The sequence below is a fragment of the Halobellus sp. Atlit-38R genome, assembly GCF_003665925.1.
Lineage (GTDB): Archaea > Halobacteriota > Halobacteria > Halobacteriales > Haloferacaceae > Haloquadratum > Haloquadratum inordinatus.
Window position 1 is genome coordinate 55,349 of the sequence record NZ_QXIJ01000003.1, and the last position, 112,066, is coordinate 167,414.

General features: G+C 66.5%; 109 protein-coding genes and 4 tRNA genes (2 of these 113 cut by a window edge). 57 read left to right on the plus strand and 56 right to left on the minus strand.

From position 1 onward, the window contains the following. The 5 genes in view from D3D02_RS20260 to D3D02_RS04940 are tightly spaced (at most 29 nt apart) and all read right to left on the minus strand, a layout consistent with a single transcriptional unit that may run on beyond the window. Positions 1-502: the 5' portion of a hypothetical protein gene (locus D3D02_RS20260; protein ID WP_147435575.1), read on the minus strand. 209 nt of this gene lie to the left of the window's left edge; the window shows 502 of its 711 coding nt (coding positions 1-502); the start codon lies at positions 500-502; its stop codon lies beyond the left edge, outside the window. Continuing rightward, positions 499-1,083 carry a hypothetical protein gene (locus tag D3D02_RS04925; protein ID WP_199723013.1) on the minus strand — a complete coding sequence of 195 codons (585 nt, stop codon included), beginning with the start codon at positions 1,081-1,083 and terminating at the stop codon, positions 499-501. Before D3D02_RS04925 ends, D3D02_RS20260 begins: the two co-directional genes overlap by 4 nt. Then, complete coding sequence (locus D3D02_RS04930) at positions 1,080-1,826, minus strand: flagellin-like protein (RefSeq protein WP_121568883.1); 747 nt, start codon at positions 1,824-1,826, stop codon at positions 1,080-1,082. The genes D3D02_RS04925 and D3D02_RS04930 overlap by 4 nt, the downstream gene beginning before the upstream one ends. Continuing rightward, a complete protein-coding gene (locus tag D3D02_RS04935) occupies positions 1,823-3,796 on the minus strand; it encodes a type II secretion system F family protein (RefSeq protein WP_121569187.1) in 1,974 nt (657 codons plus the stop codon). Before D3D02_RS04935 ends, D3D02_RS04930 begins: the two co-directional genes overlap by 4 nt. Before the next feature lie 29 nt (positions 3,797-3,825). Further along, positions 3,826-6,189 (minus strand): type II/IV secretion system ATPase subunit, encoded by a 2,364-nt coding sequence (locus D3D02_RS04940; RefSeq protein WP_121568884.1) that lies wholly within the window; start codon positions 6,187-6,189, stop codon positions 3,826-3,828. Between the two features lie 203 nt (positions 6,190-6,392). Here D3D02_RS04940 and D3D02_RS04945 point away from each other — a divergent pair, with 203 nt between their 5' ends. Further along, positions 6,393-7,400, plus strand: a complete 1,008-nt coding sequence (locus tag D3D02_RS04945) for a terpene synthase family protein (protein WP_121568885.1) — start codon at positions 6,393-6,395, stop codon at positions 7,398-7,400. An 11-nt stretch (positions 7,401-7,411) separates the two neighbouring features. Here D3D02_RS04945 and D3D02_RS04950 read toward each other — a convergent pair whose 3' ends face one another. The 6 genes from D3D02_RS04950 to D3D02_RS04975 form a co-directional block, all read right to left on the minus strand. Beyond that, entirely contained in the window at positions 7,412-8,149 is a 738-nt protein-coding gene (locus tag D3D02_RS04950) for a hypothetical protein (RefSeq protein ID WP_121568886.1), read from the minus strand. Between the two features lie 62 nt (positions 8,150-8,211). After that, positions 8,212-8,784 (minus strand): hypothetical protein, encoded by a 573-nt coding sequence (locus D3D02_RS04955; protein WP_233560583.1) that lies wholly within the window; start codon positions 8,782-8,784, stop codon positions 8,212-8,214. Positions 8,785-8,786: 2 nt separating this feature from the next. Beyond that, the gene (locus D3D02_RS04960; RefSeq protein ID WP_121568888.1) at positions 8,787-9,560 is read right to left on the minus strand and encodes a P-loop NTPase; all 774 of its coding nucleotides are present in this window, start codon (positions 9,558-9,560) and stop codon (positions 8,787-8,789) included. Positions 9,561-9,629: 69 nt separating this feature from the next. Next, positions 9,630-11,315, minus strand: a complete 1,686-nt coding sequence (locus D3D02_RS04965) for a cobyric acid synthase (RefSeq protein ID WP_121568889.1) — start codon at positions 11,313-11,315, stop codon at positions 9,630-9,632. Further along, positions 11,315-12,019, minus strand: a complete 705-nt coding sequence (locus tag D3D02_RS04970) for a cob(I)yrinic acid a,c-diamide adenosyltransferase (protein WP_121568890.1) — start codon at positions 12,017-12,019, stop codon at positions 11,315-11,317. The genes D3D02_RS04965 and D3D02_RS04970 overlap by 1 nt, the downstream gene beginning before the upstream one ends. Before the next feature lie 178 nt (positions 12,020-12,197). Next, the gene (locus D3D02_RS04975) at positions 12,198-13,193 is read right to left on the minus strand and encodes a glutathione S-transferase family protein (RefSeq protein WP_121569188.1); all 996 of its coding nucleotides are present in this window, start codon (positions 13,191-13,193) and stop codon (positions 12,198-12,200) included. A 218-nt stretch (positions 13,194-13,411) separates the two neighbouring features. Between D3D02_RS04975 and D3D02_RS04980 the strand changes: the two genes are divergently transcribed. Beyond that, positions 13,412-14,338: a sulfide-dependent adenosine diphosphate thiazole synthase gene (locus tag D3D02_RS04980; protein ID WP_121568891.1), complete on the plus strand. Its 927-nt coding sequence runs from the start codon at positions 13,412-13,414 to the stop codon at positions 14,336-14,338. 102 nt (positions 14,339-14,440) lie between these two features. Here D3D02_RS04980 and D3D02_RS04985 read toward each other — a convergent pair whose 3' ends face one another. Together D3D02_RS04985 and dcd are read right to left on the minus strand one after the other, a co-directional pair. After that, positions 14,441-15,361, minus strand: coding sequence for a thiamine-phosphate synthase family protein (locus tag D3D02_RS04985; RefSeq protein ID WP_121568892.1), 921 nt, complete (start codon positions 15,359-15,361; stop codon positions 14,441-14,443). After that, a complete protein-coding gene (dcd, locus tag D3D02_RS04990) occupies positions 15,358-15,948 on the minus strand; it encodes a dCTP deaminase (RefSeq protein ID WP_121569189.1) in 591 nt (196 codons plus the stop codon). Before dcd ends, D3D02_RS04985 begins: the two co-directional genes overlap by 4 nt. A gap of 200 nt (positions 15,949-16,148) precedes the next feature. On the opposite strand from dcd, the gene pth2 reads away from it, so the two are divergent. The 4 genes from pth2 to D3D02_RS05010 all read left to right on the plus strand — a co-directional run bounded on the left by pth2 (position 16,149) and on the right by D3D02_RS05010 (position 19,967). Next, positions 16,149-16,487, plus strand: coding sequence for a peptidyl-tRNA hydrolase Pth2 (pth2, locus tag D3D02_RS04995; RefSeq protein WP_121568893.1), 339 nt, complete (start codon positions 16,149-16,151; stop codon positions 16,485-16,487). Between the two features lie 75 nt (positions 16,488-16,562). Continuing rightward, entirely contained in the window at positions 16,563-17,645 is a 1,083-nt protein-coding gene (locus tag D3D02_RS05000) for a HAMP domain-containing sensor histidine kinase (RefSeq protein WP_121568894.1), read from the plus strand. Positions 17,646-17,702: 57 nt separating this feature from the next. Further along, positions 17,703-19,130, plus strand: a complete 1,428-nt coding sequence (gene truD / locus D3D02_RS05005; RefSeq protein WP_121568895.1) for a tRNA pseudouridine(13) synthase TruD — start codon at positions 17,703-17,705, stop codon at positions 19,128-19,130. A 111-nt stretch (positions 19,131-19,241) separates the two neighbouring features. Continuing rightward, a complete protein-coding gene (locus tag D3D02_RS05010; RefSeq protein ID WP_121568896.1) occupies positions 19,242-19,967 on the plus strand; it encodes a DUF2103 domain-containing protein in 726 nt (241 codons plus the stop codon). A gap of 24 nt (positions 19,968-19,991) precedes the next feature. On the opposite strand, the gene D3D02_RS05015 is transcribed toward D3D02_RS05010, so the two are convergent. From D3D02_RS05015 to D3D02_RS05055, 9 genes are all read right to left on the minus strand, one after another. Next, positions 19,992-20,753, minus strand: a complete 762-nt coding sequence (locus D3D02_RS05015; protein ID WP_121568897.1) for a 4-phosphopantoate--beta-alanine ligase — start codon at positions 20,751-20,753, stop codon at positions 19,992-19,994. A 111-nt stretch (positions 20,754-20,864) separates the two neighbouring features. Beyond that, complete coding sequence (locus D3D02_RS05020) at positions 20,865-21,725, minus strand: pantoate kinase (protein WP_121568898.1); 861 nt, start codon at positions 21,723-21,725, stop codon at positions 20,865-20,867. A 382-nt stretch (positions 21,726-22,107) separates the two neighbouring features. Then, on the minus strand, positions 22,108-23,412 hold the full coding sequence (gene aspS, locus D3D02_RS05025) for an aspartate--tRNA(Asn) ligase (RefSeq protein ID WP_121568899.1): 1,305 nt from the start codon (positions 23,410-23,412) through the stop codon (positions 22,108-22,110). A 215-nt stretch (positions 23,413-23,627) separates the two neighbouring features. Next, positions 23,628-24,350: a phosphoglycerol geranylgeranyltransferase gene (locus D3D02_RS05030; protein WP_121568900.1), complete on the minus strand. Its 723-nt coding sequence runs from the start codon at positions 24,348-24,350 to the stop codon at positions 23,628-23,630. Positions 24,351-24,413: 63 nt separating this feature from the next. Then, a complete protein-coding gene (locus D3D02_RS05035; protein ID WP_121568901.1) occupies positions 24,414-25,106 on the minus strand; it encodes a winged helix-turn-helix domain-containing protein in 693 nt (230 codons plus the stop codon). 51 nt (positions 25,107-25,157) lie between these two features. Continuing rightward, positions 25,158-26,234, minus strand: a complete 1,077-nt coding sequence (locus D3D02_RS05040) for a glutamate--cysteine ligase (RefSeq protein WP_121568902.1) — start codon at positions 26,232-26,234, stop codon at positions 25,158-25,160. A 133-nt stretch (positions 26,235-26,367) separates the two neighbouring features. Further along, positions 26,368-27,021: a fibrillarin-like rRNA/tRNA 2'-O-methyltransferase gene (locus tag D3D02_RS05045; protein ID WP_121568903.1), complete on the minus strand. Its 654-nt coding sequence runs from the start codon at positions 27,019-27,021 to the stop codon at positions 26,368-26,370. Further along, a complete protein-coding gene (locus D3D02_RS05050; protein WP_121568904.1) occupies positions 27,018-27,869 on the minus strand; it encodes an NOP5/NOP56 family protein in 852 nt (283 codons plus the stop codon). The genes D3D02_RS05045 and D3D02_RS05050 overlap by 4 nt, the downstream gene beginning before the upstream one ends. 75 nt (positions 27,870-27,944) lie before the next feature. Further along, positions 27,945-29,927 carry a PAS domain-containing protein gene (locus tag D3D02_RS05055; RefSeq protein WP_121568905.1) on the minus strand — a complete coding sequence of 661 codons (1,983 nt, stop codon included), beginning with the start codon at positions 29,925-29,927 and terminating at the stop codon, positions 27,945-27,947. Between the two features lie 150 nt (positions 29,928-30,077). On the opposite strand from D3D02_RS05055, the gene D3D02_RS21465 reads away from it, so the two are divergent. From D3D02_RS21465 to D3D02_RS05080, 7 genes are all read left to right on the plus strand, one after another. Then, positions 30,078-30,209: a hypothetical protein gene (locus D3D02_RS21465; protein ID WP_255410145.1), complete on the plus strand. Its 132-nt coding sequence runs from the start codon at positions 30,078-30,080 to the stop codon at positions 30,207-30,209. A gap of 1 nt (position 30,210) precedes the next feature. After that, positions 30,211-30,759 carry a hypothetical protein gene (locus D3D02_RS05060; protein ID WP_233560584.1) on the plus strand — a complete coding sequence of 183 codons (549 nt, stop codon included), beginning with the start codon at positions 30,211-30,213 and terminating at the stop codon, positions 30,757-30,759. Positions 30,760-30,905: 146 nt separating this feature from the next. Next, a complete protein-coding gene (locus D3D02_RS05065; RefSeq protein ID WP_121569191.1) occupies positions 30,906-31,556 on the plus strand; it encodes a DUF6517 family protein in 651 nt (216 codons plus the stop codon). 154 nt (positions 31,557-31,710) lie between these two features. Beyond that, a complete protein-coding gene (locus D3D02_RS20850; protein ID WP_199723014.1) occupies positions 31,711-31,875 on the plus strand; it encodes a hypothetical protein in 165 nt (54 codons plus the stop codon). Continuing rightward, positions 31,872-32,870 carry a magnesium/cobalt transporter CorA gene (gene corA / locus D3D02_RS05070; RefSeq protein ID WP_121568906.1) on the plus strand — a complete coding sequence of 333 codons (999 nt, stop codon included), beginning with the start codon at positions 31,872-31,874 and terminating at the stop codon, positions 32,868-32,870. Before D3D02_RS20850 ends, corA begins: the two co-directional genes overlap by 4 nt. Positions 32,871-33,092: 222 nt before the next feature. Further along, complete coding sequence (locus D3D02_RS05075; protein WP_121568907.1) at positions 33,093-34,163, plus strand: transcription initiation factor IIB family protein; 1,071 nt, start codon at positions 33,093-33,095, stop codon at positions 34,161-34,163. A 167-nt stretch (positions 34,164-34,330) separates the two neighbouring features. Next, complete coding sequence (locus D3D02_RS05080; RefSeq protein ID WP_121568908.1) at positions 34,331-34,510, plus strand: hypothetical protein; 180 nt, start codon at positions 34,331-34,333, stop codon at positions 34,508-34,510. Positions 34,511-34,599: 89 nt separating this feature from the next. Here the strand turns inward: D3D02_RS05080 and D3D02_RS05085 are convergent, their stop codons facing one another. After that, a complete protein-coding gene (locus D3D02_RS05085) occupies positions 34,600-35,007 on the minus strand; it encodes a translation initiation factor IF-2 subunit beta (protein WP_121568909.1) in 408 nt (135 codons plus the stop codon). A gap of 288 nt (positions 35,008-35,295) precedes the next feature. Between D3D02_RS05085 and D3D02_RS05090 the strand changes: the two genes are divergently transcribed. Further along, positions 35,296-35,532: a UPF0058 family protein gene (locus tag D3D02_RS05090; RefSeq protein ID WP_121568910.1), complete on the plus strand. Its 237-nt coding sequence runs from the start codon at positions 35,296-35,298 to the stop codon at positions 35,530-35,532. Positions 35,533-35,669: 137 nt separating this feature from the next. On the opposite strand, the gene D3D02_RS05095 is transcribed toward D3D02_RS05090, so the two are convergent. The 4 genes from D3D02_RS05095 to malQ form a co-directional block, all read right to left on the minus strand. After that, positions 35,670-36,041 carry a group 1 truncated hemoglobin gene (locus tag D3D02_RS05095; RefSeq protein WP_121568911.1) on the minus strand — a complete coding sequence of 124 codons (372 nt, stop codon included), beginning with the start codon at positions 36,039-36,041 and terminating at the stop codon, positions 35,670-35,672. A gap of 98 nt (positions 36,042-36,139) precedes the next feature. Further along, positions 36,140-36,628, minus strand: coding sequence for a DUF555 domain-containing protein (locus tag D3D02_RS05100; protein ID WP_121568912.1), 489 nt, complete (start codon positions 36,626-36,628; stop codon positions 36,140-36,142). A gap of 74 nt (positions 36,629-36,702) precedes the next feature. Further along, on the minus strand, positions 36,703-37,626 hold the full coding sequence (locus tag D3D02_RS05105; RefSeq protein ID WP_121568913.1) for a DNA-3-methyladenine glycosylase: 924 nt from the start codon (positions 37,624-37,626) through the stop codon (positions 36,703-36,705). Between the two features lie 84 nt (positions 37,627-37,710). Continuing rightward, on the minus strand, positions 37,711-39,201 hold the full coding sequence (malQ, locus tag D3D02_RS05110; protein WP_121568914.1) for a 4-alpha-glucanotransferase: 1,491 nt from the start codon (positions 39,199-39,201) through the stop codon (positions 37,711-37,713). Positions 39,202-39,323: 122 nt separating this feature from the next. Between malQ and D3D02_RS05115 the strand changes: the two genes are divergently transcribed. Beyond that, positions 39,324-40,193: an SDR family oxidoreductase gene (locus tag D3D02_RS05115; protein WP_121568915.1), complete on the plus strand. Its 870-nt coding sequence runs from the start codon at positions 39,324-39,326 to the stop codon at positions 40,191-40,193. Between the two features lie 21 nt (positions 40,194-40,214). On the opposite strand, the gene D3D02_RS05120 is transcribed toward D3D02_RS05115, so the two are convergent. Together D3D02_RS05120 and D3D02_RS05125 are read right to left on the minus strand one after the other, a co-directional pair. After that, the gene (locus D3D02_RS05120; protein WP_121568916.1) at positions 40,215-41,495 is read right to left on the minus strand and encodes a TRC40/GET3/ArsA family transport-energizing ATPase; all 1,281 of its coding nucleotides are present in this window, start codon (positions 41,493-41,495) and stop codon (positions 40,215-40,217) included. A gap of 106 nt (positions 41,496-41,601) precedes the next feature. Continuing rightward, positions 41,602-42,723, minus strand: coding sequence for a pyridoxal phosphate-dependent aminotransferase (locus D3D02_RS05125; protein WP_121569192.1), 1,122 nt, complete (start codon positions 42,721-42,723; stop codon positions 41,602-41,604). Between the two features lie 88 nt (positions 42,724-42,811). Here D3D02_RS05125 and D3D02_RS05130 point away from each other — a divergent pair, with 88 nt between their 5' ends. Both D3D02_RS05130 and D3D02_RS05135 read left to right on the plus strand, forming a co-directional pair. After that, on the plus strand, positions 42,812-43,324 hold the full coding sequence (locus D3D02_RS05130) for a CinA family protein (protein WP_121568917.1): 513 nt from the start codon (positions 42,812-42,814) through the stop codon (positions 43,322-43,324). Between the two features lie 91 nt (positions 43,325-43,415). Beyond that, a complete protein-coding gene (locus D3D02_RS05135; protein ID WP_121568918.1) occupies positions 43,416-43,982 on the plus strand; it encodes a metal-dependent hydrolase in 567 nt (188 codons plus the stop codon). Between the two features lie 34 nt (positions 43,983-44,016). Here the strand turns inward: D3D02_RS05135 and D3D02_RS05140 are convergent, their stop codons facing one another. Then, entirely contained in the window at positions 44,017-44,793 is a 777-nt protein-coding gene (locus D3D02_RS05140) for a PHP-associated domain-containing protein (protein ID WP_121569193.1), read from the minus strand. Positions 44,794-44,948: 155 nt separating this feature from the next. Between D3D02_RS05140 and D3D02_RS05145 the strand changes: the two genes are divergently transcribed. Continuing rightward, positions 44,949-45,251 (plus strand): hypothetical protein, encoded by a 303-nt coding sequence (locus tag D3D02_RS05145; RefSeq protein ID WP_121568919.1) that lies wholly within the window; start codon positions 44,949-44,951, stop codon positions 45,249-45,251. Between the two features lie 167 nt (positions 45,252-45,418). On the opposite strand, the gene D3D02_RS05150 is transcribed toward D3D02_RS05145, so the two are convergent. The 5 genes from D3D02_RS05150 to D3D02_RS05170 form a co-directional block, all read right to left on the minus strand. After that, positions 45,419-45,871, minus strand: a complete 453-nt coding sequence (locus tag D3D02_RS05150; RefSeq protein WP_121568920.1) for a transcription elongation factor Spt5 — start codon at positions 45,869-45,871, stop codon at positions 45,419-45,421. A gap of 1 nt (position 45,872) precedes the next feature. Next, on the minus strand, positions 45,873-46,046 hold the full coding sequence (locus D3D02_RS05155; RefSeq protein ID WP_103992772.1) for a protein translocase SEC61 complex subunit gamma: 174 nt from the start codon (positions 46,044-46,046) through the stop codon (positions 45,873-45,875). 174 nt (positions 46,047-46,220) lie between these two features. Next, the gene (gene ftsZ, locus D3D02_RS05160; RefSeq protein ID WP_121568921.1) at positions 46,221-47,381 is read right to left on the minus strand and encodes a cell division protein FtsZ; all 1,161 of its coding nucleotides are present in this window, start codon (positions 47,379-47,381) and stop codon (positions 46,221-46,223) included. Positions 47,382-47,593: 212 nt separating this feature from the next. Then, positions 47,594-49,021 (minus strand): D-aminoacyl-tRNA deacylase, encoded by a 1,428-nt coding sequence (locus tag D3D02_RS05165; protein ID WP_121568922.1) that lies wholly within the window; start codon positions 49,019-49,021, stop codon positions 47,594-47,596. A gap of 66 nt (positions 49,022-49,087) precedes the next feature. Continuing rightward, positions 49,088-50,410 carry a sodium:calcium antiporter gene (locus tag D3D02_RS05170; protein ID WP_121568923.1) on the minus strand — a complete coding sequence of 441 codons (1,323 nt, stop codon included), beginning with the start codon at positions 50,408-50,410 and terminating at the stop codon, positions 49,088-49,090. A gap of 223 nt (positions 50,411-50,633) precedes the next feature. On the opposite strand from D3D02_RS05170, the gene aroE reads away from it, so the two are divergent. Next, entirely contained in the window at positions 50,634-51,440 is an 807-nt protein-coding gene (gene aroE, locus D3D02_RS05175) for a shikimate dehydrogenase (RefSeq protein WP_121568924.1), read from the plus strand. 47 nt (positions 51,441-51,487) lie between these two features. Here aroE and D3D02_RS05180 read toward each other — a convergent pair whose 3' ends face one another. The 3 genes from D3D02_RS05180 to D3D02_RS05190 all read right to left on the minus strand — a co-directional run bounded on the left by D3D02_RS05180 (position 51,488) and on the right by D3D02_RS05190 (position 54,350). Continuing rightward, complete coding sequence (locus tag D3D02_RS05180) at positions 51,488-53,431, minus strand: ABC transporter ATP-binding protein (RefSeq protein ID WP_121568925.1); 1,944 nt, start codon at positions 53,429-53,431, stop codon at positions 51,488-51,490. A 60-nt stretch (positions 53,432-53,491) separates the two neighbouring features. Then, complete coding sequence (locus tag D3D02_RS05185; RefSeq protein ID WP_121568926.1) at positions 53,492-53,761, minus strand: hypothetical protein; 270 nt, start codon at positions 53,759-53,761, stop codon at positions 53,492-53,494. Positions 53,762-53,828: 67 nt separating this feature from the next. After that, the gene (locus tag D3D02_RS05190; protein ID WP_121568927.1) at positions 53,829-54,350 is read right to left on the minus strand and encodes a DUF192 domain-containing protein; all 522 of its coding nucleotides are present in this window, start codon (positions 54,348-54,350) and stop codon (positions 53,829-53,831) included. Between the two features lie 92 nt (positions 54,351-54,442). On the opposite strand from D3D02_RS05190, the gene D3D02_RS05195 reads away from it, so the two are divergent. Beyond that, a tRNA-Val gene (locus D3D02_RS05195) sits at positions 54,443-54,516 on the plus strand. A gap of 268 nt (positions 54,517-54,784) precedes the next feature. Next, positions 54,785-54,858: transfer RNA gene (locus D3D02_RS05200), tRNA-Phe, on the plus strand. A gap of 460 nt (positions 54,859-55,318) precedes the next feature. Here the strand turns inward: D3D02_RS05200 and D3D02_RS05205 are convergent. Then, entirely contained in the window at positions 55,319-55,744 is a 426-nt protein-coding gene (locus D3D02_RS05205) for a universal stress protein (RefSeq protein ID WP_121568928.1), read from the minus strand. Positions 55,745-55,838: 94 nt separating this feature from the next. Between D3D02_RS05205 and D3D02_RS20590 the strand changes: the two genes are divergently transcribed. Then, positions 55,839-56,000: a hypothetical protein gene (locus D3D02_RS20590; protein WP_158599320.1), complete on the plus strand. Its 162-nt coding sequence runs from the start codon at positions 55,839-55,841 to the stop codon at positions 55,998-56,000. Positions 56,001-56,022: 22 nt separating this feature from the next. On the opposite strand, the gene D3D02_RS05210 is transcribed toward D3D02_RS20590, so the two are convergent. Beyond that, positions 56,023-56,940, minus strand: coding sequence for a hypothetical protein (locus D3D02_RS05210; protein ID WP_121568929.1), 918 nt, complete (start codon positions 56,938-56,940; stop codon positions 56,023-56,025). Positions 56,941-57,267: 327 nt separating this feature from the next. On the opposite strand from D3D02_RS05210, the gene D3D02_RS05215 reads away from it, so the two are divergent. From D3D02_RS05215 to D3D02_RS05240, 6 genes are all read left to right on the plus strand, one after another. Next, on the plus strand, positions 57,268-57,462 hold the full coding sequence (locus D3D02_RS05215; RefSeq protein ID WP_121568930.1) for a cold-shock protein: 195 nt from the start codon (positions 57,268-57,270) through the stop codon (positions 57,460-57,462). A gap of 216 nt (positions 57,463-57,678) precedes the next feature. Next, positions 57,679-58,503, plus strand: a complete 825-nt coding sequence (locus D3D02_RS05220) for an aldo/keto reductase (protein ID WP_121569194.1) — start codon at positions 57,679-57,681, stop codon at positions 58,501-58,503. 28 nt (positions 58,504-58,531) lie between these two features. After that, positions 58,532-58,999: a VanZ family protein gene (locus D3D02_RS05225; RefSeq protein WP_121568931.1), complete on the plus strand. Its 468-nt coding sequence runs from the start codon at positions 58,532-58,534 to the stop codon at positions 58,997-58,999. A 141-nt stretch (positions 59,000-59,140) separates the two neighbouring features. Beyond that, positions 59,141-59,929, plus strand: a complete 789-nt coding sequence (gene nucS / locus D3D02_RS05230; protein ID WP_121568932.1) for an endonuclease NucS — start codon at positions 59,141-59,143, stop codon at positions 59,927-59,929. 102 nt (positions 59,930-60,031) lie between these two features. After that, positions 60,032-60,562 carry a 50S ribosomal protein L16 gene (locus D3D02_RS05235; RefSeq protein ID WP_121568933.1) on the plus strand — a complete coding sequence of 177 codons (531 nt, stop codon included), beginning with the start codon at positions 60,032-60,034 and terminating at the stop codon, positions 60,560-60,562. 95 nt (positions 60,563-60,657) lie between these two features. After that, a complete protein-coding gene (locus tag D3D02_RS05240) occupies positions 60,658-61,518 on the plus strand; it encodes a RimK family alpha-L-glutamate ligase (RefSeq protein WP_121568934.1) in 861 nt (286 codons plus the stop codon). 160 nt (positions 61,519-61,678) lie between these two features. On the opposite strand, the gene D3D02_RS05245 is transcribed toward D3D02_RS05240, so the two are convergent. Beyond that, positions 61,679-62,044 (minus strand): Hsp20/alpha crystallin family protein, encoded by a 366-nt coding sequence (locus D3D02_RS05245; RefSeq protein ID WP_121568935.1) that lies wholly within the window; start codon positions 62,042-62,044, stop codon positions 61,679-61,681. 379 nt (positions 62,045-62,423) lie between these two features. On the opposite strand from D3D02_RS05245, the gene gap reads away from it, so the two are divergent. From gap to D3D02_RS05260, 3 genes are all read left to right on the plus strand, one after another. Continuing rightward, positions 62,424-63,470, plus strand: a complete 1,047-nt coding sequence (gene gap, locus D3D02_RS05250; protein ID WP_121568936.1) for a type I glyceraldehyde-3-phosphate dehydrogenase — start codon at positions 62,424-62,426, stop codon at positions 63,468-63,470. A gap of 102 nt (positions 63,471-63,572) precedes the next feature. Then, positions 63,573-64,796 (plus strand): phosphoglycerate kinase, encoded by a 1,224-nt coding sequence (locus D3D02_RS05255; RefSeq protein WP_121568937.1) that lies wholly within the window; start codon positions 63,573-63,575, stop codon positions 64,794-64,796. A 77-nt stretch (positions 64,797-64,873) separates the two neighbouring features. After that, on the plus strand, positions 64,874-65,374 hold the full coding sequence (locus D3D02_RS05260; RefSeq protein WP_121568938.1) for a metallophosphoesterase: 501 nt from the start codon (positions 64,874-64,876) through the stop codon (positions 65,372-65,374). Between the two features lie 24 nt (positions 65,375-65,398). Here the strand turns inward: D3D02_RS05260 and D3D02_RS05265 are convergent, their stop codons facing one another. Both D3D02_RS05265 and D3D02_RS05270 read right to left on the minus strand, forming a co-directional pair. Next, on the minus strand, positions 65,399-65,932 hold the full coding sequence (locus D3D02_RS05265) for a DUF2391 family protein (RefSeq protein WP_121569195.1): 534 nt from the start codon (positions 65,930-65,932) through the stop codon (positions 65,399-65,401). A gap of 162 nt (positions 65,933-66,094) precedes the next feature. Then, positions 66,095-67,168 (minus strand): type II glyceraldehyde-3-phosphate dehydrogenase, encoded by a 1,074-nt coding sequence (locus D3D02_RS05270; RefSeq protein ID WP_121569196.1) that lies wholly within the window; start codon positions 67,166-67,168, stop codon positions 66,095-66,097. 211 nt (positions 67,169-67,379) lie between these two features. Here D3D02_RS05270 and D3D02_RS05275 point away from each other — a divergent pair, with 211 nt between their 5' ends. Further along, a complete protein-coding gene (locus D3D02_RS05275; protein ID WP_199723016.1) occupies positions 67,380-68,330 on the plus strand; it encodes an aminopeptidase in 951 nt (316 codons plus the stop codon). 13 nt (positions 68,331-68,343) lie between these two features. Here the strand turns inward: D3D02_RS05275 and D3D02_RS05280 are convergent, their stop codons facing one another. Next, positions 68,344-69,567 (minus strand): PQQ-binding-like beta-propeller repeat protein, encoded by a 1,224-nt coding sequence (locus tag D3D02_RS05280; protein WP_121568940.1) that lies wholly within the window; start codon positions 69,565-69,567, stop codon positions 68,344-68,346. Positions 69,568-69,724: 157 nt separating this feature from the next. On the opposite strand from D3D02_RS05280, the gene D3D02_RS05285 reads away from it, so the two are divergent. From D3D02_RS05285 to D3D02_RS05300, 4 genes are all read left to right on the plus strand, one after another. After that, a complete protein-coding gene (locus D3D02_RS05285) occupies positions 69,725-70,966 on the plus strand; it encodes a PQQ-binding-like beta-propeller repeat protein (protein WP_121568941.1) in 1,242 nt (413 codons plus the stop codon). Positions 70,967-71,073: 107 nt separating this feature from the next. Next, the gene (locus D3D02_RS05290) at positions 71,074-71,733 is read left to right on the plus strand and encodes an HVO_0476 family zinc finger protein (RefSeq protein ID WP_121568942.1); all 660 of its coding nucleotides are present in this window, start codon (positions 71,074-71,076) and stop codon (positions 71,731-71,733) included. A 121-nt stretch (positions 71,734-71,854) separates the two neighbouring features. After that, positions 71,855-72,064 (plus strand): hypothetical protein, encoded by a 210-nt coding sequence (locus tag D3D02_RS05295; RefSeq protein ID WP_147435576.1) that lies wholly within the window; start codon positions 71,855-71,857, stop codon positions 72,062-72,064. 221 nt (positions 72,065-72,285) lie between these two features. Further along, complete coding sequence (locus D3D02_RS05300) at positions 72,286-73,092, plus strand: protein-L-isoaspartate O-methyltransferase (RefSeq protein ID WP_121568944.1); 807 nt, start codon at positions 72,286-72,288, stop codon at positions 73,090-73,092. A 42-nt stretch (positions 73,093-73,134) separates the two neighbouring features. On the opposite strand, the gene D3D02_RS05305 is transcribed toward D3D02_RS05300, so the two are convergent. Both D3D02_RS05305 and D3D02_RS05310 read right to left on the minus strand, forming a co-directional pair. Beyond that, positions 73,135-74,229 carry a pyridoxal-phosphate dependent enzyme gene (locus D3D02_RS05305; protein WP_121568945.1) on the minus strand — a complete coding sequence of 365 codons (1,095 nt, stop codon included), beginning with the start codon at positions 74,227-74,229 and terminating at the stop codon, positions 73,135-73,137. 4 nt (positions 74,230-74,233) lie between these two features. Further along, complete coding sequence (locus D3D02_RS05310) at positions 74,234-75,190, minus strand: succinylglutamate desuccinylase/aspartoacylase family protein (RefSeq protein ID WP_121568946.1); 957 nt, start codon at positions 75,188-75,190, stop codon at positions 74,234-74,236. 114 nt (positions 75,191-75,304) lie between these two features. Here D3D02_RS05310 and D3D02_RS05315 point away from each other — a divergent pair, with 114 nt between their 5' ends. Then, positions 75,305-75,643 carry a hypothetical protein gene (locus D3D02_RS05315; protein WP_199723017.1) on the plus strand — a complete coding sequence of 113 codons (339 nt, stop codon included), beginning with the start codon at positions 75,305-75,307 and terminating at the stop codon, positions 75,641-75,643. 19 nt (positions 75,644-75,662) lie between these two features. Here the strand turns inward: D3D02_RS05315 and D3D02_RS05320 are convergent, their stop codons facing one another. Next, entirely contained in the window at positions 75,663-76,886 is a 1,224-nt protein-coding gene (locus D3D02_RS05320) for a potassium channel family protein (RefSeq protein WP_121568947.1), read from the minus strand. A 118-nt stretch (positions 76,887-77,004) separates the two neighbouring features. Here D3D02_RS05320 and citZ point away from each other — a divergent pair, with 118 nt between their 5' ends. The 17 genes from citZ (at position 77,005) to D3D02_RS05400 (ending at position 96,651) form a co-directional block, all read left to right on the plus strand. Continuing rightward, positions 77,005-78,144, plus strand: coding sequence for a citrate synthase (citZ, locus tag D3D02_RS05325; protein WP_121568948.1), 1,140 nt, complete (start codon positions 77,005-77,007; stop codon positions 78,142-78,144). A 453-nt stretch (positions 78,145-78,597) separates the two neighbouring features. Then, positions 78,598-79,809 carry a threonine ammonia-lyase gene (gene ilvA / locus D3D02_RS05330; RefSeq protein ID WP_121568949.1) on the plus strand — a complete coding sequence of 404 codons (1,212 nt, stop codon included), beginning with the start codon at positions 78,598-78,600 and terminating at the stop codon, positions 79,807-79,809. Positions 79,810-80,040: 231 nt separating this feature from the next. Further along, on the plus strand, positions 80,041-81,483 hold the full coding sequence (locus D3D02_RS05335) for a cytochrome ubiquinol oxidase subunit I (RefSeq protein WP_121568950.1): 1,443 nt from the start codon (positions 80,041-80,043) through the stop codon (positions 81,481-81,483). Further along, on the plus strand, positions 81,476-82,567 hold the full coding sequence (locus D3D02_RS05340) for a cytochrome d ubiquinol oxidase subunit II (protein WP_121568951.1): 1,092 nt from the start codon (positions 81,476-81,478) through the stop codon (positions 82,565-82,567). The genes D3D02_RS05335 and D3D02_RS05340 overlap by 8 nt, the downstream gene beginning before the upstream one ends. Positions 82,568-82,618: 51 nt before the next feature. Continuing rightward, entirely contained in the window at positions 82,619-82,822 is a 204-nt protein-coding gene (locus D3D02_RS05345) for a hypothetical protein (protein ID WP_121568952.1), read from the plus strand. A gap of 27 nt (positions 82,823-82,849) precedes the next feature. Continuing rightward, positions 82,850-82,930, plus strand: a tRNA-Ser gene (locus D3D02_RS05350). A 125-nt stretch (positions 82,931-83,055) separates the two neighbouring features. After that, positions 83,056-83,229, plus strand: coding sequence for a hypothetical protein (locus D3D02_RS20855; RefSeq protein WP_199723018.1), 174 nt, complete (start codon positions 83,056-83,058; stop codon positions 83,227-83,229). A gap of 422 nt (positions 83,230-83,651) precedes the next feature. Next, positions 83,652-85,298, plus strand: coding sequence for a thermosome subunit beta (thsB, locus tag D3D02_RS05355; protein WP_121569198.1), 1,647 nt, complete (start codon positions 83,652-83,654; stop codon positions 85,296-85,298). A 424-nt stretch (positions 85,299-85,722) separates the two neighbouring features. Then, positions 85,723-86,715, plus strand: a complete 993-nt coding sequence (locus tag D3D02_RS05360; RefSeq protein WP_121568953.1) for an ornithine cyclodeaminase family protein — start codon at positions 85,723-85,725, stop codon at positions 86,713-86,715. A gap of 74 nt (positions 86,716-86,789) precedes the next feature. After that, the gene (locus tag D3D02_RS05365) at positions 86,790-87,293 is read left to right on the plus strand and encodes a hypothetical protein (protein ID WP_121568954.1); all 504 of its coding nucleotides are present in this window, start codon (positions 86,790-86,792) and stop codon (positions 87,291-87,293) included. An 82-nt stretch (positions 87,294-87,375) separates the two neighbouring features. Beyond that, positions 87,376-88,815, plus strand: coding sequence for an ATP-binding protein (locus tag D3D02_RS05370; RefSeq protein ID WP_121568955.1), 1,440 nt, complete (start codon positions 87,376-87,378; stop codon positions 88,813-88,815). A gap of 263 nt (positions 88,816-89,078) precedes the next feature. Continuing rightward, entirely contained in the window at positions 89,079-90,749 is a 1,671-nt protein-coding gene (locus D3D02_RS05375) for a type II/IV secretion system ATPase subunit (protein ID WP_394337715.1), read from the plus strand. Then, positions 90,736-92,913, plus strand: coding sequence for a type II secretion system F family protein (locus D3D02_RS05380; RefSeq protein ID WP_121568957.1), 2,178 nt, complete (start codon positions 90,736-90,738; stop codon positions 92,911-92,913). The genes D3D02_RS05375 and D3D02_RS05380 overlap by 14 nt, the downstream gene beginning before the upstream one ends. 65 nt (positions 92,914-92,978) lie before the next feature. Continuing rightward, positions 92,979-93,740 (plus strand): class I SAM-dependent methyltransferase, encoded by a 762-nt coding sequence (locus tag D3D02_RS05385; protein ID WP_121568958.1) that lies wholly within the window; start codon positions 92,979-92,981, stop codon positions 93,738-93,740. Between the two features lie 70 nt (positions 93,741-93,810). Further along, on the plus strand, positions 93,811-95,184 hold the full coding sequence (locus tag D3D02_RS05390; RefSeq protein ID WP_121568959.1) for a hypothetical protein: 1,374 nt from the start codon (positions 93,811-93,813) through the stop codon (positions 95,182-95,184). A 164-nt stretch (positions 95,185-95,348) separates the two neighbouring features. Further along, positions 95,349-96,413: an NAD(P)/FAD-dependent oxidoreductase gene (locus D3D02_RS05395; protein WP_121568960.1), complete on the plus strand. Its 1,065-nt coding sequence runs from the start codon at positions 95,349-95,351 to the stop codon at positions 96,411-96,413. Positions 96,414-96,580: 167 nt separating this feature from the next. Next, a tRNA-Gly gene (locus D3D02_RS05400) sits at positions 96,581-96,651 on the plus strand. 211 nt (positions 96,652-96,862) lie between these two features. Here D3D02_RS05400 and D3D02_RS05405 read toward each other — a convergent pair. Then, positions 96,863-97,663 (minus strand): FkbM family methyltransferase, encoded by an 801-nt coding sequence (locus D3D02_RS05405; RefSeq protein ID WP_121568961.1) that lies wholly within the window; start codon positions 97,661-97,663, stop codon positions 96,863-96,865. A gap of 52 nt (positions 97,664-97,715) precedes the next feature. After that, entirely contained in the window at positions 97,716-98,459 is a 744-nt protein-coding gene (locus D3D02_RS05410) for a methyltransferase domain-containing protein (protein ID WP_121568962.1), read from the minus strand. 641 nt (positions 98,460-99,100) lie between these two features. Here D3D02_RS05410 and gltB point away from each other — a divergent pair. The 3 genes from gltB to D3D02_RS05425 all read left to right on the plus strand — a co-directional run bounded on the left by gltB (position 99,101) and on the right by D3D02_RS05425 (position 105,098). Further along, positions 99,101-103,642 carry a glutamate synthase large subunit gene (gene gltB, locus D3D02_RS05415; protein ID WP_121568963.1) on the plus strand — a complete coding sequence of 1,514 codons (4,542 nt, stop codon included), beginning with the start codon at positions 99,101-99,103 and terminating at the stop codon, positions 103,640-103,642. Between the two features lie 158 nt (positions 103,643-103,800). Further along, on the plus strand, positions 103,801-104,613 hold the full coding sequence (locus D3D02_RS05420) for a hypothetical protein (RefSeq protein WP_121568964.1): 813 nt from the start codon (positions 103,801-103,803) through the stop codon (positions 104,611-104,613). Between the two features lie 107 nt (positions 104,614-104,720). Then, positions 104,721-105,098 (plus strand): hypothetical protein, encoded by a 378-nt coding sequence (locus D3D02_RS05425; RefSeq protein WP_121568965.1) that lies wholly within the window; start codon positions 104,721-104,723, stop codon positions 105,096-105,098. An 18-nt stretch (positions 105,099-105,116) separates the two neighbouring features. On the opposite strand, the gene D3D02_RS05430 is transcribed toward D3D02_RS05425, so the two are convergent. The 7 genes in view from D3D02_RS05430 to D3D02_RS05460 are tightly spaced (each overlapping or abutting the next) and all read right to left on the minus strand, a layout consistent with a single transcriptional unit that may run on beyond the window. Beyond that, a complete protein-coding gene (locus D3D02_RS05430) occupies positions 105,117-106,619 on the minus strand; it encodes a hypothetical protein (protein WP_121568966.1) in 1,503 nt (500 codons plus the stop codon). Next, entirely contained in the window at positions 106,616-107,155 is a 540-nt protein-coding gene (locus tag D3D02_RS05435; RefSeq protein WP_121568967.1) for a hypothetical protein, read from the minus strand. Before D3D02_RS05435 ends, D3D02_RS05430 begins: the two co-directional genes overlap by 4 nt. After that, positions 107,152-108,123 carry a hypothetical protein gene (locus D3D02_RS05440; protein ID WP_147435577.1) on the minus strand — a complete coding sequence of 324 codons (972 nt, stop codon included), beginning with the start codon at positions 108,121-108,123 and terminating at the stop codon, positions 107,152-107,154. The genes D3D02_RS05435 and D3D02_RS05440 overlap by 4 nt, the downstream gene beginning before the upstream one ends. After that, positions 108,120-108,716 carry a hypothetical protein gene (locus D3D02_RS05445; RefSeq protein ID WP_121568969.1) on the minus strand — a complete coding sequence of 199 codons (597 nt, stop codon included), beginning with the start codon at positions 108,714-108,716 and terminating at the stop codon, positions 108,120-108,122. The genes D3D02_RS05440 and D3D02_RS05445 overlap by 4 nt, the downstream gene beginning before the upstream one ends. After that, positions 108,710-109,234 (minus strand): hypothetical protein, encoded by a 525-nt coding sequence (locus D3D02_RS05450; RefSeq protein WP_121568970.1) that lies wholly within the window; start codon positions 109,232-109,234, stop codon positions 108,710-108,712. The genes D3D02_RS05445 and D3D02_RS05450 overlap by 7 nt, the downstream gene beginning before the upstream one ends. Continuing rightward, a complete protein-coding gene (locus D3D02_RS05455) occupies positions 109,231-111,282 on the minus strand; it encodes a type II secretion system F family protein (protein ID WP_121568971.1) in 2,052 nt (683 codons plus the stop codon). The genes D3D02_RS05450 and D3D02_RS05455 overlap by 4 nt, the downstream gene beginning before the upstream one ends. After that, positions 111,279-112,066: the end of an ATPase, T2SS/T4P/T4SS family gene (locus tag D3D02_RS05460; protein WP_233560586.1), read on the minus strand. 2,977 nt of this gene lie beyond the right edge of the window; the window shows 788 of its 3,765 coding nt (coding positions 2,978-3,765); its start codon lies off the right edge, out of view; the stop codon is at positions 111,279-111,281. The genes D3D02_RS05455 and D3D02_RS05460 overlap by 4 nt, the downstream gene beginning before the upstream one ends.

Consider the following 112,066-nt stretch of genomic DNA (forward strand, 5'->3'; position numbering starts at 1 on the left):
GGCCTCGACGCGGATCCACCGCCACCGTGACGTCTCCCGTGTGGTCCGCGAGCGTGACTTCGCGCCGCTCTGAGAGTTCGATCCGCTCGGTATTCTGAACAGTGTGCTCGACGCGAACGCGGCGTTCGACCCGCTCGAATCCCGCATCGCGGGCGCGACGACCGTCACCAGATGCCGCGGGGGCGCTGCGCTCCACGAGAACGTCGCCGCCGAGCGTGATGCGGATCGACCGTCCCCGGAGAGACGGGACGGCGGCTTCGAGGTCGGACGCGGTCAGATTCCTGACGGCCGCCGAGCTGACGACGTTCGGCCCGCGCGCGTGTGCGGCGTCGGCGTCGACGAGGTACGCGGCGAGGTCGTCTGCAGCGTGCGCCGTCGCCGGATCCCGATCGGCGTCGACGAGCGCATCGTTCGCGAGCGCCATGCCGGCGACCGTGACCGTCGTCACGACGACGACCGCCACGGCGAAGCCGATCAGATTCGCCTGGGCGCGCGACGTCACGTAGCCGCCTCCCGCTCGGTCGTCGACGAAACTGAGCCGCGTGCGCGATCACGCGCTGTGAGGCGAGACGCGCTATCGCCCTCGTCGACGAGTCGAATCGAAAGGCGTCCCTCGGTCACGACGACGACCGCCCGCGACGGCGACGCACTGTCCCACGAGCCGCTGACAGCAGTCGTGTCGGGAACGGTGAGCCGGATTCGTCCGTCGATCGAGGCATCCGGATGAACGAGCCGCAGCGCTGGCCTGGACGTGTCGTTCGCGACGACGACTCGGTAGGGATCACCGCGAATAGCGGGCGGCAGTCGGACGGCGACGCTGCGGTCCGCGCGTACGTCCGTGTCGGTTGGGACCGCCGCTTCGACGCGCTCGGCGGCCGCGAGGAGCGCCCGGTCGCCGAGTTCGGTCCCGACTGCCGCGCGGTAGTCGGGCGCGATGCCGCCGAAGAACGTCGCCGTCAGGAGCGCGACGAACAGCACGCCGACGCCGAGTTCGAGCGTCTTGCCCACGACGGGCGAGAGACCGCGGTCGAACGGCCGACCCCGGGACCGACGCCGCCCTCCCGCGTCGCGGTGCCCGCTCATCGGCCCACCTCGACGGCGAGTCGCACGTCGTGGACGACGAGATAGGCGGTCCGCTCGCCCTCGAAAGACGCGACGACGCTCGGCGTGCCGTCGCCGTCGATGTCGCGGCGTGCGGTCGTCGCGCCGCGTTCCTGCAGGTGACGCTCCCAGGCGGCCGGCGTCGGCGTTTCGATGCCGATGCGGTACGAAGACGCAGGGAGATCGACCCGCTCGGTTCGCGCGTCGGTCCGGAGCGTCATCGCGAGGCGATGGCCGCCGGTCGAGACGCCGTCCGCGCCGCTGGCGTTCAGAACGGGGACCCCGACGTACAGGGTCCCGTTCGCGGGGGCGACCCGACTCGGCGCGACGACGCGACTGCCGCGGTCGTCGCTCTGAACGACGGCCCCAGCGAAGCCGGTGACGCGCTGGCCGCCGTCGGCGTAGACGATCGCCCCGGCGTGGCCCGCCCAGACGACGCCCTCGTCGTCGAGGAGCCACACGGTCCGGTTGACCACCTGAATCGTCCCTGTCGCGAGTTCGACAGTCGCCTCTCGCTCGCCGGGGGCGGGTCCGAGCGCCGTCCCGAAGTCGTCGGCGACCCGCGTCGCGGCCGCGGAGGCCGCCCCATCCTCGACGATCGACCCGGCCGTCGCCGTGAGTCCGCCGACGGCGAGGACGGTTATCCCCAAGAGAAGCGCGACGCCGACGACAGCCGTCTGTGCGCGGTCGTTCCCCGACGCAGAAACGGCGGAGTCGGCGCTCATACCAACCCCGTTCCCGTGAAGACGACGTGACAGATCGCGACCAGACAGCCGGAGTGCAAGAGCGCCTCGTACTGCCCGCGGCTGGCGACGCCGGCGAACCACCCCGAGGCGAGCATCGTCGCCTGGGTGGTCACGTAGACGCGGTACTGATCGCGCGCGAGGTCGACCGCCCCGGGATCGACCGCGACGCCCGAAAGTTCCGACATCGTCGACAGCCGATCGAATCCGGCGAAGACGTTGGCACTCGTCGCGACGCTGATCCCGACGACTAAAAGCGCGGTCGTCCAGCCGACGGCGACGTAGACGAGCATCCCCGATCTGAGCGCGCGTTTCTCGTGATAGAGGCGGCCCACTTCGCTCTGGAGCGTCTCGAAGACGACGCCCGTGTCGCTGCCGGCGTCGAGCGCGCCGATCACGAGGCCGACCGTCTGCTCGGCCATCGGCGTGCCGACGCGGTCGACAAACCGGTCGAGCGCCGCCGTCCGCAGGTCGGTCTCCGCGTCCGCCGTCGGCGTGGTGAGGTGCAGATTCATCGAGAGATCGGCGACGTCACCGTTCAGCGGTCCGAGGTCGACGTCGCGGGCGACGTGTTCGACCGCGGCGGAGAAGGGCCGCCCGAGGTTGACGTGGCCGGAGACGGCGTGGACGAAGTCTTTGAGTTCGTGGTCTTTCGCGTCGTCGAGTCGGGCGCGGCGGACCGCGACGAGGCCGACGGGTATCGCGTAGCCGACGTAGCCGACCAGAAGCGAGATCACGACGTCGACGCCGAGGAGGACGGACGCGACGAGCGCCGCCACGCCGATGGGCGCGAACGCGACGCTCGCGCTCGCGGGGTTCGTCGTCGCCGTGCGGAGTGTACCGACCGTACTCTCGGGTCGGTGATACGTGACGTGCTGGTCCGGCGGTCGGAGCCGGGCGACGAGCCCCGCGGTCCCGAGGCCGACTACGAGGATGAACGCCGCGCTGCCGTAGACGACGAGCGCGCGGAGCGTGACGGGGCCAAGCGGCGTCCCCACCGGTGCCGAGAGCTCTGGCGAGATGATGCTCATCACCGTGAGGACGATGACGAGGAGCGCCGGGAGGACGAGCAACACGACGAACAGTTCCGCGAGCAGTTCGAGAAATCCCTGCGCGCGACGCCGATCCCGGTCCTGTTGGTGTCGCAGCATTCGACTCTCCATCGCGAGATACTCCCGAAGCGCGTCCGAGCCCTGCTCGGCGTGCTCGCGGAACTTCAGCAAGAAGGGCGCGAGCGTGTCCTGTGCCGGCGTGTCGCGGGCAACGCGCCGCAATCCCTCGTCGACGTTCCCCGTCATCGCGGCGGTGTTGAGCGCCTTTCGGAGCGCGACTGCTGTCTCCCCGTAGGCGTCGGTGTCGGCGACGCGCCGGAGCATCGCGCGGCGGCCGTCGCTCCCAGACGCGAGGACGTTCAGGTAGCGGACCGCACTCGGGAGCGTGCGCCCGATGTTCGATCGCCGCGCGGCGGTCAGCCAGCGGAGGTACCGGCCGCCGGCGTAGACGACGCTCCAGTGGACGCCCGCGGCCGCGAGAACGCCGACGAGTCCGGCCAGTGCTGTCGCGTTCCGTCGTGAGATATCGAGGGCGTCGGCGGTGGAGCCACCGATTTCACCGGTACCGACGCCGGTGAGTCGGTCGAGGAGGCCAGCCGCGGCCGATTCGACCAACGTTGGTGGGAGCACGAGTCCGATGGCGACGAGAACCCCACCGGCGAGTACCGCCAGAAGCCACGAGAACGCGTAGACGCGAGCGAGGTACAGATCGAACGCCACAGTCAGGTTGGTTCCGCGATAGGCGCGCCGGTCGCGCTCGTGGCGGCGTGAATCCGCTCGGCTGGCGAACAGCGCGTACGCCGCGCGGTCGAACGGCCCGAGCGAGCGCGTTGCGTGATTCGAGCGCGGCCGAGCCGAATCCGAACGCGGTGTCGGATCAGACGGTGACGACGGTCCCAGATTCGAGCCCTGCTCGGAGTCGCCCCCGCTCACGGCTTCCGTCCTCCGGACCGATCGCGAGTCCGCACCGAAGCGTCGTCTGCGGTTCCAGTCCCGCGTTCGGACGGCGGCGACTCGGTATCGGGCTCGGCAGTCTGGTGTGCACGCTGCCGCCGGACCCGTTCGACGGTCGCGGCCTCGTCAGTCCGGAGATCCGAGAGGAACCCGAACAGCCGGTCGACGTCGGTCACGTCCTCCTGGAGGAGATACTCGACGTAGCCGCGCTTCCGACGGAACTCGCGTTCGATCGTCTCGACGTCCTGGTCTGTCGCGTCGGCGATGCGGTGGAACACGCGGAGCGCGCGGCGGTGCGTCTCACCCGCGGTAGCGGCATTGTCGCCGCCGAGCGACGGGTGATCGTAGGCCATCGCGAACGACCCGTCGGTCTCGCGCCAGAGGATCGTGTTGTAGTAGAGGTTCGTCCCGTCCTTCTCAACGACGCCCGTCCGCGCGGACGCGGGAAGTTCCTCGTGTTCGGATTCCGAAAGGAGTTCGACGACCGAGCCGACGTACCGCTCGCCGTCGACGCGGCGGGGGAAGACGACCAAGTCGAGTTCGCGCAGGAGATACACGGGCAGTCCCTGCTCGACGACGCGGTTCACAAGCGTCTCGATGTCTTCGGCGTGTGTGGTGCCGACGACGCCGTGGCCGGTGTTCAGCACTTCGGCGAAAGTTTCGAACGACTCCGGGGTGTTGACCTCGGCGATGACTTCCACGTCGGGGTTCAGATAGTTCGCTTCAGTCATCAGATCCGCCATCGAGACGCGCTTGTACTCGTTCTCGTGGTCGCGCGTCGTCAGCGACACGCCGGTCTCGTGGGGGAGATACACCTCGCGAGACCCCTCGTCGATGCTGATCGGGCGGTGGTCGTACGGGATGAAGGGCATATGGGCGTTCATCAGCGTCGTCTTGCCGGCCCCGGTCGGTCCCGAAAAGAGGACGACGCGGTGGTGCTCGTAGAGGAGCCACAGCAGCGTCACCAGTTCCGTCGGGATCGACCCGAAGCCGACGAGATCGATCGGCGTCAGCGGCGAGGACGCCTGTTTGCGGATCGAGACGTGCGGTCCGTCCTCGGAGATAACCGGGAGCGCGACGGCACACCGGATGGTCTCGCCGTGGCCGGTGGCGTCGGGCGCGACTCCCTCGGGGCGGAGGTTCACCTTCGCGGAGGGTTGGCTGGCGCTGAGTTCGACGCCGTCGGCCGCCGCCAGTTGGGTGACGACGTTGACGAAGCTGGTCTCGTCTTCGAAGGCGAGGTTCGTGGGGACGCGCTCGCCCGCTCGGACGACGTCAGCCCGCGGAACGACCTTCACACGCTCGCCGACCCGATTGGCTTCGACGTCTTCGAGATGCGGGTCGCGGATCGGGACCGTGAGAACGCCCTCGCCGACGTAGTCGCGGAGGACGTAGTAGACGAGGTCGTCGAGTCGGTCCTGGGCGTACCGGCGGTCGACCGGCGGCACGCCGAGTCCGTACGCCGCCAGCGCGTTGCGGGCGCGGTACCGCGTCGCTTCGAGCCACGCGCGGGTGTTGCGCGCGGTGAGGCGGCGCGAGAGGAACTGTCTGGCGCGGTCGCGGATGAATGCCGTCCGGTCCTCGACGACTTCGTCGACGTTGGCTTCCCAGATGCGCTCTTTGCACTCGGCGACGAGTGCTTCGTCACCCGGGAGGAGGTCGGGTTCGAGCACCGCGTACTTCGCCTCGAAGCGGTCGCTACCGAGGAGTCGGTCCCGGTGGACGACGACGTCGACGTCGAACCCCGCAAAGGAGACGGTGTAGTGGCGGAGTCGCTCGCCGGCGACCCGCGTCGCGAACTCGGCGTCCGCGCGGAACGGCGTGACCGCGGGCGCGTAGTTGTCGGTGTGAACGACGAGCGCACCGTCGGTCTCGCCTTCGACGTCGACGACGTCGACGCGGTCGTCGAGCGCTATCGGCGTCACGGGGCCAAGCAAGCGCAATTCGCAGGTCGCGTAGTAGTCGAGGCGGCGGCGGGTGGCGGGGGCGACGTCGAGGAGCCGATCGAGGACGCGCCGGTACTTCGGCGGCAACCCCGCGGCCGCTCGCTCGGCAGTCCCCTGACGAGTGAGCGGCCGGCGGACGTCCACGCCCGAAAAGTAATCTAACACTGACACGAGCGCGCGTTCGGAGTCGGCTCCAAGGGCCGGCTCTCGAATCTGATACGAGAAGCCGACACCGTCGGGGGCGTCGCGGATTGTCGTGACGACGCCGGGCGTGACCTCGTACTGTGCGCGGACTGTCGGTGCGTACCACGCGTCGGTGCTGTCCGGTGGTTCTGGCGCCGGAACGACCGGCGCGTCAGGGACTTTGGCGTCCCGTTGCGCGGCCGAAGTCATCCCGCCCCCACGGGGACGCGTCGATCATACATTACCGTCGCTTCTTCCCCGTTCGTATATAAACGCTCGCGGCAGTTATCTCGGGCGATAATCGAAGGACTGCGTCGAGGTCATCGTTATTTTCAGTTGACAGTAATCACATCACTTATTCTGGTCGACGGAAACCAGGAACCATCGGAGCGATCGAAGATCCCGCCGCGACTGTGGTTGCATCGATCGACGGCGACAGAGCCGCAGCACTCCTCGAGTCGATCGCGGATCACGAACTACCGCCGGCGCTCGGCGACCTCGTGTCGGAGTATCAGTCCTTCGAGGCGGCCCGGCCCGCGTTCATCTGGAAGTGGGTCCACCACCTCGCACCGGCGAACACGATGCCCTTCGTCGACGAGATCCACCACGAGCGCGTCGCCACGAACAAGACGATGCTCGTGTTGTTCGTCACCATCCTGGACGACCTCCTGGAGCAGTACCGCGACTACGAGACGTTCGACGCGATCGCCAGTCTGGCTCGGGCGGGGGATCGCCTCGACGGCGAGGACGTAGTCGCTGTCGGAGCCCGCTCGGACGCAGTCGACGACGGGTACGTCGCGTTCGCAGCACGCGTGTGGGAGACGCTCGTCTCCCGTCTCGAACGGGGGGCGAAGTTCCAGCAGTACGTCCCGCGGTTCCGGTTCGACGTGAGACAGATCGTCACAGCGATCGAGTACAGCACCCTCGTCATCGAGCGCCCAGAGCAGGCGACCATCCACGATCTCCGGCGGTACGAGACGCACAATATGGGAATGCACAGTTACCTCGACATCGACCTGATGCACGGCTCGGCCGACCTCGCCCGGGCGACAGCAGATCTTCGGGCGGCGGTCGACGCCGCCCAGCAGATGGCGCGGATCGGCAACTGGGTCAGCACCTGGGAACGGGAGGTGTTAGAAGGCGACGTCAGTTCCGGAGTCGTCGTCGCCGCGCTCGAACGCGGGGTTGTCGACCCCGAGGAACTCCCGAATCCCGACGATCCGGACGCCGAAGCGGCGGCACGCGTCATCGACCGGATCGACGACCACGACCTCGAATCGGAGTTCCTCGACGAGTGGAACGTGCAGTATCGACGGCTCGAAACCCTTCGCGATCGGATCGACGCCGTGGACCTGGGTCCGTTTGTCGAAGGGACCAAAGAGGTCCTGCGCTATCATCTCGCGAGCCGCGGTTTCAAGTAACTGCGCCGCTCTCAAGCGCCACTGAACCGCTCGCGCTCGCGGCGACACACCCGCTCCCAGAGCGTGAAGAGCGAACTCCCGAGCCCGTATCGCTCGTCGATAGTGCGTACCCACTCGTCGTCGGTAAAGAGCAGGTACTGAAGTCGTCGGACCGTCGGATCGAGGTCCTCCATCGCGAGGTCACCGACGTAGTAGCCGACAGTCTGATCGCGCGCCTCGGCGATCAGTTCCGGAGGGACGCCGATGCCGCACTCGGTCGCGACGTAGTCGAACCACTCCAGATGCAGGATGGCGTCGGCGAACGCGAACCGATCGGCGAAGCCCGAGACGGACTCGATCGCGGGAGCCCCGCGGGAGACGACGTCGTCGGGGCGGCTGAACCGCGGCAACGAGAGGTGATCGATCGTCGCGGCGTACTGGTCGGCGACGCGCCTGAGTCGCCAGTCGGCGTAGGCCGTCGGCGCAGTCAGTGAGAGTTCGTACCACACGGGCGTCCACTCCAAGAAGGGGAGCCCGAACGCGGCGTCGGCGTAGAGGTCCGCGGCGATCAGGCGATTGACCGCGGGCGCGACGTCCGCGCCGGTTCGGTTCGCCCGCATTGCCGTCTCCGCTTCGTCGATGAAGCCCGAGAGGTCGCCAGTGTGAAACCCCATTCCGTCGGCGACACGCAGGAGATACTCTCCTCCGGGCCGGAACCAGTCGGCGAAGTCCGACGCCGTCCGCGCGCGCAACAGCGAGAAGACGCTCACACGACCCCTAGGAGGTCCGTTGGTATATATAGTCGCGTTTGACTGCGCACGGCATCTGTCCGTTATCCTGACGGGTCCGGCGGTTCCTCACCGTCGAGTTGCTCCGCCAGACCCCACTCGGCGGCCCGCGCTTGCGCTTCTGCGCGCGCCTCGTCGCGAATCGCGTCGATGCGGTCGGCGTCGGCGAGAAACGCTTCGACCGCACTCGCTCCCGCGGCGTCGGCTAGCCGATCCTCGGGCGCGGCGTCGCGCGTTCGGTCGACGAGCGTCTCGTCGTCCGCGAGGACGTCGGCCGGCGCGGAAGGGGCGACGCGGAGTTCCTCGACCCGATGGGCTGCCGCCAGCGCGTCAGCCGCGAGTTCGTACACCTCGGCGTGAAACAGGTCGCCGGTGAGCGCGTCGAGCGCCTCGCGGCCGCCGGCGTCGCTCGCGGAGTGGTACGCCAGCACGGGGACGCCCGCCTCGAACGTGAGGACCGCCCGCTCGTCGTTCCCGAAGAGGATGGATCCCTGTGGCTCGAAGACGACGTAGCCGGTGAGTTCGCGGTCGAGCACGCCCGCGAGCGTCTCGCCGATATCGGCGTCGGTCCGCGAGCGGCAGAGTTCGCCCTCGGGAATGTGTCCGTCGGCCACCATCGTCAGGGACGGTCCGGGACGACGGCGCTCCGGAAGCGGTCCGCGACGCCCGCGGCGCCGCCCGCCCGGACGTCGAGATTCTCGGCGGCCTCGTGGAAGGCGTCGGCTGCGGGATCAGTCGGCGCGTGTGCGAGGAGCGGCTCGCCCGCCCGCCGTGCGGCCCGCACCGCGTCGCTCTCGGGGACGCTCGCCAGCGCCGTCCCACCGAAGTAGCGCGCGGCCTGCTCCGAAATCGTCTCGACGTCTTCGTCGGGGCGGACACGGTTGAAGAGCACGCCAGCCGTCTCGGTGCCGTACGAGCGCGCGTACTCCTGTACCTTCAGCCCGTCAGAGAGCGAGGGAACCGTCGGCTGGAGGACGACGACGACGCGATCGGCGAGAACAACCGGTAACACGGCGCTTTTCGAGCCGAGCGCCGCGGGGGAATCGAGCAGGAGGACGTCGGTGTCGGCTGCAAGCTCGGCGACGACGTCCCGAAGGGTACCCGGATCGGCGGCCTCGAACGCCGTGAGACTCGTTCCGCAGGGAACGACCGACATCCCGAACCGGTCGTAGACGGCGTCCTCGACCGCGACGTCGCGATCTGAGACCAGGAGGTCGTGCAGTGTCACGTCGGCGTCGTCGAGTCCCGCGTGAAAGAGGAGATTCGCCATCCCGGTGTCGGCGTCGATGACCGTGACGTCGTACCGCTCGGCGAGCGCCATCCCGAGCGCCAGCGTGCTCGTCGTCTTTCCAGTGCCGCCTTTCCCGCTCGCGACGGCGAACGCCTCGACCATACCCGAACCTCGCGGTACCCGCTGAAAAGTCTTCGAGTCCGATTCTCGGCTGTGATTCCGTGACGGCGCTCAGGTGGATCGCGTCATATCGGGCACGAGGGCGTCAAGTGGGAGCGAGTCGACGAGATCCGCAGCGCGCGCGTAGGCGGTCGCGTCGGTCGCGCCGGTGCCGGCGGTGTCGGTTCGCGCGCCGTCCGTCAGCCGTGATACTCCCGCGGACTCGAAGACCGCGTCGACGAACGCCTCGCGGGCGGTCTCGTTCTCGAAGAGGCCGTGGAGGTACGTCCCGAGTGCGTTGCCCGACGCCGCCCCGAGCGACACCGGCTCGCGGTCCACTGTCGAGAACGGCGTCTCGGTCGGAGTCGCGTGGGCGTCGGCCGCATCGGCCGTCCGCGTCTCGCCGGCGTGGATCTCGTAGCCCGCAACGACGCCCGAGGCGCCGGCGAGCGGTCCCGTTCCGTCCAGCGTCCACGAGACGGGGGCGACGCGCTTCCGACGGGAGAACGTCGTCTCCACTGGCAGCAGTCCGATTCCGGGGAGTTCCGCGTCCCCCGCGTCGCCGGTACTCTCCACGTCGGCGTCGACGAGGCGCTCGCCGAGGAGTTGGTAGCCGCCGCAGAGGCCGACGACGGGGCCCTCGAAGTCCCGCAGGCGCTCGTGGAAGCCGGCCTCGCGGAGCGTCCGGAGGTCGTCGGTCGTGTTCTTCGTCCCGGTCAGGACGACCGCGTCGGCGTCCGCGAGCGGTGCGTCGAGAGGAACGAACGCGACCCGGACGCCCGGAACGGCCGCGAGGGGGTCGACGTCGGCCGTGTTCGACGCCCGTGGGAGTCGGGGGACGGCGACGGTGACGACCTGTGCCTCGGGAACGCCGTCGTCGTCGCCGCGGACCGACCGCTCGCCGGCGGCCGGGAGCGAGACGCTGTCCTCGTCGGGGAGGCCAGGGTCGTCGTACGGGAGCACCGCGAGAACTGGCACGCCGGTGCGCTCCTCGATCTCCGCGATACCGGGGTCGAGCAGCGAGCGGTCGCCGCGGAACTTCGTGATCGCGACGCCGACGACACGGTCGCGCACGTCGTCGGGCAGCAGTTCGAGCGTGCCCAGGATGGACGCGAACACGCCGCCGCGCTCGATGTCGGCGACGAGCAGGACGGTGGCGTCGGCGAAGCGCGCCGTCTCGACGTTCGCTAGGTCCCGGTCGTGGAAGTTCACCTCCGCGATCGACCCCGCGCCCTCGGCGACGACGACGTCGTGATCGGCCGCGAGCCGCGCGTGCGCCGCTTCCGCCGCCTGACGGGCATCGTCCCAGTGCTCGGCGTAGTAGTCGCCCGCGGCGTAGTGGCCGACCGCGACCCCGTCGACGACGAGTTGGGATTCGCCTCCGCCGCGCGGCTTCAAGAGGACGGGGTTGTGGTCGGTCGTCGGCCGGACGCCGGCCGCGCGGGACTGGACGTACTGGGAGACGCCGATCTCGCCGAACGCCGGGCTGTAATCGGTCTCGGTGGCGGGGCCGGAGTCGGAGCGGGGGCCGGAGCCGTGGGCCTCACCAGTCTGTACCGCGCTCGGCCGCACGACCGCCCGCGCCTCGTTGCTCATATTCTGCGCCTTGAACGGCGCGACGTCGACGCCGGCGTCAGCGAGACGGCGGCAGAGCCCGGCAGCCACGGTGCTCTTGCCGACGTGACTGGCCGTCCCCGCGACGAGGATCGTCTCGGCGGCACCGCTGTCGTCGCCGCCCGCTCCGACGTCGTCGGCCATCAGTACTCGGTGCCTTTCCGGGCGCGAACGCCCGCGTCGAAGGGGTGTTTCACCTTTCGCACTTCGGTCACGAGGTCGGCGGCGTCGAGCAGGTAGGTCGGCTCCGAGTGGCTCCCGGTGAGGACGAGTTCGAGGGTGTCGGGTTTCTCGTCGATCAGATCGAGGACGTCAGCCTCCGCGAGGAGGTCCTGCTCGACAGCGTAGAGGATCTCGTCGAGGACGAGCAGGTGAACGCCGTCCGTGGGGTCGCCGTCGAGGTCGAGCGGGGCCGTCAGGTCCGCGTCGGCCGCGCCGTTCATAATCTCCCGCGTTCGTTCGAGCGCGCCGCGGGCCTTCGCGTGGTGCTCGTCGTCGTCGGAGCCGTCGAGCAGGCCGTGCCAGCCGTAGTGACCCGTGTTCTCGTAGGAGATCCCGGGGACGGCCGCGATGGCGTTGTACTCGCCGCGGACGCCTTCGACCGAGTCGGCGCCGCCCTTCAGGAACTGGAGGACGTGGACGCGGTAGCCGTGGCCGGCCGCGCGGAAGGCCATCCCGAGCGACGCCGTCGTCTTTCCCTTGCCGTCGCCCCACCACGCCTGCACCAGGCCGAACTCCGCGGGGGCCGCGGGCTCGATGTCGGTCGCGGACGGGCGGACGCCGCCGCCCGGCGTCCGGCGTCGGGTCTCCGCTGGCGTCCCTGCGGTCGCGTCGTCGCTGTCAGTCATACGCGAGGAGAGGGAGGGGTCGGACAAGAAGGCGACGCGTTGATCCGGGCGAGCGTCGCGGTGGGAGCCGGTCAGTCGACCGCGCGTGGAGAAGCCGTGCTAGGGAGTATCGTAGCTGTTCGGAGAGTCTCGCCGTATCGTCCGGCGAGGAGTCTATGGAGACGTACGATAGTCCCTATCAGTCGTCGGCGAGGGCGGCGTCAGCCCGGAGTGCAGGGGGAAGGTCGGCTGGCAGCCGATCGCGGTCGTGCGGCTCTGAGAAGTCGATGTCGGGGCCGGACGGGACGAGTCGCTTCGGGTTCACGTCGTCGTGGCTCATATAGTAGTGCCGCGTGATGTGGTCGAGGTTCACCGTCTCGGCGACGCCCGGGAACTGGTAGATCTCCTTCGTGTAGTTCCAGAGATTCGGATACTCGTGGATCGCCCGGCGGTTGCACTTGAAGTGGGTGTGATAGACGTGGTCGAACCGGATCAGCGTCGCGAACATCGCGATGTCGGCCTCGGTGAACACGTCGCCGGCGAGGAAGCGCTGCTCGTCGAGGACGGCCTCCCAGCGGTCGAGCGCGTCGAAGAGGTCCTCGATCGCTGCCTCGTGAGCCGCCTGCGTGTCGGCGAACCCGGCGCGGTAGACGCCGTTGTTGATCGGCTCGTAGATCTCGTCGATCGCCTGATCGACCGCGTCGCGGTAGCCCTCGGGCCAGAGATCGACACCGTTGGCGTCGTCGAACTCGGTGTCGAGCATCCGCATAATCTCGCGGGACTCGTTGTTGACGATTGTCTCGCGCTCGCGATCCCAGAGGACGGGAACGGTCACGCGGCCGGTGTAGTCTGCGTCCGCACGCGTGTAGATGTCGCGGAGGTAGTCCTCGCCGTAGACCGGATCGGGGTACTCCTCGGAGAACTCCCAGCCGTCCTCGTAGCGGACGGGCTCGACGATCGACAGCGAGATGTCGTCTTCCAGCCCGAGCAGGCGGCGGGCCATCGCCACGCGGTGGGCCCACGGACAGGCACGGGAGATGTAGACGTGATAGCGACCCGACTCGGCGGGGTATTCGGCGTCCGGATCGTCCTGAATCCAGTCGCGGAACGTCGTCTCCTGTCGGTCGAACTCTCCGTCCTCGTTCGTGGCCTGGTAGGCGTCGGTCCGCCACTCGCCGTCGACGAGCATATTCATCGGCGGACACCTCCGCGCGCCGCTGTGGAACGTGTAAGCGTCGAAGATCCGTTCATTGTGTCTGGACGAGGTGGCGTAGCCGTGTAAGTCGTTCGGCCACCGAAGTCGTTCGGCCACCGAACGCCTCCCGGGGACGGCAGTGAGCGTCACGGACGGGGCGACGCCGCGCTCGGCTTGTCATCGGAACGTCTTAGTAGCAAGTAATACCACTGAGTAGTATGTCGGAGTTCACCGGATTCGCAGACGTAAGCGAAGCGCAGGTAACGCGAGCGATCGCCAGCGACTGGAGCGAGGAGTTCCTCGGTCGGGTCGACACCGACGTCATCATCGTCGGCGGCGGTCCTTCGGGACTCGTCACGGCGACGGAACTGGCCGAGCGCGGCGTCGACGTGACCATCGTCGAGAAGAACAACTACCTCGGCGGCGGCTTCTGGCTCGGCGGGTTCCTGATGAACAAGGTGACAGTGCGGGACCCCGCGCAGGCGGTGCTGGACGAACTCGGCGTCCCCTACGAGGAGTCCGACGAAGCGCCCGGCCTGTACGTCGCCGACGGACCGCACGCCGTCTCGGCGCTCATCGAGGCCGCCTGCGACGCCGGCGCGGCGATACAGAATATGACCGAGTTCACCGACGTCGTCGTCCGCGAGGGCGACCGCGTCGGCGGCGTCGTCCTCAACTGGACGCCGGTCCACGCGCTCCCCCGCGAACTCACCTGCGTCGACCCTGTCGCCGTCGAGTCCGACCTCGTCGTCGACGCCACCGGCCACGAGGCCGTCGTCATCTCGAAGCTCGCAGAGCGGGACGTCCTGGACGCGCCGGGCATCGAACACGCGAGCGAGCACACCACGGGGATGGACGCGACCGGCGACGACGAGTACGGCGCGCCCGGTCACGACTCCCCTGGCCACGACTCGATGTGGGTCAGCAAATCCGAGGATCAGGTCGTCGAACACACCGGCGTGGTCCATCCGGGCGTCGTCACCACCGGGATGGCCGTCGCCACCGTCGACGGACTGCCCCGAATGGGTCCCACGTTCGGCGCGATGCTCCTCTCGGGCAAGCGTGGCGCGCAAGCGTGTCTCGACGAACTGGAGCGCGACGCCGCCCCCGTCGACTTCGCACCGGGTGCGCCCGCGGACGACTGATACTGTCGGACAGAACGATGTGAAAATCATCGCCACCCCGTGGGTGCCAATATGATTCACGAACTGCTGTCCGGCAGTACGAGCCTCGCGAACGGAGATGGCCTACTGCTCGGGACGGAGAAGCGTCTTGACCGCCGTGACGACCGCGTCGGCGTCGGGACCGAGCACGTAGGTGATCGGCTCGATGCCGTACCCGCCGGTCTGATAGCAGACGAACGTCTCCGAGAGCGTCTCGGGGCCGCGTTCTTCGATCGACTCCCGGATCGGGTCGGTCGGCGCGTCGGGGTCGAACTCCACCGTGTCGTAGCCCGCCGCGTCGAGATCAGCGACGAGCTGGGAGTCGTAGCGGACGTTGATCGCCGCGCGGACGTCACAGCCGGCCTCGCGCGCCGAGAGGAGCACCGACGCGACGTGCTCGCTGACGCCGAACTCGGGATCGCTCGGGACCGTCGCGCGGCCCTTCACGTCGAAAATGCGGCCGGGGACGCCCGCGACGTCGTCGACAGTCGCCGCGTCGGGAAGGCACTCGACGAGGTTCGAGCCGACGTTCGGGATGAGTCCCGCGAAGCCGCTCGCGTTGGTGAGCCGGCGGAGCGCCTGCCGGACGGACGACCGCACCTGCTCGCTCGTACGGAGCCCGCTCTCGGGGTCGTGAATCCGCACGTAGCCGTCGTAGTCGGCCAGTTCCGGCATCGCCTCCTCGTGTAGGCGAGCGAGCAGGTCGCCTTCCTCCAACTGGCGGACGAGCACTTCGGCCTCGACGAGGGCCTGCACCCGGCTCATATCGCCCGTCGCGAGCCCGTCGGCGACGCGCTCGACGAGGTCGACGACGCGGTCGTCTTCGAGCACGTCGTCCCGACGGCTGATTTCGCCGTGGGCGTACTTCGAGACGGCCGACTGGCTGATCCCGAGCGCCTCGGCGACCTCGTGTTGGGTCAGGCCGCGGTCGCGGAGTTCCTCGGCGAGCATCGAGCGGAACGTCGGGAGGAACTCCTCGACGACGACCTCCTCGATGAATCTCATTGCCGGTCTCCGGTGAACTCGGGGTCGTCCCCGATCCGCGAGGCCTGCGGCCCCTCCTGTCCCTGGTACTTCGAGCCGCGCTCGACGCCGTAGGGACGGGCCGCGGGCTGGGTAAGTTCCGTAAACACGAGCTGTGAGACGCGCATCCCCGGCGTGAGCGCGACCGGCGCAGTACCGAGATTCGAGAGTTCGAGCGTGATCTGACCCTCGTAGCCCGGGTCGACGATCCCGGCCGTCGCGTGGATCACGATCGCGAGTCGCCCGAGCGAGGATCGGCCCTCGACCGTCGCGAGGAGGTCCGGCGGGATCTCGACGCGCTCTTTAGTCGTCCCGAGGACGAAGTCGCCGGGGTGGAGGATGAACTCCTCTCCCTCGGGGACCCGGGTCTCGGTCACGTACTCGGAGACTTCGGCCTCACGGTTCGGGTGGATGCACGAGATGTTGGTCCGCTGGAACTCCAGGAACTCCTCGCCGAGCCGCAGATCCAGGCTCGCCGGCTGGACCTGCATATCGAGGTCGTCGATGGGGTCGACGACCAGGTCCCCAGTTTCTAAGCGAGCCAGGATGTCGTCGTCCGAGAGTATCATCGTCAGAACGAGCGTGAGCGAGGGACGTAAAGTCATCCTTCCGAGAGAGTCAGCCGAGCGGAGTGACGGCCAATAGGGAGTATCGTAACTGTTCGGAGAGTCTCGCCGTACTATCCGGGGAGGAATCTATGCGGACGTACGATAACCCCTACAAGCGGACAAAGCGAGGACATATACCACGTCGCGCGCCACCCTCGCGTATGAAGCAAGCCATCGTCGCCCGGACGGATCTCGGAATGGGCCGCGGAAAGCTCGCGGCGCAGGTCGCGCACGCCTCGCTGTCGGCCTACGAAGACACCGACGAGCGGACGAGAAAGCGGTGGAAAGGCGAAGGCCAGAAGAAAGTCGTGCTCAAAGCCGACGGCGAATCGGAACTGTTCCGCCTCGCCGACGAGGCCGAACGCCTGGGCCTGCCCCACGCCGTCGTCAGAGACGCCGGGCACACCCAGTTAGATCCCGGCACGGTGACCTGTCTGGCCGTCGGCCCCGCCCGCGACGAGGACGTCGACCGAGTCACCGGCGACCTCTCGCTGTACTGATCGAGACGGGGAACGACCATCGATGGGGTCGAACGGCCAAACGACTTACCACAGATCCGTGCGGAGAGACAGAAGATGAGCGAGTTCGCGGGCCCGAGTGCCGATAGCTTACTCTTGGAGGTCGTCGACGATCTCGGAGACGCCGTGATCGCTCGCGACGCGGGAAGCGGCGAGGTCGTCGCTGTCAACGGCACCGTCGAGGAGTTGTTCGGCTACCCGCCGGCAGCCTTCCGCGAACTCGGGATCGACGAGTGCGCCGTGTCCCCAGCGCAGGCGCAGGACGCACGGACGGGCGCCGAGCGAACGGCCCACGAGACGGGGTCCGGGACGTATCGCTGGGAGGCCGAGCGGCGCGACGGAACGACGTTCTGGGCGGAGTCGACTGTCTCGCCGACGACCGTCGGCGGACGGGAGTGCGTCGTGAGCGTCGTTCGCGACGTGAGCGAACAGACCGAGCGCGAGCGCGAACTCGAACGCTTCGCCGAGATCCTGACACACGACCTCCGGAACCCGCTGAACGCGGCGCAGGCGCAGGTGGGGATTCTCCGCGGCGAGGTCTGCGGCGGCGAGGAGTTCTTAGACCGTCTCGAACGTGTCCACGGTCGGATGGCCGACATCGTCGACGACGTGCGAACGCTCGTCAGCCACGGCGACCGCGTCGAAAATCCCGTCCAGGTCGATCTGAACCAGGTCGTCGACAGCGCCTGGGAAGCCGTCGTCGGTGGGAGAGACGGCCGCAGCGCGCACGGGGACGCCCGGAGCGCGCCGAGACTCGTCGTCGAAGACGGCCTCGGAACCGTGACGGCCGACGAGAGTCGGATCGGCAGACTCTTCGAGAACCTCTTCGAGAACGCCGTCCGGCACGCGACCGGCGACAGCGGCGTCACCGTGACGGTGTCGACCACGCCGGGGGGGCGCGGGATCGTCGTCGCCGACGACGGCCCAGGTATCGTCGCGGACGACAGAGAGCGCGTCTTCGATTACGGGTACACCACCGCCGACCGCGGAACGGGCTTCGGCCTGAATATCGTCTCGGCTGTGGCCGACTCCCACGGATGGGACATCGACGTCCGCGAGGCCGACTCTGGGGGCGCGCGCTTCGAGATCACCGGAATGTGGGACGACCCCGTCCAGCGGGGCGACACCGCGCGCGAGTGAGTCGAAGGCCGAACCGGAGCGGCCTTACCCCCAGAGCGGGAATCCGGTGACGACCAGATGCGCGAGGCACACCCGCTCGAACGGCGCGTCGGCATCGAGTACTACTTCAGCGACGCCGACGGGACCGGCGGCCGCCTGCGGACGGCGCCCGAGGACTTCCGCGTCCGCGAACTGGAGACGATGGAGCCCGAACCACTCGCGGCCGACGCGGGCGACTATCCACACCTGCTCGTCCGTGCGGAGCTCCGGCAGTGGGACACGAACGACTTCGCCCACCGGCTCTCGAACGCGCTCGGAATCAGCCGCGAACGGGTCTCGTGGGCGGGCACGAAGGACAAACACGCGGTCACGACGCAGTTGTTCACGCTCTCGGACGTCGATCCCGACGACCTGCCCGAGATCGACGACGCGGACGTCGAGGTGCTCGGCCGGATCGGCCGAACGCTCCACTTCGGCGACCTCGCGGGCAACGCCTTCGAGATCCGCGTTCGCGGTGCCGACGTCACGCCCGTCGAGGAGATCACCGCCGAACTGCACGTGCGGCTTCACGAGGCGGCAGACGAGCGTGAGCGCAGCGTCGCCGACGGCGTCACCGAGGCCGACAGTGCTACCGAGGCCGATGGCTGCGTCGACGTCGGGGTCCCGAACTACTTCGGCCACCAGCGCTTCGGCAGCCGCCGCCCCGTCACCCACGAGGTCGGCCTGTGCGTCGCCCGCGGCGAGTGGCGCGAGGCCGTCCTGACGTACGTCGGCAATCCATTCGACGCAGAGCCGGAGGCAACGCAGGCCGCGCGGGCGTTCGTCGACGAGCAGGCCGCGACGGCCGATCCCGACTGGCAGGCGGCGCTCGATCGAATGCCCGGCGCGCTCCGCTTCGAGCGTTCGATGCTGCACCGGCTGCACGAAGACGGCGACGGGACCGCAGAAGACTGGCGACACGCGCTCGAAGCCGTCCCCCAGAACCTCCAGCGCCTGTTCGTCAACGCCGCGCAGTCGTACGCGTTCAACCGGATCGTCAGCGAGCGGCTCTCGCGTGGGCTCCCGCTCTCGGAACCGGTCGCGGGCGACGTCGTCTGCTTCGCCGACACCGACGCACCCGAGGGGCTCTATCGGCCGGATATGGACCGAACGCAGACGGCGACCGAGCGACGCGTGGACGTGATGCGCCGCCACTGCGAGCGCGGCCGGGCGTTCGTGACGGCGCCGCTCGTCGGCACCGAGACCGACCTCGCAGAGGGCGAACCCGGAGACGTCGAGCGCGCGGTACTCGATGATCTGGGCCTCGAACCGTCCGACTTCGATCTCCCCGACGAGTTCCACTCGACGGGGACGCGCCGAGCGGTCCTCCTTCGGACGTGCGTCGACGTCGACACCGACGTCGAGGACGGCGAGGACGCCTACGACCTGTCGTTCTCGCTGCCGTCGGGGTCGTACGCGACGGTGCTTCTCCGGGAGTATCTGAAGACGAGTCCGACGGAGTTGTGAACGCGGATCGGGGACGTGCGCCCGCAGCGGCGTTGTTGGCGGACGCCCGGCGAACGGCGAAGGCAGTGGCTCGATAGCCGCGCTTTTATTTTTCCGTCGTCTTCCACCGCTATGGACTGCCGGCGGTGCGGGACGCCCCTCGAACGCCCCGGGGACTACTGTTTGGTCTGCAACACGGCCAACTGCGACGCCGTCGTCGTCGCGTTCGAGCGCGACCGCGCGGAACTGACGATGCTCGACGGCGAGGAGATCGTCGGCCGCACGACGCTGACGACGGTTCCCGAAGACGACCCCGAAGCCGAGGTCGTCGAACTCCGGAACTTCGCGGGGCGCGTCGCCGACGAGATCCGCCGGAAGCGTCCCGAGACCGTCTTTGCAGCGGGCGACCGCGACGTACTGCGGGAAGCCCGCGCGCAGTTGCACCACGAGTTCTACCGCGTCGCAGCCGACGACCCAGTCGAGCGCGTCCTCGACCGCCGCGGCGAACGGTCGCTGGAAGTCGTCGAGACGCCGCCGCGAGAGAAACTTGGCGGGTCGCACTCGACGCTCATCGGCGGGCGCCGCGGTCGCAAGGCGATCGGCGTCGTCGCCAACCACCCGCACGTGAAGAAGATCGTCCCCGGCCCGATCGACGCCGGCGGGACCGGGTCGAGGACGGGGCTCAGAGCGAAGGTGACGCGCGCCGACGACAACGGCAACGTCCGACTCCTGCTCCGGGACGGCTCCAGCGTCCAGGAGAACCGTATCGTGACGACCGCGATGGACAGAGAGACGGGCGAGTTCGTCCGCGACGACCTCAACGACGCGCTCACCGACGCCGAGTTGCGAGAGCAGTAGCGGTCCGAGAGTGCTGTGCGACGCTCACTCGAGCGTGCCGGAACGAATCGCGTCCTCGGCGGCCGCGAGCGCGCGCTCGCGGTCGAACTCGCGCACGATCGTCTCCAGTTCCTCCCGTGAGACGTCCTGTAGCGTCCGCGCGTGTTCGGTGATGTTCGGCACCGCGCGGAGGATGTTGTCGATGATCGGCACCGTCGCAGTCTGTGCCGAACGCGACAGCGGGTTCAGGTCGATCACGACCTCTCGTTTCCCCATCTCGGCGAGCGCTTCGGCCCGATCGCCGTCTTCGAGCGGCACGAGCACGACGTCGGCCGATCCGATGCCGTCGGCGTCGACTTTCGCGCGCTCGTGATCGAGCCCGGGGATCCGGGCGTCGGCGGTGAGCCCCTTGATCTCGACGCCCGCCTCGGCCGCGCCGTGCTCGCGGAGGTGTTCGACGATGGCCTGCATCCGCTCGTCCGTCCGGTTGAACAGATTGACCTCGATGTCGGCCCCGACCACCGACGCCAGTTCGATCATCTCGCCGGGGACGAGCGCGGCGGCGTTGCCGTTGACCGAGAGGACCGGCTGGTCCGCGAGAAGCAGCAACGCGGCGGCGGCGCGCTCGGCTCGATCGGCCGACGGCGTCGTCTGTTCGCCGAGCAAGTAGTCGAACGCCTCGCCGCGGCCCTCGGCGATGAGGCCCTGCTTGCTCGTGATCCCCTTCTCTACGCCCGCTTCGATGCGGTGTCGCGTGAGCAGCGACTCGTATCGGGGGTGGCTCTCCGGGACGTCGATCTCGCTCATACCCCGATATTTACGGGGCAAACAAAAAGCGAGCCGATTCGGCGAGCAGCCACAGCAGCCGTCACGCGTCGGTCGCGGACCGTCGGTGGCAACCTCAGGTGTCTGATTCGCTCAGGCGTCGGCGTCGCGTGCGCCCTGCGCGCGAAGCGTCGCCCCCGCGGCGTGGACGGAACAAACTTCGGGGTCGTATCCCGCCGACGAGAGGTCCCCTCCGAACGCGAACACGGTGTCACCCAGCATCGCCATCGCCGCGTCGCCGCCCGCGGCGCGAACGGCCGCGATGGCGTCGGCGACGTGGTCGGTCAGGAGGTCGGCCTCGCGAGCGAAGCGGCGCGACAGGGAGACGAGACGGCCAGGCGTGGGGCGCTCGCGGAGGTCCGCGAGCGCACGCTCTCCCGCAGCTGTCAGCGCGCGGGTGTCACCCGAGAGGACCTCTTCGGTGGAGACCGAGCCGAACGAGAGGTATTCGACGCGCGGGCTGGCCGGGACGCCGTCGAGCCGGCCGTGTTCGGGCGCGCCCGGTTCGAGCCGTATCGGGAGCCCGCCGCGGGCCTGCGCAACCACGTCGCCGAGGCCCGTCCCCGCCTCGACTTCCGCGCGGTGGGCGACGGCGACGAGGTCGTTCTCGGTTCGAAGACAATCGTACGCCGCGTTGACCGCGTAGGCGGTCCCGAGCGCCATCGCACCGGAGACGCCGAAGCCGGCCCCGAGCGGCAGCGGCGTCTCGGCAGTCACAGCCGCGTCGGTCGCGCCGAGCGCGTCGAGCACGGCATCGACGGCGTCGACGGTGAGCACCTCGCCGTTGAGCGTCACGTCCGAGGCTCCGGCGTCGCGTTCGATCCGCACTTCGACGCCGTGTGAGAGGGTGATGCCCGCACCGCGCGAGCCCGCAACTAACGGGTCCTCGTCCGGGTGCGCGCTGAAAAACCCCGTGACGTGCCCGGGAACGAACGCCGTCGCCTCGTCGGTCATCGTGCGTCGGTTGCGCACGCGCCGTTAAATCGGGCGCGGTTTCGGCGGGCGGAGGTTGCATCCACAGGCGTCACGCACGACTGCTGGACGGCCGTCACTGCTCGCGAACGGAGAGAGACGAGACGGCTTCGACTCCGACGACAGACGCTGGCGGCCTGACGAGACTCGCTGACGCTCGTCTCGTTGATCTGTCACGCCTTCGCGCTAGAGGCTCAGGCGCTGGCGGTCTCGCGGGAACGGGGCGATTCCGAAGGAATCGCTTGCCCCCGCGATCGGTGTCGCGTCGTCGCTTACGGCGACAGACGCTGGCGGTCTCGCGGGAACAGCGAAAAGCTCACTTCGCTCGCTTTTCTGGCTCCCGCTCGACAGCGGCGCTTGCGCGCTAGGGGCTCAGACGCTGGCGGTCTCGCGGGAACAGCACGGCTTCCCGGATGTTGTCCAGTCCGAGCATCGTCATCACGAGACGCTCGCCGCCGAGACCCCAGCCGGCGTGCGGCGGCATCCCGTATTTGAACATCTTCGTGTAGTACTCGAACTGGTCGGGGTCGAGACCCTGCTGCTCGAAGCCGGCGACGAGGTGCTCGTAGCGGTGTTCACGCTGCCCGCCGGAGACGAGCTCCATCCGCGGGTGCATCATATCGAACCCCGTCGAGAGCTGCTCGTCGTCGTCGTGGTCCTTGATGTAGAACGGCTTGATCTCGCTGGGCCAGTCGGTGATGAAGTAGTGCTCGCCGACGTCCTCGCCGAGCGCGCGCTCGCCCTCGGTCGGGAGGTCGTCGCCCCAGACGAGCTGTTCGTCGAGTTCGCCCGTCGCGTTGATCCGTTCGATGGCCTCCTCGTAGGTGAGCCGCGGGAAGTCGCCCTCGGGCGCCTCGAACTCCTCGTCGAGACCGAGGAGTTCGAGCTGACGCTGGCAGTTCTCTGCGACGCCCTCGTAAGCGCTCTTGACGACGTGTTCGCAGGCGTCCATCGCCTCCGTGTGGTCGACGAACGCCGACTCGAAGTCGATCGACGTCGCCTCGTTGAGGTGCCGCGGCGTGTTGTGCTCTTCGGCGCGGAAGATCGGGCCGATCTCGAAGACGCGTTCGAGGCCGGAGCCGACCATCAGCTGCTTGAACAGCTGCGGCGACTGGTTCATGAAGGCTTCCTCGCCGAAGTAGGTGATCGGGAACAGCTCGGTGCCGCCTTCGGTCCCGGTGGCGACGATCTTCGGCGTGTTGATCTCCGTACAGCCGATGTCGCGGAAGGCGTCGCGGACGGAGCGGAGGATCTCCGCGCGGATCTCGAAGATCGCTTTCACTTCCTCCTTGCGGAGGTCGAGCGTTCGGTTATCGAGCCGCGTCGAGAGTTCGGCGTCGACCTTCCCGGAGGGGTCGAGCGGCAGTTCGGTGTCGGACTCCGCGAGCACCTCGATGCTCTCGGGGATGATCTCAACGTCGGTCGGCGCGCGCGGCTCCTCTTTCACCGAGCCGGTGACGGTGATGACGCTCTCGCGAGAGACGTCGAGTCCGGTCTCGACGAGATCTGCGTCCATCGAGTCCTCTTCGAGTTTGATCTGAATCTTCCCAGACTTGTCTCGGAGGATCAGGAAGGCGATCCCGCCGAGGTCACGGACCTCGTGGACCCAGCCAGCGACAGTGACCTCGTCGCCAGGCTCGGCGTCGGCCGTGAAGGTTCTGCCTTGCATACTCCGTGTTACCGACCGCCCGGTCTTAAAAACGGTCGGTTCGGACCCGAAGTGTGTCGTCCCCGCACGGAACTGCGAGCGGTGCCCACGGCTCAAGCGATCGGTCATCCGGGTAGACGCAAAAACGCATACGAGGGCGAGAGCCAAGACGGCGACGAAACGCGCGGTAGAGCGGCGAAAATAGCGGCGGGGAGTGAAGGCCGGAGCAGAGCGCGCTACTCGACGACGGCTTCGGCGTGGGCGTCTTTGACGCCTTCGACGGTTTCCCGAACGGCGTCGACACCTTCGTCGTGGAGGAGGTCGCCGACCACGATCGTATCGGCGTTCTGCCCCATCTCGTAGGCGGTGTCGTAGTCGTGGATCCCGCCGCCGTAGAACAGCGTCGACTCTTCGAGCGCGTCGCGGGCGGCTGCGACCTTCTTCGGATCGCCGAAGGTACCCGAATACTCGATGTAGATGATCTCCTGACCGAACATCTTCTCGGCGACGGCCGCGAACGAGGCGACGTCCTCGGCGGTCTGGTCGGTATCGGCCTCGGTCACTTCGGCGACGGACGCGTCGGGATTCAACACGACGTAGGCTTCCGTCGTCGTCCGGTCCCAGTCGAGGGGGCCGTCGATACGGACCCACTCTTTGTGTGCGCCGGTCACCCAAAACGAGGACTCGGCGTTGAACACCGTCGGGACGAGGTAGCCGTCGAGGTCCTCGGATTCGATGACGACCCCGGGATTCGACGGCTCCTGGTACAGCGGCACGTCGTAGCGCGAACACGCGTCGACGACGCGCTGCATCTTGTCGGTCGTGATGTCGAGCGTTCCCCCGATCTCGATCGCGTCGGTTCCAGTCTCACAGACGTCTTCGAACGTCTCGCCGTCGACGAGATCTTTGTCCGGGTCCACTTTCAGCACGTGGTCCCACTCCGTCCAAGGCCCGGTCATTGAGGATACGTCTCCCGGGGAACGTTAAAAATGGCGCGGAAGCGGTGGCCGTCGACCGGCGTGCTAGGCCTGTTCACTGTCGTCTTCGCCGCCTTCATCCTCGTCGCCGTCGCCCTCGTCACTCGCGTCGTGAGCGTCGTCGTGCTTCGCGTCGTCGCCATCCTCGCCGACAGTGATCGTGACCGGCCCGACGCTCGTCTCGCCCTCGTCGTCCGCGTCACCACCGAGCCGGCGGTCGAGGTTGAACACGGTGTTCAGTTCCGACTGCACCTGCTCGGCGACGCCGCGGACCAGTTCGCTCGGAGCGATCGCGGTGTACTCGTAGGGGTTGTTGCCCGCGCCGGCGCTCTCGCGCTTGCGACGGGTGACGGTCTCCTCGTCGTGCAGTTCGGCGAGCGCCTCGCGGACGGTGCTCGGGTACAGTCCAGTCCCGTCGGCGACCTCCTCGCTCGTCGAGTGGGGATTCTTCCGGAGATAGACGTAGATCCGCGCGCGGGTCTCCGTGTCGAGGAGCCACGCGAGGAGGTCGACGATGCCCTCGTCGAACTCCGAGACGGCGCGGTCAGCCTCTGCTTCGAGGCGCGCACGCGCACTCTCGTCTGCTTCTCCCTCGCTATCGCCCCCGTGATAGGTATCCTCGCCAACCTCGATGTCGATACCCACCTCGTCGTCGCTCGCCGCAGTATCGTGGTCCTCGTCGGTCAGTCGGTCGGTTCCGTCGCTCTCGCTGTCGTCTGTCGGCTCGTCAGGGGACATCGTGTTCTAGTCGAAAGGTCAAAACTCGCGAGACAAAAGCCTTTCTCGGGATCAGTCGAGACAGAGCGCTTCACAGAGTGCGTCGAGTCCTTCCTCCTCGTGGATCCGACGCTGCCACGCCGCGCCGCTCTCCATCTCGAAGCGCGTCCGGAGGCTGTCGATGCCGAGGCGGTCGGACTCGGCAGCGACGAACTCGCCGAGCGTGATCGTGTCTTCGACGTCGCGCGTGATGAACGACGCGTCGTAGCCGTAGCGGATCGCGTGCCACTTGTTGGCGTCGAGGATCTCTCGGCGGATGTCTGTCCCCGACTCGCCGTCCTCGTAGCGGGCGGCGAGGTCTTCGACGAGCGCGTGCACGTACTCGACGAACGCCACGGTCGCCGCCGGGTCGGTCTGGGCGTCGGGCGTGCGGACTTCGACGGTTCCGTGGCCCGTGTGTGGCCGCACGTCGTACCAGAGTTCCCCGCGGTCCTCGATCGATCCGAGTTCGACCATTTTGCGCTCGAACTGCTGGTAGGTCTCGAAGTCCTCGAAGTACGTCGGCATTCCCGTGTTCGGGAGCGCCTCGAAGATCTTCGCACGAGCGGATGCTAATCCGGTGTCGAAGCCGTTCCAGAACGGGGAGTTGACAGAAAGTGCGAGCACCGGCGGGAGGTACCAGCGGAGCTCGTTGGCGATCCACGTCGCCTTGTCGGCGTCGTCGACGCCGACGTGGACGTGGAGGCCGGCGGTCGTGTTGCGGTGTTGGGGATACTGGATGCGGTCCAGCTGAGACTTGTACCGTGGCTTCGTGGCGTGGTCGAGTTCGCGCCACTTCGCGGCCGGGTGGAGTCCGGCGGCCGCGATCCGATAGCCGTGTTCGGCGGCGTGATCGACGAGAGCCTCGCGAACCTCACGGACCGTCCCCTCGACCGCGTCGACGTCCTCGATGAGCGGCGTCTGCGTCTCGATCGTGAACTGGAACAGTTCGTGGTCGATTCGGTCCTCGAGGATTCCTCCGGGGGGATGATCGTAGACGAGATCCGAGATGCCCGACGCCGGGTAGCCCCGCTCGTCGACTATGTAGAACTCCTCTTCGACGCCGAGCGTGCCCATCCGGTCGAAGGCGTCCGCCGACCCTAGCTCCATCGGCACGTGGTTTGCGGCGGCCGATTAAATATGTCGCGGGCTGCGGCGAACGATTCGCCCATCCGCGCCGGGGGCGACCGTCGGCCGGAGGCCGATGGCGCCGCTCCCGGAACCGACGCGGTCGTCGACGCGCTCACTCGGACCCCTCCGGTCGCGGCTCGGCGACGACCGCGAGGTGATCGTCGTGGAAGCGGTCCAGCCGCTGGGTTTCGAGAATCTCGTAGCCCGCTCGAAGTTCGGCGAGCACGTCGTCGAAGACCTCCGCGGGGTCGCTGAGGACGTCCTCGCTCCGCGCCTTGAACGCGGCGAGCAGCCGGCCGTCCGGCGCGAGGAACTCCCGGTTCCGCAGCGCGACGGTCGCCTGCCCGCGGGTCGCGACGTCCTGGATCAGACAGTCCAGATCGGATTCGACGACGTGCGCGTACGTCTCCGGCTCGCGGGCGTCTTTCAGCAGCGGGAAGAGGTTCGGCCGCGGCTCGGCGACGCCGACGAGGTCACGCGTCGGGCGCGGGGCGAACTCGACGGCGTACGTCGGGCCGGCGAAGTCCGCGACGTGCGAGACGGTCGTGCCCGAGGCCGCGCCGAGATAGAGCACGCCGTCGTCGCCGTCGATGCCGAGGTCCATCCCGAGTTCGAGCATCGCACCGAGTTTCGACCGCCCGGCGTCCCACGCGCGCCAGCCCTCGTCGTCCTGCGGTTCGCCGTAGACCGGGTCACCGCGGGTGGCGAGTCGCTCGCGGCCGTCGAATCGCCGGCGCTCGACGCCGGAAGGGAGCGCGGGGCTCATTGGCTCACCTCCCGCTCGCGGATCGTCGCCATCCGCTCTGTGAGGTCGTCGTGGACGGACTGCTTGAAGTCGCCCGAGTAGTAGTCGATCCGAGCCGCGATCGCGAGCTTGCCGGCGAACGCCCGCGCGGCCGACCCGCGGTGGTCGGGGTGGGTCCCGCGGACGTACTCGTGCGTGAAGATGACGCCGTGTTTCGGCGAGGAGCCGCGGCCGCGCAAGTGCGCGAAGAGCGCGTCCTCCGCGCCGAGCACCTGCACCGTCCCGGCGGGCTTTTTCGCCAGCGACTCCAGTCCGCCGGCGAGCGAGAGCAGTCGCGCTGCGAGGACGGGACCGGCCATCTCGGCGAGGTTGGGGGCGACGTCGGGGGCGTGTGACTCCACGAACGAGCGGAGGTCGGCGCGCTCGTCGTCGAGATCGACGACCCGCTCGGCGAGTGAGACGACGCGTTCCTCGGCGGGCGTCTCGGGAGTCCACGCTGCGACCTCGCGGGCGCCGTCGACGCCGCCGGGGACGTCGCGGTCGAACGTGCCCGCCCACTCGGCGAGACGCTCGGCGAGTTCGTTCGCGGTTCGCTCGGCGTCGTCCATCGCGCGGACCGCGTGCGTGAGCTGTTTGTCGTCCGAGCGCTCGCGCTCCTGGACGGCCTCGCGGGTCGCCGCGAGCGTCGCCTCGTGGAGCGCGTCGTAGTAGTCGGCTTCGTCGGCAGCGAAGCCCGCCCGGACCGCTTCGGCCGGCCAGTCCCGAGGGTGCTCGGCCGTTCGGTCGTAGATCGCCGCCGCGCCGGCGTCGAGGTCCCCCGGATCGACGTCGACGAACCATCCCGCACTTTCGGGACGCTGATCGCTCATACCCGTCCTTGCGGACGGACTCGTATATGTATTCTCGAAGGCAGTCGGCGGTCGATGGTTCGCGGCCGTCGCCGCTCAGGCGATCGGGAGTTCGACGGCGAACACCGCGCCCTCGGCGTCGGTCGCAGCGGCGGACGCTGTACGCGTGTCGGCGGGCCGTCCCGCCGTCTCGTCTTCTATCCAGACGTCCCCGCCGTAGGCCTCGACGAGCGTGCGAACGAGATAGAGTCCGACGCCCGTGCCCTCGCTGTCGAGACCCTTCTCGCCTTTCCCGAAGATCGACGGTCGGAGGTCCTCGGGGACCCCGGGGCCGTTGTCGGCGACGCGCACGGTGACCGCCCCCGCGTCGTCGTCGACGGCCGCCGAGACCGTCACTTCGGGAACGTCCTTGTCGTTGTGCTGGACGGCGTTCTTCAGCAGGTTTCGAAACACCGACGAGAGCATATCGTCGGCCAGGACCTCGACCGCCGGCAACGACCCCGCCACTGCGACTGTGGCGTCGTCGAACGTCTCACGGACCTCGGTGATCTGCGTCTGGAGGATGTCGTCCAAGCAGACACGGGTCGGGTCGCGGTCCGGATGGACCATCACTTCCGCGAGGTCGGCCGCCGTGTGGGTCAGTTCGACTGCCGACTCGGCGTTGTTCAGAATCTTGGTCAGATGCTCGTTCCCGTCGGCGTCGACGTGGGGCCCGAGCAGGTCGCCGTAACCGAGCACGACCTGGAGGTTGTTCCTGATGTCGTGTCGGACGACCTTGTTCAACAGGTCGAGGCCGTCGCGCTGCTCTTCGAGTTGCTGTTCGTACGCCTTGCGTTCAGTAATGTCGCGGCTTACGCCGACGAGTCCGATGATCTCGCCGGACTGGTCGCGGTAGGGGAACTTGTTGTCGATGAAGACGTGTTCAGTCCCATCGACGTAGCGAACGCGCTCCCACGTCTCCCCGGTTCCGCTCTCGAAGACGTGGCGGTCGTCGGCTCTGATCGCGTCGGCGCTCTCGGTGTCGAACAGTTCGTCGTCGGTCTTGCCGACGACCGTCTCGGGCGTCTCATCGAAGATGTCAGCACCGACCTCGTTGATGAAGATGTACTCGCTCTCGCGGTTCTTGATGTAGATGGCTTCGGACGTGTTGTGTACGATCGCGTCGAGGCGACGCTTTGCTTCCGTGAGTTCCCGTTCGCGCTGTTTGCGCTCTGTGATCTCCCGTGAGAAGATCGAGAGGCCGTCGTCGTCGGGGTGGACGTCGACTTCGACCCAGTAGTCGAACGGCGCTTCGACGTACATCTCGAACGACTGCGGCTCGTTCGTCTCCATCGCAGCCCGGTAGTTCGACTCGGCGTCCGTCCCGACGATCTCGGGGAACGCCGTCCAGAGCCGTTCGCCGAGGGCGTCCGCGGCCGACACGTCGGTTCGATCGGCCATCTGGTCGTTCCAGTACGTGATCTCCCACTCCGAGTCGACGGCGTAGTACGCGTCCGAGATGCGCTCTGTGAGCTGTTCGTACTGACGCTTCTGGGCCTCCAGGTCTTCGCGGGCCAAGATGCCGCCGATCGCGGTCCCGATCGTCGCGCCGAGTTCTGCCAGGAGCGTCTGTTCGGACGCCTCGAAGGCCTCGGGCCGTCCGGAGTACACGTTCAAGACGCCGTACGTCCGATGGCCTTCGACGAGGGGGATAGCGGCACTCGACTCGAACCCGCGGGCAAGCGCCTGCTCGCGCCAGGGTTCGTAGTCCGGGTCGTCCCGAATGCGCTGCATAATCTGCGTCGTGCCGGTGCGGAGCGCCACCGCGGTCGGGCCGTTCGCCTCCGCAGAGTCGTCGAGCGCGATCGAGATCTCGTCGAGATATTCTTGTCCCGCCCCTGCAATCGCGCTCGGAACGACGACGTTGGTGTCGGTATCGTGTACCCCGATCCAGGCGAAGACGTACGGCTCAGAGTCCGCAAAGGCTCGACAGACTGCGGCTTCGAGTTCGTCTCGTGTCTTCACTTCCACGAGTGCCTCGTGAACACGGCGGATGACCCCGTCGATGCGTAACCGCGTGTCGTCCCCCAAACTGCTCATTGCACAGAACAGTTGTCTGTGAGCAGGAATAGATTGTGATTCGTCCGGTTATTCTTGTACGGTATTCACACTATAGTACAATACAAATGCGACTGTTCGTGAACATATCACGGCAAGAGTTAACACGCCAGAATCCTTTCAGGCGGTGTGATGAGTGGTCGACAATCGTTCGTCTGTCAGGACTGCGGCTTTCGCGTCTCCCCTGGCTCGTTCCGCGCTCGGTGTCCCGAGTGCAACGGTGACCTCGGAGCGACCGATACCGCGCGGTGGGGCGCGGGGTGACATGACCGGGCATAATGGGACGGGAGAGGACCCCTCTCGTCCACTCTCGTCTGCGGATTCGGCGTCGTCTGCGACGGACCCGCATCGGATCAGATCGCTCGCCGTGACGACAGCGGACGTCGTCGACGGACTCGAAGCGGCGTCCCGGAGCCAGCGGGCGGTCGTGCTGCGCGTGACGCCGCCCTTCTCGGGTCGTATGCGAGCGCGGATCCACGACGCTGGGATCGTCGGTCCGGACGAGGAGGCGGCGTCCAGTTCGGAGACGGACGCAGTGGCAGTCGACAGTGAGAGCGGCTCCGACGACGCGCCGTCACCGATACACTTCGCCCCCGAGCGGTTCGTTGCAGACCCGCCGTCGTATCCGACCGTCGACGACACCGAAGACGAACTCCGCGCCTCGGGGATACCCTACACGCGAGAACGGCATCGCGAACGCCATCAGGAGGCTGTCGACGAGTGGCGCGAACAGGTCCGGGAACGACTGGTCGAGGAAGTCACGTTGGAGACTGCGACTGGCCCACACACCGTTTCAGTCTCGTATCTCGGGTAGCGGTATCGTAGCATTTCCAACTGATTGCGCACCCGATCACACGCTGTCGGGCGATCGGGCGGGTGATGACGTGCAAATGCTGCTATCGTCGACGTCGGGGTCGACCCGCGGATTTAAACCCGATCGGGTGAGTACCTCCGATCGTGATATCGAACCGTCGCGTGGTAGCCGCTGTCGCCGTCGCGCTCCTGCTCTCGACGAGCGGCTGTATCGGCTTTCTCACTGGAAGCGAAGCGCTCACGTTCACCGCGGAACCGGCTGCCGTCGCTGATTCGGCAGTCGAAGAAGCGGGGTACGAGTCGAATGGGACGCGGGAACTCACGGTGAACCGGACGTTCGAGGTCGCCGGACAGGAACGCCGCGTCGTCGCCACGAACCAGGTCACAAGCTACGATAAGAGTCTGGACCTCGGCCCGCTGGGCGAGACACGCCTCGGCGTCTTCACCGTGGTCTCGACGCCCGCCGTCGAGATTGCCGGCCAGACGCTCAACCCGATCGGGCAGTTCTCGAACGCGCGGCTGGTCGAGTTCGTCCAGCAGCGCTACTCCGGCCTGAGCGACATCCGGCAGGTGAGCGAACGGAACATCACCGTCCAGGGGACCGAGACGACGGTGACGAAATTCGCGGGAACGGCGACCGTAGAGGGCCGAGAGATCGACGTCTTCGTTCACGTGACGAAGTACCGCGACGGTGAGGACTTCGTCCTCGCGATCGGCGTCTACCCCCAGCAGCTCGACGGCGAGGAGGAGAACGTCCTGTCGATGATGCGCGCGCTCGAACACCCGGTCTCGGACTGAGACTGCCAGACAGAACTCTGTGAAACTATCGGCACCCCGTCGGTGCCAATATGATTCACGAACTGCTGTCTGACAGTATGACGACGCCGAAGCGCGCACCGTACCCGTTTTTGACCCGAACAACGCTTTTGTCCCCGCTCCGAGAGTGTCAGCTATGCGACGAACGCGGCTGATCGGTATCGCGCTCACCGCGCTCGCTCTCGTCGGGTACGCGGTCGGTGTCGCCGCGCCGTATCCGGGACGATCGGCGACGCTCGTCGGCGTGATGGTCGGTGTGACACTCTACGCCGTCGGTTACGACGGGGGTGGGGCGGCGTGATCTCGGCGATCGTCTACGACGTTGGACGCGTCGACCACCACGTGATCGAGACAGAATCGGATCTCCGAGCGGCACGCGAAGCCCCCGGAACGACGTGGGTCCGAGTGAGTGCGCCGACACGGGAAGAAGAGAATATGGTCGCCGAGGCGTTCTCGTTGCACGCGCTAGAGATGGAGGACGTTCGCGGCGACGTCAGGCCGAAGACCGCAGAGTTCGAGGGCCACACGTTCGTGTTAGTGAAGACGGTCGCGCTCGAACGAGGCGAGACGACGTTCGACGAGGAGATCCGGACGCAGCCGATCGGGCTGTTTCTCGGCAGCGACTGGCTCGTGACGGTGACGGCCGAAACCGGTCGTGTCGACGTCGTCTCCGACGTCTGGCAGTCCGTCGAGAATCAGGAGGGTCGGACGCTGAAGCAGGGGCCGGACTTCGCGGCCTACCGCGTGATCGACCACGCCGTCGAAGACTACTTCGGCCTGCTCGACACCGTCGGTGACACGATCGAAGAGATAGAGGAGGCGATACTCTCGACGCCGGACGAGGAGCTCATCGAGGGACTCAACGCCGTCCGGCGGGACTTGCTCTCGTTCCGGAAAGTCGTCTGGCCGATGCGGGAAGCGGTCGGAGTGCTGGCGCGTGGCGACGCCGAGCGCGTCAGCGAACCGACAGAGAAGTTCTACCGCGACGTCTACGACCACCTGGTCGAGATCGTCGATCTCACCGAGACGTATCGGGATCTCACGCGTGGAACGCGCGACATCTACCTCAACGTCGTCTCCCAATCCACGAACGAGGTGATGAAGCGGTTGACTGTCGTCGCGACGATCTTCATCCCGCTGACGTTCGTCGTCGGCGTCTACGGGATGAACTTCGGCGATCACGCGACGAACCTCCCGGAACTGACGTGGCCGTACGCCTATCCCGCAGTCGTCGGCGGAATGGGACTGGTCACGGCAATATTGCTCGTTCACTTTCGTCGAGAGGGCTGGCTCTGAGCGACCACCCGAACTCTTCGGAACGTATATATAGTCTTGGCGGGCCACCGGTGGCAGACCGTTCGAGGGCTAATATGCACGTATTGGGGCTCAAAGATCGTGATTAATCGGCTTTCAGCTGCCAAAATATTTAAATACTTTGGGTACTTACAGATAGTAAGGTCAGTTCGGGCCGGATTCTCTCTTATTCCTCCCGGTCGCGAACGAACCTCCCTCCCCATCATGAGTGACACACGCACCAGAGAGCACGTAGCGGGCCGCAGCACACGGCAAGCGGACGAACGCGAGGACGATACACAAGTGACAACCCACAACACTGAAACGCGGACCGACGGAGAACGCACCGAGAGCGAGCACGAAGAGCACGCCCACGAAGCGGAGACCGAAGCAGAAGAGCACGTCTGCCCGGAGTGTGGCGGCACGCTCATCACCGACGAAGCCCGCGGCGAGACGGTCTGTGCGGACTGTGGCCTCGTCGTCGACGAGGGCTCGATCGACCGCGGTCCCGAGTGGCGGGCCTTCGATAGCGCCGAGCGCGACCGCAAGTCTCGCGTCGGCGCGCCGACGACGAACCTGATGCACGACAAGGGGCTGTCGACCAACATCGGCTGGCAGAACAAAGACGCCTACGGCAACTCGCTGTCGTCGCGACAGCGCGAGCAGATGCAACGCCTCCGCACGTGGAACGAGCGCTTCCGCACGCGCGACTCGAAAGAGCGGAACCTCAAGCAGGCGCTCGGCGAGATCGACCGGATGGCCTCGGCGCTCGGCCTCCCCGAGAACGTCCGGGAGACCGCGTCGGTCATCTACCGCCGCGCGCTGAGCGAAGACCTACTTCCCGGCCGTTCGATCGAGGGCGTCGCAACCGCCGCGCTGTACGCCGCAGCCCGGCAGGCCGGGACGCCCCGCTCGCTCGACGAGATCGAGCGCGTCTCGCGCGTCGACAAGATGGAGTTGACTCGGACGTACCGCTACGTCGTCCGCGAGCTCAAACTGGAAGTCGAGCCCGCAGACCCCGAACAGTACGTCCCCCGGTTCGCCTCGGAACTCGGCCTCTCGGACGAGGCCGAACGACAGGCGCGACAGCTGCTCCGAAACGCGAAGCAGGCCGCGATCCACTCGGGGAAGTCGCCGGTCGGCCTCGCGGCCGCGGCCGTCTACGCGGCCGCCCTGCTCACCAACGAGAAGGTGACCCAGAGCCAGGTCAGCGAGGTCGCCGACGTCTCCGAGGTCACGATCCGTAACCGGTACAAAGAGCTCCTCGAGGTCGACGACCCGGGGATGCTCGCGTAGGCGACGACGCAGCGCCGAGGGAGGACGTACCGGATCGGGAGGAGACGTAGCGGGTCGAATCGGCCACGCGGACGAGCGGCCCGAGACGGCCCCTGTCGGGCAGCTATTCGCCCGTGGACGGGGCCGGCGCAACAACCTTTATTGACGTACCGGGAGTCGATTGGGCTATGGTCGAAGCGTTTGTCCGACTGCTGTGTCCTGAATGCGGGAAAGGCTGGGAGGCGAAGCCGACGTCGCTACCCAATCACCGTGAAAACTACACGTGCTCTTCTTGCGGTGCGACCCGCCGGCTCGCGGAGTTTATGCGGACCGAACGCGACCTCGACACCGTAAAACAGTTCGAGTAAAGCGGCGGCGGTGCGGACGATCCGCGGCAGCGGCGACCGACACCGTGCCACGGACCTCGGTGCGAACCAGGTCCGGTCTCGCGACCGTATCAGAGGTCAGGGACCGTCGAGAGCGCGCCGCAGGCGTCGCATTTCAGCATCGTCGTGCCGCGCTCTTCGACGAGTCGCGTGTCCGGCGATCCGCATTCGCTGCACGTGACGAAGTCGTCGACGTACGTTTCGAGCGCCTCCGCGACCCGTCGTTGTTTGAAGTCGCCCGTGAAGCGCGCGCGGCCGCGGTCGTCGATCTGCGCGCTCGTCCCGAGTTCCGACTGCAGAAACCGGACTAGATGATCCGGGTCGCGCGCGAGCCGGTCGTGCGTCGACTCGAAGTTCTCCCAGACCGTGGCGTTGCCCTCCTGGCGGACCTCCGGATCCGGGACCTCGAACCGATCTCCACCTTCGGCGATGTCGGGCGACTGGTCGAGTGCGCGGTCGAGTTGATCGTCGTAGTCCATACCCTCGTTATGGGGCCGCGTGGTGTAAAGCGTTCATATACTGTCGGTCTTGCCGTCGTTCGTGTACTTCTAGAAACACTTTTTACGTCCCTAGTGTATAGAACGGCATAACGACTAATGACACTCGTCCAATAATAACCGGATGATCGGTGGGCTGTCCCGGAATCCTTCATCATTGTCGACCTGAAATCGGTCGATTCGGGGCGTTTCATCGGGATATTCGGCAGGTCCGTGTTAACGAGACTCAGGATAGTAATATATTCTTCGAGTCTCAACAGACTTTTGCTCATGAAGAAGCAGGAGCTCATCCACCTTCACGGCCTGCTTGCGGAAGTACACACACAGGTCGAAGCGTGGGAAGACGAGGAAGTTTCGCTCGAAGCATACAACGAACTCGGCGTCCGACCGACCTCGATTCACAAGTCGAAAACCGATCACAAAGCCGCCGTTTTTAAACTGGTCAAAGGAATCACCTCCTCGATGGACGAAGTCGAGCAGGACCGCGTCGCAGCCGCCGCCGACTGATCCCCGACGACTCGCCGCATCCTCCGCACACCACGTCTCAGAGCGATAGCCACAGCGACACACGGGGGCCGTCGTCCGCCGGCGCACCCACGCGCGTCGCATCCGATCTCCCTACGATCGCGTCTGTAGCCGCCTGCTCACCGGTCCGCGCGCGCCAGTAACTCCTCCTCGTACGCCGCGACGGCCTGCACGACTTTCGCGGCGTCGTCTTCCGGAACGTCGAACGCGTCGAGACTGTCCGAGAGGTGCTCGATAGCGCGCTCGACGTGCTCTTCGGTGAACGGAACGTGAAGGTGGGCCTCGCGGACCGGGGCGGCGTCGTACGTTTCGGGTCCACCTGCGGCCTCACACAGAAAGTCGGTCTGTGTCTGTCGGAGACGTTCGACGTCAGCGTCCTCGAAGAACGGGCCTATCTCCTCGTCCGCGACGAGTCGGTCGTAGAAGTCGTCGACGACGGTGCGAATCCCCTCACGTTGGCCGAGTCGATCGTACAGCGTCTCGTTCGCCATATCTCGCGGTGAGCACTGCAGCCTCACGATACTGTCGGCCGTCACGGATGCGTACCTAGAGAGAAGAACCGCGCGCGGTCACCCGTCCGCAACGCCGATCAGCCGTCTTCGACGAGGTCGTCGAACTCGGGGATGAGGTCGTCGTCTCCCGAATCGTCGGTCGAGCGGTCTTCGGTCTCGGAGCCCGCGCCGTTTCCGTCGTGCTTGTTGGATTCATCCTCGCCTGTCGCGTCCTCGTCGCTCTCGTCACCCTCCTCGACGGGCTCGACCGAGAGAACCTTCAGCGGGACGTTTTCGAGCCGCTGGCCGATCTCTTTCCGGGCGATCCGGGAGGCGTGTTCCTCCTGTTCGACGTTGAAGACCGTCATCTCCAGTTCCAGCGCGACGAGCGCCTCGTCGGCCGCGATGAACGCCGGCGGGAGTTCCTCGCCGTCGGGCGAGGTGCGCGAACCCATCGAGATCTCGACGTAGCTCAGATCCGGATTCAGCATCTCGCCCGTCTTCGAGATGGCGATCCGAATCGCCTCGTCGGGCGTCGCCACGTCGTACACCGGTATCGCGGCCTCGACGACGACTCTGCAGTCCATACAGGATAGTACGGTCGCCCGTGGCATCAAAGGTTCGCCGATCGATACCAATATCTGATCGAACCGATCGCCGGTCAGTCGTCGCCGCGGGCGCGGAGGTAGTAAAAGAGGTACGTCTGGGCGTAACCGGCGTACTCGCCGCCGAGGCGTTCGCGGAGGGCGCGCGACGTCTCGGTGTAGTTGCCGCGGTCGCACTCGGGGAAGTGCTCGGCGATGGCGCTCTGTATCCAAGTGTCGAGTGGGACCGCCTCCAGATAGCCGAGCGAGAACAGTAACACGCAGTCTGCGACCTTGTCGCCGACGCCGACGAACTGCGTCAGATGCTCGCGAGCGTCCTCGTAGTCGCGGCCGACCGCCTCTCTCGGGTGCGCCTCGCCGTCGGCGACCATCGCTGCGGTCCGCTGTACGTAGGGCGCGCGGTAGCCGAGTTTCAGGTCGCGGAGGTCGTCCTCGCTCTGTGCGGCCAACTGCGCAGGCGTCGGGAACGCCTCGAAGGTCTCGCCGTCGACCTCGTGGTGCGTACCGAACTCACTGGCGAGCGCCATCTGCATCCCGTGGATCCGCGAGACGCGCATCTGCGCCGAGCAGATGAACGAGACGAGACAGGGAAACGGCGGATCGCGGACCAGTCGCATCCCGCGGTAGGCGTCGTAGGCGCGCTCGATGAGGTCGTCGTCGGGCGTCGCCGCGTAGATCGCGTCGAGGTCGTCGTCGAGGCGCAGCAGGTGCGTCAAAAGCGGCACGGGGTCGGTCGTCGCCTCCCACAGCAGGTCGCCGTCGCGCTGGCGGACGCGGACGACGACGTCCTCGTCGGTGACGCCGTCGACCGGCGGCACGACCGTCTCGTACCACGCGTCGCCGCCGTAGACGTCCATCGACTCGTACATCCGCCCGTCGGCGCGGTCCCACAGGTACGACTGGCCGCTTTCGAGCGTCGCCTGGAGATCGAACGGCCCAGGGATCGAGGAGAGCGGGATCGCGCCGGATTCGAACGTCATCGGGACAGTGGACGGCCCAGGCGCGTATCGGGGTTTCGATGCGTCGAGGAGCGGGTGGGAACTGGGCGGCAGGAAGCGTAGTGCTCAGTTCCGAATGTGTTCGTCGGTGGCGCGCGCGAGCCGCGCCGCGGTGTCGTCTTCGAACGCCTCGTCGGTGCAGCGCCACGTCCAGTTGCCCAGCGCGGTTCCCGGGCGGTTGAATCGCGCGTGTTTGTCGAGGCCGAGGACGTCCTGCATCGTCGTGAAGACGAGCACGGCGTCCGAGCGCCAGACTGCCTCGATCATCGACCAGTGGATCTCCGAACCGTCTGCGCCGATGTTGTACTCGAGGCAGTCGCGCTGACGCGGCGGGAGCGCGTCGTAGTATCCGACGAGGGTGTTCGTATCGTGCGTCGAGGTGTAGCCCACGCTGTTTTCGGGGTAGTGCATCGGCTGGTACATATCGCCCTCGCGGCACCAGTCGGCGTAGTGAGGCACGCGCATCGACGGGAAGTCGAAGCGCTCGCGGAGGTCGACGAGCCCCTGATCGAGGAATCCGAGGTCCTCGACGACGAACGGCAGTTCGCCGAGTTCCGCTTCGACGGCCTCGAAGAAGTCCACGCCCGGCGCGTCGCGCCACTCGCCAGCCGCCGGCGACTCGGCGTCGGCGGGGATCGCCCAGTACTCGTCGAAGCCTTTGAAGTGGTCGATGCGCGTGACGTCGACGAGTTCGAGGAGGCGTTCGAGTCGCGCGAGCCACCAGTCGTAGCCGTTCGCCGCGAGCGCGTCCCAGTCGTAGACGGGGTTCCCCCAGCGCTGACCCTCGTCGCCGGGGTTCGGCGGGACGCCGGCGACCGCCGCCGGCTCGTGGTCGTCGGTCAGATCGAACGCCTCCGGGTTCGCCCAGACGTCGGCGCTGTCGAGCGCGACGTAGATCGGGAGGTCACCGACGAGGTCGATGCCGCGCTCGCCGGCGTACTCTCGCATCGCACGCCACTGGCGATCGAAGACGAACTGGACGAACTCGCGGTAGGCCACCTCGTCGGCCAACTCCTCGCGGTGGGTCGCGAGCGCGTCCGGGTCGCGCGTCCGGATCGGTTCGGGCCACGACGTCCACGCGCCGTCGTACCGCGTCCGCAACGCCATAAACAGCGTGTAGTCGTCGAGCCAGGCCGACTCGCGCTCGCGGAACGCCGCGAACGCCTCGCGGTCGGCGTCGTCCGCGTCGGCGTGGAACCGCTCGGCCGCGAGCCGCAACGTCGCGGTTTTGTACTCGCGGACGCGGTCGTACTCGACGTCGTGCGTCGGGAACGAGGGGACCGGTTCGATGTCCGCCTCGTCCAGATACCCGGCGTCGACGAGTCGGTCGAGGCTGACGAGCAGCGGGTTCCCCGCGAACGCGGAGTACGCCTGGTACGGCGAGTCGCCGTGGACCGACGCGGTCGGGCCGACCGGGCAGAACTGCCAGTACGACTGCGCTGCGTCCGCGAGCCAATCGAGGAACGTGCGGGCGCCGCTGCCCAGGTCGCCGATGCCGTGTGGGCCGGGCAGGGAGGTGACGTGGAGGAAGACCCCGGACCGTCGATCGAATCGCATACTCGGACCACCCCGGGCAGAAAGTTAAGCGTGTGGCAACGGGCCGACGCCGGCGCGCACCGGGGCGGGCGGCCTGCCGTGAACCGCACACAATTAACACCGCGCGGGTCGTTGCTCGGATCGTGCATCCGAAGACGGTCCTCATCACCGGCTGTTCGTCCGGCATCGGTCGCGCCACGGCGCTCGCCTTCCTCGAGGAGGACTGGTGCGTCTACGCCACGGCCCGCAACCCAGCAGACATCGAGACGCTCGGTGAGAAGGGCTGCAACATCGCCACCCTGGACGTCACCGACCAAGACGACGTCGACCGCGTAGTCGACCGCATCATCGAAGAGGAGGGTCACATCTCCTGTCTCGTCAACAACGCCGGCTTCGGGCAGATGGGGCCGGTCGAAGACGTCCCCACCGAGCAGGTCCACCGACAGTTCGAGGTGAACGTCTACGGGCCGCACCGACTGCTCCGCGCGGTCCTCCCGCATATGCGCGAACAGGAGGACGGCACCGTCGTGAACGTCTCCAGCGCGGCGGGGCGGGTCTCGTTCCCCGGCGGCGGCGTCTACGCCGGGTCGAAGTTCGCGCTCGAAGCGATGAGCGACGCGCTCCGCAACGAGGTCGACGAGTACGGCATCGACGTCGTCGTCGTCGAACCCGGCCCGGTCGAGACGCAGTTCACAGACCGCGTCGAGCGTGAGGTCCACGGCGACGACGGGGACAGAGGCGACGACGACGATGCCGACGATATCCCTGGCATCGAACGCTCGGGCGCGTACGAGTCCTTCTACGAGCTCTTCTCGGACACGCAACTGATCGGCGGCGGCGGACTCGGCGCAATCTCGGCCGAACGGGTCGCAGAGGACATCCTCGACGCCGCCTCCTCGACGAAGCCGCGACCCCGGTATCAGCCCGGAACGGCCGCACGGGTCACGGTGCTGGCGCGGCACCTCCCCGCGCGGTGGCTCGACACCGCCTACCGGTACCTCAGAAAACTCTAGCGCGCGGTTCTGCGCGCTTCGCTACTCCAGACACGCTGCGACGACGCGGAGCGCCCGCTCGCCGCGGACTTCTTCGGCGAGGAGCGGCACGCGCTTTACGTCCCGACTCCGGAACAGTTCTGTCGCGCGACCGATGGCGTCCTGCTGGACCTGCCAGCGACGCTGACAGAACTCACAGTGCTCTAAGTCCGGCGAGACCACCCAGCGGTCGTCGACGTCGGCGCTCGTCACCTCAGCGAGGTCCTCCATCACGCGGTTGACGACGAGCGTCTGGACGGGGATGCCGTAGCCGTCGAGGCGCTCGACGAGGCGCTCGGACTCGACGACGCTCATCTCCTCGGGGATCATCACCACGCGGAAGTCCGTCTTCGCGGGGTCGCGCAGGACGGTCCGGAGGCGTTCGATCCGCTCGCGGAGTTCGTCGAGGTCGGGCGCGGCGGCGTTCTCCTCGGTGCCCATCCCGAACATTCCCTTGACGCCCTCCATCATCCCCGAGAACTGCTGGCGGAGTTTCGCGATGCGGCCGACCATCGAGTCCATCAGTTCCGGGAGTTCGAGCAGTCGGAGCGTGTGCCCCGTGGGTGCGGTGTCGACGACGACCCGGTCGAATCGAGGGTCGTCGAGGTACTCCATCAGTTGCTGCATCGCCGCCGCCTCGTCGGCGCCGGGCATCGACCCCGGCCCCATCGCGCCGCCGATGAGGTCCTCCATCCCGCCGAGGTCGCCGAAGGGCGACGCCCCCGCGCCGGCCGCGTCGCCGCCGGCGAAGGGATTGTCCTCGACGTCCGCGTTCTGATCGAATCCGCTGCTGGCGTCGGCGTCAGACCCGAACCCGGCTCCTGCGCCTGCATCGCCCGCAGCGCCCGGTCCGGCCGCCCCCGGTCCGGCCTCGCCGCCGAACGGGCCGGCGACAACCGAGTCCGGATCGATCTCGGCGGCGTACAGCGGGATCTCCTCGCGGATCCGCGTCGGCTCGGCCGGCACGTCGACGTCGAGCGTGTCCGACAGCGAGTGCGCCGGGTCCGTAGAGACGACGAGCGTGGCCGTGCCCGCGGCCGCGGAGGCGAGCGCCGTCGAGGCCGCCATCGTCGTCTTGCCGACTCCCCCTTTCCCGCCGTAGAGGACGTAGTCGGGAGCGTCGACCTGGTCGGGCAGCCCCGTCGCGTCCTCGGCGTCTTCGATCGGGTCGACGTGATCGACCGCCTCGACGTCGACGGTGTGGTCGTGGCTCTCCTCCGGCGAGTCGCTCTCGGTACGCGCGTCGTCGCCCTCGTCGGCGGCGTCGACGTCGATACTCGACATACGAGGGGGGACGAGATACGGACTTGTGTACTTCTCGGTCGGCGGATGCGAGAGTCGCCCGGGCCGACGCGGTCCGCTCAGCGTACGCTTGCACCGCCCGCAGCCTTCAGCGGTCGTCGAAGTACGCGGCGAGTCGGTCCGCCGCCTCCGCCGCCCGGTCGGTACAGAGCGCAAAACGGATCCAGTCGTCGTAGGCCTCGCCGAACGCTTCGCCGGGCATCCCCGCGACCCCGGCCTCGTCGATCAGTCGCTCGACGTTCGCCATCGTCCCCGGGAAGTCCTCGAACCGCGCCAGGACGTAGAACGCGCCCTCCGGGGTGGTGTAGTCCGCGCCGGCCGAATCGAGCGCGTCGGTGAACGCGTCGATCCGCTCGCGGAGCGTGTCGCGGACGGACTCGTAGTACGACGGGGGTGTCTCCTGTAGGGCGTTGGCGACGGCCGCCTGCGCGGGGCGGCTCCCGGTGACGTTGACGAGCATATGCCGCGCTCTCGCGTCGCCGACGAGGTGGTCGGGGAAGACACCGTAGCCGACGCGAAAGCCCGTGACCCCCATCGACTTCGAGAACGACGAGGTGACGACGACGTGCTCGCGATCGAGCGTGAGCGCGCTCTCGAAGCGTCCGGTGAAGTCGAAGTGGTCGTACACCTCGTCGACGAGGAGGAGGGCGTCGTTCGCGGCGGCGACGTCCGCGATCTCGGCGACGGCGTCGCGGCTGTAGACGGTGCCGGTGGGGTTGTTCGGGGTGTTGAGCACGATCATCGCCGTGTCGGCCGAGGCCGCCTCGCGCATCCCCGCGACGTCGACGTGGCCGTCGTCGTGGACGGGCACGCGCCTCACGTCGCCACCGAGCATCGTCGCCTTCCCCGGGTAGTACGGGTAGACGGGATCGGTCAGGAGGAACTCCGACCCCGATCCACGCTCCATCGCCTCCGCCATCGCGAGGTAGTTCGCTTCGGCCGCGCCGTTGGTGACGACCAGCCGCGACTCCTCGACGTTCCGCCGTTCCGCGATCGCCTCGCGGAGCGCACCGAGTCCCTCGCTCGCCGGGTACTGGAAGTCTCGCGGGTCGCTGTCGGCGTAGGATTCGAGCCCATCTCGGAGCGCCTCCGGTGGCCCCCAGTCAGGATTCCCCGAGACCATCGTCACGACGTCGCGGTCGGCGGCGACGGCGTACTGGATGACGCGATAGAAGAGCGGTTCGTCGTACGCGTCGTCCGTCTCTGTCATCTCGTCTGCGGCGACGGATGCGAGAGGGGTGTGTTTTTCGACCGCGCCGTGCGGGCGTTCTTTACTGGTCGCCACCCACAACACGGGTATGCGAGAGTTCGCATCCGATCCCCCGATCGAAGTTCGCATCGGCGACGTCCTCCGCGAGACGGGCGAGACGGTCGCCGTCGCCGAGTCGTGCACGGGCGGCCTGATCGGGTCGCTCCTGACCGACGTCCCCGGCTCTTCGGACTACTTCGACCGCTCGCTGGTGACGTACTCCTACGACGCGAAACTGACTGCGCTCGGCGTCTCACGGGAGTCGCTGGACGAACACGGGGCGGTCTCGGAGCCGGTGGCCCACGAGATGGCGGCCGGCGTCCGCGACACCGCCGGGACCGACTGGGGAATCTCGACCACCGGGATCGCCGGGCCGGACGGCGGCACCGCCGAGAAGCCGGTCGGGACCGTCTTCATCGGCGTCGCCTACCGGGGCGAGTGGGGAACAGGGGAGTCCTACACGCGCGTCGAGCGCTACGAGTTCGACGGCGGTCGGACCGAGATCAAAGAGCAGATCGCACGGCAGGCGCTCGAAACACTCCTCGTCGCCGTGGAGACGTAGCCGAGACGGTCTGACGGGCGCATAAGTGGCCGACGGCGCGGCGCTCGATGAGACACAACGTTTGTAGGGCCGGCACGCAGACTCACAGCCGATGAACAAAGACGGGCACGTGCTGAACGGGGCGCTCCTGGCGATCGGGCTCGGGGTGATTCTCTCGGTGGACCCGACGTCGGGACCGCTCGTCGGGGGGGAGAGCGGGGCCATCACGGTCGACGCCGCCGTGACGCTCGCCAGCGACACCGCCTGGTCGGTCGCGGAACTGTCGCTGCCGGTCGTCCTCGGCGCGCTCTTTCCCGACGTCGACACCGCGTTCGGGCGGCACCGAAAGACGCTGCACAATCTGCCGATCCTGGCCATCTTCCTCGCGTTTCCCTACGTCTTCGGGAACCTCCAGTTCGTCTGGATCGGGGTCGCGACCCACTACCTCCTCGATATGGTCGGCTCGAAGCGCGGGATCGCGCTCTTTTACCCGCTTTCGGCCACCGAGTACGACCTCCCGACCGGCGTGGCGACGTCGAGCAGCTGGGCGATCCGTGTGACGGTCCTCGTGACGGTGCTCGAACTGGTGTTGCTCGCGCTCGTCCACAACTACGTCTTCGCGCTCGACACGTCGCTGGCGGAGGCGACGAACACGTTCGGGGTCCTCGTCGGACTGTGAACGAACGGCACTGAACCGATCTCCGAGACGAAGGTCAGTACTCTCTGACGTCGTCGAATCGATTTTCGTAGGCGACGTGTCCCGGATGGGTTGGCTCCATTCCCGAGAGAAACAGTCGGTCGATCTTCCCCCAGGAGTTCTCATAGCCCAGGTGCGCGAACTCGGTCAGTCCGCGAACGGTGTGAGAGAGGCCGCTGCGCCGGAGGACGCGACGGGGCGCTTGCTCTCGGAGCGCGTCGACGAGGTCGGTCGCGGAGTCGATCGCGCGCTCGAACGTCGTCCACACCTCGCCGACGCTGCCGCGGAGGTGGGCGTACGAGGAGCCGAACCCCGGAAGACCGACGTCGTTCGCGAGGCTTCGAGCGTGGCGGTTCTGCCGCGAGGGCACCTTGAAGTTGTGCGTCTCGACGGCGTGGATTCGCTCGGCGAAGGCTGCGATCGTCTCGCGGTCGAGACTCACGTTGAGGAAGTTCGGGTGGGGGACGAGCACGGCCGCGCCCTGTCTGTCGAACTCCGCGAGCGCGCCGTCGAGCGAGATGAAGTCCGGGACCGGCTCGGAGAGCCCGATCGCGAGGACGTGGTTCCGATTCCGCCAGGAGCCGGTGAACACCTCGCGGGCGGGGACGACGAGCAGGTCGTCGTCCGAGAAGCGTTCCGCGCGCTCGCGGATCGTCGGCAGGCGGACGAAATGCGGCGCGTACACTAAGACGTCGAGGCCGCGGGCCTTCGCACGAGCGACGACGCGCTCGTTCAGGATCTTCACGTGAGGGTCGACTCGGGTAGTCGTCGCCGCGCCGCCGTCGGTGCGCACGGCTGCCGCCACGTTCGAATCGGCGTCACTCGTTCGGTCCGGTCCGGACGCGGCCGTGTCGGTCACGTCCGTCGGTCTGCACGGCGCCGGGTTAGTGATTTCTATTTCTCATCCGCTGCGGAACGGTTTTGTCGGACCTGTGCGTGCGTTCCGATATGTCCCTGTGGAAGTGCGGCATCGGCGACTGTGGGGAGCGCTTCGAGGACGTCGAGTCCGCGATCATCCACCAGACGGTGGAACACGCCCGCCACGAGTGTACGGTCTGTGGCAGCATCGTCCCGGACGGCTACTTCGCGATCCGACACGCCTTCGAGGAACACTCCCGAGCGGAGTACGTGCGCGCCTACGACGCAGATTCGACGGCCGTGCGCGTCCGCGAAGACATCAAGGCAGATATCGAAGACGAAGCCAACCTCCGGGACGTCGTCGAAGAACTCAAACGGCGCGACGCGCTGTGAGCGTCGCCGGAGCGCTCCCATCCGTATTCGCCAGGTCCCGTCCGTATTCGCCGGGGTCGTCGCCGTCGCCCTCCTGACACTGCGACCCTGTGCCCGTTCTCACGTCTCGACTGCGCACAGCCTGCTCTCACGACGACGTGGACACTACCGATCGGCTGGAAAACGGCTCAGCGCTCGTCGCTGTCGAGGACGCGGATCTGGTCGCCGCGGACGGTGACCGGAATCGGAACCGTCGCCTCGTAGAGTTCGACTGTGACCTGGTCTTTCGTCTCGTCGATCCGCTGGACGCGAGCCTTCTCGCCCTTGAACGGACCGGCGATCAGTTCGACGATGTCGCCCTCGGCGATGCCTTCGACGTCCGGCGTCGGCGAGAGGAAGTGCTCGACTTCCGCGATCGAGGAGCGGCCGGCTTCCCCGCCGCTCTTGACGAGGCCGCGAGCGTGCGGAATCTCCTCGAGAACGCGCGTGATCACGGCGTCGTTGTCCGATTCCACCATCACGTAGCTCGTGAGCGAGTCCGGAGCTAACACGGCGTGGATCTCCGGTTCCTCGCGGTTGGCGATCATATCGGCGACTGTCCGCTCCTGGCTGGCGGTCGTCTTCACCGAGTAGATCGGCACGTCAGACACCCCCCGGGAGGAAGCTCATCACCGCGTAGATGAGAAAGCCCAGGAAGCCGACGAGAACGATGCCGGCGCCGGCGATGAGACCGATCTGTGAGAATTCCTCCCACGAGGGGGTGCTCGCCAGCTTCAGCACCCGCACGTAGCTGGTCAGGTCGTACTTGACGTCCATCGTTGTGCCGTAGCTAGTATGCCGGGCTTTTTCTATCTATTGATGCCCGCTTCGCGCTGCGGCAGCACTGGACGGAAGTGACGAAACAAAAAAAACCGGAAGTCCCAGAGCAGCAGTACGGAACCAACAGTCGAGGGTCCCGAGAGACGGACCCGCGCGACGGGGACAGCGTCGCTATTCGACGTAGTCGATCTCGGCGCCGCCGGCCTGTCCCTGTGGCGGGGCCTGCGGTTGGGGTTGGGCCTCGTCGTCGTCGCTGCGACCGTAGATCTGCGGCGACTCGACGCCCGTGACGACGATCATCGTCCGCATCGTGCCGTCGATCTCCTCGTCGACGGAGGTCCCCCAGATGATCCGCGCGTCGGGGTCGATCCGGTCGTAGATCTCTTCGACGACGCCCTCGGCCTCCTCGATGCTCATATCAGATCCGCCAGTGACGTTCACGAGCGCGGAGTTCGCCCCCGAGATGTCGACGTCCAAGAGCGGCGAGCGGAGCGCGCTCTTGACGGAGTCTTGGGCCTTCGATTCGGAGTCGGACTCGCCGAGGCCGATCATCGCGACGCCGCCGCGCTCCATCACGGTCTTCACGTCGGCGAAGTCGAGGTTGACCAGCCCGGGCTTTGTGATGAGTTCGGTGATCCCCTTCACCGAGCGCATCAGCACCTCGTCGGAGACTTTGAACGCCTGGCGAACCGGAAGCTTGCCGACCGCGTCGAGCAGGCGGTCGTTCGGGACGACGATGACGGTGTCGGCGACGTCGCGGAGGCGTTCGAGCCCCGCTTCGGCGTTGGTCCGACGGACCTCGCCCTCGGCGGTGAACGGCGTCGTGACGATGGCGATAGTGAGTGCGCCGGACTCGCGGGCAGCCTTCGCGACGACTGGGGCGGAGCCGGTGCCGGTCCCGCCGCCGAGTCCGGCCGTGACGAACACCATATCCGAGCCGTCGATCGAGTCGTAGATCTCCTCTTGAGACTCCAAGGCGGCTTCCTCGCCGACCTGCGGGAGCGAGCCCGCGCCGCGGCCCTGCGTCTTCTGTTCGCCCATCAGGATCTTCGTGTCGGCTTCGATCTCTACGAGGTGCTGGACGTCGGTGTTGGCGGCGACCAGCGTCGCGCCCTCGATGCCCTCTTCGTGCATTCGATTGACGGTGTTGCCGCCGGCGCCGCCGCAGCCGACGACCGTGATGTCAGTCTGGAGGTCGACGAGGACTTCCTGCAGTTCCTCGTCGGTCATCGTTCCGGTGCGGGGCATCTCCCCGCCCGTGGGTGCGTCGACGGCGTTCCCATCCCCCGTCTCCTCGGCCTCGTCTATCGCATCGTCGACGATGGAGTCCATAGTATGGCCATTCGTACCGAATACAGCCTAATTATCTTTCCCCCTTTCGTCGGACGCGCGTCTGACGCTCAGGTGGCTTGACGCGGGGGTTCGGCGGATTTCCCGGGGGCGAGGGGACGATCCGCTGGGAGTCGACAGTCAGATCGACCAGGAACTGACGGCCAGATCGACCAGGAATCGACGGCCGTATGGCTCCGAATGCGACGCGCAGACTACGGCGAGTTCGTCGGCCGGGGCGCGCTGCCGACCGAGAACGTTACGGTCTCCTCGACGTGGACCTCCGCGGGCGTGACCTCGCGCCCGTCGACCTCCACGGTCTCGCCCGCGGACAGTCGGCCGAAGGCCGGCCCCTCCGGGACGCCCAACTCGGCTGCCGCCGCCGGGTCGAACGTCTCTCGCGTCGCGACGACGCGGCTGTCCTCCCTGCGGACCTCGTCGTACTTCGATTCGAGGATGGACGCGAGCGCGTCGGCGAGCGCGCCGAGAGCGCTGGCGTCACCGACAGCGGCATTGCCCTGGGGTTTCGTCCCGCCTTCGACCGTCTCGAAAGCGAGGAGCCTGGCGCTTGCGGCCTCCATCGTCGCCGCCTGGTCGATGCCCGAGGCCTCCGCGAGGAGGTCGTCGGGGAGCGAGACGACGTCGAAGGCGTCGTGGGCGGCCACGTCGTCGGTGGCGTTTTTCGCCGGGGTCCCGAGCCGAAGGCCGGCGTCGATCGGCGAGAGCGCTGCTTCGAGGGTTTCGACGAGGTCGAGGTCGACGCCGGTCGTGACGCGGAGCCACGTCTCGCCGACGACGCGGTAGCCGAGGTCGTCGATGACGGCTTCGAGCTCGGGATCGTCGGCGGCGACGAGCGCGCGTGTCGCCGCCGACTGCTCGAACGCCTGGTCGACGACCGTCGCGTTCGCCTCGGGTGCGCCCATCGACTGGAGGACCCAGTCGGCACCGATGTGGCCGATCGCCCAGTCCGTCTCGCGGAGGACCCGTTCGAACTGGGGCGCGTAGTGGCCACCGCCGAATCCGACGATCTGGCGCGGTTCGTGGCCCGAGTCGGCGGCGCCGGGCGAGGCAGCATCGACGGACCGCGTTGCGTCCGGAGTCGCCCCGGAGATCTCCAGCACTGCGCGGGCGACGGCCGCGGCACCCTCGGGGTCGTCCCACTCGGTCTCGCTGCTGCCGAGTTCCACGAACAGGGAAGGGGCGCCGACGTCGCTCGGGCCGTGGTGCGTGCACTCGATGCCGACGTCGTAGCCCTCGGGCGCGTGGCGGTCGAACGCCTCGACGACCGCTCGCTGGACGTTCGGACACGTGCGGGCGAGTTCGCCCGGTACACCGCCGTGTTCGGCCGGACCGAAGTTCCCCGTGAAGTGCGCCGTCAGGAGCGGGCCGGTATCACCCGAGTGCCGCGAGAGAAAGGCGACGAAAGCGGGCTGTTCGGAAAAGGCGGCCGCGACGCCGTCGAGTTCGAGGTGCCAGGCGTCGAACTCCCGGAGCTCGAAGTCCTCGTAGCGGTAGTACCTCCCGCCGCCGTCGCCGTCGCTGCGCGCGGTGTCCTCGCGTGTCTCCCACTCGACGAGCGAGCGGAGTGCCTCGCCGATCGCGACCGAGGCGGAGTCGGCGCGGCTGACGACCAGTCCGATCACGACAGGGAGTGGTCGCCGCTCGGTATAAAAACTCTCGGAGCGGCGGGAAGGGGAACGCTTCGTCGCTCAGTCCGCGCGCTCCGGTTCCGGCACCGGCGTCCCGCGGATGTTGGCGACGGTGAGTTTGGCGAGCCGTTGGAGGTCACGCCGACGGCTGGCGAGGAGTCCGGCGGCGAGCACGACGTAGACGACCGAGTACGCCAAGAGCAGGTAGATCGAGTACGTCTCTGCGAGCGCTTCCGGATAGACTCGGATGAGCGCGAACTCGATGACGACCTGCGAGACGAACAGGACGAGAAGCGTCACCGCCTCGCGGACGCTGATACGGAAATTCACGAGGACCGCGAGCGCGAAGAAGCTCTGTGCGGCGGTGAGCCAGATTTCGGCCGCCTGCTTGAACTCGAACGGCAAGACGCCGTAGGAGCCGAGCGAGATGCTGTAGACCACCGACAGCGTCCCGATCAGGAGCGTCCACTGATTCAGCTTCGAGGAGATGAGCGCGTTGAACGCCGCCGTCGCCCGCGCCTTGTTCACGAGGTAGGCGGTCACGATGAGTTCGGGGCTCTCAGACGCCAGCGGCGCGATCCACTGGATCATAAAGAACTCCGGGATGCCGTACTGCAGTCCCAGTCGCTCCAGTCCGTGCGCGAACGGTTCGACCGCGGTGAGGATCAGGAAGCCGGAGTAGACGAACAGCGTGAGGACGATGGGGACGCGGACCTTCCGGGGATACGACTGAAAGTACGCCGGCACGCCGACCTGTTCGTCGTGGTCGTCGACGTCGCCGCGGACGATGATCGCGATGTAGGTGACGTAGAGGCCGACGAGGACGACCGTGTCGACGATGTCGATACCGCCGCTGAGCGGGACGAAGAAGGCGAAGATCGTAGCCAAAAAGAGGAAGAGAATCTCCGTCGAGATGCTCGGATCGAGTTTCACGGCGTCGCGGAGCGTTCCCTCGCGGTTGACGACGCTCCCATCGTCACGGCCGCTGGCGGTCGCTTTGTAGATCGAGAACAGCGCGATCCCGGACCAGCCGAGACCGATGAGGATGCGGTTCGCGCCGGTCATATTGGCGACCGCGAGGTTCGCCTTCGCCGGGTCGGTCGCCGCCTGCCAGGCGTACAGCGCGTCGACGGCGTACTCGGGGGCGACGGCGAGAACGGCGAGAACGGCCAGCGCGAACGCCCGCGGCACGTCTTTCTCAGCCGTCTCTGCCCCCCACGCGAGGAGGAACGACGCCCCGAGGACGGCGAGGCCGCTGACGCCCACGATCGAGAGCGGCGCGAAGCCGTCGGCCAGTCCCGTCGCCCACGCGACGACCCACGGGAGCGTCAACACGACGCCCCCGGCGACGGCGGTGAGCGGGTGGCGTAAGCGCGAAGTCATCACTCAAAGTGGCCGCTTGCCCCGCCTATCTCTTGCGGTTCATACTGTCGGACAGAACGATGTGAAACGTATCGGCGCTTCGTGGGTGTCAACATCATTCACGAACTTTTGTCCGATAGTATCAGTGATAGCGACAGCGTGAGCGCGGCCGCGACGCCGCCGGAGGCGCGCGAGACTGGCCGCCGAGCGACCATTTAATTCGATCGCGTGGCGACGCGTGGGTATGGATGTATACGGACTCTTGGGGAATCCGGTCGAGCACTCGCTGTCGCCGCCGATGCACGAGGCGGCCTACGAGGCGCTCGGGATCGACGCGCGCTACGTCACCTTCGAACCCGACCGCGACGCCGCTGCGGAGGCCGTCGCGGCCGCGGAAACGCTCGGAATCGCGGGGCTGAACGTCACGATTCCGTTCAAGCAGGACGTCCTCGACGCGGTCGAATCGGACGACGTCGCCCGCCGCGTCGGCGCGGTAAACACGATCGACTTCTCCAGCGACACGCCGCGGGGGTACAACACGGACGTCGCGGGCGTCGAACGCTCGTTCGCGCACCACGGCGTCGCTATCGACAGTCGCGACGCGGTCGTCGTCGGCGCGGGCGGGGCCGGCCGGGCCGCGTCGTTTGCGCTCGCGGACGCCGGGGCGTCGGTCCACATCGCGAACCGGACGGTCGAGAGCGCGGAGTCGCTCGCGGCCGACGTGCCCGGCGCGACGGCGGGCGGCCTCGACACGCTCGACCGCGTCGCCGACGCCGACCTCCTCGTCAACGCGACGAGCGTCGGGATGGAACCCGACGTGGACGAGACCCCCGTTCCGGCCGACCAGCTCCACGCTGACCTCGCGGTGCTCGACGCGGTCTACGCGCCGATCGAGACGCGACTGCTCCGGGAAGCCGCCGGGGTGGGCGCGACGACCGTCGACGGCGCGTGGATGCTCCTGTTCCAGGGCGTCGAGGCGTTCGAGCGCTGGACCGGACGCGACGCGCCGGTCGACGCGATGAACGAGGCGCTGCGGGCCGAGTTGGAGTAAGGGTCGAGGTACTGGCAGGGACGAGAGAGTGAGAGCGAGAAGGTGACTCAGTCGTCGGCGTCGCTCTCGACGCTCGTCCGCGAGGCGCGGCGGCTGGCGCGCTCGACGAACTCCTCGGGTAGTTCGTCGATCTCGCCGGCCTGGACGCCCCAGAGGTGCGCGTAGAGGTCGTCGTTCGCCAGCAGCTCCTCGTGGTCGCCGCGTTCGGCGATACGGCCGTCTTCGAGGACGACGATCTGGTCGGCGTCCTTGATCGTCGAGAGCCGGTGCGCGATGCTGAACGTCGTTCGGTGCTCGGTCAGGCGGTCGAGCGACCGCTGGATGAGCATTTCCGTCTCGGTATCGACGTCCGAAGTCGCCTCGTCGAGTACGAGGATCTCGGGATCGCGGAGGACGGCGCGAGCGATCGAGAGCCGCTGACGCTGGCCGCCCGAGAGCTTCACGCCGCGCTCGCCGATCTCGGTGTCGTAGCCCTTGGAGAGGTTCTGAATGAAGTCGTGCGCTTCGGCGGCCTTCGCGGCCTCGACGACCTCTTCGTGAGTCGCACCGAACGTCCCATAGCGGATGTTCTCTTCGACGGTGCCGTAGAACATAAACGTCTCCTGGCTGACGTAGCCGATCGAGCGCCGGAGGCTCGGGATCGTAACGTCGCGGATGTCGGTTCCGTCGATCGAGATGGATCCCTCGTCGACGTCGTACATCCGGAGGAGCAGTTTGAGCACGGTCGACTTCCCGGCCCCCGTCGGACCGACTAACGCGAGCGTCTCGCCGCCGTCGACGCTGAACGAGATGTCCTCGACGATCGCCTCCTCGTCGCCGTAGCCGAAGGTGACGTCGTCGTAGACAACGCGGCCCTCGTCGACGACGAGGTCCTCGGCGTTCGGGTCTTCCGCGATCTGGGATGGCTCGTCCATCAGGCCAAAGATCCGGGCGGCGGAGGCGTACGCACGCTGGTACATATTGATGATCTGGCCGAACTGCGCCATCGGCCAGATGAAGCGCTGGGTGAAGAGGATGAAGCCGACGAACTCGCCGGGCGTGAGTTCCCCGGTGAAAAACAGCGGCGCGCTGCCGGTCTGACGGTAGGTGAGCACCCAGGCGCCCCCGAGGAGGAACGTGAGGACGAAGCCGACGCCCGAGAGAATCCGGAGGCTGGGGAAGAACTTGATCCGCGTGCGGATCGCCCCCCAGTTGGCGTCGAAGTAGTCCTGGGAGACGTCGTCGACGCGGTCGGACTCGAAGTCCTCCGTGTTCGCGGACTTGATCACCTGGATGCCGCCGAGGTTGTTCTCCAGTCGGGAGTTGAGTTGTCCGACCGACGAGCGGACGTCGGCGTACTGCGGCTGGATCGTCTGGACGAAGCGGTAGGTGAAATAGCCGATGAGCGGGACGACGGTCAGGGTAATCGCGGCCAGTTGCCAGTTCCAGTACAGCAGGATCGCCGCGATGCCGAGGACCATCACGCCGAGGCGGAACGCCGAGTTCATCCCGTCGTTGAGGAAGCGCTCTAAGCGATTGACGTCGTTCGAGAGGATCGACATCATCTCGCCGGTCTGCTTGTCGGCGAAGAAGTCCATATTCAGCCGCTGCATCTTGTCGTAGGTGTCGGTCCGGATCGCGTGCTGGATGTGCTGGGCGAAGGCGTTCCAGCCCCAGTTCCGCGTCCAGTGGAACGCCGCGCCGCCGAAGAAGGCGACGGCGATCAGCCCTGCAGAGAGATAAAGTTGCTCGGCGGACGTCGCCGGCAGCCACGCGTCCGGGACGAGCCACAGCGAGAACGGCCGCTCGTCGAAGAAGATGGAGTCGACGGCGACGGCGAGGAGGATCGGCGGCAGGAGATCGAGCACTCGCGCGACGACGCTGGACGTCAGCCCGACGACGAACGCAAACGCGTTCTCGCGGCCGTACTCGGCGAAGAGCCGGCGCATCGGGTTCTCCGCGCGCTCGCGCTGGCGCTCGAAGGGGTCGTCTTCGTCCGCGAGGGAGTCCATCATCGCGTCTCAGGGCTCGTCGGTACTAAAGGGTTGGATCGTGGCGGTATTCGAGGGGGCTCACAGGGACCGGCGTTCGACGGCGGGATCGATCCCTGCCGCGTCGAGGTCCTCGCGAACGCGCCTCCGGAGTGGATCGGGGACCGTCTCCCGGCCGACGGGAACGGCGGTCTCGCCGTCGCCCTTCACCTTCCAGTAGAGGACGCACTCGGAGGGTTCGTAGAACTCGATACTGTAGTGGTCGTCGGCGCCGCGGTAGTGAACGCGCGCAGCGTAGCCTTCAGCCTGCCAGCCGTCGAGCGAGTCGAGGCCGTCGAGCGAGCCGTCCATACGAACCCCGACGGGCGCGGTCACCGTCCGCCTTTCGCTCCGGGCCGGTGCGTCGACGACGGGAGTGCTACCCGTCTGCCGGCCCCCAGCGTCCCGCGACTCGAATCCGATCGCCCGGCTCGATACCGTGTTCTGTGGTGTAGTCGTACGGCACTTCCAGCACGTACTTTCCCCGGCCGCGGTAGCGCGTCAGGTCCGAGCCGGAGGTGCCCTCGGGCGGGAGTTCGGCGTGGTGGATCGTCGTGATCGTCCCGTCGGCGTCGACGAAGACGATGTCGAGCGGGAAATCCATCTCACGCATCACGTAGGCGTGCTGTTCGTCGGCGTCGTGGACGAAGAGCATCCCCTCGTTCGGGCCGAGCGAGTCGGTGTCGCTGAGTCCGGTGTAACGCTTCTGTCCCGTGTCGGCGACGCGGACGTTCACCGACGCGAGCGTCTCTCCGGTCGCGTCGTCGACGACGGAGACGGTCGTCCGCTCGTACTCGCCGGTCGGAAGCAGCCCGGGGTTCATCGCGACGGCGACGATGCCGAGCGCGAGGAGGGCGGCGAGCGCGAGCGCGACGGTACCGAGCGTCGACCGATCGACCATACGCTGCGATTCGAGCGAGTCGGCGTAAGGATTCCGTCGTTGGGATTGGAAACCGTTCATCTTATACACGTGTGCAGACTGGTGTCGCCTACGGGCTCGTGGTCTAGCTGGTTATGACGCTTCCCTTACAAGGAAGAGGCCGGTGGTTCGAATCCGCCCGAGCCCACTCGAACCGACGAGCGAAGCGAGTCGTGTTCGATGCTCCGAGCGGTGGATTCTGAACCAGGGAGCGAACGGAGTGAGCGACCGAGGTTCGAATCCGCCCGAGCCCATCAGGTTTTGTGACGGCAGCAGCGGCGGGGCCTTACACCGCTGCAGGGGTAGAGAGTTCAATGCAGGAAGCGATGCAGTCGGGCGATCGAATCGGCCGACACCGACGGCGGCGCGACAATCCGAAACCCTTTTTTATATACTCGGCTTCGATCGAAGTGCGCGCCGCCTTAGCTCAGACTGGGAGAGCACTCGACTGAAGATCGAGCTGTCCCCGGTTCAAATCCGGGAGGCGGCATTTTCCTGCGAACGAAGTGAGCAGTGAGGCTCACATCCGAGCGGATTCGAGCCAGGGAGCGAACGGTGTGAGCGACCGTGGTTCACAATCCGGGAGTCAGCACTTCTCTGAACCTGACCGCCGAGCGAAGTGAGCGTCGCCGGCTGCTGGGGTCGTTCGCCGTGTCCGTCGTGGCCGGCGAACTCGTTGCGAGCACCGGAACCTATGCCGTCGTGTTCTGGTTCGTGGTCGACCTCGGCGTCGCAGGGAGACTCTCCGCCTGGTGGACGGCGGAGTCCGACGTCGCTACGGCGCCGCTGTGGGACGGCCGACGAAGGCAGTCTTCTCCCTACGGACCTGTGATTCTCGAACCGGAGTGCGGCCCCTGTTCAGCGGCCGAGCAAGGTTCTCGGCCATACCTATGTTCTGAAACGTCGGTCGGGCCGGTGACGACTCCGCCCGGTTCGGGACAGCGATGTGCTCAGACGAGCAGGAGTGGCTCGTCGAGTCGGCGGGCGACCTCGTGGGCGATGTGGCCCAGATGGACCGCTTCGTAGCCGCTCTCGCCGTGCGCGCCGAGGACGACCAGTTCGATTCCGTGCTCGTCGACGTACTCGAGAATCCTCTCGTGAGGGGTGCCCCGATCGACCCGAGTCTCGACGTAGCCCACCGAAGAGTCGTACGCCTGTTCTTCGAGGTCTGCGACGATCCGTCGGCCTTCGTCCTCGAGGTCGTCGAGCATCGTTTCGACCTCTGCCTCCGGTTTGTCGGCCGAGAACTGCTCGGCGTCAGCCACGTACAGCAGGTGCAGGTCCGCGTTGAACAGGGTGGCCAACTCGATCGCTCGTTCGACGGCGTTCTCGGCGCCGTCGCTGCCGTCAGTGGGGGCGAGAATCGTCTCGTACATAACTAGCGTTTCTCCGCCTAGATAGTAGTTTGTTGGGGTGTAACACGGTGACACCGACCACGATGTTATGTGTGTCCGCACTAAACGTACGACTATGGCACCCGACGTCGAAGCGGAGAGCGACCTGCCGGCCAGCCTCGAGGAACTGTTGGACCAACACGAACCCGAGACGATAGCGGCGATTCGCGACTACTGTGATCAGTTGCTCGAAGCGTACGACATCGAAGGGGACCTCGACGAACGGACCTACGGGTAGCCGACTGGTGGGCCGAGAACGACTATGTGTAGCTGTCGATGAGCGCGGATACCTCGTCGATGTAGTCCTCGCGGACGCGTCTGTTCGACATCTCCTGGACGTGCGTCGACGTCTGATCGATACCCGGGCTCGTTCCGAGCGGTCGGTCGACGAGGTCGTACTGTGAAATCAGTTCGACCGTTCCTTCGACTGCTTCGAGATTGTCGATGATCGCGTCGATCGCCTGCCTCACCTCGGTCCGGTCGGCAAAGTCGGGGCACCGCGTCATCCACCCACGATCGCCGCCGTGTTCGTAGGCGGCCCACACGTCGGCCTCGAAAAAGCTCGTTTCGCCCCGGTGTTCGATGTTCGAGGTGGCGTCGTCCTGCACGTAGATGGCGTACTCGGGCGCTTCCTGGTCGAGTCCGAAGATAGAGAAGAAGTCGTCCCACTCGGTCGGCAGGTCGTCGAGTTGGCCAGTCAATGCGACGTCCCACACCTGACTGCGGGCGTTCGCCCGCTCTGCGCGCCACGAATCGAAGCGGCCTTCGTCGACGAAGACAGGGATCGAATTTCGGCCGATTCCCTCGTACAGTCCCGCGTAGTAGACGCCCTCCATCGGCTCCAGTCGGACGACCGGTTGCCCGGAACTGATGCTGACGAGCGCGTCGATACTGGTCGGTGCGTCTGTCGAGAGGGCGTCTCTGAACTCGAAGTGTCGCTGCTTGATGAGTCGTGGATCCCCGAAAATCATTGGCGCGTACAGAGACAGCGTCCCCTCGACTGTGACGTACGACCCAGTGTCGAGCGTGTCTCGGCGGTGAGCGCTCCAGAACTCCTTGACCCCGCCGATTTCGTCGACGCCCCCGTCTGGCACGATGGACTTTCGCTGGTGGTAGGCGCTCGCGGCGTTGACACCAAGCGTCAACGCTCCGAGCGTCGCCGAGATCGGATCGACCATATCGTACCCTCCAAACGACACTACTTAACAGTCATCGATCCCGACATCGGGCGTCGGTGCTCCGAGGACTCACACGTGCTGGGGGCTATGATTTTCTTTCGTGCGTGTTCGGTGAAGATGCGTCGCGGCCTATCGAACGTGACCCGAGAGACGGCTCCTCTAGATTCACGGAAGGCGGGGTCGGTGACGACAGACTACATAGAGGCGAGACAGCAGTGTCGGGCCGACCGCGAGTCCGATCCTGTTGGAAGCCTCTACTCGGTCACACGGCGTGGTACCACGAGTCGCACAACAGTTATCAGTAGGCGGGGATTCAGTACGGTCGCAATGGCAAACGGCACTGTCGACTTCTTCAACGACACAGGCGGTTACGGCTTCATTTCCACCGAGGACGCGGACGAGGACGTCTTCTTCCACATGGAAGACATCGGCGGCCCGGACCTCGAAGAGGGTCAGGAACTCGAGTTCGAGATCGAGCAGGCCGACAAGGGCCCGCGCGCGAAGAACGTCGAGCGTCTGTAAGAAGTCGACGTACCACATACGTAGCGGACGGAGGCTGGCGGTCGAGCGGGCAGCTGATTCCGGTTCGGTTGCGGCAGTTCTCTGAAAAATCCTTCTTTCGGCACCGCGATCCCAGAGCTGCGACGCCGTCACCACACGAGCGATCGGGTCGGTTCCGACCGCCACGATAGCCGACACGTTCTCGGCGGCGGCGGTCAAAGCAGGCGTATGGTCGAGATGGAGTACGTCGAGGCGTACGGCGCGCGCGTCCCGAAGGTGGGGCTCGGGACGTGGCAGCTCACGGGCGAGGAGTGCTACGAGACGGTGTCGACCGCGCTCGACGTGGGCTACCGACATATCGACACCGCGCAGTTGTACGACAACGAGACGGAGGTGGGCCGCGCGATCGCCGACGCCGACGTCGATCGCGAGGACCTGTTTCTGACCACGAAGGTATCGCCGCGAAACGCCGGCTACGACGACGTAATCCGATCGACGAAAGAGAGCCTGGAACGACTGGACACGCCCTACGTCGATCTGCTGTTGTTGCACTGGCCGAATCCGCTCGTCTCGGTGGGTGAGACGATGCGTGCGATGGATCGGCTCGTCGAGCAAGGGCTCGTCTACAACATCGGCGTCAGTAACTTCCCGAAGGTCTTCCTAGAACGCGCACGCGAGGCGGCGGAGACGCCGGTCGTAACGAATCAGGTCCAGTTTCACCCCTACAAGCCCCAGCGGCGAATGCTCGGCTACTGCCAGCGAGAAGAGATGTTCCTCACCGGCTACAGCCCGCTCGCCCGCGGCACTGCACTCGAAGACGACGACGTCCAGCGACTCGCCGAGGCGTACGACAAGACGCCCGCCCAGATCGTGCTCCGGTGGGCCATCCAGCACCGCGACGTCGTCGTGATTCCGAAAGCCTCCGGCGAAGCCCACCTCCGCGAGAACCTCGAACTCTTCGACTTCAAACTCACCCGCTCGGAGGTCGAAGAGCTCACCAAGTCGTCGCTGCTCAGATCCGGGAAGGCGATGCTCGATGGGATGCTGAGCGAACTCCGCTGATGGCTGCTCGCGGACGCACCCCGAATCGATGACCGACGCCGACGACCGCGGACGTGAGCCCCCCACTCGATCCCGACGCAGAGCGGGGAGCGTCGCTGCCGCGTGGACGCTCGTCGTCGTGCTCGCGTCGGTCGTCGACCCGGCAGCGATACTCGGCCCGGCCGCCGGCGAGGGCCCAGCGCAGAACATCGGGGCCACGGCGGCAGTCGGGATGGACGTCTACACCGTCGCACACCTCGTCGCCTACGGTGTCCTCGCGTGGCTCGTGGGAGTGTGGCTCGAATCCGGCTCGGCCGACTCGAACGCGGTCCGCACCGCACTCGTCGCGGTCGGCGTCGCAGCGGCTGTCGGAGTGGGTGTCGAGCTCCTGCAGATTCCGGTAGCTGCGCGGGCGGGGAGTGTGACTGACGCCGTCTTGAACGTCGGCGGCGCAGTGACGGGCGTCACCGCGCGTGCGGCCGTCCGGACGGTCATACTGTCGGACAGAAGCTCGTGAATCACGTTGGCACCCACGGGGTGCCGATACGTTTCACATCGTTCTGTCCGACAGTAGCAGGACCGCGCGAGATGGCGCGCGCCGGGATCGGTGACGGCTGGGACGCGCGGTTTTTATTCACAGAGCCGAAACGAAACGGAGATGTCGGTCACGACGCTGCACCGCCCGACGCACCGCGACGCGCTCGGACTCTTGGAGACGGCGTTCGGCGACGGGCGGCTGGTGACCGTGTTCGGTCGATGTACCGTCGAGTACGACGGGCGAGCGTCGTCCAGTCTCGGCCCCGGCGATCGACTCATCATCTGCAAGCCCGACGGCACGATCCTCGTGCACACCGACGAGAATCGCAAGCCGGTGAACTGGCAACCGCCGGGCTGTACGCATCGGGCGAGCGTCCGTGAGGGGCGGCTCAGAATCCGGAGCGAACGCTCCGCTCCCGAGGAGCGCCTCGACGTCGATTTCGAGCGGATCGAACAGGTCTCGGCGTACGACGTGACCGACCGGAGCGATCTGGCGTTGACCGGGAGCGAAGAAGACCTCCGACAGCGGATTCTCGACGATCCCGCGTTGATCGATCCGGGATTCGTCCCGGTCGCCACCGAGCGCGAGACGATGGCGGGGCCGGTGGACGTTTTCGGTGCCGACGCCGACGACAGGCCGGTCGTCGTGGAGTTGAAACGGCGGCGCGTCGGCCCCTCAGCGACGAGCCAACTGCAGCGATACGTAGACGCACTCGACGAGGAGTTCCCCGGGGAAGACGTGCGCGGCATCCTGGTTGCCCCCTCCGTGACCGACCGGGCGGCCGCACTCCTCGAAGAGCGGGGCCTGGAGTTCGTCGCGCTGGACCCGATCGGGGGAGACGGCGACCACGGTAGGAGTAATGACAGAGAGAGCGACGACAGCGAGAGCGGCGTCGTCGACGGCGCGTAGGGGACGGGGAGTCCCCGCGTGCGGACCCAGTGACCACGGGACCGGCGGCGAACAGTTCGAAGCGCTTTTAGGTCGTCTGGGCGTCGTTCCGCACAAGTAACTATGTCCGACAAACCCGCCTCCATGTACCGGGAACTGTCGAAGCCGTCCTACACGCGGCGAGAGTACATCACGGGCATTCCCGGCTCGAAGATCGCACAGCACAATATGGGTAACCTCCAGACCGGTCCCGAGGACTACCCGGTTCAGATCAGCCTCCGCATCGAAGAGGAGTGTCAGATTCGCCACGGCTCGCTCGAATCCGCGCGCCTGTCGGCGAACCGCGTGATGCTCAAAGAGGTCGGACAGGAGAACTACAAGATGGTCCTCCGGAAGTTCCCCCACCAGGTCCTGCGTGAGAACAAGCAGGCGACCGGGGCGGGTGCGGACCGTGTCTCCGACGGAATGCGTCAGGCCTTCGGCAAGCCCGTCGGCACCGCCGCGCGCATCCAGCGCAACGAGCGTGTCTTCACCATCTACTGCAACCCCGAGGACGCCGAGGTTGCGAAGGACGCGCTCCGCCGCGCGTACAACAAGATGTCGCCGCCGTGCCGCGTCGAAGTCGAGAAGGGCGAGAAGCTCCTGGTCTCCTAGAGCCGCCGGGCACGCCGGTACCCGAGCGCCACGCCGCGACGACTTCGCACCGCGAACCGGCCGCTTTTTGCGCTGTCGCTTCCACTCAGTAGTCGATGCTTCGACTCGCCGTGACGACGTCCTCGGAGACGTTCGAGCGGATGCGCGACCCGCTCGCCGCCCGAGACATCGCCGTCGAGCACCTGCAGGCGAAAGAGCGGGTCGTCGATCTCACGACGCCCCCGACCCGTCACTTCGACGTCGGGTTCGTGTATCCCAGTCGGCTGATGGAGGGCGGCGTCGTGGACGGTCGTCACGCGATTCCGTGGGTGAACGGCCGGGACGCGATCGTCACCTCGCGGAACAAAGCGGGCGTGATCGCCGCGCTCTCCCGGGCTGGCGTGCCCGTTCCAGAGACGCGCCTCGTCTCGAACCCCGTCAGCGACGAGGACGTCACCGCGGCCGTCGCCGACCTCGACTTTCCCATCGTCGTCAAGCCGAATTCCGCGACCCGGGGCGTCGGCGTCGCGAAAGCCACCGACCTCGACTCCCTTTTGGGCATCGTCGACTACCTGAACCTCGTCCACGACTACCGCGCGACGGGCGATCAGTCCTATCTCCTGCAGGAGTACCTGCCGAACGCGCGCGATTACCGCATAATGGTCGTCGACGGGGGCGTCGTCGGTGGCGTCGAACGCCAGCTTTCGGACGACGCGCGCGACGCGGGGCGCTGGAAGCACAACGTCCACCGCGGGGCGACGGCGACAGCGGTCGACGTTCCTGCCCACCTCCGAACGCTCGCCGCCGACGCCGCCGCCGAACTCGACATCGACTACCTCGGCGTCGACGTGCTGGTCTCGGACGGCCGGGCGGTCGTCTCGGAGACGAACGCGCGGCCGACCATCGACGATGAAAAGTACGCCGACGACTTCTGGGACCGGCTCGCGGCGCTGATTCGGCGGACAGCGGGCGAGTGATCGGCTCGGTTCGAGTCGGTAAGGGTACCCGCGGCGTCAGGATCGGGAGCGGTCACGTCGCTCGCGTCCGGGGGAGTCGGATCGCGCGTGTCGGAGGTTCCGAAAGAATCCAGCGAGGATGCGGCCGAGCGGCGGTACAGCGGCGTGGCGAACGAGGCCCTCAGTCGAGATCGATCGAGGCCGAGTCGTCGACCTTCTGCAGCGTGACCTGAAGGATACCGTTGTTGAACGACGCGCTCGCGCTGTGTTCGTCGACGCGAGTCGGCAGGCGGATGCGTTCGTCGTACTCGCGACGGTCGCCGGCAGCGGAGATCGTGAGCACTTCGCCGTCGCACTTCAGTTCGATGGCGTCCTTCGTGACGCCCGGGAGGTCGGCGACGAGTCGAAGCTCCTCGCCCTCGTCGTAGATGTCGACGTGGGTCTCGGAAGCGAACCCGGTGGCATCGTTGCCGGTCATTTCGTCCATCATCCGTTCGATCCCCTCGAAGAAGTCGTCGAACGGGTCGTCGCGGTCGTCTCTCATCACCCCCTGCTAGGTCGGTTTCGATGAAAAGCCTTCTCCCCCCGGCGGGATCGGCCGGACGACGGAGTCTGGGCGGGCCGTACGGCGGTTTCCCGAAGCGGTCCGGTCAAAGTGAGAGACAGGTGAGGGAATGTCGAGAACGGCGAGCGTATCGAGAGCGGCACGGGCAGACGGAGGCGGTACCTGCGCCCGGGGGAAATAGTGTGTCAAATTTCTTATTTTTGAGTCTCAGCGACTGCCGACGCCGAAGCCACTGGCGGTTCTCCGGTAATACCGAGTCACGAGACGGTCGTGCGAGACGCCGAGACCCGTTCTGGTGCCCGTCTTAGCCGCAAACTCGATGACACCGGGATTCAAGTAGGATGGAATAGTAAACTCGGATATGAGTGAACAATCGGATATGGACGCAGACGTGGACGACGGCGACGCCGTTCGAGTCGCGCTGAACGGCTTCGGTCGGATCGGTCGCAACGTACTCCGGGCCGTCCGCGACGACCCGCGAGTCGAACTCGTCGGCATCAACGACGTGATGGACTTCGAGGATATGGCGTATCTCGCGAAGTACGACACGGTGATGGGCCGCCTCGACGACGTCGCGCTCGACGGCGACTCGCTCGCCGTCGGCGACACGTCGGTCCCGCTGTACAACGTCCAGAACCCGACCGAACTGCCGTGGGGTGAACTCGACGTCGACGTCACGCTGGAGTGTACCGGCATCTTCCGCACGAAGGACGACGCCGCCGCGCATCTGGAGGCCGGCGCGGACAAGGTCATCATCTCCGCGCCGCCGAAGGGCGACAAGCCGGTCAAGCAACTCGTGTACGGCGTCAACCACCACGAGTACGACGGCGAGGACGTCGTCTCGAACGCCTCCTGTACGACGAACTCCGTCAGCCCCGTCGCGAAAGTGCTCGACGAGGAGTTCGGCATCGAGAGCGGTCTCCTGACGACCGTCCACGCCTACACCGGCAGCCAGAACCTCGTCGACGGCCCGATGTCGAAGACGCGCCGCGGCCGCGCCGCCGCCGAGAACATCGTCCCCACCTCGACCGGGGCGGCGCAGGCGACGACCGAGATTCTGCCCCAACTCGAAGGCAAACTCGACGGGATGGCGATCCGCGTGCCGGTCCCGAACGGCTCGATCACCGAACTGGTCGTCTCCCTCGACGCGACTCCCTCCGTCGAGGAGCTCAACGACGCCTTCCGCGATGCTGCCGACTCCGGGCCGCTGGCGGGCGTCCTTGGGTACACCGACGACGAGGTCGTCTCCGCGGACATCCAGGGCCTGCCCTTTTCGTCGACGGTCGACCTCCAGTCGACGAACCAGGTCAACGGCGGCGGCCTCTACAAGATCCTGACGTGGTACGACAACGAGTACGGCTTCTCCAACCGGATGCTCGACGTGGCCCACTACGTCACGCACGGCTGATCGGCGGACGGCTTTTCTACGGCCGTGATAACAGACCGCATATCGGACTCGCATCCGAACACGACTAAGTAACACCATTCCGAGCACACGGGACAGAGAGCGATGTCTACCCCCACAGCCACGTTCAAGACGCTCGACGACCTCGAACCCGACCAGCGCGTGCTCGTTCGCCTCGATCTGAACTCTCCCATCGAGGACGGCGAACCGCAGGACAACCGCCGCTTCGAGCGCCACGCCGAGACGGTGCGAGAGCTGGCGGACGCGGGCCACCGCGTCGTCCTGCTGGCGCACCAGGGGCGACCCGGCCGCGACGACTTCGTCTCGCTGGCCGGCCACGCCGACATCCTCGCCTCGCACGTCGGCCGCGACGTCGGCTTCGTCGCCGACACCTACGGCGACGACGCCATCGACGCCATCGAGGCGCTCGAATCCGGCGAGGTTCTCCTCTTAGAGAACACGCGGATGTGCGACGACGAACTCCCTGAGGAGGATCCCGAGGTCAAAGCCGAGACCGAGTTCGTCCAGTCGCTCGCGCCGCACTTCGACGCGTATGTGAACGACGCGTACTCGGCGGCGCACCGCTCGCACGCCTCGCTCGTCGGCTTCCCGCAGGTCCTGCCCGCCTACGCCGGGCGCGTGATGCAGACCGAGTACGAAGCCAACACCGCCATCGCGAACAAGGAGTTCGACGGGCAGGTGACGATGGCCGTCGGCGGCACGAAGGCGACGGACGTCATCGACGTGATGAACAACCTCGGCGACACGGTCGACGACTTCCTGCTCGGCGGCATCGCGGGCGAGCTGTTCCTCCGCGCCGCGGGCCACCCGGTCGGCTTCGATCTCGACCCCGAACAGGACCTCTACGACACCCAGTGGGTGCAGAACCACGAACTCGTCGAAGAGATGCTCGCAGAGCGCGGCGACCAGATCACGCTGGCGACCGACCTGGCCTACGAGGCCGAGGGCGAGCGCGCGGAGATAGACGTCGACGAGATCGAGGAGAAAGACGTCTCGTTCCTCGACGTCGGCACCGACACCGCCGAGGGGTACGCCGACGTCGTCCGCGACTCCGGGGCCGTCTTCGTGAAGGGCGCGCTGGGCGTCTTCGAGGACGAGCGCTTCTCGGTCGGCACCGTGACCGTGCTCGAAGCCATCGCCGAGACCGACTGCTTCTCCGTCGTCGGCGGCGGCGACACCTCGCGCGCAATCGAGATGTACGGAATGGACGAAGCCGACTTCGACCACGTCTCGATCGCCGGCGGCGCGTACATCCGCGCGCTGACCGGCCAGCCGCTTGCGGGCGTCGAGGCGCTGAAAGAGCAGTAACGTCGCGAGCGAGGATCGAATCGCTGGCGACGCCCCCGTCGAAGCGCTGAAGCAGGCGTGCGTCGAATCGGATACCGATGCGCGTCGGACTCTGTTCTGATACCCACGACAACCTCGATCTGGCACGCGCCGCCGTCGAAACGTTCGAGAGCGAGGGCGTCGACGCCGTGATCCACTGCGGCGACGTCGTCGCGCCGTTCACTGCCGCCGTCTTCGACGCCGAGTTCGCCTTCCACGCCGTCCGCGGCAACAACGACGGCGAGTGGGCGCTCGCGGAAACGATCGAAGCGTTCGGAACGTACCACGGCGAGAGCGCCGCGCTGACGTTCGACGGCGTCGACGTCGCCGTCTATCACGGCACGAGCGAACGGCTCGTGGACGCGCTCCTCGCGTGCGGCGAGTACGACTACGTCGTCCGCGGGCACACCCACGAACGGACGCATGAGGAACGCGATGGAACGGTTCACGTCAATCCGGGCGGACTGCCGTTCCCCGGTGCGGACGACGCCTATCACGTCGCGGCGCTCGATACCGAGACGCGCGAGGTGACGTTCCACGAGATTCTACCGGAGGAGTAGCGATTTTCGTCGGTACCGACGCAGTCACGTCGCCGGGAGGATGTCGCCGAGCGCCGCGCCGATGCTCATCGGTACGAACGCGACGGCCACGTCCGCGAGCGCCAAGAGCGGCGTTCCCCACTCGACGCGTCCCCACCCGGTCATCACGACCGCCGCGGTGAGAAACGAGACGCCGAGGACGCCCACGAGTCGCCGGGGGAGGACTCCGAAGAACGGTTCCTGCACGCGGACGTCCTGAATGTCGGCGACGTAGAGGATACCGATGACGAGTCCGACTCCGGCGAGGAGCGTTCCAACGAGCAAGGGCGGATGCGCGGCGAGGAACCGGCCCACTTCGTTCGTGCCACCCTCGACGAACATCGGGATACCGAACAGGACACAGCCCAGAAACGCCTCCGCGAGGTCGCCGCGGTCGAACCCGCGGACGACCCGGCCGAAGACGCCAGCGTTCCGTGCGGCCGACACGGCGGCGCGGCGGGCAGTTCGGACGCGTTCCCGCTCCGCCGGAGAGTCGACGGTCGCTTCGAGTGCGTCGAACGCTGCGAGGAGACGGTCCATCTCGTCGTCCGGCGGCGCGTCTGAACCGGCGTCGGCGGCCGCTGCGTCGGTTGTGTGGGCGTCGTCGGTCACGGACGCGACCACTCGGTGAGAACGGATAAACGTGGGCGGCGGAACGGTCGTCGGTGCGGCCCGTCGAGCGGGTCGGCGGCGTGTCGTCGATCAGTCGTCGGCGGCCTCGGCTTCGACCTGGCCGGACTCGCTAAAACCCGCGGGATCACCCGAGAGGCCGACGCCGAGCGTCCGATTCGTGCGCTCGATGCTCTCGTCGGCGTCCGCGGACTCGGTCACGGCGCGGATCGCGTCGACGTTCTCCGGGACGACGTCGGACTCCTGGTGGATCGCCTGGAAGAGATAGAGGTCACGACCCTCGGTCGCGATCGACTCACCCCACAGGCAGTTCTCCCAGAGGTCGCCGCGGGGTCGGCCGGCATCGAGCGCGAAGTCCTTGAGCTTTCCAGCCCCGTCGAGACCGAGGCCCTCCGGAATGACGTAGACGCGGGATTCGCCCTCCAGCAGTTGGCGGACGTGTGCGGCCGTGACGTCGGATTCGAGCGTGACGTTGAGCGCGTGGACGTGCATCAGCGTCGCCGGGACCTTCAGCCCCATCGTGTCGATTTCGAGATCGGGGAAGATTGTCTTGACGTCGGGGCCGTGGTGCGACGGGATGCCGATCGGGTCCGGGAGAATGTCGTTGATCGGACCGCGGGAGTTCTGGCCTGGGTCGCCGCCACGGCGAACGAGCGTCGCGCGAACCTTCTCGACGCCGTAGGCCTCCTCCAGAGGTGCGACGAGCCGCGAGATCCCGGTCGTGTTACAGGAGACGACGCGGACGGAGTCGGCGCCGCGGGCGTCGTCGTAGTTCGACCGGGCGTTGAAGCTCACGTCGGCGACGTCCGCGTCCTCGCCGCCCTGGAAGATCGCCGGCGTGTCGTAGGAAGCGTACAGCGACTTGTTCTCGGCGCCGATGCCCGACGGCGTGGCGTCGACCATCACGTCGGCGTCGGCGACCAGCTCGTCGACGATGCCCGCGGTCTCGATGCCGGCGTCCCCGAAGAGCGGGGCGCGCTCGGGGATGGCGGCGTACATCGGGTAGCCGCGCTCGACGGCGGTGTGGGCCTCGAAGTTGGGCTGCGTCTTGGCGACGCCGGCGACTTCCATATCTGGCTGGGCCGCGACGGCGTCGGCGACGCGCTTACCGATCGTTCCGTAACCGTTGACACCCACTCGTATCATCATTCGAGAATCCGGGGAGCACACGCATAGTTATTTCGGAGCATAACGATCAGAAATTAACTCCTCGGCGAGTAACGCGGGCGATTTTCCCGAAGGCGAGTAACGAACGCGTCAGGACCTGTAACGCGTTCACACGCGTCTTCGTCTCCGGATTTTCCCCCGGATTGACCCGATGCGAACGCCTAACTCCGCGGGGGCCTCACCGGGTAGTATGTCGAACGACGGACTCGCGACTGCCGCGAGGACGGCAGTCGAGCAGTGTATGGCCCTCGAAGCGTCCGAATCGTGCGTCGTCGTCACCGACGACAAACGCCGGCCGATCGGCGAAGCGCTGTATGAAGCCGCGTGCGCGGTCTCGGAGGACACGACGATCCTCCAGTACCCGCCGGGCGACCAGCACGGCGAGGAACCGCCCGCGACGGTGGCCGCCGCGATGGCTGCGGCCGACGTCTTCCTCGCGCCGACGACGAAAAGCATCAGTCACACGCGCGCTCGCGGCGACGCCTGCGAGGCCGGCGCGCGCGGTGCGACCCTCCCCGGAATCACCGAAGACGTGTTCGTCACGGGTCTCGACGCCGACTACGAGACCATCGCCCAGCACTGCCGCGACGTGCTCGCGCAGGTCGCAGACGCAGACCAGATTCGCGTGACTGCGCCGGCGGGCACGGACATCACCTTCGAGACTGGCGACAGGGAGTGGAACACCGACACGGGCATCGTCCACGACGCCGGCGGCTTCTCGAATCTCCCCGCTGGCGAAGTGTTCGTCTCGCCGACGAGCGCCAACGGCACCTACGTCGTCGACGGGACAATGCGACCGCACGGCCTCCTCGACGACGGGCAGGAGCTCCGGTTCGAGGTCGAAGAGGGCTACGTCACCGAGATTTCGGACGACGAGATCCGATCGCAGGTCGAGGAAGCCGCCGAGGAGGTCGGCCGCGACGCGTACAACCTCGCGGAACTCGGCATCGGGACCAACGTCGGGGTGACCGACCTCGTCGGCTCCGTCCTCCTCGACGAGAAGGCGGCCGGGACGGTCCACATCGCGATCGGCGACGACGCCGGAATTGGCGGCGACACCGACGCACCGCTGCACCTCGACGGGATCGTGCGAGAGCCGACCGTGTGGGCGGACGGCGAGGAAGTGGAGCTTCCTCGGTGAGCGAGCGACGACGCTACTCCTCTCTAATCGTGTAGGCGTGGACCTGATCGCCGCCTAGCAGGACGACGTTATCGACGACAGTTATGTCCGCCCCGTTCACGGGTTTCGTCGAACGGTGCAGCAACGTCCCGTCGGTACGGTCGTATGCCGTGAGTCCGGTCGCCCTATCGGCAACCCAGACGCGGAGTCCAGATGTCGCAATCGAGCCCACAGTCCCGTCGATACTTGCCTCCCACCGCACCTCACCGGTCGACCGATCGAGTGCGTACACGCTGCCGGCGTCCGTTCCGGTGACTGCGAGCGAATTATCGACGACTGGACCGGCGGAAGGGTCACCGTCGAGTTCGGTGTTCGCCCACTCGCGGCCAGTGTCGCCGACCGGATACGCGCGTAAGCCGTCCCAGTCGGCCGCAAAGAACGTATCACTGTGAAACTGTCCCAGTGCAGCCTCTGGTCCTCGCGTCACGGACCACGATTCGTGCACTTCGGTCAACTCTCCGGTCTCGGGATCGAGGACCTGGAACCCGTCGGATGACATCCCGACGTACACGCTCTCGTCGTGGTTACCGACGTAGTTGATGGACGCCGTCGGCAGCGTCGATTTGTCGGTCTGCCACAGCGCATCCCCGCTTTCAGCGTCGAGGCCGACAACGAGCGGTTCCTGCTCGCGCTCTGATCCGGAACTCCCGGCCGCGACGACCGCGATCCCGTCGACTATCGTCGCTCCCTCTGCGAGGTTGTGCTTGCCGCCTGCCGGCATACCGAACGCCCATAATTTCTCTCCGCTCCCCACGTCGTACGCGTGGAAGTGACTACCGAGAGTATCGTTCACCTCTGGGTCCGGCGTGAATCCGAACGTGGCGTACTCTCCGTCGGTCCCGAATGCGTCGTCACCGAGGTTGTCCTCGAACCCCTCGTACGTGGCTTCGTTCGCCCATTCGATGCCACCGCCGTGTTGCGCCTTGATCGCAGCGTTGTAGTCGTTGAAGTAGATATCACCCGCGTCGGTCCAGACAAAATCGATCCCCCAATCCCCGGTCCAGTTCTCCGCCAGCGTCACCGCGCTCGCCGTTCCAGACCCTGCCCTCTCGTCGTTGGTCCCCGTCGACTGCCCGTCCGTGGACGCGTCTGCTTCGCCGGTCGACGTCGCCCCGCTATCCGCGCCCGTGAGTCGCAGACAACCGCTCAATCCACCGATCCCCACCCCGAACGTCGCCAACACCTGACGGCGATCCATACGACATCCCGTCAGGCGGTTACAATAAAGACACCTACTCCACTCCAGCGAGCCCCGTTCGCTCGCCGACCAGCCGGGGCGCGCAGGTCCGGAACACTGCCGTACCGCACTCGACGGTTCCTCGTATTTAAGTCAGGACGTCCCAAGGTAGGGACAGATGGCGACAGATCGAACGTGGTCCCGCCGCCGCCTGCTGTCGGGCTGCGCGGGCATCGGAAGCGTTGCGACTGCGGGGTGTCTCCGACTCACCGATAGCTCGGGGCAGACGGAGACGAACGAACAGGGAGGCTCGGGGACAAACCAACAGGGAGGATCGGGAACGGCCGGTTCAGCGGGGTCGACACCGACGGACGACGCCGAGCAGTCCACGGCGTCGGGTCCGGGCTCCGAGATCGAACTCGTCCCGGCCTGGTCGGGATCGAGCAGTGCGGTGGCGACCGCCGACGGCGATTTCTTCTTCCGGCCGCGGTTCACCCGCCTCAGGCGAGTCCGCCCCGACGGGACGACCGTCTTCGAGGCCGAGATGGCGGACGGGTACCTCCTCTCGATCAGTTCGACCTTCCGGAACGGCCTGTACGCCGACGGCACCGGCGTGTACGTCGGTGCGAGGGCCCGTGACGAGGTCGACACCGGCGGGAGAGTGTACGCCCTCGACCCCGAGAGCGGCGAGGAACAGTGGATGCACGAGGAGCCGGGGGACGGACTGCACGACGAGATCCGCGCGGTGACGGTGACCGACGGGACCGTCGTCTTCGCGAGTCAGAGCAGCGGCAGCGGCGACGAACAGGAACCGCTTGTCGTCGGGCTCGACGCCGAGAGCGGCGAGGAGCGGTGGCGGATCCAGTTCTCGGAAGGGTTCATCAACGCAATCGTCGCCCGCGGTGACCGACTATTCGTCCAGCAGACGTTCGGACTGTCGATATACCGGCGCTCGACGCAGGAACTGCTCGAAGAACGGCGGCTGACAGCCGGGTTCAGCCAGTTCGCCGCCGCCGACGGGACGCTCTTCGTTCCCGGTGAGACGGTTCGCGCGTTGACGCTCCCCGCCGGCGACGAGCGCTGGTCGGTCCAGACGGGGCGCTCGGTGAACACTGGCGTCGGCGTCGGCGAGACCGGCGTGTTCGTCGGCACCGAGAGCGGATACGTCCTCGGCTACGACCGGGAGACGGGCGAGGAACTGTGGGAAGCCCGCGTCGCCGGTGTCGTCGAACACCCACCAATCGTCGCGGACGGCGTCGTCTGGATCGCGAGCGAACGCGGCGACCTCTCGGCGTTCGCCGAGGCGACCGGCGAACTGCTCTACGAGGAGGAGATCGCCTCGGGGTTCGAGTTCACGGTCCTGGACGGTATCCTCAACGACGACGAGCGCGACACGGCCTACGAGATCCGCCGAGGCTGAGCACAGCATCCGCCGCCGATAGCGTCGGATCATCGGCGCACGCCAGCACCTGCCACGCCGACCCGTGGAAGGGCGGACTTTTACGGCCAGACGGGGTACGAGGCCGTATGAGCACGCCACAGGACCGCATCGCGGTCGAATGTCCCTCCTGTTCGCCCGCTGAACCGACGGTCCACGAGGTACTGAACGAAGGCAGCGGCCACCACACCGTCCGCTGCACGGAGTGCGGTCACGTCCACAAGGTCCGCATCGAGACGGAGACCGAAATCGAGCGCGACGTCGTCGTCTCCCAGGACGGCGAGTCGTTCTCGACGAGCGTCGACGCGCCGCCCGAAGAGACCATCGCCGTCGGCGAGGAGTTCATCGTCGACAGCGAGGAGGCCATTATGCTCGTTCGTATCACCGGCATCGAGGTCGGCCCCGAACAGCGCACCGAGGAGGCGACGATCGAGGACGTCGACACGATCTGGACCCGCGCGGTCGACAACGTCACCGTCAAAGTGACCGTCAACCCCAAAGAGGGGACCGGCGACCGCGAGTCGACCCGAAGTTTCGAGTTACAGCTTCCGGGCGACCACGAGTTCGTCGTCGGCGAGACCGAATCCTTCGGCGACGAGGAGTTCGACGTGAAGGCGATTCAGGTTCGTCAGGACGCACCCGAGTACCGCCACGGAAAACTCGACCACGAGGGCGATATGGTCTACGCGAAAGACGTCAAGCGACTCTACGGCACCGACAAGACGACGTCCGCCTGGTCGGCCTGGTAGCGGTACAGCGACGTTTTCGGAGACTCACGGCGGCCGATTGCAGCCCGTAATCCTGTTTTGAACGATGCAGATTTGAGTCACCGGTACGCTTACGTTGGCGCCCGGGAAACACGATTCCGAAGTGACACGAATTGCCGCCCACGCCCTCCTCGTAGTCGCGGGTGCAGCCGCCGTGCCGATCGTCTTCGGGGGAGTGCTCTTCCCGAAGTGGACGTTCGCGACCGTCGGCTTCCTCGGTTACCTGGCCGCTGTCGCGCTCGTGGTCGTCACGGGGATGAGCCTCGCCGTCGTCGACCTCACGAGCGCCGTCGAGCGGCTGCTCGGTCCGTGAGAGGAAACGATTCGACCCGCTATAGTAGCGTTTGCACGTCTTCACGCACCGAATCGCACGCAGTCGTGCGATTGGCTGTGTACTCAGTTGCAAACGCTACTATAGAAACAACGGTAGCGTGTATCCGAAGGCGACGAACACGCGCGCCATCTCTCGTCGAGCGACTGCGCCGCGGCGGGCGGAGCGTGCAGTTGATTAGTGCGCACCCCCGAGAGCGACGTATGGATCCCGGGGAACTGCGCGGGGATATGGTCGACGGCCTCGAAGAGCGGCTGACGGTCGATGCGGCCGTCTCCCTCGCGATGCGGACGGTGCCCCGTCAGGAGTTTGTCGACGACGCACCGTACGACGATCGAAGCGGCGACGCGGCCGGCACACTCTCACCGGAGATCGTCGCGCGGCTCCTGACGGCGCTCGACGTCGACGCTCCAGAGAGCGCAGCCACCGCTGGGGTCACAGCGGGGACACGTCAGGAGACCGAGGGCGAACGCGACCGAACCGGCGACGTTCTCGTCGTCGGTGCAGGCGTCGGCTACACCGCTGCGCTGCTCGCGGAGATCCTCGACGAGACGCGCGTCCACGCCGTCGACATCGATCGACAGCTCGTCTACGCCGCGCGCTCGAACCTCGATTCGGCGGGCTACGGCGGCGTCCTCGTCGACGCCCGCGACGGGGCCAACGGCCTCCCCGAGTACGCGCCCTTCGACCGGATTCTGGTCGAGGCGGCCGCGATCGACCCGCCGAAGCGACTCGTCGAGCAACTCGCTCCCGGCGGACGGCTCGTCCTCCCGCTCGGCGGTCCCGAGCAGACGCTCGCCGCCGTGGACGCCTCGGGCGACGTGATCGAGCGCCACGGGCCGGTCGCGTTCAAGCCGCTGCTCGTCGACGGGGAACAGGGCAGCGCCCCGGCCCGGAATCGGACGATGAGAGAGGACGCCGAACGGGCGAACGCGGACGGCTACTTCGCGAAGACCGGCTGGGAACAGGACTGGATCGACTGGGACGAACAGTTGCGTCGGCGTCGATAACGTCGGCGCCGGTCGAGTCGGGCCGGGTCGCTTTTTCGAACGCTACTGCGTTTTCAGCCCGCTGCCGGTGAGCGGGACGACCACGTCGTCGTCGGGAGCGACGACGCCGCGCTCGCGGTAGGCGGCGAGTGCGGCGGGCGCGACCGCGCAGGTGGGCTCGACGTAGAAGCCGCGTCGGTGTAAGGCGTCGCGCTCGCGTTCGACGGCCGCCGCCGGGACCGCGATGGCGTCGCCGTCGGTGGCGTCGATGCAATCGAGGAGCTGCGTCTTTCTGACGGGGTCGCGGATCTGGATCCCGTCCGCGACGTCGTTGGAGCCGGCGGCCGCGTCCTCGCCGTGGAGTTCGGCGGCGATGGGCGCATAGCCTGCCGCCTGTGCGCCGAGGAGCCGCGGCAGCTCGTCGATCCAGCCGGCCTCGCGGAGGGCACGAAAGCCGCGGTACGCGCCCAGAAAGAGCGTGCCGTGGCCGAGCGGGGTCACGACGGCGTCCGGCGCGGTCCACCCGCGCTGGGCGCACACCTCGTAGGCGAACGTGGCCGTCCCCGCGAAGAACGCCGGGTTCCACGCGTGTGAGGCGTACCACGCGTCGCCGGATTCGACGGCCTCGACGCAGGCGGCGATCACGTCCTCGCGACTCCCGTCGACCGGGACGGGCGTCGCGCCGGCGCGTTCGATCGCACGGCGCTTGGCGGGCTTCACCGACGACGGGACGTAGATGTCGGCGTCGATACCCGCGCGGGCGGCGTACGTCGCGATCGCCGCACCGGCGTTCCCCGAGGAGTCCTCGACGACGCGCGCGACGCCGAGTTCCGCGGCGACCGACAGCGTCACCGTGGCGCCGCGATCCTTGAACGAGCCGGTCGGAAAGACGTATTCGAGTTTGAACTGGGCGTCCCAGTCGGGGGCGTCGACGAGCGGCGTCAGGCCTTCGCCGAGCGAGACGTGCGGGTCGACCGGGAGGAAGTCGTCGAACGACCACAGCCCGGCGCAAGTGTCCGCCCACGACGTCGGTGGCTCGCGATCCGCGGGCGTCGGGGTCGAAGCGAACTCCAGTGGCGCCCCGCAGTCACACCGCCAGGTCCACGCGTCGTAGGTCCGATCGCACGCGGAGCAGTGGAGCGTGAGCGGGGAAGCCATTCGTTCAGTACGCGTCGACGTTGGTGCCGACAGAGCAGACGTACTCGCCGGTCGCGACCTGCGGGAGCCGACGGGTGCGCCAGAAGACCCCGTCGTTGTTCGCGGTCACGCGAGCTTTCAGTTCGCCGAAGACGTCCGTCACCTCGAAGAGGAGGTCGCCCGCGGAGACGCGCTCGCCGAGGTCGACCTGGAAGCGCACGAGGCCGCCGGTCGGCGAGCCGAACTGGTCGAACCCCTTCGCACGCGTCTGTGGCTCGGGAGTCACCGATCCATCGAGGAAGCCGTAGTCGTGGAGGACGTTGAACACGCCCTCGACGCCCGCCTCGATGCTGGTCTCGTCCCAGCCGACGCAGCCGCCGAGTTCGGGGTCGATCGTCGGGATCCCCTGGTCGGGGCCGGCGCGGGCGAGTTGCCCCTCAGGACCTTTCTGATCGAGGACGTACCCGCAGCCGAAGGTCTTCGCGAGTTGGAGACACTCGTCGTGAAGCCGGTGCCGGCGGCCACAGCGGACGCGAACCTCGTCGATCATCCGCGAGGTCGAGCCCTGGTGCAGGTCGAGAATCAGGTCCGCGCGGGTGGCGGCGTCGAACGTCGCCGCCGCGATCCGCTCGGAGGAGGTGCCGTTCTCGTCGCCGGGGTACGCCCGGTTCATCTTCGTGTCGTCGATCGGGTTCCGATGCTCTGCGACCTGGAACGCGTGGTAGTTGACGATGCCGACGACGAGGATCGTCCCGGACAGTTCCGCGGGGTCGAGTTGAGGGACGACCCGGTTGATCACGCCGACGCCGTTCAGTTCGTCGCCGTCCGAGGCCGCCTGCATATAGAGAGTCTTGCCGTCGGACGCGCCGTTGATGACCGCACAGGGGAGCCCGACGGTGGAGCCGTCGCGGGCTTCGCCGACTTCGAGACGGCCCGTGTCCATCTCGCCGGGGCCCGCACTCGCCGTTCCGAGTGTCGTCATTATCTGACACTCGGAGGCACCCGCCTTTAGGGGTTCGGTCTCCGCTGCTCGTCGCCGTCTACTGGCCGTTCTCGCTGTTCCGGTACCGAAAGCGAGTGGCAGTATTCGCCGGGGATGCCGCGGGACCGACGACGCTTTGTCGACGCCACCGAAAGGACGGACGTGAGCGATGAGGTTCCCGACCGGCCGCCGCAATCGGGGCTGGTCCGAGCGTTGCACGTCCCACGGAACGCCGCGGTTGGCGCCGGCATCGGCGTCGCGCTCGCGGTCGTTGCGTACCTCGCCCGCGTACTCGAACTGTTTGGGCCGTTCGCAGGCACGCGCGAGTATCCCGTCCTGGGTCCCGAGGGCTGGTTTCTGGTGCTCGCGTTCGTCCTCGCGACGTCGACCGCGCTGCTCGTCGCGTCGGCGCTAACCGTCGTCGAGGCCGTGCGGCTGACGCGGCGGCTGTAGACTGCGGCCGAAAAGAGAGCTAGATCTCGAACTCCTGTTCGTCGCCGACGAGTTCGCCGAGCCGTTCGGCCCCCGCCCGCGTCCCCTTCGCGATGATGACGTCGCCGCCGCGGAGTTCGGTCGTCGGGCCGGGCTGGACGACCCACTCGCCGCCGCTCGCGCGGCGGACGGCGATGACGCGCATCCCGGTCTGCGTCTTGACCATCTCCTCGCCGAGAGTGGTGCCCGCGAGCGGCGCGTCGGTGGCGACTGTGAGGCGAACGATCACCTCGTCGGACTCCTCGACGGCGGCAGCGACGACCGGATGAGCGTCGATACCGCGGAGGACTCCCTCGCTGATCTCTAAGGCCGCATCGGAGATGACCTCCGTCGCCGACGCCAGGTGGACGAGCCCGCGGAGTCGGACGGGGTCTTCGACGCGACTCGCCGCGCGGAGCGTCCAGGCCTCGAAGCGCGACTTCAGCGCGTCGACCTCGGCCTCCAGTTCGTGGACTTCCTCGGCGACGCCCTCGCTGTCGAACAGCACCGCGCCGTAAGCCAGATCGACCGCGAGTTCGCTCATATCCTTCATCAGGATGATCGAGTCGACCGCTCGTTCGAGGTCCTCGATCGGTGGTTCGACTGCCTCCAGGGGTTCGTAGGCATCGCCAGTCACGTCCTCGAACACGCCCGAGATGCCGTCGAGCGGGCCGCGAAGCAGGAGCGAGTCGTCGGCCTGGAGTTCGCTGTCGGGGCCGGGGTTCATCAGCCAGCGGCGCTTGCCCGTCACCGACTCCCGACGGATCGCGATGACGCGGACGCCCATCTCGGTCTCCATATTGATGTCGCGGAGCGTCCGCCCGACGTAGGACGAATCGGGCGCGACAGTCGCACGGACCAGCACCTCGACGGCTGCCGGGAGAGCGGTGCGGATCGCGTCCGGCATCCCGATGTCTTCGAGAACGATCTTCGCGATGTCACCGGCAGCGTTCGAAATCTTCTCTGCGGCTCCCATCACCCCGAGGACGGGCGCGAGCTGCTCGGCGTCCTCGGGACTGCGGGCGGACATCAGGAGGCTCATCCGACCCTGAAGCTGGAGGATGTCCATCCGGCCTTCGAGTTCGAGGACCTCACGGGCGATCTCGTCGCTCCCGTTGAGGACGGCAGAGTACGAGAGATCGATGAGGAGCTCTGCGGTGTCTTTCATCTCCGCGAGCACCTCCTTGACGCTGACCGGCTCGTACTCGACGTCCTGTGGATCCATACCCCGCCGTTCGCCGCGGGCCGCAAAAACACTTGGTGGTCGACCCAAGGCTGGGATGAATGCCACTGACACCCGGAAACGATAACGCTTTTTTCACGTGGAAGGGAACCGCATAGGTATGTCAGACGACCTGAAGCGCGGGCTGGAAGGCGTCCTCGTCGCCGAATCAGAGCTTAGTTACATCGACGGTGACGCCGGAAAACTGGTCTACCGCGGGTACCCGATCGAGTCCCTAGCCCGTGAAGCGTCCTACGAAGAAGTCGTCTATCTGTTGTGGCACGGCGAACTTCCGACCGCCGAGGAACTCGCCGATTTCGAGTCGTGGATGGCCGGGACAAGGTCGCTGAACGACGAGGTGCTCTCGGAGATCCGGAAACTGGCGGAGGCCGACGAGGTGCCGATGGCGGCGCTCCGGACCATCGTCTCGTCGCTGTCGGCGTACGACGAGGACGCCGACCACGAGGACGTGACGGATCTCGAAGCGAACCTCCGGATGGCGTGTCGCATCACGGCCAAGATTCCGACCGCACTCGCCGCCTTCGAGCGGTTCCGGAACGGCGACGACGCGCTCGAGCCGCGCGAAGACCTCGGCCACGCCGCGAACTTCCTCTATATGCTCAACGGCGAAGAGCCCGACGAGGTGCTCGCAGAGACGTTCGATATGGCGCTCGTCCTCCACGCCGACCACGGCCTGAACGCCTCGACGTTCTCGGCGCTCGTGACCGCCTCGACGCTGTCTGATCTCCACAGCGCCGTCACCTCGGCCATCGGGACCCTCGCCGGATCGCTTCACGGCGGTGCGAACGCCAACGTGATGCGGATGCTCAAAGAGGTCGACGAGAGCGACGTCGACCCGACGACGTGGGTCGAAAACGCCCTCGACGAAGGACGGCGGATCCCCGGGTTCGGCCACCGCGTCTACGACGTCAAGGATCCGCGCGCGAAGATCCTCGGCGAGAAGTCGAAGGCGCTCGCGGAAGCCGCGGGCGACACGAAGTGGTACGACTGCTCTGTCGCCATCGAGGACTACATCACCGAGGAGAAGGGCCTCGCGCCCAACGTCGACTTCTACTCGGCGTCGACGTACTACCAGATGGGCATTCCGATCGACATCTACACGCCCATCTTCGCGATGTCCCGCGTCGCCGGCTGGATCGCCCACGTCCTCGAACAGTACGACAACAACCGCTTGATCCGTCCGCGGGCGCGCTACGTCGGCCCGAAGGACCTCGACTTCCCGGCGCTCGACGAGCGGTAACGTAGCACACACCTCCGGTACGCTTCTCCGACGACGCTCTCACGCACCCCCAAAGCCACGCGACTGTCCCGGCACGGGGAGGCTCTGCAGGTCCGCTCTGGGGACAACGAGAACAGGACAAATCGGCCGACTGCGGGCAACTCCCGGCAGACGTGCGACAGACAACCGTCAGACAGCGGCCGGGAGGGCGTCGCTGTCGGCCGATTTCACTTTCACCGTGCGTGGGGGATATTTATGTACTTCGCGGGTGCATAGACAAGTGCACGTCACACGCGTGCATTCCCCCTTTCCCCCTTCAACGTCCCTGAGCTCCGGCGCCGTCCGTCGGTGGCAGTTTCACCCGTGAGGCGGGGGCCCCCTCGATCGTGGAGGCCCGGCCAGGACGCGTGCGGGCGACAGAGACAGCCGTACAGTCGACAGTATTAGGCCCGCCGCCGGGGAACGGTCGTCCATATGCTCTCTCTCGCTGACGTCGAGGCCGCGCGCGACCGGATCGAAGACATCGCCCGGTGGACGCCGCTGGAGTACTCGCACACGTTCTCGGATATGACCGGTGCGGACGTACACCTGAAGCTCGAAACGTTCCAGCGCACCGGCGCGTTCAAGATCCGTGGGGCGACGAACCGGATCGCGACGCTCTCGGCGGCCGAGCGCGAGGCGGGCGTCGTCACGGCGAGCGCGGGGAACCACGCCCAGGGGGTCGCGCTCGCCGCCAGTCGCTCGGGCGTCGACTCGAAGATCGTGATGCCGGAGCACGCGCCGATCTCGAAGGTCGAAGCGACCGAGCGCTACGGCGGGCAGACGGTGCTCTACGGGGCGGACTACGACGAAGCGCAGGCGAAAGCCCACGAGATCGAACGTGAGGAGGGCCGAACGTACGTCCACGCGTTCAACGACGAGGTGGTGATGGCGGGACAGGGGACGATCGGGCTGGAGATCGTCGACGACTGCCCCGAGGTCGACACCGTCGTCGTCCCCATCGGCGGCGGCGGGCTCATCTCCGGCATCGCGACCGCAGTGACGGGGCGTAAACCGGACGCGCGGGTGATCGGCGTCCAGGCCGAGGGCGCGGCGTCGCTCCCGCAATCACTCCAGGCCGGCGAGATACGCGAACTCGACGCGGTGAACACGATCGCCGACGGGATCGCCACCCGGAAGGTCGGCGAGCGGCCCTTCGAGGTCATCCAAGAGCGCGTCGACGAAGTCGTCACCGTCTCCGACGAGGAGATCGCCGTCGCACTGACGTACCTGCTCGAGCGCGAGAAGACGCTCGTCGAGGGGGCGGGGGCCGTCCCGCTCGCGGCACTGCTGTTCGAGGCGTTCGACTACGAGGACGGCGAGACGATCGTCCCGGCGCTCTGCGGGGGCAACATCGACACGAACCAGTTGACGACCGTCCTCGTGCGCGGGCTCGTCGAGACGGGGCGCTACCTGAAGATCCGGACTGTGCTGCGCGACCGTCCCGGCGCGTTGCAGGATCTCGTCGAGATCATCTCCGATCAGCGGGCGAACATCTACGCGATCCAGCACGACCGGACGTCCCGGGACGTCGCGATGAACGAGGCCGACGTCGAGATCGACATCGAAACGCGCGGGCACGATCACATCGAGGAACTGCTCGCAGCGCTCCGCGCGGCAGGCTACAGCGTCGACGTGCTGGCGTAGCAGTCGCGGGTGAAATATAAGCGAGGCAAACCTTCTCATTCGGTGAGAACCAACGGCCGACACAATCCCGCATAGCGAATAGATACCAGTACCCAAGAGTCGGCGGCGGGCCGTCGCCTCTCCTCCGCAGCACTCGGCAGAGAGTTGGACGGTCCGCCGGTAGTCGACCCGAGATCCGAACGCCACCCGATGCGTGCGCGTCTGCCGCGCGCGTGCGACACCTCACCATCAATGATCGAACCCGCCCTCGCGAGTAGACTTCAGTTCGCGCTCACGACGATCGTCCACATCATCTTTCCCGTGATGAGTATGGGGCTCGCCCCATTTCTCGTCTACTTCACGTGGAAAGACATCCGGACCGGAGAACCGATCTACGAGCAACTGCGGCGTTTCTGGACGAAGATCTTCGCGATCAGTTTCGTCGTCGGGACGGTGACGGGGATCGTCTTGGAGTTCGAGTTCGGGACGAACTTCGCCGCGTTCTCGACGGCCGCCGGCGAGCTGTTCGGCGGGCCGCTCGCCGTCGAGGGGATGATGGCGTTTATGCTGGAGGCGACGTTCCTCGGCATCTTCATCTTCGGCCGCGAGCGCGTCGGCAACGTCCTGTATATGATCTCCGCCGTCGCAGTCGCGCTCGGGACGTGGCTGTCGGCGGTCTGGATCCTGATCGCGAACTCCTGGATGCAGACGCCCCGTGGCTACGAGTTGGTGACCGAGAACGGCCAAATGATCGTCTCGCTCGTCGATCCGATCGCGGCGTACGCCAACCCGCGGTTCCCGTGGATGTACGTCCACATGCAGAACGCGGCCGTCCTCTCGGTCGCGCTGTTTATGGCCGGCGTCGCCGCCTACCACCTGTTCCGGCACTACCACTGGGAGTACCCCGTCGATCACCCGCAGTTCTGGGAGAAGACGCTGAAGATCGCGGTCGTCGTCCTGATCATCACCGCGCCGTTTCAGGTGCTCCACGGCGACGCCTACGGACGACACGTCGCCGAAACCCAACCGCAGAAGTTCGCCGCGATGGAGGCGGTCTGGGAGACCGAGGGCTACGTCCCCGAGTACATCATCGCGGTGCCGACGAACCTCGAAGACCTGACGAACCCACGCGCGAAGGAGATATTCGGGATCGGGATCCCTGGCGGCGCGTCCTGGCTCGCAAGCGGGGGTGATCCGAGCGCCGAAATTATCGGCCTAAACGAGTTCGAGACGGAAGCACCCCCGGTCGCGATCGTCTTCTGGTCGTTCCGCATGATGGTCGGACTCGGCTTCTGGTTCGTCCTCTTGGCCTTCTGGGCGGGCTACCGCTGGTGGCGCGGCCAGTTGCTCGAAGACGATCTGTTGCAGAAGTCGCTGATGGCGTCGTCGCTGCTGGGCATCTTCGCCGTCGAAGTCGGCTGGATCGTGACCGAGGTCGGCAGACAGCCGTGGGTGATCCAAGGCGTGATGAAGACCGCCGACGGCGTCTCCCCCGGACTGACCGGCTTCGAGGCGACGCTGACGCTCGTCAGTTTCGCGGCCGTCTACCTCGGGCTGCTAGCGCTGTACAGCTACGTCGTCTTCCGCATCGTGCGGGCCGGGCCGCCGAGCATTACGCCGGACGCACCCGAGACCGACGTGGTCCGCGAGGAGACGGGCGCGGGACCGAAGCCCGCCGGAGGCGACGATGACTGAGCCGGGGGCGACAGTCGGGTTCGCCGCGGGTGCAACAGGACGGGAAGCAGCCGCGACGCTCGAGGCCGGATTCGCGCTCCAGACAGGGGGCCTCGCCGACGGACCGCTGCTCGGGCTCCCGCTGACGGAACTGTGGTACGGGTTGGTCTTTTTCATCCTCGGGACGTTTCTGTTCCTCGATGGATTCGATTTCGGCGTCGGCGCTATCTTCGCCACCCGAAGTGAGGCGTCCGCCCGCGAGCAGTTGTTGGCGGCGATCGGCCCCTTCTGGGACGGCAACGAGGTGTGGCTCGTCGTCTTCGGCGGGGCGCTTTTCGCCGCCTTTCCGGCCGTGTACGCCAACCTGTTCAGTCGCCACTACCTCCTGATGTTCGCCATCCTGGGCGCGCTCATCGTTCGCGGACTCGCGCCGGAGATGTACGAACAGCGGCACGACGAGACCTGGCAGCGCTGGTGGGGTCGGGCGTTCGTCGTCGGGAGCGTGGCGGCACCCCTCTTTTTGGGGATCTTCGCCGGCAACTGGCTGCTAGGATCGACGGCGCTCGTCTCGCTCCCCTCGGTGGTCGTCGGCGTCGCGCTGGTCGCGCTCTCGACTGCCGGCGGGGCCGCGTTTCTCGGATTGAAGACGCGCGGACGACTCCAGCAGGAGACGGCGGCGTACGGGCCGAAAGCGCTCGTGGCGTATCTCGCACTCGTCGTCGTCGCCGTCGGCTACCTGTTCGCGACGCGGCCGGACCTCCGGGGCGATCTGCTCTCACCGGTCGCGCTCGGTCTCGTCGGGGCGAGCGTCGTCCTCGGTGCGGGCTACGTCGTCGCGATGCGCCGCGAGTCCTACGTCGGTGCGCTGGCGGCGACGGCCGGGCTCACCTACGGACTGGTGGCGCTGGTCGCGGCACTCCTGTATCCCGTGATCGACCCGGTCGCGGGGCTGACCGTCGCCGACGCGATCGTCTCGACGCTCCCGCTGAATCTGATGAGCATCGGGGCGGCGCTGTTGCTCCCACTGATCTTCGCGTACTTCGTCGTCCTCTACGCGGCGTTCTGGGGACCGGTGGAGGAGGGCGAAGGCTACGCCGGCGAGTAGTCGCCGCCGCGCAGCGAGAGATTTTAGACGGCGCGACGGCGATGTCCCGTCGTGAACCGAACTGCGTCGGCACTACTGTGGGGGCTCGTCGGGACGCTCGCGTTTCTCGTTCTCGTCCAGGGCTATCGGCTGCTCGTCGGAGCGCTGGGGTTGGACTTCCTCACGGCGTCCGGCGTCGCCCTCCTCGTCGGCGGCGTCGTGACTGCCGCGTCCTACGTCGCCGAACCCCGGTTGGCGGCGAAGGGAAGGACTTAAACGACTCAGTAGGCTACCTCAGACCGAGCCGGGATGGCCGAGTGGTAAGGCGCACGCCTGGAAAGCGTGTTCCCTCTGGGATCCAGGGTTCAAATCCCTGTCCCGGCGTTTCTCCTGCGATCCACCGTCCGAGAGAGACCTGTCCGGCGTTCACCCCCGGCCCGGAAGTTGTGTGGTGCTAATTGGCACAGACACAAAGTTAATCACTATGGGAGACATCAACACGGTTGACAATGCCTGACACGAAATCCGGGCGGGAGCGGAAGGGGCGGAACAAGCGCAACCAGCTCCAAGAAGAACTCTACGATGAGGAGATCGAAGCGCTCGAAACCGACGAAGACCTGCCCCCGTTCGAGCCGTCGAGCGATCGGCCGTTTGTCGCCGACGAACTGCCAGACAGGGAGTGAGCGACGAGGACCTCTTTTCAGGACGGAAGTATCGCCGTCACGGCGAGACGCGACCCAGCTACGAGCGCGCGGCAAGTGATGCCCACGCAGTGGCGTCGCACTCGTCTCGCGCGCGAAACGCCTAACCCGCGAGAAGTATGACGACGGGAGACAGCGTCGGGAGCCAAAGCTGTGCGAAAACAGCCCGCTCAGCGGGGGCGTGAAGGAGTATATAAATAACCGTCGAACAGCTGGATTCGGACAGTATTATGTGACACTCTCTCACACACAATCATCGGCTGATAGTAGCCATCTGGCCTCGATGCGGCGGTTCTCGGGAGATGCGTTCGCCGGACAGTGAGAACCCGATAGCGAAGTTTTTATATAGAATCACAAACAATCGAACGATGTCTATGAGTCAGCGAATGCAGCAGGGTCAGCCGATGATCATTATGGGCGAGGACGCCCAGCGCGTCAAGGACCGCGACGCGCAGGAGTACAACATTCAGGCCGCTCGTGCCGTCGCTGAAGCCGTACGATCGACACTCGGCCCGAAAGGGATGGACAAGATGCTCGTCGACTCGATGGGAGACGTCACCATCACGAACGACGGCGTCACCATCCTCCAGGAGATGGACATCGACAACCCGACGGCCGAGATGATCGTCGAAGTCGCCGAGACGCAGGAAGACGAGGCCGGCGACGGCACGACGACCGCCGTCGCAATCGCGGGTGAACTCCTGAAGAACGCCGAGGATCTCCTCGATCAGGACATCCACCCGACGGCGATCATCAAGGGCTTCCACCTCGCGAGCCAGGAAGCGCGATCTGCGGTCGACGACATCGCCGAGTCGGTCGAGCCCGACGACACCGAGCTCCTGCAGAAGGTCGCCGAGACCTCGATGACCGGCAAGAGCTCCGAGCTCAACAAGGACCTCCTCGCACAGCTCATCGTCGAGACCGTCGAGGCCGTGACGGTCGAAGCCGACGACGGCTCCTACATCGTCGACCTGGCGAACGCGAACATCGAGACGCAGACCGGTCGCTCGACCGGTGACTCCGAACTGCTCAACGGCGCAGTCATCGACAAAGACCCCGTCCACGACGATATGCCCTCGTCGTTCGACGAGGCGAGCGTCCTGCTCCTCAACGAGCCGATCGAGGTCGAAGAGACCGACGTCGACACGCAGGTCAACATCGAATCGCCCGACCAGCTCCAGAAGTTCCTCGATCAGGAGGAAAAAGAGCTCAAACAGAAGGTCCAGCAGATCGTCGACTCCGGTGCCGACGTCGTCTTCTGTCAGAAGGGCATCGACGACCTCGCACAGCACTACCTGGCGAAGGAAGGCATCCTCGCGGTCCGCCGGACGAAGAAGTCCGACATCGCGTTCCTCCGCGACGTCGTCGGCGGCAACGTCGTCTCCGACCTCGACAGCCTCACCGAAGACGATCTCGGCTACGGCTCGGTCAGCCGTGACGGCGAGGACGAACTGTTCTACGTCGAAGGACTCGGCGACGAGGCCCACGGCGTCACGCTGCTGCTTCGCGGCTCCACCGATCACGTCGTCGACGAGATCGAACGCGGCGTCACGGACGCTCTCGACGTCGTCTCGACGACCGTCTCCGACGGCCGCGTCGTCGCGGGCGGCGGTGCCATCGAGGTCGAAGTCGCTCGTCGGCTCCGCAGCTACGCCGGCTCCGTCGGCGGCCGCGAACAGCTCGCCGTCGAAGCCTTCGCCGACGCGCTCGAACTCGTCCCGCGCGTCCTCGCGGAGAACGCCGGACTCGACTCCATCGACACGCTCGTCAAACTCCGTGAGGCCCACGAGGACGGCGACGTCCGCGCCGGCCTGAACGTCTTCAGCGGCGACGTCGAGGACACCTTCGAGGCCGGCGTCGTCGAGCCCGCACACGCCAAAGAGCAGGCGCTCTCGTCTGCCACCGAGGCCGCGAACCTCGTCCTCAAGATCGACGACATCATCGCCGCAGACGAACTGAGCACCAGCGGCGACGGTGACGAGGAAGGCGGCGCCCCCGGCGGCGGCATGGGCGGTATGGGCGGCATGGGCGGTATGGGCGGCGCAATGTGACGTCCGTCTGAGGACGCCCACCACACCCTCGAAACGCCGAGTATCGCTGTCTCACCGTCGGCTGATGCGGTCTACAGCCGGTCTCTCGATCGTCGAACTTCTGCTTTTTCGTGTGCCGATCGTCTAGCTCCTGCTTACTCCTGCATCGCTCGCTCGACGCCGTCGCGCTCGGCCCCTATTCTCGGGTCAGTCCATCGTAGAGGGCCCCACTCTCGTGGAGGTCCGACCGACGCACATTCGAGCCGCAACGCGGTCCACGACCCAGAGCGTGCGACCCCGGACCCACGTTCCGTCGTCAGGTGATATTTCGTCGTCTAATTCGGCAGAAAGCGTATCGGTTGTAGTAAACTCCGTATTTTATCTCTGAATCAGTTTCTGATTCGATTATAGTATGAATTAAGTGCGGACACTTCGAAGCGCGAGTATGGAGACGCTGCTGTTGAACGGTACGGACGTCCGCGAGAACGCCGCGATGGCGGAGCTCGTCCCCGCCATCGAGGACGCGTTCGCCGCCTTCGAGCGCGGCGACGCACAGATGCCGCCGAAGTCCTACATCGATCTCCCGGCGTACAACGGCGATTTCCGGTCGATGCCGGCGTATCTGGACGCAGGCACGTGGGACGCCGCGGGCATCAAGTGGGTGAACGTCCATCCGGACAACCCCGAGAAGTTCGACCTCCCGACGGTGCTGGGGACGATGATCTACTCCGATCCCGAGACCGCCGTCCCGCTCGCAGTGATGGACGGCCGAGAGCTCACGATGCTCCGGACCGGCGCGGCGGCCGCCGTCGCGACCGATCACCTCGCTGTTCCCGACGCCACGTCGCTCGGCATCGTCGGCGCGGGCGTCCAGTCCTACACACAGTTGCGCGCCATCTCGCAGGTGCGTGACATCGAGACGGTCGTGATCTCCGACCTCGACGAGGAGCGCGTCGCCGACTTCATCGACGCCTTCGAGGACGAGTTCGACGTCCGCGCGGGATCGATCGAGGACGCCGCGTCCTGCGACGTGCTCTCGACGGTCACGCCGGTCGAGTCGCCGATCGTCCCTCGCGACGCCGTCGGCGAGCACACCCACATCAACGCGATGGGTGCCGACGCCGAGGGGAAACACGAACTCGACGACGAGATCCTCCTCGATTCGAAGCTCGTCATCGACGACTACGAGCAGACGACACACTCGGGGGAGATCAACGTCCCCTGGAGCGAGGGCGTCCTCGACGACGACGACATCTACGGCTCCGTCGGCGAGATCGTCACCGAAAAGAAATCCGGCCGAACCGCAGCAGACGCGATCTCCGTCTTCGACTCGACGGGACTCGCGATCCAGGACGTCGCGGCCGCACACATCGTCTACGAGCACGCTATGGAGAACGACAACGGCTACCCGTTCGATCTGTTCGGCCTGAGCGAGTAGTTCGGAGCGGCGAGCGAGCGACGTCCGCGGCGTCCGTCCGGTAGCTTTTACAGAGCCGACGACGCGGACCACGTATGGTGTGGGTACGTTCGGAGTACGCGGGGGCGCTGGCGGTCGTCTCGACGTGGGTAGCCGCGCTCGTGCCCTGGAACGTCACGTACTCCAGCGGCGTCTCCGGCGGCTCGGTGCTGTTCGTTCGCTTCCCGTTCTTCCAGATCCGCTACGCATTCGGCGTTCCCGTCGCCCGTCGCGTCAGCGTCTCGGATCCGCTCTCGGCGGTGGCGTTTCAGGCCGGACAGACGATCCAGGCGGCGTATCAGGTCTGGGCGGTCGGTGCGGCCGTCCTCGCCATCGCGGTCGTCGTCGCCGCCGCGTACTATCACGACGAGGCGCGCGTGGAATCGGGCCCCCTCGACCCAGTTCGGTTGCTCGGCGGCCTCCTGGCGCTCTCGGGTGTCGTGCTCGCGGGCGCGACCTACCTGCTCGCGACGCGCGGCTTCCCCGGCGTCCCGCTGCCGATCGGCGTCGTCTTCTTGCTCCTATTCGGCGGCGTGCTGCTGACCGTCGATCGAGAGTAGCAGCCCGTGGTTGGAACGCTCGCCTGGTGTCGGCCGGGCGAAACGAAAGCCGCAAATAGTCACTGTTCGGATGATTGCGGTAATGAGTGAGTCGGGAGCGGATGCAGTCTGCGTGTTACACGTCGAACCCGATCCGCAGTTCAGAGAGCTCACCGAGACGTTCCTGGAGCGCCAACAGAACTCGTTCACGGTGACGGCTGCCGCCGGCGCCGACGCGGCGCTCGACCGGCTCGATGCGGACGTCGACTGCATTGTCTCTGACTACGACCTCCCGAGCCAGGACGGAATCGAATTGCTCCGGACCGTCAGGTCGGAGTATCCGGACCTCCCCTTCGTGCTGTTTACCAGTCAGGGCTCGGAGACGATCGCCAGCGACGCGATCGCGGCCGGCGTCACCGACTACTTGCAGAAGGGGACGACCCCAGAGCGGTTCGAGTTACTGGCCAACCGCGTCCGCAACGCGGTGTCGGCCTACGAGTCCGAGAAAGCGGCGAAAGAGCACCACCACCGCCTGCAGCAGGTGATGAAGACCGTGCCGACGGCGATCACGCGGGTCAACCGCGACGGCGAGATCGTCTTTGCGAACGAACGCGCGCAGTCGAACCTGGGGTTCGAGCCGAACGAGGTGACCGAGCGGACGTACAACGACTCGAAGTGGGAGATCAGAGACCTCGACGGCGATCCGATCCCCGACGAGGAGCTGCCCTTTCAGCAGGTGCTGCAGTCGGGCGAACGGATCGAAGGGTACCGACATACCATCGTATGGCCCGACGGGGAGCGTCGCGTCGTTGAGATCAACGGCGCGCCACTGTTCGACGACGACGGCGAGGTCGAGAGCATCGTCTTCTCGAACACCGACGTTACGGCACAGACCGAACGTGAACGAGCGCTCCAGCGGGAGCGCGACCGACTCGACAACTTCTCCAGCGTCGTCTCACACGACCTTCGAAATCCGTTGAACGTGGCAAGCCTCAGCCTCGAACTCGCAAAAGAGGAGTGTGACAGCGACCACCTGGGGCGCGCCGATCGCGCACTCGATCGGATGGAGCGGCTCATCGACGACCTGCTGGCACTTGCACACACGGACGATCTCGTCGACAGCATCGAACCGATCGAAATCGAGGACGTTGCCACTCAGTGTTGGCGTAACGTGCAGACGGCGGAAGCGCAGCTCGAACTCCAGACGAACGCGCAAATCTGTGGGGATCGAAGCCAGCTCCGCCGGGCGTTCGAGAACCTGTTCCGGAACGCGATCGAACACGCTGGCGACGGTGTCACCGTCACTGTCGGTGCGCTCCCGGACGAAGACGGGCTGTACGTCGCCGACGACGGAGCCGGCTTCGACGCGGGAGACGACGATCGACTGTTCGAGAGCGGGTACTCGACACAGCGCGCCGGTACGGGCTTTGGCCTCGCGATCGTAGAGAGCATCATAGAGGCCCACGGAGGGGAGATACGCGCAACCCCCAGCGAGGATGACGGGGCACGGTTCGAGATTGTAGACCTCGAATGCGACTGTTGAGGCCTCCTGCCTCCGATCGCAGACCGCCCATCCGCACGGCCGACAGTATAAGTCGCTTCGCCTGAAAGAGTCGGCACACGCGGAACCACGCAGCTATGGGGGACCCAGACTCGAATCGAAGTGCGGGGGCACACGCGACCCACGAGCGAACCGCCTCTCCAACCGGCGGGCGTACCGGAGACGATTCCGGCAGCGTACAGAACGGTGAGAGCGACGCGCCACTCCGAGCGGACGGCGGTTCGCTCGCTGCGACCGTCGAGGCGCTGACGGACGACCCCGAGGGGGCCGTCGGCGACCTGCGAGAGCGGATCCAGCGCGCCATCGACGTCCTGCGAGGATCGTCGATCGACGTCCGTCCGTACCGCCCGGAAGACGGCAACTTCGCTGCATTCGACACGCCCACCGGCGAGGAGATCGTCGACCGCTACTGGGTGAACGCGCCGTACGCCTACGTCGTCATCACCTACGACGACGAGGACAGCGAACACTACTACTACGCGATCGAACCCGAACTCGACGAGTTCGAGGCCGAACTTCTCGCGCGCGCCCGAGTCGACATCAGGGACCCGCTCCTGTACCGCACCGACGAGGAACCGACCGCGGAGGAGACGCTCCGAGACGAGCTCACGGAACTGCTGGAACGGTACGGCGTCGACGTGTCGATGCTGACGTTCCACACGTTGCTGTACTACCTGGCTCGCGACTTTCGGGGATTCGGCCGCATCGATCCCCTGATGCACGACCCCCACATCGAGGACATCTCCTGTGACGGCTACGACCTCCCGATCTTCGTCTACCACGACGAGTTCACCGACGTGGAGACGAACGTCGTCTTCGGCTCTGAAGACCTCGACGACTTCGTGATCCGACTCGCCCAGGAGTCCGGGCGGCACATCAGCGTCGGCGACCCCGTCGTCGGGACGACGCTCCCGGACGGGTCGCGGATCGAACTCGCACTCGGCGAGGAAGTCACGCCGCGCGGATCGGCGTTCACGATCCGAAAATACGCAGAAGAGCCGTTCACGCCCGTCGATCTCGTCAACTACGGGACGTTCTCCGTCGAGGAGATGGCGTATCTCTGGCTCTGCATCGAGAACAACAAGAGCCTCATCTTCGCCGGCGGGACCGCCTCGGGCAAGACGACGTCGATGAACGCCGTCTCGATGTTCATCCCACCGCGCGCGAAGGTACTGACGATCGAGGACACCCGCGAGCTATCGCTGTATCACGACAACTGGCTCTCGTCGGTCACCAGAGAGCGGCTTCACGAGGGCGCCGATATCGATATGTACGACCTGCTGCGGTCTGCGCTCCGGCACCGCCCGGAGTTCATCATCGTCGGCGAGGTCCGTGGGAACGAGGCCGTGACGCTGTTTCAGGCGATGAACACGGGTCACACGACGTTCTCGACGATGCACGCAGACAGCATCGAAACGGTGATCAACCGACTGGAGAACGAGCCGATCAACGTCCCGCGTGCGATGGTGCAGTCGCTCGATCTCCTCTGTGTACAGACGCTCACGCGCGTCGGTGGCGAGCGCGTCCGCCGCTCGAAGGCGATCGGCGAAATCGGCGAGATCGACCAGCGGACCGGCGAGCTCGACTACTCGCGAGCGTTCACCTGGCAGCCGGAATCGGACACGTTCCGGCAGTCGGACTCGAACCTCATCGACGAGATCCAACGTGAGCAGGGATGGAGCCGGACCGAGCTGAAACGCGAGGTGAAACGCCGAGAGCGGTTCATCCGACTGCTCGCGGAGTTGGACACGACCGACTACCGCGAGTTCACCGCGCTGGTCAACGAGTACTACGCCAACCCCGAGCGCGTGATGGACCGCCTCGAAGCCGCCGAGGAGTCGTCCGGCGAGCACGCCGACGTCGTCGGATCCGACGGCCTGCACCGCGAGGAGGCGAGCGTCGATGGCGGCGATTGAACTGCTCGGCTACGCACCGCTCGTCGTCGTAACGCTGCTCGCGCTCCCGGTCGCGCTCGTGCCGTTCAGCCCACGGGCGCGTCTCGTCGTCTCCCGGCTGGCGCTACCGATCTTCGGGCGGTACGTCGCCGAGTCGAGCCCGAAGCGACAGGAGCAGATCGAGCGGATGCGAGCCGCGTTCGTCGGCGAGAGCCACCGCGTGTTCGCCTCCCAGACGTTGTTAGTCGCGGCCGTCGCGGGCATCGCCGGAAGCGTCTACGGCGTCTATCTCGGGGCGCTGATACTGCGATCGCTCGCCGTCAGTCCCGAAGTGATCAGATCGACGCTCCCGGGGCCGCTGGGTTTTCTCGCGGCAATCGTCAACGTCCCGGACCTCTCGCTCCTCCAGTTGTTCGCGTTGCTGCTCGTTTCGAGTGCGACCGTCGGGACGGCACTCGCGGTCGGGACCTACTGGGGCCGCTGGACGTATCTCGATCAGCGTGCCCGCGCTCGCGGCATCGAGATCGACGCGAGCCTCCCGCGGACGGTCGCCTTCGTGTACGCGCTCTCGCGGTCCGGGATGCCGTTCCAGGCGGTGTTGCGGACGCTATCGGGGAATCAGGGCGTGTACGGGGAAGCCGCGCGCGAGCTCGGTGTGAGCGTTCGCGACATGAACGTCTTCGGGACTGATATCCTGACTGCGTTACACAGCACAGCGGACCGGACTCCGAGCGAAAATCTCGAAGAATTCACCGAGAACCTCGCGAGCGTTCTCTCGTCGGGCCAGAGCGTCTCGGCGTTCCTTCGCGATCAGTACGAGCGCTTTCAGGAAGAGGCCGAAGCCCAACAGCGGCAGTACCTGGAACTCCTCTCGACGTTCGCGGAGGTGTACGTCACCGTCCTCGTCGCCGGACCGCTGTTTTTCATCACCGTCCTCGTCGTCGTCGGTCTCGTCATTCAGGACACGCTCACGCTCGTCCGGCTCGTGAGCTACGCCGCGATCCCGCTCTTGACGTTCGGTTTCGTCGTCTACGTCGACAGTATGACCGAGGGCCTGAGCGTCCCGGGAGGCGGCAACGGTGACACCGACGTCACAGACGTCGGCGCCACACGCGGAAGCCGCCGCGATAGGTCGCCCCCGCCCGACAGCGATGCCGTCGAGGTCACCGATGGCGGGGCCCTACGTGAGCACGCCGGCCCGGACGCCGAGAACTGGGCGCGGCTCGCGGTCTACGATCAGATCGGCTCGGTCCGGCAGACGCTGTCGAGCCCCGGCGAGACACTCCTACGGAATCCGACGTACACGCTGTTTCTCACCGGCCCGCTCGGACTCCTGCTCGTCGCCCTCTCGGTCGGCAGCGCCGTGCGGGAGGCAGTCGGCGGGATCCTGGCGGGCACGCCGGGAGCGCTCACGCGACTCGTCGCGTCACTCGACGGGGCGATCGTTCAGGCGACGATTCTCGTCCTCGGTGGCATCGCCCTCGCACACGAGATCCAGAAGCGACGGCTGCGCGCGATCGAGGCCGAGATGCCCGACTTCCTCGACCGGATGGCAAGTATCAACGAGGCGGGCGTCACCATCGTCGGCTGTCTGAACCGGCTTTCGGACGCCGAACTCGGACGGCTCGGCGACGAGATCGGCCGGGTGTGGCGAGACGTCCAGTGGGGAGCCAGCGTCGGCGAAGCGCTCACCGGGTTAGAGCAGCGGACGGGCACGCCGACGGTGTCGCGTGCGGTGACGCTCATCAAGAACGCGATGGCCGCGAGCGGCGACATCAGTCCGGTGCTCCACATCGCCGCCGACGAGGCTCAAGAGACCCGGCGGCTTCGGCGCGAGCGTCGCCAGGAGATGCTGACGTACCTCGTCGTCATCTACGTCTCGTTTCTCGTCTTCCTCGGGATCATCATCGCGCTGACGGTGTCGTTCATCCCGGCGATCGAAGCCGCGAGTCAGTCCGCCGGGGGCTCGACGAACCAGATCGGCGGCGTCGACACCGGCGTCCTCGGCGGCTTCCAGACGGTCAACACGGACGCCTACGAACTGCTCTTCTTCCACACGGCGGCGATCCAGGGCATCTGTTCGGGCATCGTCGCCGGACAGTTAGGAGAAGGGAGCGTCGCGGACGGGCTGAAGCACGCGGCCGTGTTGCTGACGCTGACGTACGTGGTGTTCGCACTGCTCTGAACCGGCCTACTGTTGCCTCTCTACCGGACCGTCGGTGCTTTGTGTGCCCGCCGCCTCGCGTCGGTATGGACGACGAGCGGACGGCGACGCCCGAACCGGTCACAGAGACGTACGACCGGATCGCAGAGCACTTCGCGTCGACGCGGGAGTACCCGTGGCCCGAAGTGGCGGCGTTTCTCGGCCGCGACGTGGGCGGCGACCTCGCTGACGACGCAGCAGCGCTCGCCGACGGTGCCGCGCCGGCGTTAGAGCGCATCCGATCGGCAGCCGACGACGGAGGGGGTGTCGGGCTGGACCTCGGCTGTGGAAACGGTCGCCACGCAGAACTGCTAGCCGAGGACGTCGAACGCGTCGTCGGCGCCGACGCCAGTCGCGGGCTCTTGGGGACCGCTCGCAAGCGGGCACAGGACCGCGAATTCGATGTGTCACTCCACCTCGTGCAGGCGGACGCAGCGGGGCTTCCGCTTCGATCCGACGTCGTCGACGTCGCGGTCTACGTCGCGACGCTGCACCACTTGCGCACGCGGGACCAGCGCGTCGCGAGCCTCTCGGAGTTGGCCCGCGTGCTCGCACCGGGCGGCCGCGCCATCGTTAGCGTCTGGTCGACCGCACACGACCGATTCGAGGCGTCTTCGGGGTTCGATACGACCGTCGAGTGGACGCTCCCCGGTGGCGAGCGCGTCCCTCGGTACTACCACATATACGACCCGGCGGAGTTCGAAGCCGATCTGGCCGCGAGCGACCTGCAGACCGTCGACAGCGTCGTCTCCAGCGGGAACTGCTACGCCGTGGTAGAAGCCGGAGCGAGGACACGCTCCGAGAGCTGATCGCCCGCGAGAGCGAGTGACCGGGTGCGAGCAGGGGAACAGATATACTCGTTCCTGTGTACTGTCTACTATGGATCGTCGTGTCACACGGCGTGACTTTCTTGCGGCACTGACCGCCCCCGCTGCAGCGGGGGCAGTCTCCGGAATCACGCGCGCCCGGTCCGAGAGCGACGCCGGTGGGTTCACTCCGATAGAACACGGCTACGGGTTTCGGAACTGGGGGGCCGAAGACCAGTACTTCGACTCCCCGCCCGCCCCGACGCAAGCGGAGATCCGCGAGCGGATCCGGACGAAGTGGGTCCAACAGGCTCGGGCCGTTCTCGGGCTCGACGTCGGCGCCCTCTCGCGGGCGATGGTGAGTGCGATCGCCACGCAGCTCCGCGCGGCAGTCGTACAGCGGGCGGGAACGAACGGTCACTGCTACGGGATGGCGCTGACGGCGCAGCGGTACTTCGAACGGCCGGAGACCATCCCCGTCAACCGGCGGCGCGCGAGCGAGATCGAAGTCCCGACGGTTCCGGTCGACGAACCGATCGCCCCGGTGTACGACGAAATCGTACAGCGGCAGGCCGATCAGTATCTCCGGTTTCGGGCGTTTCTCGCACGGCAGGCGATCCTGTATCGTGACTGGATCGACACGGAAGCCATCCTCCGGGACGTCGGGAACGTCATCGAGCGGTTCGGGACCGCGACGCTCATCCTCTTCAACAACACCCTGCTCTCACATCAGGTGCTGGCGTACGGCTTCGAGGACCGCGGCGACAGCGTGGTCGTTCCGATCTACGATCCCAACCTCCCCGCCTCGGCGTATCGGCGGCGCTCGCCGCGGTTAGAGTTCGAACGCGACGGCGAGTCCGTCTCGATGCGACAGTACGGCCAGTACACGGGAATGCTGTTCAGTCGGTACGATCGGATCGAAGACGCGGCCGACCGCACCGCGCCGACGCCGATGGATCACGTCACCGTCGACCAGAGGAGGGTCCGAGAGTCGCTGTTCCCGTTCACGCTCGTTGTCGCGACCTCCGAGGACGTCGATCTCACCGTCGTCGGTCCCGGCGGGAGCCAGATCGGACGCGTCCGCGGCGTGTACACGGATCGAAGTCGCGGCGAGTACGGGCGGGTGCGGAGCCAGCACGGAGCGGAACCGGGTACCTACCGGATCAGCGTGTTCGGAACCGCCGACACCGAGTACGAACTGACGGCGATGGTGACCGACGCGGACGGGGCGTCCGTGGACGCGGCGCGGACCGAGACGATTCGGACGGGTGACGAACACGAGTACGACCTCGAGATCACACAGGAGGGGGCGGGGAGCCTCCGCAGGGTTCGGACCGACCGAGACCTGCCGGCACTCGTGGGGACGGGTGTCGCCGGAGTCGCCGCCGGAGCCGTCGGCTATCGGACAGTGAAGCGCCTGCGGGAGCGCGACCGCCACGAATCGTGAGTCGTGTCGGAGGCTGTTCGGAGCAGAGACAGCGACGACCATAGCGACCGGGAGCGACGGCAGCCGTCCCGGCCGGCCGACGCCTCTTGAACGGTTCGCGGGTGGTCGGTCGCGGCGCACTCGAACTCTGCGTTTAAGTCGGAGCGACCGCTATCAGGAGACGAATGAGCGAGACAGAGGACGTACGCGACTACGAAGTGGTCGTCGTCGGTGGCGGTCCGGCGGGTATCCAGACCGCCCTGTACACGACCCGACTGGGCCACGATACGGTTGTCGTCGACCGCGGGGGCGGCCGGGCAGCGATGATGCTGGACACGCACAACGTCATCGGCGTCCCCGAGCACACCTCGGGCAACGAATTCCTCCAGACGGCGCAGGAACAGATCGAATCGTACGGCGCCGACGTCGTCCGCGACTTCATCGTCGAGGCCGAGCGGACCGACGACGGTCGCTTCCGACTCGTCGGCAACGACGCGGAGTTCCGCGCCGACCGCGTCGTCCTCGGCGTCGGCTTCAACGACGAGCGGCCCGACCCGCCCGTGCCGCGGACCGGCAAGGGACTGCACTACTGTCTCCACTGTGACGCGTATATGTTCATCGACCGTCCGGTCTACGTGATGGGGGCGGGCGAGGCGGCCGCCCACGTCGCGATGATTATGCTCAACTTTACCGACGACGTGGATATCCTGCTCCGCGGCGACGCGCCCGAGTGGAGCGACGAAACCGACGAACAGCTCCGCGGGCACCCGATCGGCATCGTCGAGGCCGAGATCACCGGGATGCAGAAGAGCGACGACGGCTGGCTGAAGGCCTTCGAATTCGACGACGGGACCGTCCGCCAGTACCGCGGCGGGTTCCCGATGTACGGTTCGAACTACAACGACGCGCTCGCAGAGCAGTTGGGCTGCGAACTGAACGACGACGGCACGGTGGTCGTCAGCGACAGTATGGAGACGACCGTCGAGGGCGTCTACGCCGTCGGCGACATCACGCCCGGACACAATCAGATTCCGGTCGCGATGGGCAAAGGCGCTCAGGCCGGTATCGACATCCACTACGGCCTCCGGGAGTTCCCGCGTGATCTCAAGACGCTCCGGGCGACCGGCCCCGTCGGCGCCGACGAAGTGCCGAGTACCGGTGGTCGCGTCCGCGCCGCCGCTGCGGAGTTCGAGGAGGCACGCGCGCCGCCGATCGAACCCGCCGATCCCGAACCGGCCGACGACGACTGATACTGTCCGGCAGTACGAGCCTCTCTCGTTCGGACCTGTCGAACACAGTACCCTGCTGCGAACCAGTACGCCGAGCGACGACTCCAAAGGGTAACATCCTTATTCGGGGACCGGGAACAGGCGGGTGAAGGTCGTCACCGCGCGGTCGTGGTGAGCGATCTGGACGAGCGCCGGTGGTCTAGTGGTAGGACCTGAGCCTTCCAAGCTCATGGCCCGGGTTCAAATCCCGGCCGGCGCATTCTGCGAGGAACGGACGTGACGAGCGAATGCTTCGCGGCGGGATTTGACCTAGCGAGCGACCGGCGGGAGCGAGTGAAGTTCACAATCCCGGCCGGCGCATTTTTTCAACAACTACGCGAAGGGCGGGAGCGACGAGTCGGGCGAGAGAAGTAGTTTCCGCAGACGCGAATCGGGAGCGTCGCGAGCGAAGCGTCGCGACCGAACCGCGCTCACTCTGCGTCCGGTTTGTACGCCTTGAAGAACACGTCGTGGGTGTCGCGTCGGAGGTAGATCGGTTCGACCTCAAACCCCGCGCTGTAGAACACGCGGACGAGGTCGGTGAGCGACCAAGCGTCGAGGTAGTCCTCGAAGACGTCGTCGGGGCGCTTCCGCTGGAACGTCGTCGGGAGGTGTGCCTCCAGATAGACGAGACGGCACTCCTCGCGCGCCAGCAGTTCTTCGAGCGCCTTGACCACGTCGAGTTCGGCTCCGAACACGTCGATCTTGACGACGGTCGGGAGTGGAATCGTCTCGTCGTCGAGAATGTCGTGGGCGTCGACCGTCTCGAATCCGGCCGCGTCACTGTTGCCGAGCAGACCGACGCGTCCTTGATGAGAGTGGTAGCCGTCGCCTGCCTGCTGGCTGATGGCCGTCTCCGAGAGAATGACGTTCGAGCGCTCTCCGGTGGACGTTCTGAGTTGGGACGCTCCGTCTCCCGGTTCGAAGGCGACGACTGTCCCCTCAGTGAGGTACGCCGCGACCGGTCGGGTGAAGATACCGACGTGTGCACCCACGTCGTAGAAGACGTCGTCCCGTCGTAGATTCGCGAACAGGTCTGCGAACACTGGTCGCTCGTCTGAGACGGCCGCTTCCAGGCCGGTGCCGACGTCGACGTCGTACCGGAGTTGCCACCACAGGGCAGTCAGCGCTCCGACGGCGTACCACCAGGCGTGTTTCGCGAGCGAGCGTGGCCCGCGCTTGCGGAGCACGTGAAACGCCCGACTGAAGAGCGACGGGGTCTGGGTGCTCATTGCCACACCCCCGCGCAGACTGCGGTCCGGCCCGCGGATAGCGTGTTGCCGCTCATCGTTTCCGTGCGACGATTCCAGTCCAGGGGAACCACTTGAAGAAAATGTCGACGTCCCGGTCGACGTCGAACCCCGCGTCGGTGAGGATATCCTCGTACTCAGCGACAGTCAGCGGCCGAAGTTGCCCACGGAGCGTCTTCGCCTTCCCGATGATCTCTTCCTCGGTAAGGCCCTGGCTGGCCTTGAAGTCCCAGTACTCCTCGTTCCAGATGTCCTGGAACTGTGAGGATCGGGCCCGCGTCTTCTCGGCGAAGACGAACGCGCCGCCGTATTCGAGGTCGTCGTAGATCTGCTGGACGAGTTCTCGCCGGTCCTCCTCGCGGACGAAACTCATCGTGAACAGGCTGATGACCATCGACGCCCCGGGGAACGACATATGTGAGGAGACGTCGGCCTGCAGGAAATCGACGTTCGAACAGTCACCGATGCGTTCCCGTGCGCGATCTAGCATCGGGGCCTGGATGTCGATGCCGATGAACGAGGGCGGCCCCTCCGTCCCGTAGCGATTGACGAGCTGTTCGATGGTCGTTCCCGTCGCACAGCCGAGGTCGTAGACCTTCTCTTCGCCCTCCGATTGGAGGAACCAGTCGGCCAGATCGACGACCTGCGATTGGACCTGTTCGTAGAGTGGGATCGACTTCCGGACGTGTGCGTCGAACTCCTCGGCGACCTGCTCGTCGAACGTCCACCCACCCTCGCTCTGTTCGAGACTGCCATCCACCGTCGTCTTCTCTTGCATAGTTGTGGATCTGCCGATCGGGAGGATCCGATCGCGTTGTCTGTTGATGAGTGTCAAGGGGCCAATTGTAATGCCGGTGCTACCACACTAACCCGCACAGTAGCAACGTGGTTATCAACGACTTACTAGGAGGATAACCCCCCCAGGGTGGGCCGTATTGTGTTCCTTCTCGTCGCCGAGGGTACTTGCGTTTCGACGAACCTCACACCGAGAGAGCAGTCGGTACCAGTAACGGACAGTGCAGACGCCGCCGAATCCACACCGGCAGCGTCCGACTACCGTAGCTTTTGAGGGCGGCTTGGCACCCAATCGGACGCGGCGACGACAGCGTGGCGTGGATTCGATGTAGGCTGGACCCTCGGGCGCTTCATCGCCGCCAGTATCCACGGCTGGGACGTGCGGAGAGCGACCATAGTGGCGCGCAGTTCGCGTTCACTGACAGGAAACAGACAGTAGCCGAACCACTCCGAGAGCGGACGACCACCGCGTCTCGCCGGATGTCTCGTCCTCGTCGATGTAGTTCGTCGGGCGTCGAACTATTATTCACTCGGATTTGTATTATACTAATAACCTTATATGTGGTTAGTGAACCCTTATGCTTTCAGGAGAAGGTCCTTTAGGGGGCAAGTCAAGGGGGACATATGACCAAGCCACAGAGACACACGACTGGCGAGTCCTGCGGGCTCGCGGACCCGTCGGACGAGCGGTCGAACTGCGGCGTAGGTGCCGTTATCGACCTCGACGGCGGCCGGTCCCACGAAACGGTCGCCGACGGGATCGAACTGCTAGAGAATCTCGAACACCGCGGGACGACCGGAGCCGAGGAGAACACCGGCGACGGGGCCGGGATTATGATCCAGCGCCCCGATGAGTTCTTCGACGCCGTCGTCGACGCCGATCTCCCCGACGAGTACGCGGTCGGATCGCTCTTCATGCCGCAAGACGGGGCCGCGCGCGAAGGTCTCATCGCCATCTTCGAGCGCGTGCTCGACGCGCACGGACTCGACGTACTCCACTGGCGCGACGTCCCCACCGACAACTCTGATCTCGGCGCGACCGCGCTCGACTCCGAGCCCGACGTCTGGCAAGTGTTCGTTGCACCCGAAGACGACCTCGACGCCGAGGCCTTCGACCGCGCACTGTACGTCGCACGCCGCGACGTCGAGAACGAGGTCGAGGAACTCGAATCCGAAGGTGCGGCTCGCTTCTACATCTGCTCGCTCTCGCGGAAGACCCTGGTCTACAAGGGACTGCTGAAAGGCGAGCAACTCGCCGACTACTACCCGGACCTCGACGACGAGCGGCTTCGATCGACGCTAACGCTCGTCCACGCGCGCTTCTCGACGAACACGCTGGGTGCGTGGCACCTCGCACACCCCTACCGCCACATCGTCCACAACGGCGAGATCAACACGATCCAGGGCAACATCAACTGGATGCGGAGCCGCGAGACCGACCTCGAACATCCGGACTTCGGCGAGGACCTCGAAACGCTGAAGCCGATCATCAACGATCCGGATCAGTCCGACACGGCCTCCGTCGACAACGCGGTCGAACTGCTCCTGCAGGGCGGCCGGGACCTCCCGCACGTCCTCCGGATGCTCATCCCCGAGGCGTACCGCGGCGACGACCAGATGACCGAGGAGCGCCGCGCGTGGTACGACTATCACGCCTCGCTGATCGAGCCGTGGGACGGCCCCGCGCTCGTCGCGGCCACCGACGGCGACCGCGTCGCAGCCGTCCTCGACCGAAACGGCCTCCGTCCGTGCCGGTACGACGTCACGACCGACGACACGCTCGTGATGGCCAGCGAGGTCGGCGCACTCGACACCGACCCCAGCGAGATCCGCGAGCGCGGTCGACTCCAGCCGGGACAGCTGTTCGTCGCCGATCCCGAGGAGGGCCGCGTCATTCCCGACGAGGAGGTCTTCGAGTCTCTCACCGACGAGAAGTACGGCGAGTGGGTCGACGACGAACAGCAGCAACTCGACGAACTCGCCGACGCTGACGACTACACGCCCCGCGACGATGTCGACCACCTCCGCGCGGCGCAGGCGGCGTTCGGCTACACGCACGACCAACTGAGCCACCTCATCGAACCGATGGCCAAAGAGGGCAAGGACCCGGTCGGCTCGATGGGCGACGACACGCCGCTGTCAGTCCTCTCAGATTTCAACCGTCCGCTGTTCACGTACTTCAAGCAACTGTTCGCGCAGGTGACGAACCCGCCGCTCGACTACATCCGCGAGGAACTCGTCACCTCGCTGGAATCGCGGCTCGGCGCCCAGCGCAACCTACTCGACGAGACGCCCGAGCACGCGCGACAGCTCGTTCTCGACTCACCCGTCCTGACCGACGCGCAGACGGCGAGCATCAGGTCGCTGGGCGAAGACGGCGATTCGATGGCTACGACGATCGTCGATATCACCTACGACCCCGAGCGCTCGCTCGAAGCGGCGGTCGAGCGCGTCCGCGACGACGCCGTCGACGCCATCGAAGCAGGTGCCGACGTCGTCGTGCTCTCGGATCGGAACCTCGGACCCGACCGCGTCGCGGTCCCGAGTCTGCTCGCGACGGGGGCAGTCCATCACTGTCTCGTCCGGAACGGCCACCGGAACCACGCCGGTCTCGTCGTCGAGTCCGGCGACCCCCGCGAGGTACACCACGTGGCGACGCTCGTCGGCTACGGCGCTGACGCAGTGAATCCCTACCTCGCCTACCAGACGATCGCCGACGTCGTCGCCGGCCCTGACGGCGCCGACGAGAGCGAAGCCATCGCGGCGTACAAGAAGGCCCTCGAAGACGGCCTCCTGAAGACGATGGCCAAGATGGGCATCTCGACGGTCGAGTCCTACCAGGGCGCGCAGATCTTCGAGGCCGTCGGCCTCGACTCGGGCTTCGTCGCGGAGTACTTCGAGGGCACGGAGATCCGGACCGAGGGCATCGGCATCGACGTCATCGAGGAGGACGTTCAGACGCGACACACCGTCGCGTACGGGAACGATCCCGAACTCGACCGGCAGGGCGAGTACGAACACCGCTCGGACGGCATCCACCACCAGTGGAACCCCCAGACCGTCGGCACGCTCCAGCAGGCGGTCCGCTCGGGCAACTACGAGAAGTACCAGGAGTTCGCAGAGCTCATCAACGACCAGACCGAGGAGCTCCAGACCCTCCGCGGCCTGCTCGAGTTCGACTCCGACCGCGAGTCGGTGCCGATCGAGGAGGTCGAACCCGTCGAGGACATCGTCACCCGCTTTTCGACGGCCGCGATGTCGCTCGGTAGCCTCTCGCCGGAGGCCCACGAGAACAACTCGATCGCGATGAACCGCCTCGGCGGCAAATCGAACTCCGGCGAGGGCGGCGAGCCGCCGGAGCGGTTCGGCACCGAGAAGGAGTGCAACGTCAAGCAGGTCGCTTCGGGCCGCTTCGGCGTCACCTCCGAATACCTCACGAGCGCCGACGAGATCCAGATCAAGATGGCGCAGGGCTCGAAGCCCGGGGAGGGCGGGCACCTGCCCGGCAAGAAGGTCAACGAGATGATCGCGCACGTGCGGTTCGCGACGCCCGGCGTCGGCCTCATCTCGCCGCCGCCGCTGCACGACATCTACTCGATCGAGGACCTCAAGCAACTCATCCACGACCTGAAGACCGCCAATCCCGACGCCGACATCAACGTGAAACTCGTCTCGGAGGCTGGCATCGGCACGATTGCGGCCGGCGTCGCGAAGGCCAACGCCGACGTAGTACACATCTCGGGTCACGACGGCGGGACGGGCGCGTCGCCGAAGACGTCGATCAAGAACGCGGGCCTCCCGTGGGAACTCGGCCTCGCGGAGGCCAACCAGATGCTGCGGGCGACGGACCTGCGTTCGCGAATCCGTGTCAGCGTCGACGGCGGGATGAAGACCGGCCGCGACGTCGCTGTCGCGGCGCTGCTCGGCGGCGAAGAGTACATCTTCGGGACGGCCTCGCTCGTCACGTCCGGCTGTGTGATGGCTCGGCAGTGCCACGAGAACACCTGTCCGGTCGGCGTCGCCACCCAGCGCGAGAACCTGCGCCAGCGCTTCCCCGGTCAGCCGGACCACGTCATCAACTATATGACGTTCATCGCGCAGGAACTGCGCGAGATTATGGCCGACCTCGGCTTCCGCTCGCTTGAGGAGATGATCGGCCGACCGTCGCTTCTCACCCAGCGCGAGACCGACCACGAGAAGGCCAAGCACCTCGATCTCTCGGACGTCATCGCGGAACCGTCCGGCGACGCGCGCCAGAAGACCGAAGAGCAGGTCCACGAGGGCGTCGAGACCCAACTCGATCACGACCTCATCCGGCGGGCCGGCCCCGCGCTCGAAGCGGGCGAACCGATCGCACTCGACGAGGAGATCTCGAACGTCGACCGCGCGGTCGGCGCGATGCTCTCGAATCGGATCTCCGCGGTGTACGGCGGCGACGGCCTCCCGGACGATACCATCCACTGCACGTTCGACGGCGTCGCCGGCCAGTCCTTCGGCGCGTTCCTCGCCAACGGCGTGACGATGGATCTCACCGGCGCCGCGAACGACTACGTCGGCAAGGGGCTCTCCGGCGGGAAGATCATCGTCGAGACGCCCGACAACGCCGCCTACGAGCCTGACGAGAACGTCCTCATCGGCAACGTCGCGCTCTACGGTGCGACGGAAGGCGAACTGTACGTCAACGGGGTCGCTGGCGAGCGCTTCGCCGTCCGCAACTCCGGCGTGAAAGCCGTCGTCGAGGGCGTCGGCGATCACGGCTGTGAGTATATGACCGGCGGCGTCGTCGCCGTGCTCGGCGACACCGGACGCAACTTCGCCGCGGGGATGTCCGGCGGCGTGGCCTACGTCTACGACCCCGACGACGAGTTCGCCGCGAAGACGAACACCGGGATGGTCTCGCTCGAAGACAGCCTCGACGACGCCGACCGCCAGATGCTCCGCCGCCTGGTGGAGAACCACGCGACCTACACCGACAGCGACCGCGCGGCGTGGATGCTCGAGGACTGGGGCGAGGTCGTCACCGACTTCGTGAAGGTGATGCCCGACGCCTACGCCGAGGTCATCGAGGAGCGCGCCCGCGACGACGTCCGAAAGGAACTGCCGCCCGCCGCGGCCGCGACCGCCGCGGGGGACGGCGACGCGCTCGCACAGACCAGCGACGACTGATCGGGCGCGATCGAGTCACTGCTTCGACGGTATCAGGTCTCAGGTCTGACGCACGGAACTCGGATTCGATTCGTTTAGTCCGTGCCGACGACTGCCAGCCACACAGTATTGTCCCTGCCGACAGCACACTTAACTCCGTGACTGCGGAACCGGGACGTATGCGAGGGGTCCGGGGGAGCGACGGCGAACGTCCGTCGTCGGCAGCGTGGCGTGGCACCGACCGCGCGGTCAGCGAGACGATCAGTTTCATCCTCGTTTTTTCGCTCGTTGTCGCTTCTGTGGGAACGATCTACGCCGTCGGCGTCTCCGAGTTGGAACAGACCCGGGACGCAGAGCGCATCGAGAACGCCGAACGGGCCTTCGACGTCCTCGCGGACAACCTTCGAGACGTCCTCGACGGTGCACCCAGCCGAGGGACGGAAGTGAGACTCGCCGATGCAACCGTCAGCTCGGTGGACGACGCCACGATGAACGTGACCATCGACCCCGACAGCGGACCCGCACCGGACCCATTGCCCATCCGCCTGCGGCCGCTCGTCTACGAGGCCGCGGCGGGCGGCGAGATTCGGTTGAGCAATGGTGCCGTGCTCCGCGACAGCGCGCGCGGCGAGGCGTCGGTCGTCCGCGGCCCGCCGCTGATCGTCGATGGAGGAGACCGCGTACGGCTAACGCTCATCAAGCAAGAGCACGTCGGCACGACTGCCGTCGGCGGATCGCAGACGGTTCGGATCCGAGCGGCTGCCAGTCGGCCGCGGCTCTTTTACGACGCAGAGGGAGGTCACAACATCTCAGTGAACCTCACGACGCCCTACACCGACGCGTGGGCGCGGCAGTACGAGTCAGCGGGCTTCGACAACTGCACCGAGGTCACAGAGCCCACCGCCGGCAGTCCGGGGAAACTCTCCTGTAACGTCTCCGACGTCGATCGGGTCACTGTCGTCTGGGTTCGTGTCACGACTTCGTTCGAGTGAAAACAACGCAGCCTCTATCTGAAAGGGTCGAGACCGCCAGTCGACGACGGTCAAACGCCTATTTGAACGTAGCAGAGGTATATGTTCGGTGAGTTACAAGAGAGCGTATGGTCCTCGAACGAGCGGCCCGCGGCCCCTCCAGTCACGTCGATGCCGACCACGAACCGACCGTCCAACGTACCCCGGCTCACGCCGAAGAGCTGCACGTTCGAAGCTACGCCCACGAGTGGAGCTACGATCTAAACGTGGAGATCGCGGCGCCCGACGGCAGTGTCGTATTCGAGAAGCAGTACTATTTGCGCCCCGGCAGAGCGGCCAGCGAAATCGGTTCAGTCGTTCCCGGCGAGTATGACGTCCGAGCGATCCTCGACGGGGGGCGTGAGGCTGTGCGTCGTTGTCGGATCGACCGGACGACAGCGGGAACGGTCGTCGTCGAGGTCGGTAACGGTATTCTCAGTCTGACCGAAGGGCTCCCCGTGCGGTAGGCCCACGCACACCGCACATCAGTTCAGTTCGACGGTGACGTTGTTCTCGGTCACGTGTAGGTACTTGATGTACGATTCGCCGCCGATCGTGTCGTAGCGGAGCGTCCCGCCAGATTCACTGAGAGAGATCTGCGAGGACCCCCGATTTCCGCTCCCGTGACCGGCTGTGAGGTCGAACTCCGAATCGAACGTCGCGAAGTAGTGCCGGGTGAGCGTACGGAGCGTTTCGGCGTCTCCGTCGTCGTACGTCGTCGGTTCGTCGTCGTCGGTATGACCGAACGTGACCGAACCGCTCTCGAACGTGTGGTCGTCCCAGTCGATCGCGGTGCCGTCGATGCTGTCCGATCCGTAGGTGAGGTTCTGCTCGGTCCCGGTGAAGTCGATCTCGATGATCGTGTCGTCGTCCTCGTCGCAATCCAATCGGACATCGCCGGATTCGGCGGGGATCGAATCGTTCGTCCACCGGTGAACGCCCTCGGCCGTCGACTCGTCGTAGTAGTAGACGTCCATCGCCAGCGTCGCCGACCCACCGCTTTTACAGTATTGTCCGGTCCCGCTCGTGACCTCCACGGCCACCTCGTAGGACTTGTCGCCGTCTTCGATGTAGAAGGACACGAAGAGGTTGTTGAACGACCCCGAGTCCTGCTTGACCGACGTCTGGAAGTCGGTCACAGAGTGCCCCTCCGCGATCCCGCGAACGGGAATGCTCTCTCCCTTCTCGGGGTAGGGGAACTGGCCGACCTGGTTGGTCGTTTCGAGAACGACCGTCGCAGTTTGGTTGTCGTGATCGACAGAGACGTTCCCGGTCGTCCGAGTCTGGAAGTAGTCGGCCCACCCCTCGTAATACGCACTGTGCACAGTCACGTCGACGGTTCCGTTCCTGACGGGGTTGACGTACGAGTGGGTGTCGCCGTCGACCGGTTCGTCGTAGGGCGCGCCGGGGCCATCGGTCGCGGTTCCGGTCTCGTCCGGGAAGATGCGCGTCAAGTCACTCTCGCGGCGAATCGTCGCCCGGGCGTCCCCGCTGGCCGCGTCGGTCGAACGGACGCGGAGCACCGGCAGCGTCAGCGTCGTGCCGCGGTAGTGGAACTCCGGTGGCGACACCATCGTCGTGCCGCCGCTGCCCCCCTGTCGCCAGACGCCGCCGCCCTGGTATGCGACTGTCGTCTCGCCCTTACGATAGGTCACGGACCCGAGCGAGGCGTTGTAGACCGTTTCAGTCTCGCCAGCGGTGTAGTTCACGTGTCTGATTCGGAGCCAACCGCTCTCGGATTCGGCAGCGTACTCGCCCCCGCTCGAAGCGCCGAGCCTGACGGTCTGGACGGATCCCTCGCCTAATCCGACGACCGCCGCGCGGGCGTCGAGCAGCGTCATCGCGTGCTCCGCGCGGTCGATCGACGTCTGGTCCTGGACGTCCGTCAGCGCCGAGCCACCGAGCGCGACGACGACGCCACCGCCCGTGATCGTCAACGCCAACAGCAAGACGAGCCCGATGTTCGACGCCTGCGCGCGGTTTGTCATACTGGTGTTCCCCCAATGTGTCCGAACTCCCCGGCGGGTCGCGACATCGATAGTGCGTTCGCGCTGTCACCTTCGGTGACGACGAGGGTCCCCCCACCCGTGTCGAGTTCGACGACGACCCAGCCGCCATTCACCGACGTCTCATCCATCGGTATAAGCGTCGAGACGGTAAGCGTAACGCTCACATCAGACTGCGCCGACCGAAGCGTCAGCTCGTACTGCCCCGGCTCAACGCCCGGTGCGGACCGTTGGACGACCTCGATTCGGTAGGTCTCGCTTGCGACCCGAGCAGGGAGATCGACGCCGACGCGGAGTTCGGACGGTGATTCCGTTGCGCGAGCGAGTCGGTCCGCGTCGTCGATTCCGACGGCGAGTTGCTCGGCGATGACTTCGAGTTCCTCGCGGACGACGCGGTCGCGCTCGCTCTCGACGTATCCGCCACCCGCGATGAGCAGTCCAGAGATGAGAACCGCAGTGATGCTCAACGCGATCACGTAGTTGACGGTGATAGAAACGGCGCGGTCGTGTGTGCTCATTCCGGGGCCACCTCGATTCCGGTCGCGTAGTCGACGTCCTCGGTCCGGTAGGTCACGTTGAACTGTGCGCTGTAGACAGCGTACGTCCAGTACGGGGATCCGGACCCGACGTCGTCGACACCGAGCGTGGAGAGGTCGCTCGGTTGCTCGTCGACGACCATCGAATACGTTCCCCCAGCCCGGTGGGAATCCCGGAATTCGATAGCGACGTCGTCGCCGACGTCAGTGAGGTCTGAAAGTGACGGACACGGAACCCCCCCGACGGACTCGTTCGCAACGTCGATCGCGAACGTCCCGGACGTGCCGGACGAACAGGTCTCGGTGTCACCACCGTCGTCGACACGGATCTCGGGGCCACCGCCACCGCTGGTGTCGTACACGTAGAGCGTCGTCGCTCCCGCGTCCGAATCGATTTCGACCGTGAAGACCTCGTCCGCCCCGATAGACGGATCTTCGGGAAGGGTCGACTCCTCGACCGCGAATCGGAGCGAACGGATTTCCGAGAGGTCGGACCCGGCAGCGACAGTCCAATTTTCTTCACCCGTTTCGTTCGTGAAGTCCCGCGATTCGTCGTCCTGCTGGATCCGGGTCCCGTTCGTGATAGGTCCCACCTCGACGGCGGTGATGTCGCCCGCGACGGCTCTGTGGTATGACGCCTGCTCGTCCCAGCGAGCGATCGTCAAGTGAAGAGCCGATGCCAGTTCGGCCGGGTCGCTGTTGTTCCGATCGTTCACTGAACGAATAGCGTCGACACCGGCCTCACGGGACTCGGAGACGTACTCGATCACGGGCGTCGCGTCGACGCTGGCGTCCCGAGTAGCCAGATTCCCGGTGTAGATAGCGGTGTTCAAGAGCAGCGCCAGCGCGACGAACAGGACTGCGAGCGCGAGTGCGCCGACGAGGAGCAACTGTGCGCGGTCGGTGCCTCTGTCACTTCGATTGGAAGGCACCTCAGATTCGTTACTCACATCCGCCATACGACGATCTCCACCTCCACGACCGAATACAGCGATTGGTTTTCGTCCGCGTCGGACAGACCGTCGAGATACGCTGCGTCGTCGAGCGTCGTTCCCGTCGGCGACTGGTTGGGGGCGCGGATCGGATCTTCGTCCGAGAGCGTGACCAGTCGACGGACGGTTGAGGCGTGATCGCTCGGCTCTCCGAGGTCGACGATCGGTTCTCGCTGCCGCTCGCCGTTCGCGTCGACGTAGTACAACGAGAGATCGAACGCGATTCCTCGTTCGAGGAACGTCCGTTCCAAGACGTTGCCGAACGCCGTCGGAGGTGCCCCCTGGACGTAGCCGTCAGACGTTGCACCGTGCCATCGACCCGACGACTCGTTCCAGTACAGAAGCGTCGCGGCGAGCGTGTCGTTCTCGTCTGCGGCCGCGAGAACTCCCTCGGCGACAGCCGCCTGTTGGTTCTCGATGTGCTGACTGGACGTACTGCCGGTTAGCGGTGTCACGGCGGTCACCTGCAGCGCAAAGACCAGCGCGGAGACGAGGATCATCGCCGCCGTGACCGCTTCGAGCGTATGCGCCTGTCCACGGTCCATTACCATACCCTCACAATCAGTCGGTACGTCTGGCCACCGATGGCGACGACACGCTGTGCTGACGTCACCGATTGCGTCTCCGGCAGCGCAGGGCCGGCCGCGAGCGACGTGCCGTTGATCGTCGCGACCCCGCCGTCGAGTTCGTGAATCGAGACGTTGGCGTCCTGCGTGCTATCGAGCGCGAGGAGGCCGGCGGTCGTGTCTGCAGATGTGTTGTATCGGCACGCCGGATCCGCATCACTACTGTCGTTCAGTTGGTCGAACAGCCCGGTCGTGCAGGTCACGTTCAGCAGATACGGCTCCGCTGGGTCTCCGAGCCGATCCGACGAAAGTGACGTCGCGATCCGATCAGCCGTCTGCGGACCTTCCGCGCTCTCGAACGGCGCGAAGATCGTTGGGACGAAAGCCACAACAAAGGCCACGACGATGAGGAACAGACTCACGCCGATCGCGAAGTCGATCGTCGTCTGTGCGCGTGTCTCAGCACGCGCGTCGCCGCTCGAGCTCGGCCGGCACAGCGTCATCCGACCACCATCCAGACGACGAGCGCGATCGTTTGCAGGATGACGACGAACTTCACCCCGGAGACGATCTCGGCGTCGCGAATGTAACCGCTGATGAACCCCGAGAGCGCCGCCTGCAGCGTAACCGCGTGGAAGAAGAGCACCGAGAGCAGGTCGGTGTCGACGCCGCTCCCGAAGTTCATCCCCTGTCCGGAGAGGTTACTGCTCCCGCCCGAGCCCGCTTGCGACGCCAGACCAGCCATCACGTCGAGGAACTGCGTCTTGAGGATGGCCATCACCCCGAGCAGCGTCAGATACGTCATCAGGATGATCGCCACCTGCATCCGGGTTCGGGATTTCCGCTCGCGCTCGATGTCGTCCTGGTTCTCTGAGGCCTGCGCCGCGGTTGTCAGGACTTCGGTGATCTGACTCGACGCCTCCTGAGCCTTCGAGATGAGTTTGACGGTCCGCGCGAGTCGCGGGATATGGTACTTGTTGTTGAACTCGACGAGCGCGCTGCGGAGGCTCATCCCGTAGTTCACCTTCGCGTGCATTATCTCGAACTCCTCGGCGATCTTTCCAGAGGAGGTCGAGGCGACGGTTTCGACGGATTCGAGCAGCGTCTGTCCGGTATCGTTCGCGCTGGAGAGTTTTCGGAGGTTGTCCGAAAGCTTCCCGATGACGGCGTTCCGCGAGCGCACGTTCCAGGAGTGAAAGGCGGCGAGCGGAATCCCGACGACGTAGACCGGCACGTACCACCAGATGAACGTCCCCCAGACGGGATTATCGAGCATTCCCTGCCAGGCGAGCGGGGCAGCGCCGTTGACGACGGCGATACCGAGGAGAACCAGCGCCGCGGGCACGGTCACGACGAGCGTGTACAGGGGGTGATCGCGGAAGAACAGGTGCGGGCGCCGCAGTAGTTGCGCGGTCTTGTACGTGCCCTCCCGTGAGCGAATGCGGTCGAACACGCGGAACTCGCCGACGAAGCTCTCGATCAGCCCCATATGAATCAGCCCCTCGCGGTTCACCTGTTCGAGCCGATCCGAACCGTTTGTGGGCTGGAGGTAGCCGTCGCCGGGTTCGTCCTGTTTGACAGTCGAGACGAGTACGAGAAAGCCGACGCCGGTGAGCGGCACGAGGCCGTAGACGGTGCCGTACAGGAGGCTCTGTTGGGCCTGCCCGAGCATACTCATAATCACGAGGATGATGATGAGAAGCAGCGGAAACAGCGAGAGCGTCATATACATCTCGCCGAAGAGTTCGAGCGTCTCCAGGACGGTCTCTTGCTCCTGTTTGGCCGTCCGGAGGTGCTTTTCTTTCTTGTCGTCGAGAAACTGCTCCATATTACCCCCGGAGTTGACGATCGAGAGCATATCCGTCAGGAACTGCGAGAGTTCCTCTGAGGGGGTCGTCATCGCCTGATCGCGGATCGCATTTCGATAATCGGTCCCGAAGTACTCGGTCTCGCGGACGATGCTCTGGAACTCCTTTGCGACCTCGCCGTAGGTGTCGTCGGCGCGGCCCATCGCCTCCAGAATCTCCAGTTGGTTCAGCCCCCCGACCGAGAGCGCGTACATAAACGAGATGGCGTCGGGAAGCAGCATATTGATCTCTCGCTTCCGTCCGGAAGCCTTCGAGTACGGGACGGCGACGAGGCTCCCGAACCCGATACCGAACCCGATCGCGCCGAAGACGACGCCCGAGACGACTGTGACCGCGGGAACGGTGAGTGCGTCCAGCGCAGCGGCCGTCGCTTGGTCTCCGGTTGGGAGACCGATGCTGATGACGTCCGGCGAGAGCAGACCGAACTCGAAGATCGCCCAGCCGATGAAGGTTCCGAGGAGCCAGAGGAACGCCCCGGCGATGACGCCGATAGCGATCGCGTGAGAGAGATACAACTCCACCGTCGCCGGCATCCGCGCCTGTTCCAGTTTCGTGCCGACGTCGTTGACGAAGTCGCCGTCCTCGTCGAAGAGGAACTGGAAGACGGGGTAGAAAATGTCTCCGAGCGCGTCGTTACTTCGGTCGAGTCCCTCCCCCTCGGCGTCGCCGACGTCGAGACTCATCGGTCCGCACCTCCTGTCTCGTCGTCCGCGTCTGTCTCCTCGGTGTCGGCGGCGCCGTTCGCCTCGGGGTCGTCCGCGTCTGTCTCCTCGGCGTTGCCGGCATCGTTCTCTCCGGTTCCGTCCTCCACGTCTGTCTCTGCGGTTCCGCCCGCCACGTCTGTCTCGGTAGCGTCGTCACCGCCACCCTGTCTATCGCCCGAACCATCCGAATCATCGCCTCGGCCACCCGCGCCGTCGTCTGCGCTCTCGTCGCTTGGCTCGTCGCTCGGCTCGACGCCCTCGAACTCGCTGAAGTCCCACATCTCCTCGCCGTCGACGTCAGCGTCCGCTTCGGCGGCCGCTGTGCCCTCCTCGAGTAAGTCCTCGATGCCGAACTCGTCGGACTCCGCGCGGGGCTGGTTCGCGTCCGTCTGCTGGGGATCCGCTCGCGAGCGGTCTGTCCCATCCGGGATGTCGTCGCCACTCTGGTCGATCGAGTCGCTCTCGAAGGCGTCGAACGGGTCGGCAGCCCCGTCGTCTGCAGTGTCGACGTCGCCGAGGGCTGCGTCGCTGTCACCCGTCTCCTCGTCCCCGACAGCCCGCTCGTCATCTTCGAGGCGCTCCTCGTCGGAGATCGGTTCCGCATCTGGGAGCGCGTCAGCGGCGGTGTCGCCTTCGAGGGCGCCATCGACGTCTGTGTCTCCGTCGTCTCCGTCGAGCGCCGCCGTCGATTCGGAAATGGAGTCGAGTTCGGGCTGGTCGGTCTGCTCGTCGAGCGCGTCGAGTTCCGGATGCTCGCCGATGT

Bases quoted from the DNA above. Each gene is read 5' to 3' on its own strand.
- D3D02_RS05285 (WP_121568941.1), top strand. From the start codon at position 69,725: ATGGCGACAGATCGAACGTGGTCCCGCCGCCGCCTGCTGTCGGGCTGC.
- D3D02_RS05270 (WP_121569196.1), bottom strand. From the start codon at position 67,168: ATGATACGAGTGGGTGTCAACGGTTACGGAACGATCGGTAAGCGCGTC.
- dcd (WP_121569189.1), bottom strand. From the start codon at position 15,948: ATGATACTCTCGGACGACGACATCCTGGCTCGCTTAGAAACTGGGGAC.
- D3D02_RS05045 (WP_121568903.1), bottom strand. From the start codon at position 27,021: ATGAGCCCCGCGCTCCCTTCCGGCGTCGAGCGCCGGCGATTCGACGGC.
- D3D02_RS05020 (WP_121568898.1), bottom strand. From the start codon at position 21,725: ATGACCGACGAGGCGACGGCGTTCGTTCCCGGGCACGTCACGGGGTTT.
- D3D02_RS04980 (WP_121568891.1), top strand. From the start codon at position 13,412: ATGTCGGAGTTCACCGGATTCGCAGACGTAAGCGAAGCGCAGGTAACG.
- D3D02_RS05220 (WP_121569194.1), top strand. From the start codon at position 57,679: ATGGAGTACGTCGAGGCGTACGGCGCGCGCGTCCCGAAGGTGGGGCTC.
- D3D02_RS05205 (WP_121568928.1), bottom strand. From the start codon at position 55,744: ATGTACGAGACGATTCTCGCCCCCACTGACGGCAGCGACGGCGCCGAG.
- D3D02_RS05305 (WP_121568945.1), bottom strand. From the start codon at position 74,229: ATGGCTTCCCCGCTCACGCTCCACTGCTCCGCGTGCGATCGGACCTAC.
- D3D02_RS05080 (WP_121568908.1), top strand. From the start codon at position 34,331: ATGGTCGAAGCGTTTGTCCGACTGCTGTGTCCTGAATGCGGGAAAGGC.
- D3D02_RS05410 (WP_121568962.1), bottom strand. From the start codon at position 98,459: ATGCAAGAGAAGACGACGGTGGATGGCAGTCTCGAACAGAGCGAGGGT.
- D3D02_RS05290 (WP_121568942.1), top strand. From the start codon at position 71,074: ATGAGCACGCCACAGGACCGCATCGCGGTCGAATGTCCCTCCTGTTCG.
- D3D02_RS05180 (WP_121568925.1), bottom strand. From the start codon at position 53,431: ATGGACTCCCTCGCGGACGAAGACGACCCCTTCGAGCGCCAGCGCGAG.
- D3D02_RS05210 (WP_121568929.1), bottom strand. From the start codon at position 56,940: ATGGTCGATCCGATCTCGGCGACGCTCGGAGCGTTGACGCTTGGTGTC.
- D3D02_RS05430 (WP_121568966.1), bottom strand. From the start codon at position 106,619: ATGACAAACCGCGCGCAGGCGTCGAACATCGGGCTCGTCTTGCTGTTG.
- D3D02_RS20590 (WP_158599320.1), top strand. From the start codon at position 55,839: ATGGCACCCGACGTCGAAGCGGAGAGCGACCTGCCGGCCAGCCTCGAG.
- D3D02_RS05015 (WP_121568897.1), bottom strand. From the start codon at position 20,753: ATGAGCGAGATCGACGTCCCGGAGAGCCACCCCCGATACGAGTCGCTG.
- citZ (WP_121568948.1), top strand. From the start codon at position 77,005: ATGTCAGACGACCTGAAGCGCGGGCTGGAAGGCGTCCTCGTCGCCGAA.
- D3D02_RS05405 (WP_121568961.1), bottom strand. From the start codon at position 97,663: ATGAGCACCCAGACCCCGTCGCTCTTCAGTCGGGCGTTTCACGTGCTC.
- D3D02_RS05420 (WP_121568964.1), top strand. From the start codon at position 103,801: ATGCGAGGGGTCCGGGGGAGCGACGGCGAACGTCCGTCGTCGGCAGCG.
- D3D02_RS05365 (WP_121568954.1), top strand. From the start codon at position 86,790: ATGGTGTGGGTACGTTCGGAGTACGCGGGGGCGCTGGCGGTCGTCTCG.
- D3D02_RS05155 (WP_103992772.1), bottom strand. From the start codon at position 46,046: ATGGACGTCAAGTACGACCTGACCAGCTACGTGCGGGTGCTGAAGCTG.
- D3D02_RS04960 (WP_121568888.1), bottom strand. From the start codon at position 9,560: ATGGTCGAGGCGTTCGCCGTCGCGAGCGGGAAAGGCGGCACTGGAAAG.
- gltB (WP_121568963.1), top strand. From the start codon at position 99,101: ATGACCAAGCCACAGAGACACACGACTGGCGAGTCCTGCGGGCTCGCG.
- D3D02_RS05090 (WP_121568910.1), top strand. From the start codon at position 35,296: ATGAAGAAGCAGGAGCTCATCCACCTTCACGGCCTGCTTGCGGAAGTA.
- D3D02_RS05060 (WP_233560584.1), top strand. From the start codon at position 30,211: ATGACCGGGCATAATGGGACGGGAGAGGACCCCTCTCGTCCACTCTCG.
- malQ (WP_121568914.1), bottom strand. From the start codon at position 39,201: ATGCGATTCGATCGACGGTCCGGGGTCTTCCTCCACGTCACCTCCCTG.
- D3D02_RS05145 (WP_121568919.1), top strand. From the start codon at position 44,949: ATGTCCCTGTGGAAGTGCGGCATCGGCGACTGTGGGGAGCGCTTCGAG.
- D3D02_RS05455 (WP_121568971.1), bottom strand. From the start codon at position 111,282: ATGAGTCTCGACGTCGGCGACGCCGAGGGGGAGGGACTCGACCGAAGT.
- D3D02_RS05075 (WP_121568907.1), top strand. From the start codon at position 33,093: ATGAGTGACACACGCACCAGAGAGCACGTAGCGGGCCGCAGCACACGG.
- D3D02_RS05085 (WP_121568909.1), bottom strand. From the start codon at position 35,007: ATGGACTACGACGATCAACTCGACCGCGCACTCGACCAGTCGCCCGAC.
- D3D02_RS05130 (WP_121568917.1), top strand. From the start codon at position 42,812: ATGCGAGAGTTCGCATCCGATCCCCCGATCGAAGTTCGCATCGGCGAC.
- D3D02_RS05265 (WP_121569195.1), bottom strand. From the start codon at position 65,932: ATGGACCGTCTCCTCGCAGCGTTCGACGCACTCGAAGCGACCGTCGAC.
- truD (WP_121568895.1), top strand. From the start codon at position 17,703: ATGCGCGAGGCACACCCGCTCGAACGGCGCGTCGGCATCGAGTACTAC.
- D3D02_RS05050 (WP_121568904.1), bottom strand. From the start codon at position 27,869: ATGAGCGATCAGCGTCCCGAAAGTGCGGGATGGTTCGTCGACGTCGAT.
- D3D02_RS20850 (WP_199723014.1), top strand. From the start codon at position 31,711: ATGCGACGAACGCGGCTGATCGGTATCGCGCTCACCGCGCTCGCTCTC.
- D3D02_RS05385 (WP_121568958.1), top strand. From the start codon at position 92,979: ATGGACGACGAGCGGACGGCGACGCCCGAACCGGTCACAGAGACGTAC.
- D3D02_RS04985 (WP_121568892.1), bottom strand. From the start codon at position 15,361: ATGAGATTCATCGAGGAGGTCGTCGTCGAGGAGTTCCTCCCGACGTTC.
- gap (WP_121568936.1), top strand. From the start codon at position 62,424: ATGAGTGAACAATCGGATATGGACGCAGACGTGGACGACGGCGACGCC.
- D3D02_RS05040 (WP_121568902.1), bottom strand. From the start codon at position 26,234: ATGGAGCTAGGGTCGGCGGACGCCTTCGACCGGATGGGCACGCTCGGC.
- D3D02_RS04925 (WP_199723013.1), bottom strand. From the start codon at position 1,083: ATGAGCGGGCACCGCGACGCGGGAGGGCGGCGTCGGTCCCGGGGTCGG.
- D3D02_RS05095 (WP_121568911.1), bottom strand. From the start codon at position 36,041: ATGGCGAACGAGACGCTGTACGATCGACTCGGCCAACGTGAGGGGATT.
- D3D02_RS05395 (WP_121568960.1), top strand. From the start codon at position 95,349: ATGAGCGAGACAGAGGACGTACGCGACTACGAAGTGGTCGTCGTCGGT.
- D3D02_RS20855 (WP_199723018.1), top strand. From the start codon at position 83,056: ATGCCTGACACGAAATCCGGGCGGGAGCGGAAGGGGCGGAACAAGCGC.
- D3D02_RS04975 (WP_121569188.1), bottom strand. From the start codon at position 13,193: ATGAATATGCTCGTCGACGGCGAGTGGCGGACCGACGCCTACCAGGCC.
- D3D02_RS05435 (WP_121568967.1), bottom strand. From the start codon at position 107,155: ATGAGCACACACGACCGCGCCGTTTCTATCACCGTCAACTACGTGATC.
- D3D02_RS05215 (WP_121568930.1), top strand. From the start codon at position 57,268: ATGGCAAACGGCACTGTCGACTTCTTCAACGACACAGGCGGTTACGGC.
- D3D02_RS05030 (WP_121568900.1), bottom strand. From the start codon at position 24,350: ATGACCGGGCCTTGGACGGAGTGGGACCACGTGCTGAAAGTGGACCCG.
- D3D02_RS05360 (WP_121568953.1), top strand. From the start codon at position 85,723: ATGGAGACGCTGCTGTTGAACGGTACGGACGTCCGCGAGAACGCCGCG.
- D3D02_RS05445 (WP_121568969.1), bottom strand. From the start codon at position 108,716: ATGGTAATGGACCGTGGACAGGCGCATACGCTCGAAGCGGTCACGGCG.
- D3D02_RS05260 (WP_121568938.1), top strand. From the start codon at position 64,874: ATGCGCGTCGGACTCTGTTCTGATACCCACGACAACCTCGATCTGGCA.
- D3D02_RS05100 (WP_121568912.1), bottom strand. From the start codon at position 36,628: ATGGACTGCAGAGTCGTCGTCGAGGCCGCGATACCGGTGTACGACGTG.
- D3D02_RS05120 (WP_121568916.1), bottom strand. From the start codon at position 41,495: ATGTCGAGTATCGACGTCGACGCCGCCGACGAGGGCGACGACGCGCGT.
- D3D02_RS05240 (WP_121568934.1), top strand. From the start codon at position 60,658: ATGCTTCGACTCGCCGTGACGACGTCCTCGGAGACGTTCGAGCGGATG.
- D3D02_RS04965 (WP_121568889.1), bottom strand. From the start codon at position 11,315: ATGGCCGACGACGTCGGAGCGGGCGGCGACGACAGCGGTGCCGCCGAG.
- aroE (WP_121568924.1), top strand. From the start codon at position 50,634: ATGGATGTATACGGACTCTTGGGGAATCCGGTCGAGCACTCGCTGTCG.
- D3D02_RS05105 (WP_121568913.1), bottom strand. From the start codon at position 37,626: ATGACGTTCGAATCCGGCGCGATCCCGCTCTCCTCGATCCCTGGGCCG.
- D3D02_RS05235 (WP_121568933.1), top strand. From the start codon at position 60,032: ATGTCCGACAAACCCGCCTCCATGTACCGGGAACTGTCGAAGCCGTCC.
- D3D02_RS04930 (WP_121568883.1), bottom strand. From the start codon at position 1,826: ATGAGCGCCGACTCCGCCGTTTCTGCGTCGGGGAACGACCGCGCACAG.
- D3D02_RS05335 (WP_121568950.1), top strand. From the start codon at position 80,041: ATGATCGAACCCGCCCTCGCGAGTAGACTTCAGTTCGCGCTCACGACG.
- D3D02_RS05000 (WP_121568894.1), top strand. From the start codon at position 16,563: ATGAGCGAGTTCGCGGGCCCGAGTGCCGATAGCTTACTCTTGGAGGTC.
- D3D02_RS05315 (WP_199723017.1), top strand. From the start codon at position 75,305: ATGCCGCGGGACCGACGACGCTTTGTCGACGCCACCGAAAGGACGGAC.
- ilvA (WP_121568949.1), top strand. From the start codon at position 78,598: ATGCTCTCTCTCGCTGACGTCGAGGCCGCGCGCGACCGGATCGAAGAC.
- D3D02_RS05275 (WP_199723016.1), top strand. From the start codon at position 67,380: ATGTCGAACGACGGACTCGCGACTGCCGCGAGGACGGCAGTCGAGCAG.
- thsB (WP_121569198.1), top strand. From the start codon at position 83,652: ATGATCATTATGGGCGAGGACGCCCAGCGCGTCAAGGACCGCGACGCG.
- aspS (WP_121568899.1), bottom strand. From the start codon at position 23,412: ATGCAAGGCAGAACCTTCACGGCCGACGCCGAGCCTGGCGACGAGGTC.
- D3D02_RS05370 (WP_121568955.1), top strand. From the start codon at position 87,376: ATGAGTGAGTCGGGAGCGGATGCAGTCTGCGTGTTACACGTCGAACCC.
- D3D02_RS05450 (WP_121568970.1), bottom strand. From the start codon at position 109,234: ATGACGCTGTGCCGGCCGAGCTCGAGCGGCGACGCGCGTGCTGAGACA.
- D3D02_RS05185 (WP_121568926.1), bottom strand. From the start codon at position 53,761: ATGGACGGCTCGCTCGACGGCCTCGACTCGCTCGACGGCTGGCAGGCT.
- D3D02_RS05190 (WP_121568927.1), bottom strand. From the start codon at position 54,350: ATGGTCGATCGGTCGACGCTCGGTACCGTCGCGCTCGCGCTCGCCGCC.
- D3D02_RS05010 (WP_121568896.1), top strand. From the start codon at position 19,242: ATGGACTGCCGGCGGTGCGGGACGCCCCTCGAACGCCCCGGGGACTAC.
- D3D02_RS05255 (WP_121568937.1), top strand. From the start codon at position 63,573: ATGTCTACCCCCACAGCCACGTTCAAGACGCTCGACGACCTCGAACCC.
- D3D02_RS05310 (WP_121568946.1), bottom strand. From the start codon at position 75,190: ATGACGACACTCGGAACGGCGAGTGCGGGCCCCGGCGAGATGGACACG.
- D3D02_RS05125 (WP_121569192.1), bottom strand. From the start codon at position 42,723: ATGACAGAGACGGACGACGCGTACGACGAACCGCTCTTCTATCGCGTC.
- ftsZ (WP_121568921.1), bottom strand. From the start codon at position 47,381: ATGGACTCCATCGTCGACGATGCGATAGACGAGGCCGAGGAGACGGGG.
- D3D02_RS05300 (WP_121568944.1), top strand. From the start codon at position 72,286: ATGGATCCCGGGGAACTGCGCGGGGATATGGTCGACGGCCTCGAAGAG.
- D3D02_RS21465 (WP_255410145.1), top strand. From the start codon at position 30,078: ATGAGTGGTCGACAATCGTTCGTCTGTCAGGACTGCGGCTTTCGCGTC.
- pth2 (WP_121568893.1), top strand. From the start codon at position 16,149: ATGAAGCAAGCCATCGTCGCCCGGACGGATCTCGGAATGGGCCGCGGA.
- D3D02_RS04940 (WP_121568884.1), bottom strand. From the start codon at position 6,189: ATGACTTCGGCCGCGCAACGGGACGCCAAAGTCCCTGACGCGCCGGTC.
- D3D02_RS05170 (WP_121568923.1), bottom strand. From the start codon at position 50,410: ATGACTTCGCGCTTACGCCACCCGCTCACCGCCGTCGCCGGGGGCGTC.
- D3D02_RS04955 (WP_233560583.1), bottom strand. From the start codon at position 8,784: ATGGTGGCCGACGGACACATTCCCGAGGGCGAACTCTGCCGCTCGCGG.
- D3D02_RS05035 (WP_121568901.1), bottom strand. From the start codon at position 25,106: ATGTCCCCTGACGAGCCGACAGACGACAGCGAGAGCGACGGAACCGAC.
- D3D02_RS05280 (WP_121568940.1), bottom strand. From the start codon at position 69,567: ATGGATCGCCGTCAGGTGTTGGCGACGTTCGGGGTGGGGATCGGTGGA.
- D3D02_RS04970 (WP_121568890.1), bottom strand. From the start codon at position 12,019: ATGACTGACAGCGACGACGCGACCGCAGGGACGCCAGCGGAGACCCGA.
- D3D02_RS05225 (WP_121568931.1), top strand. From the start codon at position 58,532: ATGACCGACGCCGACGACCGCGGACGTGAGCCCCCCACTCGATCCCGA.
- D3D02_RS05320 (WP_121568947.1), bottom strand. From the start codon at position 76,886: ATGGATCCACAGGACGTCGAGTACGAGCCGGTCAGCGTCAAGGAGGTG.
- D3D02_RS05390 (WP_121568959.1), top strand. From the start codon at position 93,811: ATGGATCGTCGTGTCACACGGCGTGACTTTCTTGCGGCACTGACCGCC.
- D3D02_RS05135 (WP_121568918.1), top strand. From the start codon at position 43,416: ATGAACAAAGACGGGCACGTGCTGAACGGGGCGCTCCTGGCGATCGGG.
- D3D02_RS05055 (WP_121568905.1), bottom strand. From the start codon at position 29,927: ATGAGCAGTTTGGGGGACGACACGCGGTTACGCATCGACGGGGTCATC.
- D3D02_RS05340 (WP_121568951.1), top strand. From the start codon at position 81,476: ATGACTGAGCCGGGGGCGACAGTCGGGTTCGCCGCGGGTGCAACAGGA.
- D3D02_RS05425 (WP_121568965.1), top strand. From the start codon at position 104,721: ATGGTCCTCGAACGAGCGGCCCGCGGCCCCTCCAGTCACGTCGATGCC.
- D3D02_RS05380 (WP_121568957.1), top strand. From the start codon at position 90,736: ATGGCGGCGATTGAACTGCTCGGCTACGCACCGCTCGTCGTCGTAACG.
- nucS (WP_121568932.1), top strand. From the start codon at position 59,141: ATGTCGGTCACGACGCTGCACCGCCCGACGCACCGCGACGCGCTCGGA.